Consider the following 108,809-nt stretch of genomic DNA (forward strand, 5'->3'; position numbering starts at 1 on the left):
GAGCCTCGTGTTCGATGGATATGCTCCTGTCGAACCGGCGAGGCCGGTCACCCGTTCCGGCAGTTCATCCGATCAGATGCCCGCCATCTCGAGAATGACGGACCATTCGTCGGGCTTGATTTCCGCGACTGACAGCCGCGACAGTTTCACCAGTTCGCATTCCGCCAGTTGCGGTTCCGCCTTGATCTGCTTCAGTGTGACCGGGTGCGGCAGCTTGGTCTTCGGAATCACCTTCACTGCGGCCCACTTGCCCTCGGGGTCTGTCGGGTCGGTGATCCCGGCTTCGCTGACCTCGCAAATCCCGACGATCTCCAGCCCTTCGCGCGAATGATAGAAGAACGCCTGATCGCCAACCTCCATCGCAGCAAGATTGTTTTTCGCACGGTGATTGCGGACGCCGTCCCACGTGCCCTCTTTCTCGGCGACGAGATCGTCCCAGCTGTACTTGAAGGGTTCCGATTTCATCAGCCAGTAACGCATGGATATTCTGTCCTTTCAAAAGGGGCCGCAGCGCGCTCCGCCCCTAACGACCCGGCTATGGCCTGACCAGACCCGCTTGCGTAAAGGAATGGATTAACCGCTTCTTAGGTCCCCACCCGTAAAGCCGACCCACTGGATTTTGGGGGTTGGATTGTCCGACTTTTCGACAGCGTCAGAGCGACTGCAGGCAAAGGCCCGCGCGCGACAGAGTGCACGGCGCGAACGCGACATCGTTACGCTAGGCATAGCTCTGGCTGCCATCATCCTGTTCATCAGCACTGCGGGCGTGGCGCTGCCGATGATGGTTCGCGCGCTACAGGGCACCTCCGCCGCACCCGATCTGGTTCTGACCAATGCGCTGCTGCTGAACATCGCTCTGATCCTGCTCGGGTGGAACCGCTACAAGGCCCTCACCGCAGAGCTCAAGCGCCGGTGCGCGTCGGAAGAGGAAGCGCGGCGCCTGGCCGACAGCGATCATCTGACCGGTTGCCTCAACCGGCGCAGCCTGACGATCGCCCTGGCCGACTTGCTCGCCGAACGCATGGAGCGCGAACGCGCGCTTGCGGTCATCGCGCTGGACCTCGACAACTTCAAGCAGATCAACGACCTCAACGGCCACATGGCGGGTGACGAAGTGCTGCAGTGCACCGCCCGCCGCATCGCTGCGCTATTGCCCGAAGACGGCCTGCTTGCGCGGCTAGGTGGCGACGAATTCCTGTGCGTGGTGCCGTATCATCCGCAGATGCAGGACCGGATCGACCAGCTGGCTTCGCGCGTGATCGAAAACGTCGCATCTCCGGTCAAGCACGAGGGCATGTCGCTCGATGTGACGATCTCCGTGGGCATAGCCTCCAGCAAGCACCTCACCCAGCCGACCGAGGGCACGGCCTCCGCGCAAAAGCTGATGCACAAGGCGGATATCGCCATGTATCACGCGAAAAAGCACGGCAAGAACCGCTATTACTGGTTCGAAGTCTCGATGGAAAACGAGCTGCGGTTCCGCAACGAGCTGGAAACCGGCATTCGCAAGGGCATCGCGAACGGCGAGTTCAAGCCCTATTACGAACAGCAGGTCGATCTCGAGACCGGCAAGCTGTCCGGCTTCGAAATGCTGGCGCGCTGGGAATCGCCAGAGCTCGGCGTGGTCGGCCCTGACATCTTCATCCCCATCGCCGAGGAAATCGGCGTCATCGGGGAATTGAGCGAACGGCTGATTGCGCAAGCCTTCGAGGATGCAAAGCTCTGGGCGCACGAGATCAGCCTTTCGGTCAACATTTCCCCGGTCCAGATGCGCGATCCGTGGTTTGCGCAAAAACTGCTCAAGCTCCTCGTGAAGCACAATTTCCCCGCCAGCCGGCTCGACGTCGAGATTACCGAAAGCTGCCTGCATGAAAACGTCGGCATGGTTCGCTCGATGATCACGTCGCTGCGCAATCAGGGCGTGCACATCAGCCTCGACGACTTCGGCACCGGCTATTCCAGCCTGTCGCAGCTTAGAACCCTGCCGTTCGATCGCCTGAAAATCGACCGGACCTTCATATCCGAACTGGGTTCGGAAGCGGATACTGGCAAGCTGGTGGACGCGATCGTTTCCATGGGTGACGGGCTCAATCTCCCGATCACGGCCGAGGGCGTGGAAAACGAACAGGTGCTCGAAGCGCTCAAATCAATGGGCAAGCTGAAGGGTCAGGGCTATCATTACGGCAAGCCCGAGCCAGCCGAAAAAGTGCTCGAACGGCTCGCTGCCCTCGACCTGCTGGCCGATGCCGCGGCCGATAATGTCACCGAAATCGAATTCGGCGCGCGCCCGACCCCGCGGCCCGGGGGCGACGCGCGGGTCGGCTGAACCGACCTTCTCCACTGGACGCTGTGCCCCGCACTGCATAGATGCGCCTCGTGATGCGTGTCGCCTTTTCCAAAATGCATGGCCTCGGCAATGATTTCGTCGTGCTCGACGCGCGCGAGGAAGCCCTGCCCGCGATGACCAGCGCCGTCGCCCGCGCCCTCGCTGACCGGCGCGAAGGCATCGGTTGCGATCAGCTCATTGTGCTCGAACCGAGCGTCAGTGCCGATTTCAGGATGCGCATCTTCAATCACGATGGCGGCGAGGTCGAGGCCTGCGGAAACGCCAGTCGCGCGGTTGCGTTACTGCATGGCTCGCCCGCGCGGGTGGAAACCTCGGGCGGGACGATCGGCGTCGAACCCAGTGAGGACGGTGCAAGCGTGGACATGGGCACGCCGCGTTTCGACTGGGACGCGATTCCCCTAGCCTATCCGCTGGACACCGCGAGCATGCCGGTCGGCTGGGATGGGCTCGAGACGCCAGGAGCCGTCAACGTCGGCAATCCCCATGTGATCTTCTTCGTTGAGGACGCCGATGCCGTAGCGCTGGAGGAAATCGGCCCGACCATCGAACACGATCCGCTGTTTCCGCAGCGGGTGAACGTCAATGTCGCGACAATCGTCGACCGGACGCACATTCGCCTGCGTGTATGGGAACGAGGCGTCGGCCTGACCCGGGCCTGCGGAACGGGTGCCTGCGCCACGGCAGTGCATGCCATGCGTCGCGGGCTGGTCGAACGCGAAGCAAGGGTAACGCTGCCGGGCGGGGACCTGAGGATCGAATGGAATGAAGATAACCGCATTCGCATGACCGGCCCCGCCACCGAAAGCTATCGCGGCACCTTCGAATGGGACCATTTTGCGTGAGCGAGGCGCAGGTCATCTCGCTCGGCTGTCGGCTCAATATCTCCGAAAGCGAACAGATCCGCGCAATGCTCGCGCAGGAACAGGACCTGGTCGTTGTGAACAGCTGCGCCGTGACGCGAGAGGCGGTTCGCCAGACCCGCCAGGCAATCCGGCGTGCGCGCCGCGCCAATCCCGGCGCCCGCCTGCTGGTGACCGGTTGCGCCGCCGACATCGAGCGGGACCAGCTGGCCGCCATGCCCGAAGTCGACGGACTTGTCGCAAACACTGCCAAGCTCGACGCGCGCGCCTGGAATGTCCCCGGCCATGTTCCGCCCGCGCCACAGGAAAGGACGCGCGCATTTGTTGCGGTCCAGAACGGCTGCGATCACGCCTGTACCTTTTGTGTGATCCCTCAGGGACGCGGCCCGAGCCGATCGCTCGATATTCGCGAGGTTCTGAAAGAGGTTGAACGCCACTTGGCCCACGGCGCACCCGAAGTGGTGCTCACCGGTGTGGACGTCACCTCCTGGGGACACGATCTGCCTGCAAGGCCCGCGCTTGGCGAGCTTGTGCGCGCAGTGCTCGACTCGTTTCCGGAGCTCGGCCGTCTGCGCATGTCGTCGCTCGACGGGATCGAGATCGACCCGCTGCTGCTGGATCTGTTCGCCAGCGAGACGCGTCTGATGCCGCACCTCCACCTGTCGTTGCAGCACGGGCACGATCTCATCCTGAAGCGGATGCGCCGCCGCCACCTGCGGGGCGATGCAATCGCGCTCGTCCAGCGCCTCAAGGAAGCGCGCCCAGACATAGCCATCGGTGCCGATCTGATCGCCGGTTTCCCGACTGAGGAGGAAGAGCACCATGCAGCGAACCTCGCCATCATTCGCGAGCTCGAGATCGTTCATGCGCATATCTTCCCCTATTCGCCCCGCCCCGGCACGCCCGCCGCGCGGATGCCCCAGGTCGATCGTGCACGGGTGAAATCACGCGCCGCCGACTTGCGCGCGGCAGCGGGAGCGACGCGCGACGAATGGCTGGCGTCACTGGTCGATAAGCCGCAGTCCGTCCTCGCGGAACGCGACGGCACCGGCTACACTCCGCACTTCGCGCGCGTTTCGGTGCCACCCGGCACACGACCCGGGCAAATCCTCACCGTAACGCCGCAAGGATGCGAGAACGGCCTGCTGACATGAGCGACAAACCCAGCTGGACAGAGCGCCTCTTCGGGGGGTTCAAGAAGACCTCCGAACGTCTGACGGAAAACCTGACCGAAGTCGTCGGCACGGCCAGGCTCGACGATGCGACTCTCGACGATGTCGAAGACGCGCTCATCCTGTCGGACCTCGGCCCGACCGCCGCGGCCCGCATTCGCGAGGCGTTGCGCGAAAAGCGGTTCGGCCTGCAGATAACCGAGCGCGAACTGAAGGAAGCTGTGGCAGAGGAGATCGCCGCGATCCTTCGGCCCGTGGCCAAACCGCTCGAGATCACGGCCTTTCCGCGTCCGCAGGTCGTGCTGGTCATCGGCGTCAACGGTAGCGGGAAAACCACGACCATCGCCAAGCTGGCGCACCTGTTTCAGGAAGACGACTATGCCGTGATGCTGGCCGCGGGCGACACGTTCCGCGCCGCGGCGATCGGACAGCTGGCCACATGGGCGGAGCGGATCGACGTTCCGATCGTGCGCGGTCCCGAAGGGGGCGACCCGGCCAGCATCGTGTTCGACGCGGTGAAGAAGGCGACCGACATCGGCACCGATGTGCTGATCGTCGACACCGCCGGGCGCCTGCAGAATAAGCGCGAGCTGATGGACGAGCTGGCCAAGATCCGAAAAGTCCTCGGTCGGCTCAATCCGGAAGCGCCGCATGATGTGGTGTTGGTGCTCGACGCGACGAACGGCCAGAATGCATTGTCGCAGATCGACGTCTTCAAGGAGGTGGCGGGCGTGACCGGGCTGGTCATGACGAAGCTCGACGGAACGGCTCGCGGCGGTGTGCTGGTGCAGGCAGCGCAGCTATACGGCCTGCCCATCCATGCCATCGGCGTGGGCGAGAAGATCGACGATTTGCGCCCGTTCGACCCCGACCTGGTCGCGCGCGTGATCGCAGGAGTGGCAGAGTGACCGAGAAGACGACCGAAAAGCCCAAGTCGGGCTGGCTGAACATCCTCGTCGACTATGGGCCGCTGCTGGTCTTCCTGGGCGTCTACAAGTTCTACCAGCCGCCCGCCGATTCCACTTTCGGCGAGATCGCTGCGGTCATTTACGGGACCATTGCCTTCATGGTCGCAGCCGTCTTCGCGCTGGCATTCAGCAAGTTCAAGTTTGGCCATGTCAGCCCCATGCTGATCCTGTCGACCGCCTTGATCGTGGGGTTCGGTGGGCTGACCATCTGGTTGCAGGACGAACGCTTCATCCAGTTCAAGCCGACTGCGATCTATGTTCTGTTCGGCCTGCTGCTTGTCGGTGGCTGGCTGCGCGGCAAGGCGTTGCTGCAGATCCTGCTCGAAGCCGCCTTCGAGGGCGTGGACCGCGAGGGCTGGCTCAAGCTCTCGCGCAACTGGGGCTTCTTCTTCTTCGCCCTCGCCGTGCTGAACGAGGTGCTGGTGCGGGTGATGGGCTTCGAAGGCTGGCTCTGGGCCAAGCTGTGGGTGTTCATGCCGCTGAGCTTCCTGTTCACCTTCACCCAGATCCCCATGCTGCTGCGGCACGGACTTGCCCTGGACGATGCGGACGAGGTCGCCAAGGACGAGCCGCCGACGGCTTAGGGATTCCCGATCCTGACGAGGGTAAGAGATTTATCTGTTCGACAAGCCGTCTCACGAACCCGCGATGAACATATTGATGGTCAGCCGCCCCTTCGCCGGGTCGCTGGATAATTCTCGCGGATCGGAAATGACCCCCGAATGCAGCGTCCATCCGCGATAAAGTATGAGCCGGTCGGGCCGCGCTGCGATTTCTTCGATCATTTCGTAGCGGTTTGAAGTTCCGTGATGATATTTGGCGGGAGGCTCTCCGTAATCCACATCATCGGCAATCAGCGCGGAATCATATTGCGGACGTCGGGCGGTGGTGATTTTCTCGAACCCCGTCCGTCGGTGACGATAGAAAGCCGTGCCTCCGGTGTTTGCATCGGCAAGGTAATGCATGATCGCGATCACCTGACCGCTGGTATCGTCGTAGTGCGGGATACGCTGCTTCTCGACGAGTCTCTCTTCGGGTTCTGTCACCAGCGAAAAATGCGCAGATACGAGACGAACGTGCTGCTGCAAGCCGAAGGTCCGCTGAAGGATCGCCAATAGCAATTCACGGCGCAGATCGAGATAGCCGGGGTCCATTTTGGCCCGTATGCCCGGATAGTATGCGTCGGCGCGTGCGAAATTCGCTGCGGTGGCCTGCTGCCGGAGAACGTCTAGCATGCCGCTAAAGCCATCGATTATGACGACAGGCTCCCGCTCGCGGCCAAGCAAGCGAATATCGATTTCGGGTTCTGGCAAGTGCCTCAAAGCCGGCTCTCCCAATGGGAAACCTAGAGACACCAACTCTCGATTGCAAAGCTGCTAGTGCTAAGAAGCTAAATTTCCACCTGGCTCCCCAGTTCGACCACGCGATTGGTCGGCAGGCGGAAGAAATCCATCGCCGTCGCCGCATTGCGCAGCATCCATGCGAAGATCTTCTCGCGCCAGATCGGCATGCCGGGATCGTCGCTGGCGAGCAGGGTCTGACGGCTCAGAAAGAAGCTGGTGTGCATCATGTCGAACTTGCCGCCGCAGCGTTCCATTTCCTTCAGCCCTTCGGGCACGTTCGTTTCCTGCATGAAGCCATAGTGCAGGATCGCCCTGTAGAACCCGTCCCCAAGGTCATGGATTTCACAGCGCCGGTCGCTGTCGACATAGGGGCTGTCGTCGATCAGCACGGTCAGGATCACCACGCGTTCGTGCAGCACCTTGTTGTGCTTGATATTGTGCAGCAACGCGCTGGGAACGCCGGCTGTCTGGCTGGCCATGAAGATGGCGGTACCCGGCACGCGAGTGGCGGAATTTTTCGCGCTCTTGGCAAAGATTTCTATCGGCAGGGCCGTCTCGCTCATGCGGTCGCGCATCAGCTTGCGCCCGCGCGCCCAGGTGGTCAGCAGGGTGAAGGCGACGAGGCCGACGACCAGCGGGAACCAGCCGCCATCGGGCACCTTGACGAGGTTCGCAGCGAAATAGGCCCCGTCGACGATCAGGAAGAACACCACGATCGGCAGGGCGACCCACCACTTCCACTTCCAGACGCCGACAAAGAGCACGCCCATCAGGATCGTATCGATCGTCACCGCGCCGGTCACCGCGATGCCATAGGCCGCGGCGAGGTTGGAGGAGGTCTGGAAGGTCAGCACCAGCACGATCACTGCCACCATCAACGCCCAGTTGATGACCGGGATGTAGATCTGACCCGCCTCGGTCTCGCTGGTGTGGCGAATCGAAAGGCGCGGCATGAAACCGAGCTGCATCGCCTGGTGGGTGATGCTGAAAGCGCCGGAGATCACCGCCTGGCTGGCAATGAAGGTGGCCATGGTGGCGAGGATCACCAGCGGCAGCCGGTATTCCTCGCTCGCCAGCAGGAAGAATGGGTTGCGCACGACTTCGGCGGCCTGCTCCGGTGGCAGGCCAGCGATCATCGCGCCTTGCCCGAAGTAATTGAGCAGCAGACACGGCATGACGAAGCCGAACCAGCTCAACCGCATCGGTCCGCGCCCGAAATGGCCCATGTCCGAATAGAGCGCTTCCGATCCCGTGACGGCCAGCACCACCGCGCCCAGCGCGAGGAAGGCGACCACACCGTCGGTGACGAAAAACATCACCGCGTAGTACGGGTTGAGCGCCCAGAGAATGTCAGGGTTCTGCACGATCTGGTTCAGCCCCAGCCCGGCGATGACGGTGAAATAGACGATCATCACCGGCGCGAACAGCGCGCCAACCTTGGCCGTTCCGCGCGCTTGCAACAGAAATAGGCCAACCAACAGCACCAGCGCGATGGGTATGACCAAGGGATCGAGCCGACTGTCGACCACCGTCAGGCCCTCGACGGCCGACAGGACCGAGATTGCCGGCGTGATCATGCTGTCGCCGTAAAACAGCGAAGTCGCGAATACGCCCAGCAGGACGACGAGCCAGGCATATTTGGTCTGGCCGATATGGCGGCTGATCAGCGCGATCAGCGCCAGGCTGCCGCCCTGTCCCTTGTTGTCGGCGCGCATGAGGATGGTCACGTACTGGATCGCCACGACGATCAGCATCGACCAGAAGATCAGGCTGACGACGCCCAGCACGTGCATCCGGTCGATCGCGATATTGGCCGCGCCGGAAAACGTCTCGCGGAAGGCGTAGAGCGGACTCGTGCCGATGTCGCCGAAGACGACGCCGATCGCGCCAACTGCCAGTGCAGTGCGCGACGCTCCGCCATGGCCATGGCCGCGACCATCGGTCGACGGTATCCCTTCGGGCACCGGGTCCCGCACGGCAGTGCTATCGCTCATGAGTTAAAAGGTCCGACCGCATCGCGTCATTTGCCCGAGAAACGGGGATCGACCCCGTGCAAGGCCGCGGCGATTAGCAGCACCAACGCCCGTCCGCAACATCATGCGGGAACCGACCGTCACTCGGCGCGATCGACAGGCGGTGAGGCAGGAGCCGCGCTCAGCAGCATGTCGAGGCGGGCCAGTCGCTCCGCCAGAAGGGGGCGCCAGTCCGCATCCGCAGGCGCGTCGTCAAGCAGTTCGGCCCAAAGCTGCCGCGTCCGCTGCGGTTCCTCTGCACGCAGCCAGGCGAGCCCAAGGAAATAGGTCGGCGCCGGATTGCCGCCACCGGTCTCCTCACCGCGCGAGTAAGCATAGAGCGCCGCGGGGGTCAGCCGCCCCTCGGCATGCTCGACCAGCGAATTGCCCAGCGCCACCCAAGCCTCGGAGTCGTTCGGATTCTCGGTCAACGCATTCGAGAGGAAGCGCGCCGACTGATCGAACTGGCCACGCCGGGCGAAGGCATCGGCAGTTACGACGAAGCGCGACGGCAATGCACCGGCCGGGTAGAATTCGCGACGCGCCCTGACCATGGCCTCGCCCGAACCCGAAGTCTGTGCATCCACGGCCGCTCTAGGCGCGCCGGACTGGTCAGGCGATCCCTGCAATGCGTACCCTGCCAGTCCCAGCAGCATGGCCGTGCCGAACAGGGCCCAGACGCTGCGTGGCAGGCCAAGCAACGCCGCTGCCGCGACAAAGGTCAGTGCCGCCAGCAACAGGATGACGACCCAGCTCACGCGCTGCGCTTCCGCAGCCGACCGAACAATACTGCGCCGGCAAGGATTATCAGAAGCCCGGGGATGGCGAACAGCGGCCATGTGACCGCACTCACCTCGGGTTTGTAGCTGACATAATCGCCATAGCGGCTGGTCAGCCAGGCGCGCACATCTTCGGGCGCTTCGCCCGCGGCGATGCGGATACGAACCTGATGGCGCATGTCGCCCGCCATGGGCGCATCGCTATCAGCGATGGATTGCGACTGGCACTTGAGGCAGCGCAGCGTTTCCATGAGCTCCTGCGCTGCGGCTTCCTGCGCCGGATCGTCCAGCTGTCGATAGGCGAAGGGCGCAGGCGGCATGGTATCCTGCGCCGCGAGAGGGGGCGCAAACAATAGCGCGAGAGCAACGAAAATGAACCGCATCATCGCGCCGCCTCGAGTTCGCCAAGCAAGGTGGCGACATCATCCTCGCGAATATCGCCAATGTGCTGGTAGCGGATGTAGCCTCGCCCATCGATCACGAATGTCTCGGGCACGCCGGAAGAACCGATCGCCAGTTGCACCTCGGACAAATCGTCACGGGCGATCCGGCTGTAGGGGTTGCCGTGCCGGGCCAGGAATTGCGCGACGTCTTCCGGCCGGTCGCGGATGGCGATGCCGACGATCGGGACGCCGGCCTCTTTCAACCGTTCGAGCTGCGGTGCCTCGGCGATACAGGGCAGGCACCAGCTGGCCCAGATGTTGAGGAGCTTGGGCGTGCCATCCTGGAAATCGGTCGTCGCGGCGCCTTCCACGCCTCCGGTCGCGGGCGGAAGGTCGAAATAGGGCAAGGCCTCCCCGACCATGCGACTTTCGACGAAATCATCCTTCGGCTGCGTCAGCTGATAGGCGGCAAGGCCAAGGAAGCCCGCGAACAGGAACAGCGGCAGCCAGACCTTCCAGCTCATGCCAGCGCCTCCCGATCAGAGCGCCGTTCGACGATGCGCGCGGCGATACGACGGCGGCGCACATCCGTGATTACCCGCCCGACGAGCGCCAGCGCCCCGCCCAGGGCGACCAGCAGGCCGCCATACCAGATCAGCGTCACGAAGGGTTTCCACCACAGGCGCAATTGCCAGCGGCCATCGGGCGAGCGATCGCCGATCACGGCATAAAGCTGGCCGTTCCAGCGGGTCGACAGGGCGCTTTCGGTCGTCTGCTGAGGAGGTGCCCAGAAGCGACGCGACTGTGGTGTAAGGGCGACGGGCTCGCTGCCGTCATAGCTTGCACTCAGCCGTCCCTCGAGCGCGGTCCAGTTCGGACCGGCCACCGGGACGACATCGGAAAGTGTGACGCTCCACGGCCCGACCTGTGTCGTCTGGCCCGGCTCGATGGCGGCCAGCTTCTCGCGCGAAAAGGCGCTTTCGCTGGCCATCCCAAGCAGCGCCACTGCGATTCCGAAATGCGCGACGACCATGCCCCACGTAGCCAGTGGTACGCGCTTCAGGCTGCGACCGCGAAGGGGCAGAAAGCTGGCCACTGCGAGGCCGATGCCCAGGGCGAGGCCAAGCAAGGGCAGGATCGCCACATTGGCGACAATGCCGAAACCGATCAGCGCGACCAGAACCAGCGCCGCAAAAAGGGACAATTCGGGGCGGATGCGCTCAACCCGGTCCTGTCGCCAGCGCAGCAGGGGACCGATTGCCATGATGGCGAACATCGGCACCGCGAAAATCGCGCCGACCGGATTGAAATAGGGTGGACCGACCGAAACCCTCACGTCGAATGCCTCGGTCAGCAAGGGATACAGGGTCCCGAGAAGGACGATTGCCAAGATCGCGCTCAGCATGACGTTATTGAAAACGAGTGCGCCTTCGCGGCTGGTCGCGTTGAACCGCTGGCCCTCGCTGATCGTGTTGGCCCGCAAGGCAAACAGGAGCAGCGCCCCTCCGATAAACAGCCCGAGCAGGATGAGGATGAATGTGCCCCGCTCCGGGTCGACCGCGAAGGCATGGACGCTGGTCAGGATGCCCGACCGCACGAGGAACGTGCCGACCATGCTCATCGAGAAGGCGACCACGCCCAGCATGATCGTCCAGACACGCAGCGCATCGCGGCTGGCGAGCACGCTGGTGGAATGCAGCAGTGCGGTGGCAGCAAGCCAGGGCATGAGCGATGCGTTTTCGACCGGGTCCCAGAACCACCAGCCGCCCCAGCCGAGCTCGTAATAGGCCCAATAGGATCCCGCGACGATACCGAGGGTCAGGAACACCCACGCCCCGAGCACCCATGGCCGCATCGCACTGGCAAAGTCGGGGGTCACCTGCCGCGTGAGCAACGCACCGACCGCGAAGCTGAAAGCGACCGAAAGGCCGACATAACCCATGTAAAGCGTGGGCGGATGGAAGGCGAGGCCGATGTCCTGCAACAGCGGATTGAGGCCCAGCCCCTCGGGTGCGGGCACGGGCAGGCGCTCGAACGGGTTCGAGCTGAGGATCAGGAAGGCATAGAAACCGAGTGCCACGAGACCCTGTGCGCCGAGCGTGGCGTTCATGGTGCGATCCGGCAGCCGACGCTCGATCAGGGCGATAAGAGCCCCCGCAAGCGACATGACTGTCACCCACAGGAGCATCGACCCTTCATGGTTGCCCCAGGTGCCGGACAGCTTGAATACCAGTGGCTTGAGCGAATGCGAGTTGGCGGCGACCAGCTTCACCGAAAGGTCGGTAACCGCAAACAGCCAGAGCAGCATGGCGAAAGAAAAGCTCGCGAGCGCGCCCTGCACTATTGCGCTGGGCCGGACCAGCGCGGCGATCTCGCTCCCCTCTGCTGCGCGCAAGGCAAGAAAGCCGGACGCCATTTGCAGCGCGGCGAGCGCGGCGGCGAGCCACAGCGCGGCATGGCCGAGTTCCGCGATCATTCGATGCCGACCGTCGTCTCTTCGGTCACTTCGGCGACCTGACGCTGGCTCATACCCTCAAGCTCGCGCGGGACATAATTCTCGTCGTGCTTGGCGAGGAGATTGTCGGCGACGAATGTCCCGTCGGCGGCGAGGCGGCCCTCGGCGACGACGCCCGAACCTTCGACGAAAAGGTCGGGCGCGATCCCGCTGAACTGCACGGGAATGCGAGACCCGTCATTGCCGGTAACCGCGAAACGCAAGGTCACGCCATCCGGATCGGTAGCCAGCGAGCCCTGCTCGACCATCCCGCCGAGGCGGACAGCCTGGCCCACCTCCGGCGGGTCGGCTTGCATCTGCTCGGGCAGGTAGAAATAGTTCGCCTGATTGCGCAGCGCATAGGCGGCCAGCAAGCCCGCCCCGATCAGTGCGATCAGGGCGATCACGATCAGCACGAGTCGCTGATGCTTGGGCTTCAACCGGGAGCCGTTGTGAGCAGGATGGTTCATTTTCGTCGCGAGCGTTCGCGCCGCATCTCGGCGCGCTTCATATCGATCCACGCCCACATAATCATCGCAAGCGTAGCTACAATACCGATGGCATAGGCCGCCACGACGAAATCCCACTGGTCGAGCATCTCGCGCATCACGCCGCCTCGCTCGCCTTGCGACGCAAGCGCGCTTCGGCCTGGATATCGGCGAGCAAAGCGCGCATCCGTGCCAGGATCACGCCGCCGAAGATCAGCGAGAAGCCGACGACCGCGACGAGCAGCGGGACGAGATAGACCCCGTCGATCGCGCTCTTGCCCAGCGTGATGCTGGGTGGCTGGTGGAGCGAGTTCCACCACACGACGCTGCGGTTGATGATCGGAATGTTGACCGCCCCGACCAGGCCGAAGATCGCCGGGATGCGCGCGCTCACGCCCTCGCGCTCTGCTGCCTGCGCCAGCGCGATATAGGCAAGGTAGAGAAACGCCAGCACCAGCATGCTGGTCAATCGGCCGTCCCACACCCACCAGGTCCCCCAGGTCGGTCGGCCCCAGATCGATCCGGTGACGAGGCAGATGACGGTAAAGACGAGGCCCGGGACCGCAGCCGCCCGGGCCGCCAGCGCAGCCAGCGGATGCCGCCACACGAGAAAGACGAGGCTGGCGATGGCGATGGTGGTCCAGCCGCCCATGCCGAGCCAGGCGGCCGGTACGTGAAGGAAGATGATACGAACGGTTTCGCCCATGAGCCGGTCGGGCGGCACCTGCGTCAGGCCCCACCAGATCGCCGCCGCCGACACCACGAGGCCGCCAGCGAGCAAAGCCGGAGTCAGCCAGCTGGCGAGCGCGAGGAACCGTTTGGGATTGGCGAAGCCGTGCATGATGTAAGCCGTGCGCGCGCTTTTACAGCCGTGCGGCTGACCCGCAAGTGAAGATGAGCCTAGCCGCGACCGATCAGGCGTTGTGCCATGCGGTCGGCCACCTGATCGGGCGAGGCACCATTGGCCGCGCTCTCGTTCCAGATTTCCTCGAGTCTGCCCGGAATCAGGGCGATCCGCTTGCGCACTTCGTTGATATCGCAGGGCGCCTGGTCATTGCGACACAGATATTCGAGCGTGACCGAGATGATGCCGCCGGCGTTGATGACATAGTCGGGCGCATAGAGGATGCCGCGCTCGGCCAGCATCGGGCCGTGTTCGGGCCGGCGCAACTGGTTGTTCGCGCCGCCAGCGACGATCTGGCAATCGAGGCGCGCAATGCCCTCGTCATCGAGGATCGCGCCCAGCGCATTGGGGCTGAACACATCGCAGGCGACCGACATGATCGCTTCGGGAGCCGCGACCGAGGCGTCCAGTTCGCGTGCCAGAGCCTCAGCCCTGCCCTCCTGCATGTCGGACAGGGTGAGCTGCGCGCCTTCGCGCGCCAGCAGCCGGGCAACCCCGCCACCGACGCTTCCGGTTCCCTGGATCGCGACATGGACGCCCTCGACACTGTCCTTGCCGAGCTTGTAGGCGACCGCAGCCTTGATGCCGAGGAAGATGCCGAGCGCGGTAAACGGGCCCGGGTCACCGCCCGCCGCTTCGTCGCCTTCGACCGGCAGGCCCGACACATACTGCGTCCGCTGCGCCACGGCAGCCATGTCGGCTTCCGAAATGCCCACATCTTCCGCCGTCACATATCTTCCGCCCAGTCCTTCGACAGCGTCAGCAAAGGCGACAAGCATTTCGGGCGTCTTGTTCTTGTCGGCATCGGCTACGATGACCGCCTTGCCGCCGCCCATCGGGAGGCCGGCCATGGCATTCTTGTAGCTCATCCCGCGCGACAGGCGCAGCGCATCGCGCATCGCATCGCCCGGCTCGGCATAGTGCCAGAAGCGTGTGCCGCCCGCGCCGGGGCCGAGATGGGTGGAATGAAGCGCGATGATTGCGGTCAGCCCGCTCTTCGGGTCACGGACGAAATGCACGAGTTCGTGATCGTCGTAATCCGCTTCGGTCCAGAATGCCGTCATCGCGCAATTGCCCCTGCAAGCTGAGCTGGGCGGTTTCATCAGGGGGAAGATGGGGCGATCGAGGGGTCTCGAACCCCCGACCTCCGGTACCACAAACCGGCGCTCTAACCAACTGAGCTACGATCGCCATAACCCCCGGAACCGCCCGGGAAGGGGGCCTGATACGCCTGCGCTCCGGGCCGTCAACCCGTCTTGCGAGGCGGGGAGCGCCTGTTGCACAACAAGCCGCGATTGGGAAGTGAAAAAGCGCAAGGCTGGCCCATACGGCAACTTTATTACGCAGCTTGCGAAGCGTCTGCAGCGAGTCCATCTTTTGCGCATGACGGGAAGTGGCGAATCTTCGGCAGCAAGGCTCCTGGATCATCCTGGCCTCCAGCGGGTGCCGAACGACAAGGTCGAATTGTTCCAGCTGCGCGACTTCGTGAGCGCGGACCTGCGCGCCGAATTGATCCGGCTGATCGAACAGGATCGACGCCCCTCGACCCTGGCCGATGCGGGAGACGATCATTACTTCCGCACGAGCGAAACCTGCGATCTCGCCGCGGACGAGCCGGCGGTGCAGGAACTGGAAGCGAAACTCCACGCCCTCAACGGCATAGACCCGGCCCATGGCGAGCCGCTGCAGGGACAGCGCTATGACGTGGGCCAGGAGTTCAAGCCGCACTGCGACTATTTCAATCCCGGCGGGCAGGACTGGGAGCGATATTGCTCGGTCGCAGGCCAACGCACCTGGACGTTCATGATCTATCTCAACGACGTCGAGGCAGGAGGTGCTACCCGGTTCAAGGCGGTGAAGAAGACATTTCAGCCGGAAGCCGGCAAACTGCTTTGCTGGAACAACCGGCGCCCGGACGGTCGGGAGAACCCGAACACGATTCACCATGGGATGAAAGTGCGCAAGGGCGTCAAATATGTGATAACCAAATGGTATCGCGAGAAAGAATGGGGATGGTGATGGCCGACTACAGCGACCTTTCCGAACAGCTGCAGGCGCGGCTCGCGCGGTTGCTTGAACGTGCCGGGGTGATCGAGGATGACCTGCGCTACCCGCTCGATGCGGACTCGAGCGAACAGGCCGTCGACCTTGCGAATGACGAGGCCCTGGAAGGTGTCGACGAGATCTTGCGGCAGGAGATCGCGCAGGTCCGGATGGCGCTGCTGCGGATCGAGAACGGAACCTATGGCACGTGCAGTCAATGCGGCAAGGACATCTCCCGCGCGCGTCTGGAAGCCCGCCCTATCGCGACCCGGTGCATCGACTGCGCGGCATAGGATCGGAATGAACCGAGGGCACGTAGAGGCGGTACATCTGGCCGCCGAGCACGAGTTTTCCAAGGCCACCCGCGACTCGATCGAGATCGTAGCCGGGATTGGAGTCCGCGGAGATGCCCATGCCGGTGAGAAGGTGCAGCACCTTTCACGCGTCAGGGTCGATCCTTCGCAGCCCAACTTCCGCCAGGTTCACCTTATCCCTTGCGAGCTTTTCGATGAATTGCGCGAGCGTGGCTTTGCGCTGCTGCCCGGCCAGCTCGGCGAGAACATCTCTACGCGGGGCATCGATCTGCTGCGCCTCGGTCGCGATGACAAGCTGCGGATCGGCGATGTCGTCTTGCGCGTGACCGGATTGCGCAATCCTTGCGCACAAATCGAAGCATTCAAGCCGGGTTTGCTCAAACACCTTGTGTTCCAGGAAAAGGGACAGGTCGTGCGCAAGGCAGGCATCATGACGACGGCCGTAACGGGCGGCATCGTTCGCGCAGGCGATACCATTCTCCTCGAACGAGCGTCCGGCGAGCGGATTCCACTCGACAGGGTCTGACGAAAAAGGGCGGCCCCGCAAGACCGCCCCTTCGTGTTTTGTCGCGACTGGCGCGGATCGCTCAGTTCTTCTTGAGCGAAAGTCCGCCGAAGCGCTTGTTGAAGGCTGCCACGCGGCCGCCTTCCTGAAGCTGCTGCTTGCCGCCGGTCCATGCCGGGTGGCTGGTGGGGTCGATTTCAAGCGTCAGCGTATCGCCTTCGCTGCCCCAGGTCGAGCGCGTCTGGAATTCGGTGCCATCGGTCATCTTGACCGTGATCATGTGGTAGTCGGGGTGCCCTTCGGCCTTCATGATATTCGTCCTTTTAGCTTCGGAACGGTACCGACCGGTCCAGCTGTGATGGGAAAGGCGCGCGCATAGCGACGAGCGCCGATATTGGCAACCTTATTCGGGTGCGTCGGCGATCATCGCGGTGAAGTTGACCTCGCAGGTCACCTTGCCATCGACCGAGGCCTCGCCCGCAAACTTGCAGACCCGCGCGCGCTTCTGGACGAACTCCGCCTTGAGGTCGAGCAACACGCCCGGTGTCACGGGACTACGGAACTTGGCGTTCTCGATCGCCATGAAATAGACGAGCTTGCCGGAGCCTGCGAGGCCGAGGCTTTCCACTGCGAGCACGCCGGCGGCCTGCGCCAGCGCCTCGATCTGGAGGACGCCCGGCATGATCGGCGCGCCGGGAAAATGCCCCTGGAAGAAGTCCTCGTTGAAGCTGACCGCCTTGATCGCGTGGATGCGCTCGTCGACGACCAGCTCTTTCACGCGATCTACGAGGAGCAGGGGATAGCGATGCGGGAGGCGCTTTAGCACCTCGACGATATCGAAACCGGTGTCCGTCTCGCTCATGCCCTGTTTCCCCGTTGGCGGATCAACGACCGCTGGGCTGCGCCTGTTGTTGCTGCTGGGCAGCCTGCTGCGCGGCCTGCTGCTGCGCCACACCGAGCAGGATTTGCGAGACAGCCTGCTGCGTCTGCAGCGATTCCTGGCGCGGACGCCAGTTGGCGGGAGGCGTGATCTGCACCGAAGAGACACGCTGATTCATCACATTGACGAGATCGGCGGTTACATTCAGCGTATCCGGCGCCCACTGCACGGCTTCGGGCGTCAGGAGCAGCTGAATGTTCTTCTGCTGGACGACCTGCTGCTGGACATTGCTGTAGTCGTTGATCAGCTGCTCGATGGCATAGGTCTGCGCCAGCACGATGGGCTGCGAAGCCTGCTGGATCTGCTCTTCCTTCTGCTGGATCTGCTGCACGACCGACGGATTGGCCTGGGCTTCGGCCTGCGTCAGCTGGCCATCGCTATTGGTGTCGAGGCTTTGCTGCAGCGTGGCCGCTTCCTGGCGCAGCGTACGGATTTGCTGGATCTGCGAGGCGTATTGCTGCTCGATCTGCTGATAGGCGTTGATGCGCGCCTGCGAGCGGACGATGACCGCTTCCGGACTGCTGGTGGCAATCGCGCCGGTAACCTGCGCAGCGACCGGCGTGCCGGAAACGGCCGCGCCTGCGAGTGCCGCGGCAGCGAAGAGCTTGGTGGTAGTTTTCATCAGAATTGCGTTCCTACGTTGAATGAGAAGGTCTTGGTGTCGTCTCCGACTTCCTTCTTGATGATCTGGGCAATATCGATCCTGAATGGACCGAAGGGTGAATTCCAGTTCACCCCGATGCCCGCCGAAATGCGCGGCGCAGCCGTATTGCCGACGAAGACCTCGCGATAGAACGAGGTTTCCGGAATGAACGGCGGACGGGCCGTGCCATCGTCATTGGTGGGGTCGAGGGTGGGCAGGCCGTCAGGCCCGATGAACAGCGGTTCGCCCCCTTGGGTCGCTTGGCGACCATTGGGCTGGTTGACGAGCGTGGGCCGGGTGATTGCGAACAGCGAGCCGACATCGACCCACACCGACGGCCGGATGCCCAGTTCGCGAACGCCGCTGCCGAGGGGGATCTCCAGCTCCGCACGGCCCTGGTAGTAGGCCTTGCCCCCGATGGAGTCGTCGAACCGCTGATCGGCGTTCAGAGCGTCTTCGATCGGCGTGAGAATGCGCGGTCCGGCAGGGTTGTCCGGATCAATCGTGTAATTCAGGCGGACGATACGCGGGCCGATGCCGCGAATGTCGAAGCCACGCATCTGCGGCTCGCCGAGGAAGAAGCGGTCGGTCAGGCGGATGCTGTCGCGCCCCGGCTCATCGCTGTCTTCGAGACCGCGGATCCAGCCGCCCTCGCCCGCCAGCGAGAACACGAAGCCGCTGCCGAGCGGCCAGTATTTGGCCATCCGAGCGCGCGAACGGACATATTTTTCCGAGCCGCCCAGCCCTGCGAATTCATTCGTCCAGCTGATCGTCTCGCCACGTGTGGGCCGCAAGCGGCTGTCGAGCGTGTTGTAGTTGAGCGAGAGGCCGAGAATCGAGCTCGACCGCTCGCCGATCGCCTCGCACAGGAAGCGCGATGCGCGGCACTCGCCATTCTCGAAGAACTCGTCGCCGAGCGATACGTCGTCATAGTTGAACGTGTAGCTGCCGATGGCCGAGAGGTACTCGGTCAGCGGCACGCCCAGCCGTAGCGAGGCACCGGTGGTGGCCTGCTCGTAGGTCGTGTTGCGTTCGTTGTTGCGGAAGTTGAAGCTGTTGAAGTCGCGCCGGTAAATGTCGACGCCAGCCGAGATATTGCGATCGAACAGGTAGGGTTCGGTGAAACTCACCTGCGCCGACTTGGAATAGCGCGAGTAGTTGACGCTGAGCCCGACGGTCTGTCCGCGGCCGCGGAAATTGCGCTGGCGGATGGAGCCGGCAAGGATGAAGCTTTCGAGCGAGCTGAAGCCCGCCGAGAGCTGCAGTTCGCCGGTGGCCTGTTCTTCGACATTGGCTTCGAGGATGATCCGGTCGGGCGCGCTGCCTTCGACCTGGTTGATCTCGAAATTCTCTTGGAAGTAGCCCAGCGAATTGATGCGCGCGGTCGAGCGGGCGACGGCGAGCGAATTGAAGGCATCGCCTTCCGCGATACGGAACTCGCGGCGAACGACCTTGTCCTGCGTCAGCGTATTGCCGTTGACGTCGATCCGCTCGACATAGACGCGCGGCGCCTCGCGCAGGACGAATTCGACGTCCATCGTCAGGGTCTCGGGATTGCGGCGAAATTCCGGGCTGACCCCGGCAAAGGCATAGCCGAAGGTGCCGGCCAGCTCGGTCAGCTGTTCGACCGTGTCCTCGACCAGCTTGGCATCGTACCAGTCGCCCTGCTTCATCGGCAGGCGGGCGGCCATCGCGTCGCTGTCGAAGTCGCGAATCTGGCTGTCGACGCTGATGTCCCCGAACTTGTAGCGCTCGCCTTCCTCGACGACGTAGGTGATGATGAAATCTCGCTTGTCCGGCGTCAGCTCGGCGACCGCCGAAACGACGCGGAAGTCGGCATAGCCTTCGGTCAGGTAGAACTGGCGCAGCTTCTGCTGGTCGAAGGCGAGGCGGTCGGGGTCGTAACTGGTATTGGAGCTGAAGAAGCTGGTGAGGCGCGCCTGCTTGGTCAGCATCTCGCCGCGCAGCTCGCCATCCGAGAACTCTTCATTGCCGATGATGTTGATCTGGCGGACCTTGGATTTCGGCCCTTCGTTGATCTCGAACACCACGTCGACGCGGTTCTGGCTCAGCTGCACCATGTTCGGCTCGACGGTCGCGGCGAACCGGCCCTGGCGCTTGTAGAGCTCGATAATGCGCGCCACGTCGGCACGGACTTTCGAGCGCGTGAAGATCTGGCGCGGGGCCAGCTTGATTTCGGGCAGGATCTTGTCGTTCTTGATCCGCTTGTTGCCCTCGAGGATGATGCGGTTGATGACCGGGTTTTCGACCACGGTGATGACGACATTGCCGTCATTATTCACCACGCTGGCATTCGAGAACAGTTCGGTGGCGTAGAGGTCCTTGAGGACATCGTCGCCGCGCGCCTGGCTCCAGGCATCGCCGGGCCGCAGGCGGATGTAGGACAGGATGGTTTGCGGCTCGAGCCGCTGCGCCCCGCTGACGGCGATGGACTGCACGACCTCTTGCTGCGGAGCAGTCGCCTGCGGTGCGGGCTGGGCTTCCTCGCCCTCCTCCTGTGCAAGGGCCGTATACGGCACGCCTGCGAGCATTGTGCCTGCGAGCAGGCCCAGGGCCAGCCGTGCGGTCGAGCTCTTGCGGCATGCGGCTGCAGTTGCAAAATCAGTCATCGACAAGGGGAATCCCGTCCTCGTTACAATCCGTGGAGTGCGGCTCGCTTTGCGCTGGCCGGCACCGGTTTTCCGCCTGCGCAGCGGACCGCAGGTCCCCTGCCCTAAGCGCCGGTCCCAATCAAGCGTTGCGGCTGTGAAAAGCCTCCCTCCCGGACACCATTTCCCCGGCTAATTCCCGAAGAACGGGAGACCGGCCAGGTCGTTCACAGTGACGAATATCATCAGCATGAGCACGAGGGCCACGCCGGCGCGATACGCCACTTCGGTTCCACGGGGGCCGATGGGTTTCCGGCGGACCGCTTCGGCCGCGTAGAAAGCCAGGTGCCCACCGTCGAGCGCCGGGATTGGCAGGAGGTTGATGAATGCCAAGTTAAGCGAAATGAGCGCCACGAAATTGGTAAAGGCGAGCGCGCCCATGCTGAGTTGTTCGCCCGAGAATTTGGCGATCTTGACCGGTCCGCCAAGCTCCTGAACGGATCGCTCACCGGTAAATATCTGCGCGATCCCGGTCAGCATCATATCGACGATTCCGATCGAATGATCGACTGCGAGGCCGAGGCTGGCAAAAATCCCTTGCGGCTCGAATTCGTACTCCGCCCCGGCGGCCTCGATACCGACCAGGCCGATCTTCGACTTGTTGCCGAAACGGTCTTCGATCTCGTGGCTGCCCACGGGCACGGCAAAGGTTTCGCGGGCGCCGTCGCGCAGCACAGTGATGTCGAGCGTGCGGCCCGGATACATCATGATCGCATCCTGCACGTCGCGGAAACTTGCCATCGCTTCGCCTTCGACCGACACGATCCGGTCGCCCTGCAACAGGCCGGCCTCGCGCGCAGGAGAAGTCTCGGCGAATTGCGCGATAGTCAGCTGCTGGTCGGCATCCGCCGGTACCGGCTTGCCGTAGAAGGCGAAGAAACTGGCGAAGATGGCCAGCGTGACGAGGATGTTGGTGGCCGGCCCGGCAAAGACGATCAGCGCGCGCTTCCACAGTGCTGCATGGTGAAAGCTGCCGGCGCGTTCTTCCGCGCTCGCCTGATCGGTGGCGTTCCGGTCGGGAATGCTGGCAGGGTTCATGTCGCCCTTGAACTGGACATAGCCGCCCAGCGGCAGGACAGACAGTTTCCAGCGGGTGCCACGTTTGTCCGTGAAGCCCCAGATTTCCTTGCCGAATCCTACCGAGAACGCTTCTGCATGGACGCCGAACCAGCGACCCACCAGATAGTGCCCAAGCTCGTGCACCGTGACCAGCGGCCCCAGCAGCAGGGGGAAGCCGAGGACGTAATAGACCCAGAGGGGCAGCAGGTTTTCCAAAGTCAGGCGAGCTCCAGCAATTCGTTCGCACGATGTCGCGCAGTCTCGTCAACGCGCAGGACCTCGTCGAGGGTCTGCGGCGCATCCGGCAATTCGCCATCCGAGAGAACGCGGTCCACCAATACGGGAATACGGCTGAACGGTACCTTACGATCGAGGAAAGCGGCCACGGCGACCTCGTTCGCGGCATTGAGCACCGCCGGGGCCGCCCCGCCCTCGCTGATCGCCTCGCGACACAGGCGCGTCGCGGGGAAGACATCCTCGTTCGGAGCCTCGAAATCGAGCCGGCCGATCGCCGGCAGGTCGAGCGGCGCCATCGGCGTATCCATGCGCTGCGGCCAGGCCAGACAGCTGGCAATGGGCACGCGCATGTCCGAAGGCCCGAGTTGCGCGAGGATCGAGCCATCGCGATATTCGACCATCGAATGAATAATGCTCTGCGGATGGACCACGATCTCGATATTATCGAGCCCGACCGGGAACAGGTGATGGGCCTCGATCAGCTCCAGCCCCTTGTTGAACATGGTGGCGGAATCGATCGTGATCTTCGCGCCCATGTCCCAATTTGGGTGCTTGAGCGCCTGTTCGCGGGTTACATTCGCGAGTTGCTCGGCGCTGAAGGTGCGGAAAGGTCCGCCACTGGCGGTCAGGATTACGCGCCGCACGTCCTCGATCCGATTGCCCGCAAGGCACTGGAAGATCGCATTGTGCTCCGAATCCGTCGGCAGCAGGGTCGCGCCGTGGCGCTCGACCGCAGCCTTGAGAATTTCGCCCGCCGAAACCAGCGCTTCCTTGTTGGCGAGCGCGATGGTGCCGCCCTGCTCGATCGCCGCCATGACCGGCCCTAGGCCCGCACAGCCGACGATCGCGGCGACGGTAATGTCCACCGGGCGCGATGCCACTTCGCACAGGGCGCGCTTGCCGCCAGCCGCTTCGATACCCGATCCGTCGAGAGCGGCACGCAGATCGTCGAGGCAGCTTTCGTCCGCCACCACCGCAACTTCGGCGCGAAATTCCCTGGCCAGCGCCGCGAGCTCCGCGACGTTGCAATTTGCCGTCAGCGCAGTGACGCGCCAATCGTCGGGCGCGCGGCGAATGAGGTCGAGCGTCGATGTGCCGACCGAGCCGGTCGCGCCGAGGATGGACACCGTGCGCGTCACAGCGCTGCTCCAAACACGGCCGCTGCCAGCAAGGTCACCGGAATCATTCCGTCGGTACGGTCGAAGACCCCGCCATGCCCGGGAATGAGCTGAGAGCTGTCCTTCACTCCGGCCCTGCGCTTCAACCAGCTCTCGAAGAAATCGCCTGCCTGCGCAAAAACCGCGACGACCGCACCCATGCCGAGCAATTGCACCATGTCGTAGACATCCAGCCAATCTCCCACCGATCCGACCGCAGCGTGCGACACGACGTAGAGCCAGCCGGTCAGCCAGATTGCCGCCCCGACGGTCCCGCCAAGCAGGCCCGCCCAGGTCTTCGATGGGCTTATCGCGGGCGCAATCTTCGGGCCACCCAGGGTCCGGCCGAAGAAATAGGCGAAGGTATCGACGAACACGACCGCGCCGATGATGCCGATCACCATGGCCGAAGGAAAGCGGATCAGCGCAGAACCGGCGAGGCCGATATAGATTGCCCCCGCCGCAATGCCGATGAACCGGGCACCCTGTTGACGTGTCGCCTTGAGTACCAGCAACACGAATTCCGCAAGCGTCGCCACGACCACCGCACCGATGAACAGGTCGAGCCATATGCCGCCCAGCCACAGCGCGAGGCCGGCCACTGCGACCATGACCAGCGCCGATACGGCGCGAGCGGGCAGGTCTGCGTTCTTGCCCTTCGCGGGCATCGCTTCTGCTGCCTTACCGTCCACCAAAGCGCCTCTCCCGGTCGCCGAAATCCGCCAGTGCCTGCTTGAACAGCGCGGGCGTGAAATCGGGCCATAGCACGTCGGTGAAGATCATTTCGGCATAGGCCGCCTGCCACAAGAGGAAATTCGACAGGCGAACCTCGCCGCTGGTGCGGATCAGCAGGTCGAGCGGCGGGAGCGGCGCGGTATAGAGATGTGCCTCGAGGCTCTCCTCCGTGATCTCGCCATTTGCCGCCGCCTTGCGCGCCGCGGCCACGATCTCCGCCTGCGAACCGTAGTTCAGCGCTACCGCCAGCGTGCGCGAGCCGCCACTGGTCTGCTCCAGCGCATCCTCCAGCATGGCGACGATATCGGGCGCCAGCGCTTGCCAGTCGCCAAGGATGTGCAGCTTCACGTCATTGGCGATGAATTCGGGCAGGTCGGACTTGATGAATTTGCGCATCAGATCCATCAGGTCGTCGACCTCATCCTCGGGCCGTTTCCAGTTTTCGGAGCTGAAGGCATAGAGCGTCAGGCAGTCGACCTGCGTGTCTTTCAGGCTGCGCACCAGCTCGCGCACCGCCTCCACACCCTTGCGGTGGCCCATGACGCGCGGCAGATGCCGGCGCTTCGCCCAGCGGCCGTTGCCATCCATGATGATGGCGACATGGCGGGCCTGCTGGCCTTCCCCACTCATTCAGAAGCTCGGAATCCTGCCCTTACTGGGTCAGGATTTCCTGGACCTTCTTCTCGACCGCCTCGTCCGTTTCGGCGACGTATTTGTCGGTCAGCTTCTGGACCTCGTCCTCCGACCGCTTGCGCTCGTCTTCGGAAATTTCCTTTTTCTTCTCGTCTTCCTTCAGCGCTTCCATGCCGTCGCGGCGCACGTTGCGGATGGCGATCTTGCCCTTCTCGCCATATTCGCCCGCCAGCTTGGCGAGATCCTTGCGGCGTTCCTCGGTCAGATCGGGCATGGGCAGGCGGATGGTCTGGCCATCCTGCATCGGGTTGAGGCCGAGATTGGCCTTGGCGATGCCCTTTTCCACCGCGTTGACATTGGCCTTGTCCCACACCTGTACGCTCAGCATGCGCGGTTCCGGCGCGGATACGGTCGCAACCTGATTGAGCGGCATCATGGAACCGTAGACCTCGACCACGACCGGATCGAGCAGGCTGGTATTGGCGCGGCCAGTGCGCAGGCCCGAAAGATCGCCCTTCAGGCTTTCGACGGCGCCCTTCATGCGGCGCTCGATGTCTGCTTTGTCGTATTTGGCCATGCTGGCTCCCTCTTACCTCTTCTCGTTCGTGACGACCGTCTGAACACCCTCGCCCGCGATGACCCGGGCCAAATTGCCCTTCTCACGGATCGAGAACACGACGATCGGAATATTGTTGTCGCGGCACAGGGCCACAGCGCTGGCATCCATGACCTTCAGGTCATCTGCCAGAACCTTGCTGTAAGTCACGGTATCAAAACGCTTAGCATCGGCGTTCTTCTTGGGGTCGCTGTCATAGACGCCATCGACGCTGGTACCCTTGAGCAGCGCATCGCAGCGCATTTCGGCAGCGCGCAAAGCGGCGCCGCTGTCGGTGGTGAAATAGGGCGCGCCGACACCGGCAGCGAAGATCACCACGCGGCCTTTCTCGAGATGCCGTTCGGCTCGGCGGCGGATTACCGGTTCGCACACCTGATCCATCTGCACCGCGCTCTGCACGCGGGTTTGCACGCCGATCTGTTCGAGCGCGTTCTGCATTGCCAGCGCGTTCATCACCGTGGCCAGCATGCCCATGTAGTCGGCCTGCGCCCGGTCCATGCCCTGCGCCGCCCCGGCCATGCCGCGGAAGATATTGCCGCCACCGATCACGAGACAGATTTCGAGGCCGGTTTCCTTGGCCGCCTTCACCTCTTTCGCCAGTTCCATGACGAAGGCCGGATCGATGCCGAACTGCTGGTCTCCCATCAACACCTCGCCCGACAGTTTCAGGAGGACGCGTTTCATGGAGGACAAGGGCATGGGCGCAGGAGAATCCGTATTGCGGTGGAGCTTGCGGCTCCTTAGCGATGAACCGTGAGCCGCGCAAAGGGAAAGCCTTTCATCGCCTTGAGGTGGATCATCGCAGGCTGCCTCGCGGCCATTGCGGTGGTCGGTGCGAAAGCGTGGTCCGACACGCTGGGCGATCCGGTGGTCAAGCACACGCGCGTAGAGATCGTCTCGCTCCCCGATACTGCTGCGCCCCTGCGCATCGTGCTGGTCAGCGACATCCATGTGGCGGGGCCCGATATGCCGCCCGAACGGCTGCGCCGGATCGTCGCGCAGATCAATGCCCTCGAACCGGATATCGTAGCGATCGCGGGCGATCTCGTGAGCGAACGGCGCGGGGCGACGCATGTCTACGAGCCGGACGAGATCGTTGCGCCGCTCGGCGACCTTGCTCCGCGCCTTGGAACCGTGGTGGTCCCGGGAAATCACGATCACTGGTACAATTTGCCGGGCCTGGCTGCCGAACTCGAACAGCACGCCATCCCGCTGCTCGCGAACTCCGCGATCAGGCTCGGCCCGGTCGTTATCGGTGGGCTCGACGATGCCTATACCGGACGCGACGATCCTGCAGCGACGCTGGCCGCGATGGAACGGCTGGGCGGCGGGTCGATCATCCTGAGCCACAGTCCCGATCCTGCTGCGACCATGCCGGATACCATCACGCTGGTGCTGGCCGGCCATACGCACTGCGGCCAGATCGCATACCCCTGGGGCGGCGCGCCAGCGCACATGTCGGACTATGGCGAGCGCTACGGCTGCGGCCGTATCGACGAGGGGCGCCGCACGGTGGTGGTCGGCGCGGGCCTGGGCACGAGCCTGATCCCCCTACGCCTGTTCACCCAGCCGGAGATCTGGATGGTGGAGCTGGTCGGAGTGCGACCAGCATCCTAGGCAAGCACGTGCAACATCGCACCAGCCCTTAACGCTTCCTTACGGACCATAGTGCTACGCCCGAGTCAGACAGATCAAGAGACAAGTCGCAACAGAAACGGACCCATGACAATCGAAGAGGAAGCGCATCGCCGCACACGCGCGCGGCTGAATCTCGGTATCGAGGCGAAATTGATCGGGTTGGGATCGCCTGTGAGCGTACTGCTGCAGGACATCTCGGCAACGGGCGCCAAAATCGTCGTACCAACGCGCGACAAGCTCCGGCAGGGCGTGCTCTGCTGGAACGGGTTCGAGGCCTTCGGCGACATCGTTTGGCAGGACAAGGAATGGTGCGGAATGAAATTCGACCAGCCAATAAGCGAAAAGTGGCTGTTCGAAACGCGGCGATCCATCCCCGCACTGCTCGATGAAATGCGAAATGGCGCCCGCAAGGATGCAGCCGAATTCGTCGCGGGTCGGCGGGCTTGAATCAAAAAAGGCCGCCGGAGCGAACTCCGGCGGCCCGATGCTTTGGAAAGCGATTTTTCGCTCAGTTGCCGACGGCAGCTGCCACTTCGGCGGCGAAATCCGTTTCTTCTTTTTCGATGCCCTCGCCCAGCTGGAAGCGGACATAGTCCACCAGCTCGACCTTGGCGCCGACATCCTTGCCGGCCTGCTCGACGACCTGCGAAATCGGGGTCTTGTTGTCGATCACGTAGATCTGGCTGAGCAGCGCATTTTCCTTGGCGTATTTGGCGACTGCGCCTTCGACCATCTTTTCCTGGACGTTTTCCGGCTTGCCGCTTTCGGCTGCCTTTTCCTTGGCGATCGAGCGCTCACGCTCGATCACGTCGGCGTCGAGGCCTTCGGCGGTCAGCGCCTGCGGGAAGGCGGCAGCGATATGCATGCCGAGCTTCTTGCCCAGCTCTTCCAGCTTGGCCTTGTCGCCTTCGCTTTCGAGCGCGACGAGCACGCCGATCTTGCCGAGGTCGGGAGCGACGGCATTATGCATGTAAGGCACGATCACGCCATTGGTGACCGAGACGGTCTTGATCCGGCGGATCTGCTGGTTTTCGCCGATCGTGGCGACGTTGTCGGTCAGCTTTTCGGCAACCGAACCGCCATCCGGGTAGTCGGCGGCCTTGAGCGTGTCGACGTCGTCGCCATCGGTGGTGAGCGCGACCTGCGTGGTCTTGCGGACGAAATCCTGGAACTTGTCGTTCTTGGCGACGAAGTCGGTTTCCGAGTTCACTTCGACGGCGACGCCCTTGGTGCCTTCGACGGCGATGCCCACGAGGCCTTCGGCCGCGGTCCGGCTCGACTTCTTCTGGGCGGTGGCGAGGCCCTTTGCGCGCAGTGCGTCGACCGCGGCTTCGATATCGCCGTTGGCGGCTTCGAGCGCCTTCTTGGCGTCCATCATGCCCGCGCCGGTCTTCTCGCGCAGGGCCTTCACATCAGCGGCAGTGAATGCAGCCATGGTATGTTCCTTCTTGTAATGTGTGCGGGCACCGGGCCAGCCCATGAGCCATCAGACTCGAGCGACCCGGCGCGTAAGTTCGCTATGTGACAGGGGCGTGGCACCCCCGTCAGGATCGGGCCGGTCAGGCCGCGGCGGTTTCTTCCGGCGGATTTTCCATCGCACCGACATCGGCGCCGCTGTCCTGCACGCCTTCGCCCTTGCCGCTGCGCGCCGCTTCGGCAACCGCATCGCAATAAAGCTTGATCGCGCGGGCCGCATCGTCGTTGCCCGGGATCGGGAAAGCGATGCCTTCGGGATCGACATTGGTGTCAAGCACGGCGACGACCGGGATGCCGAGGACATTGGCTTCCTTGATGGCGAGATCTTCCATGTTCGCATCGATCACGAACATCACGTCGGGAATGCCGCCCATGTCGCGGATGCCGCCAAGGCTCATTTCGAGCTTGTCGCGCTTGCGCGTAAGGTCGAGCACTTCCTTCTTGGTCAGGCCCTGCGTGTCACCCGACAGGCGCTCGTCGAGCGTCTTGAGGTACTTGATCCGCTCGCTGATGGTCTTCCAGTTGGTGAGCATGCCGCCCAGCCAACGGTGGTTGACGTAATGCTGGCCCGAGGCGAGCGCGGCCTCGCGGATCGCATCCTGCGCCTGGCGCTTGGTGCCGACGAACAGCACCTTGCCGCCCGAACGCGCGGTCTGCTGCACGAAGTCGAGCGCGCGCGCGAACAGCGGCACGGTCTGCGACAGGTCGATGATGTGGATGCCGTTACGCGCGCCGAAGATATACGGCTTCATGCGCGGGTTCCAACGGTGGGTCTGGTGGCCGAAATGCGATCCGGCCTCGATCAATTGCTGCATCGTGACGGTAGGAGCCGCCATAGTGATATTCCTTTCCGGTTATGCCTCTGGAAAGCTGGAACCCGTGTGCGGTCATGTCCCGCGTCGGGCACCGGTATGTGCGCCTTCCATGTGGATTTGCCTGCCTGGGAAACTGCCGGAAACGGCCGAATCCGATGCGGACCGCGCGCCTTTAGCCGCTTGAGAGGGGGAAATCCACCCTCCATTCGCCGCAAAAATACGGACTCCGACCGCAGATAGCGCTTGACAGGCTAGAACAAAGAGAGAACATTGCCCTTATCGCCGGAACTCCAGGCGGCTGATGAAGGTTTTCCACTAGATTTCCCCAGACTGTCAACAGGCAAGTCGACAGCTGGGTGAGGAGGTTGTGAGATGTTCGCTCTGTTCCTGATTGCCTTGACTGTCGTTGCTGCGATCGCCGCGATGGGCGTGCTCGCCGATAGCGGACTGCGTTTGTGGTCCGCTTTCGGTCAGCTCCGTGGGGAACTGCGCAGGACGTCGATCGTGTCCGACCTGCCTGTCCTGCGACCCTCCGTCGCGAACGCCGGCTACAGCGCCTTTGGCCGGACCGGCCCCTCCCCTTCCCCAATCAAGCGGTTTTCGCGCGCCGCCTGACCCGCGCGTACTTGATCAACGTAAAGGGCAGCAGCGCCAGATACCCGATCCCAATTGCGCTCAGGGTCCACCACGGCTCGACCAGCAGGGCGGCGAACAGCAGCCCGACAAAGGCCAGCACCCACAAACGAATCCCGCGCCGCGGGCGCAACGATGTCCAGCTTGGCGTGGCCATGCTCGAAATCATCAACAGCGCAGTGGCGAGCAACCAGGGCGCCACGAATAGCGGTTCGCGGAAAACGTCGAGACCGGTCGCCGACCACGCGAAGAACGGCATGAAGGCGAGGCCCGCACCCATCGGCGCGGGAACGCCGGTCAGGAAGCCCAGGGACTTGTGCGGCTGATCCTCGGTATCGATCTGGGCGTTGAACCGGGCAAGGCGCAGTGCGCAGCAGATCGCAAGCGCCAACGCGGCGAACCAGCCCCAGCGCGGTTCGCTCTGCAGCGACCAGAGATACAGAATGATCGCCGGCGCCGTCCCGAAACTCAGCGAATCAGCCAGGCTGTCGAGCTCGGCTCCAAAGCGGGATTGGGCCTTCAGCAAGCGTGCAATGCGCCCGTCCATGCCGTCGAGGATCCCGGCGATGATGATTGCCACCGCGGCGGCGGCCCATTGCTCGGAAATCGCGAACCGAATACCCGTCAGGCCTGAGCAAAGGGCTGCCGCCGTAATCGCGTTTGGCGCCATCGTGCGCAAGGTGAGGCCGCGGGAGCGCCCCAGGACCGGGCGCTCGTCCTCGGCCGCCTTGGGGCCCAGCCGCGCCCGTTCTTCTTCTTCAGCGGCTTTCTCGTTGCGCGAAACCAGGCTCATTGCGATACGCCTTCCAATAGTCTTTGCGTCCCCAGCACCGCCAGCGATGTCTCGCCAGCGATGACACGCTGACCCAGAAGGACGGAGGATCCGGTGCCCGCGGGCAAATACACGTCTACTCTGCTACCGAAGCGGATCAGCCCGATCCGTTGACCGGCCCCGACCGTGTCGCCCGGTTTCACAAAGGGGACGATACGACGCGCGACCAGTCCGGCAATCTGCGTGAATCCGATCCTGATCCCGTCGGTCCGCTCGATCAGGATATGCTGGCGCTCGTTCTCTTCGCTCGCCTTGTCCAGACCGGCATCCACAAAGCTTCCCGGAATATAGACGACGCGGCGGACGATCCCGCCGATGGGCGCGCGATTAATATGTACATCGAAAACCGACATGAAGATCGAGATACGCGTGACAGGTCCGGCGTCGAGACCTCTGGCCTCGCTGCCGTCATCGACCACCAGTTCGCGCGGCGCATCAACCTCGGCGATCATGGTAACGAGGCCGTCCGCCGGCGAGAGTATCGCATTGTCGTTTTGCGGCACGACACGCTCGGGATCGCGAAAGAAGGCAAAGATACCGGCAGAGAGGATCAGCAATGGCCAGCCGACCAGTTCCCAGTCGAGCCCGAGTAGAAAGAACAGGCTCACCAGCGTCGCGATGACCCCGTATTTTCGCCCCTCTGGATGGACTTGCGGGAGCGACCAGCGAACATCGCCGCGTCCCTGATTGTCGAGGAGTTCACCTGCCATATTGCGGGACTACGCGCTGCGCCCTGCCGTCACAAGGCCTCAGCCGACCTTGCGCACGAACACCATACCCGCGGAATAACCCGCACCGAAACTGCAGATAAGGCCGGTATCGCCTTCCGCCAGGTCGTCGCTGTGCAAATGGAAGGCAATGATCGATCCGGCGCTCGAGGTGTTGCCATAGGTGTCGAGCACGGTCGGGCTCTCATCCGCATCGGCTTCATGCCCGAGCACCCGCTGCGCGATGAGCCGGTTCATTCCCGCATTGGCCTGATGGAGCCACAGCCGGCGCAGGGTCTGGGGATCGATGCCCAGACGATCCGCTTCCTCGATGATCATGTCCGCAACCATCGGAACGACTTCCTTGAAAACCTTGCGCCCTTCCTGGACGAACAGCTTGTCACTGCCTTCTTGCCCCTCCGGCGAAGCGCGATTCAGAAAGCCGAAATTGTTGCGAATATTGTTGGAGAAAACCGTCTTCAGCTTGGTCCCGAGAACTTCCCAGTGCGCGTCCGGCGCAATCGCCGCATCCTCGACCAGAACCGCGGTTGCGACATCGCCGAAGATGAAGTGGCTGTCACGATCGCGCCAATTGAGGTGACCGCTGGTGATTTCAGGGCTGACGACGAGCACGCTACACGCATTGCCGGCACGGATGTAATCCGCAGCCGTCTGAATTCCGAAGGTGGCAGAAGAGCATGCAACGTTCATGTCGAAACCGAAACCGTCGATCCCGAGCGCCTGCTGAATTTCGATCGCCATCGCCGGATAGGGCCGCTCCATATTGGAGGCCGCGCACAACACCGCATCCACATCCTTTGCATTGCGCCCGGCCCGCTCGAGTGCTTCCTCGGCCGCCGCCACGCCGATTTCCGCCATGTGCGAAAGCTCGTCATTCGTGCGTTCTTTCCAGCGTGGTTTCATCACCTCGGGGTCGAGGATCGGCTCCTTCGAAAGGACGTGCCGCGACTTGATCCCGCTGGCCTTCTCGATGAATTCGACCGAGCTCGGCTGCAAGGGCTCGACTTCACCGGCAGCGATGGCCTCTGCATGCTCGGAATTATGGCGTTCGACATAGGCGTTGAAGCTCGCAACCAGTTCTTCGTTGGAAATGCTCTGGTCGGGAGTGAACAGGCCGGTGGCAGATATGACTGGGCGTCCGGTCATCTTGATATCCTGGGTCATCGCCGAGGCGTTAGGCTTCCGATGCGCAGCCGGCAAGCCGCCGCCTGATGCTTGGCACCGGCCTCGACCTTCCGTATATCTCGCGAATGAGTTCGGCGCTGGACACGAGACCTGCCAATTTCTGCGAAACTTGCGCGGTCCGCAATCGTGCGATCTGTGCCGATCTCGACACGGCTGAGATTGCGGCCCTCAACAGCATCGGCCGCAGGCGCGCATTGAAGGCGGGCGAACAGCTCATGTGGGAAGGTGACGAGGCCATTCTCGTGGCGAATGTCATCGACGGCATGCTGAAGCTCGCAACGCACACATCCGATGGCAAAGAACAGATTCTCGGCCTCATATATCCGGCAGACTTTGTCGGGCGGCCCTTCGGCGAAACCAGTCCCTACGGTGTCGAGGCCCTCTCGGATTCCCTGGTGTGCGTGTTCGAGCGCAAGGATTTCGAGCGGTTTGCGCGCGAGCATCCGAGACTGGAACATAAGCTGTTGCAGCGCACGCTGGGCGAACTGGACCGCACCCGGCGCTGGATGCTCTTGCTCGGAAGGATGAGCGCAGAACAGAAGATCGCGACGTTCCTGCTGGAACTGGCCGATCGCCTGCCATCGCAGACGCAGAGCCACGGCGGAGAGGGCGAGACTTTGATCTACCTGTCGTTGTCGCGCCAGCAATTGGCGGATGTCCTTGGCCTGACAATCGAGACGGTCAGTCGGCAATTGAACGGGCTGCGCAAGTCAGGAATAATCGAAATACCGGGCCGCCGTGAACTACGCATTCTCGATCGCGATGCGCTCGAAGCACGGGCGGCTTGACGGGTTCGATTTGCGCAAGTTGCGCAGCAAATGTCGGCGGTGGTGGTGGACAGGGCTGGATTCGAACCAGCGTACGCTTGCGCGGGCAGATTTACAGTCTGCTGCCTTTAACCACTCGGCCACCTGTCCACACGGGTTTGCTACATCTCGCGATAGAGATTTGCCGGGGAACCGATGGGCTCCCCCGCCGAGAGGCGCCCCTTTGGCGAAGCGGCGCTTGCCTGTCAATGGCCTCACTGGCAGGAGCCGCCACGAAACAATAGTTGGGCACGGAATCGATGGCAAAAGGCGAACGGAAGAGAGCATTGCGCGGACGCGCGGGCCGGATGAAGGGCGGCCGGGGGAGTGGCCGGGCAAGTACCGGACAGGTTCGGCTATGGGGTCGCCATGCGGTCGAGGCCGCACTCAAGAATCCCGATCGGGTCCATCGCAAGCTGTGGGCGACGCGCGAGGGTATCGAATCGCTGGATGGCGATCTGCCGGCCGATTTTCCAGTCGAGTACGCCGATGTCGCCGATCTCGCGCGACTGGTGGCGAAGGACGCGCCGCATCAGGGTCTGGTACTCGAATGCGTTCCTTTGGAGGACATGCATCTCGATGAAGTTCTGGTCGCCAATACCGCCGGCCCCCTGGTCATACTCGACCAGGTGACCGATCCGCACAATGTCGGCGCGATCATCCGTTCGGCAGCGGCCTTCGGCGCCGCGGCGCTGGTCACCCAAGACCGCCATGCCCCACCCGAAAGCGGCGTGCTGGCCAAGTCCGCATCCGGCGCACTCGAGGCACTGCCGTGGGTCCGGGTCGTCAATCTCGCGCGGGCGCTCGAGCAGATTGCCGAGGCAGGCTTCTGGCGCATCGGCCTTACCGGCTCGGCAGATGCCACGCTCGCCGAGGCTTTGCCCGAAGGACCCGTTGCGCTGGTTCTCGGAGCCGAGGGCGCAGGCATGCGCCAGAACATCGAAAGCCATTGCGACGCGCTGGCACGGCTTCCCATCGGTGATCTGATCGAGAGCCTCAACGTATCGAACGCTGCGGCGATCGCTCTATACGCCACCGCAAGCCGATGACTGTCAATGCGAGCAAAAAAGCGCCGCATCGCTTTCGGCAATGCGGCGCTTTTAATGTAGGTTGATCCCGTAGCCTGTCTTTGGCGGCGGGCAGTTTAGTAAGGCTTAGTTGACCGCGTCCTTCAGGCCCTTGCCGGCCTTGAACTTGGGCTGGTTCGACGCCTTGATGGTCATCGGTTCGCCCGTACGCGGATTGCGGCCCGTCGACGCCTTGCGCTTGGCCACGGAGAAGGTGCCAAAGCCTACCAAGCGAACTTCATCGCCGCCCGAAAGAGCCTTGGTTATGGAATCGAAAACGCCCTCGACGGCGCTCGATGCGTCGCTCTTGGAAAGGCCGCTCGCATCGGCAACCGCACTGATCAGGTCGTTCTTGTTCATTCTCGGGAACCCCCTCGTTATTCTTAATGACTGTCGTCCGGTGACTCATGTCTCCGAAGGCCGACGAATTGAGAGAGTTTTCGTCGGCCTGTCAAAGGCAAAATCCCCGAATTCGGGCGAATTTCCAGCCGAAACTGGCCCCGAACGAGACAAACCGTGTCGATCCGGTCACGACGGCTCAAGCAGTCCCATATTGCAACCGGAATTGCCCGGACTTGGCGCCCGCGATTCGCTGCAATGCGTCATGTCAAATGTTAATGCGCGGTCGGCGACGACGGGATTGCCTGCGTATGATCGGGCTGGCTGGCCAGATCGTCAGCTTCGGACCACTCGATCGGTTCGGGAAGTGTGCAAAGCGCGTGTTCCAGCACCTCGTCGACGTGGCTGACCGGAACGATCTCCAGACCCTCCTTCACATTCGCCGGAATCTCGACAAGGTCCTTCACATTCTCTTCGGGGATCAGCACTTTCTTGATGCCGCCACGAAGGGCCGCGAGCAGCTTTTCTTTGAGACCACCGATAGCCAGCACCCTGCCGCGCAGGGTAACTTCCCCGGTCATCGCCACATCGCAGCGGACCGGAATACCCGACAGCGTCGAGACGATCGAGGTCACCATGCCGACGCCTGCGCTTGGCCCGTCCTTCGGCACCGCGCCTTCGGGCAGGTGGATGTGGATATTGCGGCGATGGAACAGGCTCGGGCGGATACCGTAATGCGGCGCGCGCGCCTTCACGAAGCTGAAGGCCGCCGCAACACTTTCGTTCATCACGTCGCCCAGCTTGCCGGTCGTCTTGATCTCACCCTTGCCCGGCGTCGTCACGCTTTCGATGGTGAGCAGTTCGCCGCCGACCTCGGTCCATGCAAGACCGGTAACGGCGCCAACTTGCGGCTCTTCCTCGCCCATGCCGTGCTTGAATTTGCGAACACCGGCGAAATCGCTGAGGTTGTCGGGCGTGATGGTCACGCTTTCGGCCTTGCCTTCAAGGATCTTGCGAAGGCTCTTGCGCGCCAGTCGCGCCAGTTCGCGTTCGAGAGTACGGACGCCGGCTTCGCGCGTATAATAGCGGATGAGGTCGCGCAGCCCATCTTCGGTCAGCGCGAACTCATCGTCCTTGAGACCATGTTCCTCGATCTGCTTGGGCAGCAGGTGCCGCTTGGCAATCTCGACCTTCTCGTCTTCCGTGTAGCCTTCAAGCCGGATGATCTCCATCCGGTCCAGCAGCGGCTGTGGCAGATTAAGACTGTTCGCGGTGGTCACGAACATGATGTCCGATAGGTCGAGGTCCAGCTCCAGATAGTGGTCCTGGAACTTGTTGTTCTGTTCGGGGTCCAGCACTTCGAGCAAGGCCGAGGCCGGGTCGCCGCGGAAATCCTGTCCGAGCTTGTCGATCTCGTCGAGCAGGAACAGCGGATTGATCTTGCCCGCCTTCTTGAGGTTGCTGACGATCTTGCCCGGGAGCGACCCGATGTAGGTGCGCCGGTGGCCACGAATTTCCGCCTCGTCACGAACGCCGCCGAGCGACTGGCGCACGAATTCGCGCCCCGTGGCCTTTGCGATCGACTTGCCGAGCGAGGTCTTGCCCACACCCGGAGGGCCGACGAGGCACAGGATCGGCCCCTTGAGCTTCTTCGTCCGGGCCTGCACGGCGAGATATTCGACGATCCGGTCCTTGACCTTCTCGAGCCCGTAATGGTCCGCATCGAGCACCTTCTGGGCTTCGCCGATATCCTTTTTGACCTTGCTTTTCTTGCCCCAGGGCAGGCCGAGCAGCACGTCGAGATAATTGCGGATGACGGTCGCCTCCGCGCTCATCGGCTGCATGCTCTTGAGCTTCTTGAGCTCGCTTTCGGCCTTTTCGCGCGCTTCCTTGCTGAGCTTGGTCTTGGCAATCTTCTCGGTAAGTTCGGCGATCTCGTTGCCGCCGTCCTCGTCATCGCCGCCCAGCTCGTTCTGGATCGCCTTAAGCTGTTCGTTGAGGTAATATTCGCGCTGGGTCTTTTCCATCTGCCGCTTCACACGGCCACGAATGCGACGCTCCACCTGAAGCACCGACAATTCGCCTTCCATGAAGGACATGACCATTTCGAGCCGCTTCAGCGGATCGTGCTCGACCAGCAAGGCCTGCTTGTCGGAAACCTTGGCATTTATGGCAGCGGCGAGCGTGTCAGCCAGCTCGCCCGCATCGTCGATGTCGGCAAGCTGTTCGGCCGCGTCTTCGCCGATCTTCTTGTTGAGCTTGGCATAATCGCCGAACTGTTCGACGACCTGCCGCATCATCGCCGTGACCTCGCTACCCGAGGCCGTCACCGGATCGCGCGAGCTGACTTCGGCCACGACATGGTCGTCACGCTCGATCAGCGAGTCCAGCTTTGCCCGACGTGTACCCTCGACCAGGACGCGCACCGTGCCATCGGGCAGTTTCAGGAGTTGGAGGACCTGCGCAACCACGCCGATCTCGTAGAGGTCGCCGCGTTCCGGATCGTCGCAGCCGGGATCCAGCTGGGCAAGGAGGAAGATGTCCTTTGACCCTTCCATCGCCACTTCCAGCGCCGCGACCGATTTATCGCGGCCCACGAACAATGGCACGACCATACCGGGAAAAACCACGATGTCGCGCAGGGGAAGGAGGGGAAATGCGTTGCTCATAAATGAATTCCGTCAGGGGGCTTTGCCGTATGAGCGGAATATGGTGACGCCCTTGGCACTTCGCAACGCAGCAACGCCATAAGGGTGTGGACGGGGGGAGCATGCTGCCCCCCGCCACCTGATTTGAAGGTCACATGCCCGGCAGTTTCATGCCCGGCGGAAGGCCCATCCCCTGCTGGATCTTGGCCATTTCCTCATTGGACACTCGATCCGCCTTGTCACGCGCGTCGTTGAAAGCCGCCGCGACAAGATCCTCCACCATCTGCTTTTCTTCGGGCTTCATCATGCTGTCGTCGATTGTCACCCCGAGAATGCGGCCGCGAGCGGTGGCGCGCACTTTCACCAGTCCGCCACCGGCTGTCCCCTCGACATGGATCTCGTCGAGCTTGGCCTGAGCCTCGTTCATCTGTTTCTGGATCTGTTCGGCGGCCTGCTGGGCCTGGGCGAGCATTTCTTCCATGTTCATGCGTTTCTACTCCACGGTACGGTGCGGCGCGATGGGGGGGATGCGCCGTCTTCAATCAATTCTGCGTCGGGAAAGGTGTCAAAGGCTGCCTTGACTAGCGGGTGCGCGCGCAGGGCAGCAGCGGCTTCCTGCTGCATGGCATGATCCTGTTCGACCAGCGAAGGAGACCCGTAGCTGCCGTCCACCTGCTCGACCACCCAGCGTTTGCCGGTGTGGCGATGAAGGGTATCCTTCAGGACCGGCACGATATCGTCCGAGAATTTGCCGTCACGCGTAAAGCGCAGGAGCCCGTCCGCCAGGTCGACTACACGGACCTGCAACCGCATGACGCTTGCCTCGGTCATCATTCCCGACGCATCGATCGCTTCGACCAGCACCTTCCAGTCCAGAGCCGATTGTGCAGCAGGAGCAGCATTGCCCTCTGCCGCGTGGGTCGGGGAGGATGAGGCGGGCCGCGCTGCCAGATCCTCGATCTGTTTGGCCAGCTTGCCCGGGTCGGGAAGCTGAGTGGCATGCAGGACGCGCAGCAATGCCATGCGCAAGGACACCAGTGGGTCGGGAGCCAACCGGACTTCCTCATGCCCCTTCAGCAGCAATTGCCACAGCCGGTGGACCTGCCCGACATCGAGCCGTTCCGCCCACTCACCAAGGACTTCGCGTTCCTCCTGCGTCGCGCCTTCGGCATCGCCACCCGAAACCTGCGCCAGGGCGATGCGATGCGCGAGGTCCATTTGCGCGCGCATCAGCGCGAGCGGCTCAACGCCGAGCGCGTATTGCTCGTCGATACTTTTCAGCAACTCCTGGGCCTCGCCAGCCAGGATTTGCGAAAGCAAGCGTCGCTGCGCCGACTTGTCGGCCAGGCCGAGCATGTCGCGGACGCGCTCGGCGGTCACCCTGCCCTCTGTGTCGAGGTCGGCATGCGCGATCGCCTGGTCGAGTATCGAGAGACCGTCGCGCACAGAGCCTTCCGCCGCACCGGCAATGATGTTCAGTGCCTCGGCATCGGCCTCGACGCCTTCCTTGCGGCAGATCTCGGCAAAATGCGCCTCCAGCAGTTCAAGCGGAATTCGCCGCAGGTCGAAGCGCTGGGTGCGGCTGAGAACAGTGACCGGTAGCTTTTCCACCTCGGTCGTCGCGAAGAGGAACTTCACATGCGCAGGCGGTTCCTCAAGTGTCTTAAGCAAGGCATTGAAAGCATTGCGCGACAGCATGTGGACTTCGTCGATTATGTAGATCTTGTAGCGCGCCGAAACCGCGGCGTAGCGAACGGCTTCGATGATTTCCCGCACATCGTCGACGCCGGTATGGCTGGCAGCGTCCATCTCGATCACATCGATGTGCCGCCCTTCGGCAATCGCGCGACAAGGTTCGCATTCGCCGCAGGGGCTGATCGTCGGCCCACCCTGCCCGTCAGGACCAATGCAATTAAGTGCCTTGGCGATCAGGCGCGCGGTCGAGGTCTTCCCCACCCCACGCACGCCAGTCATCAGGAAGGCATGTGCCAGCCGATCGCGCGCGATGGCATTGGCCAGCGTACGGACCATCGCGTCTTGCCCGATCAGCTCGGCGAAGGTCTGCGGCCGGTACTTGCGAGCAAGCACGCGATAGGGTTGCGCTGCGGTGGCGGGAGGCGGAGCGCGAGTTTCGGCGGGACCTGGTGCCGCGACCGGCGTGACTTCGGGCGTGACCTGCTCGGGAGCAGGCGATGGCTGCGGCGCGTCACCGAACATAGAGTTCTGCCCCGCAGCTTCGAGCTCGGCAGCGCTCGGCGCGGCCTCGTCTGCCTCGCTTTCCCATGGCAGCGCGTCGGGATTGTCCGGTGAATCACCCATGCGACATTAGGTAGGCACTGACGCGCCGAATGTCATGCGGACATCTTGTCCAATATGTGGGTGAAAGGGAGGCGATCTTGTCGGAGGCTCCCTGCAAGAAGGAGCCGGGCGACCCGCCGCAATTCACCTGGGCTGCTTCCTTCCGGACCTGACCCGGTGAGCGAACGCAAACGTCCACCCGACTCCCGGCGCGCCATATGGCGGCAAGCGGGCCCGACTTCAAGTGCCAGTTGCTGGGAGCGCTTTGGCAATCGTTGCAGCGACTTCGGCAAGTACCGCTTCCCCGTCGGCAATCGAACCGGATGACTGATTCAAATAGGCAGCAAGCACGTAGCGCTGCCCGTCCGGCGTGCTGAATACGGCGATGTCGTTGATGGCGCGGCGGTTTTCGGAACCGCACGTGCCGGTTTTGTCGCCGGCGTCCCATCGGGCCGGCAGACCGGCGCGCAACCTGCGGCTTCCAGTGGGCGTTTCGATCAGCCAATCCCTGAGAAGATTCCGGTCGTCCACCGGCATGGCATCGCCCCACACCAATTCGGACACGGTTCGCGCCATCGCCCGAGGGGTTGTCGTATCCCGCGGATCGCCCGCCGCATTCTCGTTCAGTGCAGGCTCGATCCGATCCAGCCGCGTCGCGTCGTCACCGATCTCGCGCAGCCAAGCGGTAAACCGAGCAGGCCCACCAATCTCCGCAAGCAACAGGTTTGCGGCCGTATTGTCACTTAAGGTCACGGCGTGATGCGCCGCTTCCAGTCCGCTCATCCATCCGATCGACGCTCTTTCTTTTGCGTAGGGAGCATAGCTCAGAATATCAGCTGGTTCGAAATGCAGTTGCGCATCGCGTAAACCGGGTTGTCGCAGGGCCATTGCGGCCAGAGCGAATTTGAACGTCGAGCACAATGCGAAACGCTCCGCCCCGCGATAGCTGGTTATGACACCGTGTTCTTGCGAATATAACGCAATTCCGATCCGCGCACCGGACCGGGCTTCGATCGCGCCGATACTATCGTACAGAACTCGATCCGGTTCGATGGCGTCGGCCACCGTTGGCGCTTCACTTGTGCACGCAACGCACAAGAGAGTGAGCGAAAGCAGCGCCGCTCGCGCTGTGGCGATCACCGAAAATTGTCGGCGTAAGCTTGCAGCTTGAGGCTCTTGGGCGGCGTCGCGTGGACGCGGGCGGTGATGCCGTATTTTTCGGCATAGGCCTTCGCCGCATCCTTGCTGGGAAAGGTCAGCGAGACCTGCGCCTGCGTATCGCCGCTGCCGGTCCAGCCCATCAGCGGATCAGGCCTGCGGGCTTCGGACTGTTCGAATTCGAGCACCCATTCGTCAACGCGGGCCTTGCCCGACTGCATTGCACTCTTGGGTCGCTGGTAGATTCGTGCCGCCATGCCGCGCCCCTTAATTCAACCGCCCGCCTTATGGAAGGCGTTCTTGGTCTTCAAACTCGGCTTTTCGGTCCAGGGTTCCTCGGGCCAGCGATGCTTGGGATAGCGCCCCTTCATGTCCTTGCGCACATCTGCCCAAGTGCCGCGCCAAAAGCCGGGCAGGTCGCGCGTCGCCTGGATCGGGCGACCCGCTGGGCTGGTGAATTTGAGGAGCAGCGGAGTGCGGCCGATCATCGGGTGACTATCGAGGCCGAACACTGCCTGCACTCGCACCTCGACGCTTGGCGCGTCGTCGCCAATGTAGTCGATAGCGTGCGTCGTGCCGGCAGGCGAGGTGAACGCGCGCGGCGCCTCGCTATCGAGCCGTTGCCGCTCGTTCCACTCGAGCAAGCCAAGAAGCGCATCGACCAAGCGCGCTTTCGGCAGGTCGAGATCGCGTCGGCCCTCGAGTAGCGGGACAAGCCAGAGATCGGCAGTTTCGCGCAGGCTATCCTCTGCAAAACTGCCGAAACCCAGATAGCTCGCGCGCGCCCCCAGATCGGTTGGAATCAGTTTTGCCGGGTTTTCCAGTGCTTTATCCACAAGCATGTCCACAATAGCCTGCGCGTCCGGTTCAGGGTCCGTGCCGCGAGCGAGCGTGATCGCACCCAGCCTCCGCTCGACCAGCGCCTCGACCCGCTCGCCCTTCCAGCGCAGTACCTTGCGTCGCTCGATCCGATGATCGAGCCAGCGCTCGAGATCGGCTTCCTCCAGCTTTAGTGCAGCGGTGATGCGCGCGCCCTTCGCCTGCCCCTGCGCGTCGCCGATGACGAGAAATTCCGCGCCCGCCAGCGAGGACGCGGGATCGAGCATGAACCCGCGCCCACCGGCGGCAATCCATTGCTCGCCCGACCCATCGCGTCTCCGGGCGATGAAGTCCGGGCGTCCGGCCGCGAGAAGGATAGCGAGCGGGACTTCGCGAGACCTCGTCTCACCGACCAGTTCGCTCGCGCGTTTCGCCCATCGGCCTGCGAGCTTGCGGCTCGCCTCCGCACGCACGCCGCGATCGCCATCCCACCGCGAGAGTCGCGCTTCAAGATCCTCGCCGCGACCGCCCAGCCCGCGTTCCTGCAACAGCAGGGCCAAGCGCGCCGCCGTTCGCGCGTCGCCCTGCTCCGCGCCGAACAAGACCATCGCTGCCGATGCCGGATCGAGCGGCAGCGCAGCGAGCTTGTCTCCGAAAGCCGTGACCCGCGTTTCCGCATCGAGCGCGCCGAGCGCTTGCAAGGTCGTTCGGGCGGCTGCCACGGAGGGCTCGGGCGGCGGGTCCAGCCATTGCAGGCTGGTCGGATCGCTCGTCCCCCATTTCGCAAGTCCGAGCACCAGTGGAGCAAGGTCGGACGTTGCCATTTCGGGCGGGTCGAACCGTGGCCTGCCGCCATGCCCGCCCTCTTCCCACAGGCGATAGGCGACGCCCGGACCCTGCCGCGCGGCACGCCCTGCCCGCTGCGCCGCGGCGGCCTGGCTGGCGCGGTGGGTGACGAGATGGGTCGTCCCGGCGGCTCTATCGAATTCCGCCCGGCGCGATAGTCCGGCGTCGACCACCACGGAGACCCCGTCCAGCGTGAGCGAGGTCTCGGCAATGGCAGTCGCGAGCACGATGCGGCGTCGGCCCTCGGGATCGCGGCGAATGGCGGCGCGTTGCTCGGCAGGCTGCACCTGCCCATGCAGCGGCAGCACGAGCGCTTCGGGAATCCGGGCGGCAAGACGTTCGCGAGTCCGCTCGATCTCGCCCACTCCCGGCAGGAAAGCGAGGATATCGCCGTCTTCCTCGCGCCAGGCGGTGGCTATCGCGGCCGTCATCGCATCCTCGATCCGGTCCTGCGGCGACGAACCGAGCCACCGAATATCGAGCGGGTAGGCGCGCCCTTCGCTCTCGATTACGGACGTTTCGGGGCCAAGCAACTGGGCGAACCGCGCACCATCGATTGTCGCCGACATGACCAGAATGCGCAGATCCTCGCGCAGTACCGAGCGGGTCTCCAGCGCCAGTGCGAGCCCGAGATCGCTGTCGAGATGCCGTTCGTGCGCCTCGTCGAACAGGATTGCGGAGACGCCACGAAGGTCGGCATCGTCGAGGATCATGTTGACGAAGATCGCTTCGGTAACGACCAGGACGCGCGTCCGCGCCGAGCGCTTGCTGTCGAGGCGGGTGAGATAGCCGATCGTCTCGCCTGGGCTCTCTCCCAGCATGCGAGCCATCTGCTCTGCAGCGGCGCGGGCTGCGACCCGGCGCGGTGAAGTGAGGATGACCGTGCCTGTGCACCAGGCCTCATGGATCAAGGCCGGGGCGACAGCCGTTGTCTTGCCCGCTCCCGGCGGCGCGACCAGCACTGCGCCCGTATCCGATCGCAAGGCTGCGACGAGATCGGGCAGAACAGACGTAATCGGCAGGTCGGGCACGCCGGCGCCCATGCGATTGCTCAATAACCCCGAGCCACTGCAAAAAGCGCCGCCTGCGTCATCGCGCGACGGGCCTGACCGTCGGGGAAGATGGACAGCGCGTCGATCGCCCGCTGCGCGAAATGGCGGGCGCGCAGCTTGGTGTCGGCAACCGCATCATGCCGGTCGATCAGCGCGATCGCGTGATCAAGATCGGCGTCGGAGGTCTTGAAACCGCCGATCGCCGCTTTCCAGAACGCCCGCTCCTCCTCGTTTCCGCGCGCGTAGGCGAGGATCACGGGCAGCGTCATCTTGCCCTCTCGGAAATCGTCGCCGCGGTCCTTGCCCATCGCCTCGGCGTTGGAATCATAGTCGAGCGCATCGTCGACAAGCTGGAAGGCGACGCCGAGGTTGCGACCGTACTCGTCGAGTGCCTGCTCCTGCTCCTCGCTGCACTCGGCCACGACCGCCGCGATCCGGCTGGCAGCGGCAAATAGCGCGGCCGTCTTGGCGCGAATGATGTGGAGATACCGCTCCTCGCTCGTGTCGATCTTGCGCTGGGCGGTCAGCTGGTCGACCTCGCCCTCGGCAATGATCGCGCTGGCGCCAGAGAGAATCTTGAGAACCTTGAGGCTCCCATCCTCGGTCATCAGCTCGAAGCTGCGGCTGAACAGGAAATCGCCGACCAGCACGGTCGCCGGATTGCCGAAGATGATATTGGCCGCTGCCTTGCCGCGCCTGAGGTCGCTGCCATCCACCACATCGTCATGCAGCAAGGTCGCTGTGTGGATGAACTCCACCGCCGCGGCCAGCTTGTGGTGGCGCGTGCCGCTGTAGCCCACCAGTTCCGCCCCGGCGAGCGTCAGCATCGGGCGCAAACGCTTCCCGCCACCCGAAATCAGGTGTCCGGCCAGTGCCGGGATCAGCGGCACCTCGCTCTGCATCCGGTCGAGGATGACCTGATTGACCTGATTCATTCCCGAAGCGGTCAGGGCGAGCATCGGCTCGATCGATCCTTCGGGTTGCTGGCGCGGCAGGGGAACAACGTCGGCTGTCATGTCAGCTTGGCCATGCTCTTGCTATGCTTGCTTGGCAAGGGAGCGATTGGCGTTAATCTGGCAAGCGATGACGCAAGACGTGCAACAGCCGACCGAGGACGCCACGCTGGCGACCTACCGCAGGAGCATCGACAATATCGATGCCGCCCTGGTTCACATCCTGGCCGAGCGATTTCGCATCACCCAGGCGGTAGGCGAGTACAAGGCCAGAACGGCGCTGCCCCCGGCCGATCCCAACCGCGAGAAGGAACAGATCGCGCGACTGCGCAGGCTGGCGGAGGAAAGCGAACTCGATCCGGAATTCAGCGAGAAGTTCCTGCGCTTCATCATCGACGAGGTCATCCGCCACCACGAACAGGCTAGGGAGACCTAGCTAGAACGCGGGTTCAATCCGCGCGCGGCAGGCGCAACCTCACGAGCAAGCCGCCAAGGTCCTCGCTTTCGTCGAGTTCGACCGAACCGCCGTAGATTTCCGCAACATCGCGCACGATGGCGAGCCCAAGGCCCGTGCCCGGCTTGCCGGTATCCAGCCGTGCGCCGCGATCGAAAATGCGCACCCGCTCGCTCTCGGGAATGCCCGCGCCATCGTCCTCCACCCAGATCGAGCATTCGTCGGGATCGTTGCGCTCCGCATCGACTGTCACGAAAACGCTGCCGCCGCCGTATTTGGCGGCATTCTCGATCAAATTGCCGAGGATTTCGTCGAGATCCTGCCGCTCGATCGTCACCTGCACCTCGCGGTTTCCATCGAGGTCGAAGCGGGTGTCGGGATAGATACGTGTAACGGCGCGCACCACGCTTTCCGCGCTGGGCCAGACATTGGCACGGCTGTGGCCAGTCGCCCTGCGACCAACGGCGCGCGCCCGGGCAAGGTGATGCTCGACATGGCGCTGCATGGTGCGGGTCTCGCGGCAGACCAGGTCCGAAAGCTGCGGGTCGTGCGCCGTTGCTGCGTTCGTGAGCACGGTGAGCGGCGTCTTCAGGGCATGAGCGAGGTTGCCGGCATGGGTGCGCGCTTCCTCCGCCTGTTTCTCGGTATGGGCGAGGAGCGCATTGATTTCCTCGACCAGCGGCTCGACCTCCAGCGGCAAGGGCTCGGTGATGCGATGGCTGCCCTGGCTGCGCATCGACTGGATCGCGGCCCGCACGCGGCGCAAGGGCGACAGGCCGTAATAGCTCTGCGCCAGGGCCATCGCCATCAGGCCAAGACCCAGCAAAGCGAAGCTCCACAGCAGGATCGAGCGGATCCGGCTGATCTGGAAATCCAGTTCCTCGCGCGCGGATGCGACGGCAAAGGTCCAGCGCGTATCGCTTTCGGGCAACATGACGCTGCGCTCGACGATGCGCAGGGGTTCGTTGTCGAACTGGCTGGAATCGTAGAAATGCGGGTCCATGTCGACATGGTCGGCCTGAAGCTGCAGCTCGGTATCCCAAAGCGAGCGCGACGGCGTATCGAGCTGGCCGGTACCGCTGATCTGCCAGTAAAGGCCGCTATTGGGTTCGAGGAAGCGCGGTTCGCCCAGCGGACGGTTGAAATAGACCTCGCCATCGGGGCCGATCTCGGCCGTGACGATCATGGCATTGAGCAGATATTCGAGCTGGTCGTCGAAATTGTTCTCGACCATCCGGGTCAACGTGCGATCGAGCGCGAAGCCGCCGCCGAGCAGGAGCACGCCGATCCACAGCGCGGCAATCGCCATCATGCGCGCCGCGAGGCTGCGGCGCGCCCCGGTGGATGATGCCGGGGTTACGGGCTCCGTTTCAGGCACCGCATTCGCAGCGCGCGCATCTTCGCCCTCAGCCTCGGTTTCGGCTTCGGCGTCAGGCGCGCGGCTGGTCGGCGGGATCGTCGAGGCTGTAACCGAGTCCACGGATCGTCGTGATTACCTCCGCCCCCAGCTTCTTGCGAATACGCGTGACGAACACTTCGATAGTGTTCGAATCGCGGTCGAAATCCTGATCGTAGATATGTTCGATCAGTTCGGTACGGCTGACCACCTTGCCCTTGTGGTGCATGAGGTAGCTCAGCAGCTTGTATTCCTGCGCGGTCAGCTTGACCGGCTCGCCAGCCAGCGTAACCCGGCCCGAGCGCGTGTCCAGCCGCACCTGTCCAGCCGTCAGCTCGCTCGACGTGTTGCCCGAGGCGCGACGGATAAGCGCACGTAGGCGGGCGATCAGCTCTTCGGTCTGGAACGGCTTTGCCAGATAGTCGTCGGCCCCGGCGTCGAGGCCCGCCACCTTGTCCGACCAGCTGTCGCGAGCGGTCAGGACGAGCACCGGGAAACTGCGCCCCTCCTTGCGCCACATGCCGAGAACGGTGAGGCCGTCGATTTCGGGTAGGCCGAGATCGAGGATAACCGCGTCATAATCCTCGGTGCTGCCGAGGAAGTGGCCATCCTCGCCATCGGTCGAGAGGTCCACGGCATAGCCGTTCTGTTCCAGCGTCGATTTCAACTGCTGGCCGAGCGTCGGCTCGTCTTCGACAATCAGGATTCTCATGCAATGTCCGTCCCGTGATAGGTATAGCGCGTTTCGTTCATGTAGATGAACGCGTCAACCTGAACACAGTTTCGCAAGCCGGTTTTTCAGCGACTGCGACGCAGGATGCGGCCCGTGCGCGCGTCGACATCGACGAACACCACCCGCCCATCGCGAATGAATTTCAGACGATAGGCCTTGGCGGTCGGATCATAGGCAGGGCCGAGATATTCCGCACCGCCCATGGTCGGCACCACGCGCCGCTCGATGTCGCGAAGCTTCATTGCATTACCCGCATTCATTTCGCGGCGCGCCTCGCCCTGCTCGCTGCGCTGTGCGAAAGCGGGGGTCGCGGCGATCGGACCGGCGACGAGGCTGGCTGCGAGGATCGAGGCGAGAATGCGTTTCATGGTGCCGTCCTGCCTAGGTGTAACGCATTGAACAAGGTGTGAATGTCGAACGACTGCCCAATCCAGCCTGGTCAGCGCGTCATTTCGTAGGTCAGGGCGATGCCCACTCCGGTGGCGACCACGCCCGGTGCGACCGGCGGCGGCGGTGCTGCATTCGCCATGCGCGATCCTGTCACGACGATCGCCTCGTCCTGCGCCATCGGACCGCTCGATCCGCGGATCGCTTCTGCGACCTGGAGAAGGCGGACGCCCGAATATCCGGCGAGCCTGGCATATTCCTCGGCCTGCGCGCGGCCCCGTTCGAGCGCGTTCGTGCGAGCCTGCGCCTTGGCGGCCTCATCGTCCTCGATCGAGAAATTGGGCCCATTGATATTTGTCGCGCCTGCCTCGACCATGGCGTCGAGCACTTCGCCGACCCGGTCGAGATCGCGCAGCTTTACGGTCACTTGGTTGCTGGCACGATAGCCAAGGAAGCGCGGCGGTTGGTCGCCGCGATTGTTGTAGTCGTAACGGGGATTGAGGCTGATGCGCGAGGTCTGGATATCGCGTGCCGGGATGTCCAGCGCGCGGATCAACGCGACCAGACGCTCCATCTCTGCGGAATTGCGGCGCAGCGCTTCGACCGCCGTGTCGGCATCGCTCTGCACACCGGTCCATACGGTCGCGGTATCGGGCTCTACCTCGATCTGCTCGAAGACCGACAATTCTATGACCGGATTTTGCGCGGCGATCTGCACCTCGGCAGCCTGCGCGGGTACGGCGAGCGCGGTGGATGCGATCAGGGCAATGGCGAGGCGTTTCATCGGCAATTCTCCTTTTCGGCCACACACTTGCGCAGCACTCGTTTCCCCCGGCTGAACGGAAGCGAACGATAATCGTGCCCGCATGCGCTTCACAGCCTCGCCTGCGTGATCTAGGCGATGCGAAGACAGGGAGAAACGGATGACGATACGCAGCCTGGCCATCGCAGTCATAATATCGCTGGCACCAGTCGCGCTGTCGGCACAGCAGATGGAGCCGGTCCCCGACCGCCCAGCTGGCGAAGGTGAAGGCCCGTATCCGCGCCTGCTGATAACCGGGGCGACCGTGATCGAGGGCAGCGGTGCACCGCCTGCCGGTCCGGTGGACGTGCTGGTCGAGAACAACCGCATTGCCGCACTTTATCCCGGCGGCGCGCCTGAAACCGTTCGCAATGCGGCGGTGCGGACGATCGATGCCGGCGGCATGTATGTCCTGCCCGGCTTCGTCGACACGCACGGCCATAACGGCGACCCTTCGAAGGCCAACCAGCCGTCCTACGGTTACAAGCTGTGGTTGGCCCATGGTGTGACGACGGTGCGCGGTGTGAGCTTCTATTTCGGCCCCGACCAGCCGGACCTGACCGATACCGCCCGCAGCGCCGCGAATACGATCACCGCGCCACGTCTCGTCCCCTATGCGGTGTTCGGCGACAAATGGTCGCGCGGCACGCCGGACACGCCGGCCAAGGCCCGCGAGTGGGTCCGCTGGGCCAAGGCGCAGGGGTATTGGGGCATCAAGTTCTTCAATTCCGCGACGCCCGAAGTGCTCGCAGCCGCTCTTGAAGAGGCGGAGACGCAGCAGCTGGGCACCGTGGCGCATCTTGCACAGACCGGTGTCGCTGAGGTCAATGCGGACACCGCCGTCGGCCTCGGCCTCGACGGCGTGACCCATTTTTACGGCCATTTCGAAAGCCTGTTGAAGGATGCCCTTCCCTATTACCCCGAAGACTATAATTATTTCGACGAGCAATCCCGCTTCGGCTGGGTCGCGCGGCTGGCCCCGCAGGCCGTCGAGCCGGGCAGCGAAAAATGGGATGCCTATGTCGATGCGCTGGTCGAAAGCGGCGTAACGCTCAGCCCTACCTTCAACATCTATTCCGCGAGCCGCGACGTCATGGCGGCGCGCACGCGCGATTGGCACGAGCGATACAGCCTGCCCAGCCTGCTCGATTTCTATGCGCCCAGCGCTGTCAACCACGGCAGCTATTACAAGGACTGGAGCACGGAAGACGAGGTCGCCTGGCGCAATTTCTACGGTAAGTGGTTCCAGCTGACGAAGGACTTCCACCGCAAGGGCGGGCGCGTCACCGCTGGCTCCGACCCCGGCTATATCTACCAGACCTGGGGCTTCGCTTATATCGGCGAGCTGGAAATGCTGCGCGAGGCAGGGCTCGCTCCGCTCGAAGTGATCCGCGCCGCAACGCTGGACGGCGCGCGAGAGATTTACGAGCCTCGCGGTGTCGAGCCGCCGATGGGCCGTGTGGCGGTCGGTCAGCTGGCCGATTTGGTGATCGTGCCGGAAAACCCGCTCGCGAATCTCAAGGTGCTCTACGGCACCGGCCATACGCGGCTGAATTACGAGACCGGCGCGATCGAGCAGGTCGGCGGGGTGCGCTGGACCGTCAAGGACGGCATCGTCTACGACGCGCCCAAGTTGCTAGAGAGCGTCGCCGCGATGGTCGAGGCGCAGAAGGCGGCGCGCTAACCGCTTGCAGCATCGGGGTCGCGCGCCTACCTCGCGCGGCCTATGGCACAGCCCCCGATCCTCAGCCTCGAAGGCATGGCACTGCAGCAGGGCGGCAAATGGCTGTTCGGCGGGCCGGACCACGACGCGCTCGACCTCCATATCGGCCCGCGCGACCGGCTCGCGCTGATAGGCCGCAACGGCGTCGGCAAGACGACGCTGTTCCGCATGATCGACGGCCAGATCGAGACCGATGCGGGGGAGCGCAAGATCAAGCCCGGCACGCGGATCGTGCTGCTGGAACAGGATCCGGACCTCGCCGGCCATGCGACGCTGATGGACTGGGCGCTCGACGGCACGCACGCGCCGCAGGAACACGAGGTGGAGGCCATCGCCGGCCAGCTCGGCATCGACATGAGCCGCGAGACCAAAGGTGCCAGCGGCGGCGAAAAGCGCCGCGCGGCCATTGCCCGCGCGCTGGCGCAGGATCCCGACCTGCTGCTGATGGACGAGCCGACGAACCATCTGGACCTCGGCGCGATCGACTGGCTCGAAGGCTGGCTCGACCGCTACAAGGGCGCCTTCGTCGTCATCAGCCACGACCGGACGTTTCTGAAGCGCCTCACCCGCGCGACCATCTGGCTCGACCGTGGCAGCCTGCGCCGCAAGGAAGTCGGCTTCGGCGGGTACGAGGCATGGGAAGAGCAGGTCTATGCCGAAGAAGCGCGCGCGGCGGAAAAGCTCGATGCCAAGCTGAAGCTGGAGGCGCACTGGCTCGAGCGCGGCGTGACCGCACGGCGCAAGCGCAACCAGGGGCGGCTCGAGAAACTGTGGCAGATGCGTGCCCAGCGCGCCTCGATGATTTCGGCTGGCGGGACGGCCAAGCTGAAACTCGCGACCGAGGAAGACTTCAAATCGAAGTCGGTCATCGTCGCGGAGAATATCACCAAGAGCTATGACGATCGCACGATCATCAAGCCCTTCAGCCTGCGCATCCAGCGCGGCGACCGGATCGGCATCGTCGGCGCAAACGGCGCAGGCAAGACGACGCTGCTCAAGATGCTCACCGGCGAGCTGGAGCCCGACAGCGGCACAGTGGAGATCGCCAAGACGCTGACCGGCGTGATGATCGACCAGCAGCGCCAGCTCCTCACTGCCGACAAGACCGTGCGGCAGGTGCTGGCCGAAGGCGGCGACTGGATCGACGTGCGCGGCAATCGCAAGCATGTGCAGGGCTATCTCAAGGAATTCCTGTTCGATCCCAAGATCGTCGACATGAAGGTGGCAGTATTGTCGGGCGGCGAACGCAGCCGCCTGTTGCTTGCGCGCGAATTCGCCAAGGCATCGAACCTGCTGGTGCTGGACGAGCCGACCAACGACCTCGACCTCGAAACGCTCGACCTGCTGCAGGAAGTGATCGCCGATTACGAGGGTACGGTGCTGATCGTCAGCCATGATCGCGACTTCCTCGACCGCACGGTCACGGTGACGCTGGGCCTCGACGGAACGGGCCGCGTCGATGTGGTCGCGGGCGGATATGAGGACTGGCAGGCGAAGCGGCAGAAGCCGGTCGAGGGCAAGGCGAAGACCGACAAGCCTGACACCGCGCCGCCCCCTCCTCCGCCGCCGCAGAAGCCGACCAAGCTGAGCTACAAGGACCAGCGCGATTTCGAGCAACTGCCCGCGCGGATCGAGGAGCTGGAGGCCGCTATCTCGAAAGGCGAGACGATCCTCTCCGACCCCAATCTCTACACCGCCGACCCGCAGCGTTTCGCGACCATCTCGCAAGGCATCGAGAATGCGCGGGCCGAGAAGGACGCGGCGGAAGAACGCTGGCTGACGCTGGCCGAGCAGGTCGAGTCGATGTGAGCGCAGAGGCGCTCAAACGCGAAATTCGCGGCTGCACGCTCTGCGCGGAGCATTTGCCGCTCGGCCCCAAGCCGATCGTCCAGTTCAGCGCGACCAGCCGTGTCGTCGTGATCGGGCAGGCACCGGGACGGATCACACACCAGACCGGCCTCGCTTTCGACGACAAGTCCGGGCACCGGCTGGCCGACTGGCTTGGCGTCGATTTCGACACGCTACACGATCCGGAGCTTTTCGCCATCGTCTCGATGGGCTTCTGCTACCCCGGCAAAGCGAGCGGAGGAGACAAGCCGCCCCGCCCCGAATGCGCGCCCACATGGCATGAGCGGGTGTGGGAGGAGCTGCCCACCGACCGCCTGACGCTGCTCGTCGGCACCTACGCCCAGCGCGCCTATCTGCCGGAGACGAAAAGCTGGACGATGGTCGAGCGCATCCGGCGCTGGCGTGATTTCCTCCCGCACTTCCTCCCCTTGCCCCATCCCGCCTGGCGCAGCACGCTGTTCATGCGTGACCACCCATGGTTCGAGGCAGAGGTGCTGCCCGCCCTTCGACAACAGCTTTGCGAACGCCTGCGATAGCGCTCCGCCCCGGCCTGCGTTGTGATATGCTCGCGCCGAACGGGGGGGTGAGTCGTAAGGAGAGCAGCATGTCGATCGAACAGATGGCGAAAGATTTCACGCAAGCCGTGGCCGAAGACCGTGCCGAGGATTATCAGGCCTATTGGGCCGACGACATCGTCAGCCTTGAGCCGAACGATGGCCCGATGTCGCGCTGCGAAGGACGTGAGGCCCTGCAAGAGAAACACGCCTGGTGGAACAACAATGCCGAGGTGCACTCCGCCTCTGCCGACGGACCCTATGTTTTCGGCGACCAGTTCGCAGTCAACTACGAAATGGACGTCACCATGGATGGCGAGCGAAACCAGATGAAGGAAATCGGCCTCTATACCGTTCGGGACGGCAAGATCGCCGAGGAGCGCTTCCTGTACGGCCAGCAGTGAGCGTACGGCCCATCACCTGACGCGGTAGAAATCTGCAACCCTGTCGAGTGCCAGCTTGAGCACCAGCTTGCCGCTGCGCGCGGGCCATTCGAGCGCCTTTTCGGCATCGGGCAACCCTTCGCATGCGCAGGCCACGCGCCAGAGGATATCCTTCAGTCCCGGCCCCGCTTCCGCCATCGCGCCGTCGAAGCGCGACTTGGCCGACAATTGCCGCTCAGTTGGCGTCAAGCCGTCGCCGCCGCCACCATCAACGCGCACCGGGTCCCACCGCATGGTGACGGAAGGGGACAGTTGGGCCCGCTCGTAGTCGGCGCGAAGCCTCTCGCCGGCATCGAACTGGCGATCGGACAGATGCCCGCGCGAATGCAGCCAGGTAAGCGGCGACTCTGCAAGATTGACGGTTACGCTTCGCCGCCTTGCGCGCGCGCTTCCGGACCGGCGCGGCCCTTCGGGGGTCAATTCGCGTTCAACGTATTTGCGGGTCATCGGCTTCTCCTTGCGTTGGAGAAATCGCTTGCGCATCTTCGGTTCATGTAGGAAAGTCGGAAAACCAAATCGGTTATTCAGGTCCACAAATGATCAACCGCATTCGCGACATCCGGAAGCAGAAGGGCATGACGCTCGCCGATCTCGCCGCCGCGTGCGACCCGCCCACCACGCCGCAGACCGTCGGGCGGCTGGAAACCGGCATGCGCAACCTCTCGCTCAAATGGATGGACCGCATAGCCGCGGCGCTCGATGTCGATCCGGAACTGCTGGTACGCTCCGAGAAAGCAGCGCAGCCGCAAATCGTCGCCACACTTGAAAAGGCTGGACCGGAAGCACTCTCGTCCCCGCGCGACGCGATCCTTGCCACGGACCTCGGCAGCGAAGGCGCGCTTATGGTGCTCGACATCGCCTATCCGCACGGCGAATATCGCCCGGGCGACCAGCTGTGGCTGCGACAGCTCGATCCTGCCGATTCCGCCCGCGCGATCAATCGTGACGTTCTGGTGCCGAAGAAGGGCGGCCGCTTCGCCTTCGGCAGGCTGATCGACCGGCAAGGCGATTTGCTCGGCGTGTTGCCGCCCGGACAGGGCCAGAAGCAGGACGTCATCAAGGATGCGGCCTGGATTGCCGTGGCCGAGATGCTGGTGCGCAGACTGTGACGCCCAACAAGACGCGGCGGGTACTCTCGCTGTCGACGCTGTTCCCGAACCAGGCACAGCCGCGCTTCGGCATATTCGTGGCCAAATCGCTTCAGGCATTGCAGCGCGACACCCATTGGGATGTGACCTGCATCAACCCGATAGGCGTCCCGCCGGTCGCCTTTGGTCGCTACAAGGCGCTTGCAGAGGCTGCGCGGGACACCAGCGATTTTGCCTTTCCGGTGCTGCGACCGACTTTCCGCCTGCTCCCAAAGGTGGGCGGACGACTAAACCCCCGCATGATCGTACGCGCCGTGCTGCCGCTTGCGCGCCAAATGCATGCGGAGCAGCCCTTCGATCTGCTCGACGCGCAATTCTTCTATCCCGATGGTCCGGCGGTAATGCAGCTTGCCGAGGCGCTCGGCCTGCCGTTTTCAGTAAAGGCGCGCGGTGCCGACATCCATTTATGGGGATCGCGCAGCTATGGCCGCGAGGCGCTGCTCGAGACCGCCAGCGCGGCATCGGGCGTCCTTGCTGTATGCGATGCGCTGGCCGACGACATGGCAGCACTGGGTATCGAGCGCGAGAAAATCGCCACGCATTACACCGGGCTGGATCGCGACCTCTTCCGGCCAATGAGCCACATGGGTCTGCGCAAGCGTCTGGCCGAGACCTTCGGCATACCGATGGCCCACGACGAGCGCGTGCTACTGACCGTGGGCGCACTGATCGAGCGCAAGGGGCAGAGCCTTGTCATCAAGGCCTTGGGAGACTTGCCGAACACGCGGCTTTTGCTGGTCGGTCAGGGAGAGGAGGAAGGCTGCCTGCGCAAGCTGGCGCGCGAAGTGGGAGTGGAGTCCCGCGTGCATTTCCTCGGCAGCCAGCCGCCCAGCAGCCTGCCGCCGCTCTATTCGGCAGCCGATGCGATGGTGCTGCCCTCGCGCAGCGAAGGTCTTGCCAATGTGTGGATCGAAGCGCTGGCCTGCGGCACGCCACTGGTCATCACCGATGCAGGCGGCGCGCGCGAGGTCGTCACGACGCCCGAGGCGGGCGTCATCGTCGCGCGAAATCCGCGCGCGGTGCGCGACGGTATCGAGCAGGTGCTGCGCCGCCCGAGGAACACGGAACGCGTCGTTGCGGCGGTCGAGAGGTTCAGCTGGGAGGCCAATGCAAGATCCCTCGCCTCCCATTATGACGCACTGGTCTAGACGACGCCGCGCGCCTTCTTCTCCTGCTCGTCGGCAGCCGTTTCGCGAGGAACGAAGCTGTCGCTGTCCACGCCCAGCCAGACGAGGATCGGCGCGGCCATATAGACCGAACTATAGGTACCCACGAACAGGCCTAGCGTGATTCCGGCGACCATGCCGAACAGGCTGGCCGGACCGAACATCAGCAGCGGCAGCAGCGCCACGAACAGCGTCAACGAGGTCATCACGGTGCGCGCCAGCGTTTCGTTGACCGACAGGTCGAGCAGTTCGGGCAGCGGCATCTTGCGATATTTTTTCAGATTTTCGCGGATGCGGTCGTAAACGACGATCGTATCGTTCAGCGAATAACCGATGATCGCGAGGATCGCAGCGATGATCTGCAGGCTGAATTCAAGCTGGAATAGCGCGAACATGCCCAAGGTCAGGCTGACGTCGTGGAACAGCGCGAACAGCGCGCCCACGCCGAATTGCCATTCGAAGCGGATCCAGATGTAAACCGCGATCGCGGCCATGGCGGCGAGCAAGGCATAGAGCGCCGTCTGACGGAACTCGCCCGATACCTTGCCGGAGACATTGTCGTTCCCATCGAGGCGGAAATCGTCGTAATCGGCCTGCAAGCTGCGCACGATGTCGTTCGCCGCATCCTGTGCGGCCTCCTTGTCCGCCGACACTTCATCGGGCAGGCGGACGCGGATCGAGACCTGGTTGTCCTCGCCGAACCGCTGGACGACGGGCGATCCGTAACCCAGGCTCTCGACCTTGTTGCGTAGTTCGGCAACGGGCGCTTCCGCGCTTTGCGTGAAGGTCGCGCGGACCTCGAGGCCGCCGGCAAAATCGACGCCGTAGTTCAGCCCCTTAGTAGCAACCAGTGCCCAGCTCGCCGCGATTAGCAAGATGCTGACCACGAAGAACGGGATGCGCCACTTGAGGAACTTGATGTTGGTGTTGTCGGGGACGAGTTTCAGAAGTCGCATGGTGCTCGCCTCCTCAAAGGTGCAGGTCGCTGGGCCGCGCCTTGCGCAGCCAGCCCGCGACCCACATGCGGGTTAGTGTCACGGCGGTGAAAACGCTGGTGAACAGGCCGATGATCAGCACGACCGCGAAGCCACGGATCGGTCCGGAGCCGAACAGAAACAATAGCACCCCGGCAATGAAATTCGTGACGTTGGCGTCGTAGATCGCGCGGCTTGCTTCCTTGTAGCCGGTTTCGACCGCAGCGACGACCCTGCGTCCTCGCGCGCGTTCTTCGCGAATACGCTCGTTGATGAGCACATTGGCGTCCACCGCCGCGCCGATGGTCAGCACGAAGCCTGCGATGCCCGGCAGGGTCAGCGTCGTGCCGAGACCAGCCATGATACCGAGGATCATGAGCACGTTTATGCCCAGCGCCACCGTCGCATAGATGCCGAAGCGGCCATAGCTCGCGATCATCAGTGCGATGACGAGCACAGAGCCGATCGCCATGGCGAGCATGCCGCTGCGGATCGAATCCGCGCCAAGGTCGGGCCCGACAGTGCGCTCCTCGATGACAGCCAAATCGACCGGCAGCGCGCCGGAGCGCAGCGAGATCGCCAGGCGGTTTGCCGTATCCACGCTGAACCCGCCCGAAATCTGGGCCGTGCCGCCGCGGATCGGCTCGTTGATGTTGGGCGCCGAAAGAACCTGCCCGTCGAGGATGATGGCAAAGGGCCGACCGACGTTTTCGGTCGTCAGCTTGGCGAAGCGGCGTCCGCCGTCGGTGTCGAACTGGATGTTGACCACCGGCTCGTTGGTCTGCGGATCGAAGCTCTGCTGCGCGCCGGTTAGGTTGTCGCCGCGAATCCCGCCAAGGCGACGCACCGCGATGGCGCTGCCGGCAAAGTCGGACGTCGCCGCATAGGGCACGACTTCGCTGCCCGGAGGAGCGCGCCCCTCGGCAACGTCGCTCGGCAGGGCGTTCTGATCGACCAGCTTGAATTCGAGCTGTGCGGTCTCGCCGAGCAGAGCCTTGAGCGCCTCGGGATCCTGCAGGCCGGGAACCTGAACCACGATGCGCGTGTCGCCCTGGCGGATGATCGTCGGCTCACGCGTGCCGAGCTCGTCGATGCGCTTGCGCACGACTTCGACCGCGCTTTCCATCGCGTCACCGACAGCCTGGTCAATGCCTTCCGCCGTCGGCGTCAGGATCACGCGGTTGCCGTCCTCGACGCTAAGATCCCATTCGCGCACGAGGCCGGTGCCGTTCATCGACGGGAGCATGATCTCGCGCGCCCGGTCGATCTGCGAGGGATCGTCGAGAATGAAGCTCAGCCTGCCATCCCGGGTGGACACGTCGCCGATCCGAATGCGCGGTTCGGCATTGCGCATCAGGCTGCGGACGTTTTCCTCCATGTTCTCCAGCCGTTGCACGCGAACTTCGCGCGGGTCGGCTTCGAGGAGGATGTGGCTGCCACCGGCAAGGTCGAGGCCGAGATTCACCATCGGATCGGGTAGTGCCTCGGGCCAGCGAATGCTGGTGGCGGACAGCAGCGAAGGAAGCGCTGCCAGCATGGCGATGATCGCGATCGACCAGAGCCAGGCCTTACGCCAGGTGGGAAATTCGAGCATCGGTGCTGTCGCCCTCGCCTCAGTCGTTTGCGGCAGGCTTGCCGCGCGAGGAAATGACCTCGCCGATGGTGTTCCGCACCGCCTTCACGGTCATGCCTTTGGCAAGCTCGACGTGGACGAAATGATCTTCCACCTTGGTGATCTTGCCGACAAGCCCGCCTTGCGTGACGACCTCGTCGCCCTTCTGCAGACCGGCTACCCGCTCCCGATGCTGCTTTTGCTGGCGCATCTGCGGCCGGATGATCAGGAACCAGAGGATGAGCAGCATGCCGAGCGGGAGAATCCAGCCCGTCCATGCGGGGGGCTGGCTCGCGGCGGAACCGGCGGCGGCGAGAAGATCGAGCATTGAGATTTACCTGTCGAATTGAACCTGCGGCGACACGCGAGCGAGCAGCGGACGCTGGTCTTTCGAGCCCGCGCCGCACCCCTCGTGTGCAGAGTGCGGGCGCGGTTAGCAGCAATGGGATTGTCCCGCAATGAATAGGACGCGGGATCGCCACAAGATGATGGAAGACACGCGCTTGCCTTGTCGCGCAGCCGCGCCTATAGGGCCGCCTCCACTGGTTTCGGGATGTAGCGCAGCCTGGTAGCGCACCATACTGGGGGTGTGGGGGTCGCTGGTTCGAATCCAGTCATCCCGACCAGTGGTTTCCCCTTCTCCACGCTGCGAAATGGTATTGGCCGGTGACGGCCGAGTGCTACGCACGCTATAGGCCCCTTTCCTACACGAACCGATATGGTTAGTTGTTTCCCCGTTCCTAACCGACGGAGTCCGCGCCATGCCCCTAATCGATTCGCTCATCGGCCCCATCGCTTCGATCATCGACAAGGTCATTCCCGACAAGGAAGCGCGCGCCAGGGCCAAGCTCGAGCTGATCGCGCTTGAGGGAACGCAGGAACTGAAGGCCATCGAAGCGCGCCTCTCCGCCATCGTCGCCGAGGCACAAAGCGCCGACCCCTGGACCAGCCGAGCACGCCCCAGCTTCCTTTACGTGATGTATGCGCTGATCCTGTTCAGCGTGCCGATGGGGGTGATCGCCGCCTTCGACGCGCAGACCGCGCTCGACATCGGCACCGGGATGACTCGCTACCTCGCCGCCCTGCCTGATGCGCTTTATGCGCTCTTCGGGACGGGCTACCTTGGATACACGGCGGCTCGCCAGTGGGGGAAGGTCAAGGGGACGGATCAGTAGTGCCGCGTCTCAAGGGCGACATTGGGGTGGGAAGCGGACGGTCTGCTTTTTGCAAACCAAAGGTTCAAGCAGACCATAAATCCCCGTCGTCTTGAATTGCTCTGCTAAAGCGGTGTTCAGCATTGCACCCAATTCAAATGGACGCCTAGGATACTCCCGACGCCAAGCCGGTTCCGTCTGCTCCAACATCTCTGCCTCTACAGCCCCAAGCACGTAAAAGGCACTGCGTGTCCACATGTGCAAACCATCACGATCGATAGCGCGCAGGCTCGTGGCGAGGCCAAGTCTTGTTTCTTCGGCCACGGCGGCCAAATCTGGATCGGCACTACCTGCAGCCGCAGCGAGCCTGATCTCCGACCAGCGAGCGACGCCTTCCTGACCAGCCTGGAACTCATAATAGGCCCAGTTCTTCTGTTCGACGATCTCCTCTGCTTTCTCCCGAGCGGTTAGGTAATCCTCAATCGCAGCCAGTTTCTGCTGTTCAGATGATGCGTCGAGAAATCGAAGGGCACTTCCGGTCATTTCCGCAAAAATTGCCCGTACCTGTGCATCGGCATAGGGGAAGGGATAATCGAGCATCCAGCGCACGTCTTGGTCGTTGCCGCCCTCGAACTCTAATCGGAGCCTGTCGGTTGCATCGCTATACGCCGGCGACATGGACTGATATTGATGAAAAGCTTCATGAAGTACGATTACTACCCATTCAGCCCGCGTCATTTCCAGAGTGGATGACGTCCCCATCATGATGACTTGATGCTCGCCAAGATCAGTTGCCGCTGACAGATCAGTCGGCAATTCGCGAGGCCGAAACTGCATACTGCACTTGGTAATTGTGTCAAATCCCGCAGAAACGAAGCCATCGATTGGCACACCGCAGAAGAGGGTTTCGTGATCCTCTTCGATTAGCAAGATTGGCAAGGGTGCTTGGGAAAATCCATCCCACACCTGGTCGCCATATTCTCGGATGATTGAATGCGCATCAGCGATCATTTCGCGGTCCGATTGCGTCGGAATGGTGAAAAGAGCCGCTGAAGAGGCGAGAGCGAAAAAGCTTATCATTCCTTCGTCCGTTCCGTGACAGCGCAGATTATCGGATTAGATTACCGATTGTGTCCCGACAATCGGGCCTGTCACCGCTTTCGGCACATCGATTGCAATTACGCAGGGTCCGCGATTAGGGTCGTTAACGGACAGCCCGCTTCCCACCCGCGCCAACCCCCGCTAATCCTCCCCTCATGCCCCCTACCGTCTTCGTCCTCAACGGTGCCAATCTTAACCTGCTCGGCACGCGCGAGCCGGAGATCTATGGCTCGGATACGCTCGACGATATCGGGCGAATGCTCGAGGCGAAGGCGAAGGAACTCGGCCTTGCCATCGACATGCGGCAGACCAATCACGAGGGCGTGCTGGTCGACTGGCTGCACGAGGCACGCGAGGTCGGGGCGAAGGCGGTGCTGCTCAACGCGGGCGCCTACACCCACACCTCCATCGCGCTGCTCGATGCGATCCGGGCGATCGGGGTGCCGGTGATCGAGGTGCACCTGTCCGACCCGGACAAACGCGAGGATTTCCGCCACATCTCCTATGTCGGCATGGCTGCGGTGGATGAGGTCAAGGGTCTTGGCCCGCGCGGCTATGCCGTAGCGTTGGAGAAGGCCGCGGCGCTGTAAAAACCCTCCTGTCCCCTTGCCCTATCCGACTGCGCGGCGCATAGGCGGGCCCAAGCAACAACAAGGGTTCTCATGGGCGACCACAAGGGAAGCGCCGGCAAGTCCGGCATGAACATCGACATCGCGATGGTCCGCGAACTGGCTGAAATGCTGGCCGATACCGGCCTCACCGAAATCGAGGTCGAAGATGGCGACCGCATGATCCGCGTGTCGCGCGGCGGCGGCGTGACCATGGCAGCAGCGCCGATGGCAGCGCCCGCACAAATGCCGCCTGCCGCGCCCGCCCCGACCGCCCAGGCGCCGACGCCCGATGCGGCGGCTCCGGTGGATACCGCAGGTGCGATCAAATCACCGATGGTAGGCACAGTCTATCTCGCGCCCGAGCCGGGAGCGTCCGATTTCGTGAAGGTTGGCGATACCGTGAAGGAAGGGCAGACCCTGCTCATTGTCGAGGCAATGAAGGTGATGAATCCGATTACCGCCGACAAGGCCGGCACGGTCAAGGCGATCCTGGTCGAGAACGCCCAGCCGGTCGAATTCGACCAGCCGCTCGTCACCATCGGCTGAGGGTCACGTGACTGATATCAAACGTATCCTGATCGCCAATCGCGGCGAGATCGCCCTGCGCATCCATCGTGCGGCGCACGAAATGGGCATCGAGACCGTCGCGGTGCATTCCACCGCCGATGCCGATGCCATGCACGTACGGCTGGCCGACCACGCCATCTGCATCGGCCCGCCGCCCGCTACCGACAGCTATCTCAACATGGCGAACATCATCTCGGCTGCGGAAATCGCCGAAGCGGATGCAATCCATCCGGGCTACGGCTTCCTGTCGGAAAACGCCAAGTTCGCCGAGATCGTCGAGGCGCACGACATCAAATGGATCGGCCCCAAGCCCCAACACATCCGCACGATGGGGGATAAGGTCCAGGCGAAGAAGACTGCCGGAGAGCTGGGTCTGCCCCTGGTGCCGGGGTCCGATGGCGCCGTGTCCGATATCGACGAGGCGCGCGAGATCGCGGCGGAGATCGGCTATCCCGTCATCATCAAGGCCGCCAGCGGCGGCGGTGGCCGGGGCATGAAAGTCTGCGAGAGCGAGGATCAGCTCGAAACGCTGATGCAGCAGGCCGGCAGCGAGGCGAAGGCCGCCTTCGGCGATGCGACCGTCTATATCGAAAAATACCTCGGCAATCCGCGCCACATCGAATTCCAGGTGTTCGGCGATGGCGAAGGCAATGCGATCCACCTGGGCGAGCGCGACTGCTCGCTCCAGCGCCGCCACCAGAAGGTGCTGGAGGAAGCTCCTTCCCCCGTGATCACGCACGAAGAGCGCATGCGCATGGGCGAGGTGTGTTCGAAGGCGATGCGCGACATGGGCTATCGCGGCGCGGGCACGATCGAGTTCCTATGGGAGAACGGCGAGTTCTACTTCATCGAGATGAACACCCGCCTGCAGGTCGAGCATCCCGTGACCGAGGCAATCACCGGCGTCGACCTGGTGCGCGAACAGATCCGTATCGCCGCAGGCAAGCCTCTGTCGGTCACGCAGGACGATATCGAGTTTAAGGGGCACGCGATCGAGTGCCGGATCAATGCCGAAGACCCCTTCACCTTCGCGCCCAGCCCGGGCGAGGTCACCTATTACCACGCCGCGGGCGGCATGCATGTGCGAGTCGATAGCGGGCTGTATGCCGGCTACCGCATCCCGCCCTATTACGACAGCATGATCGCCAAGCTGATCGTCTTTGGCCGCTCGCGCGACGGCTGCATGATGCGCCTGAAACGCGCGCTTGAAGAAATGGTGGTCGAGGGCGTGAAGACGAACATCCCGCTGCATCAGGAATTGCTGCTGCAGAACGATATCCAGAGCGGCGAATACACGATCAAGTGGCTCGAGGACTGGCTCAAGGAGCGCGAGGGCTGAGTAGCGAGGTCATCGAGGCCGTTTATCGCGCATTCGCAGACGAGACGCGTCCAAGCTATCTTAACCGATCCCCCTATCGTGACTCCGAAGAAGATCGCGTTCTCGGTCAATTGGTATCAATCGATCTTCGCGAGCTTCCGAATGGGGCAATCGGTCCATACGCAGGTTGGGCGATGACCACCGTCGGGGGGCCGAAAGATTATCGGTATTTTCTGCCGCGCGTCCTGCAACTAGCGATCGAAGAACCAACGTGGCTTGGCCTTGAGCCGCCACTGCTTACATGGCGCATCCAGAAAGGCGGCTGGTCCAATTTCAGCCAAGAAAAACGAGAGGCTGTTTTGGGGGTTTTTGCCCATGCTATGGCCAGAGGTCTCTCAGCGCATCCGTTCGACGATGTCAGTTATCTCTCATGGTGGAGCGGCGCAGCGGCCCTCGATTGGCCGGTGGAACGCGGATGCGAAATTATCCGAAGCCTGCACGGCCAGAACGTCGCTCTACAGCTCGCCACTTCCATCGTCGAGGAATACCCCAATCTCTTAAAGGAGGGCCGCCTCAAAGCGCAGTTTGCCGAGGAGTATGAGGACGAAGCCGCGTTGAGTGAGATGACCCGTTTCCTCCTGTCGGATGAGACCGAGGCTAGGATCATCGAAGCATCAAGCGGCGCGAGCGACGACGACGTCTCGATGATACTCGAGCCTGCCTTAGCCTATATCGAGCTGTTCCGGTCGACCTGACCGGACTTCACATCAATCCCTAAAACTCGGATCGATCCGGTCGAGCTTGCGCAGCAGCGCCGGCCATGCAAGCCCGTTGGCGACCATGCCGATACCCTCTGCGGGGGTCTGCGCTTGGACCTTTTCCGGCGTGCCCTGCGGCGGGTTGTTGAGGTTTTCGCGGCCGGCACTCAGCATGCGGACCTGCGCCGTGCAGGCGCGCTCGATGAAATAGAGCCGCAGGAAGCATTCGGCGACTGTCTTGCCGATTGCCAGCGTGCCGTGGTTGCGCAGTATCATCGCGTGCTTGTCGCCCATGTCCTCGACCAGCCGCTCGCGCTCTTCGAGGTCGGTCGCGATGCCTTCGTATTCGTGATAGGCGATGTCGTGCCGCGCGATCATGCCGGTCTGCGTGTGCTCCATCAGCCCCTCCGACATAGCGCTCACCGCCTGCCCGTCGGGCGTATGGAGGTGCATCACGGCATGCGCATCCTCACAATTCATGTGCAGCGCGGAATGGATCGTGAAGCCCGCCGGATTGACCGGATGCGCAGTCTCGATCACCGGCTGGCCCTCGGTGTCGATCTTGACGAGGCTCGATGCGGTGATTTCCTCGAACATCATGTCGTAGGGGTTAATCAGGAAATGGTGCTCCGGCCCCGGCACACGCGCGGACAGGTGCGTGAAGATGAGATCGTCCCAGCCATAATGCGCCACCAGCCGATAGGCCGCCGCGAGATCGACACGAACCGCCCATTCCTCGTCGCTGACCGAGCCGCGAATGTGGCTGTCGTCATTGGCGGATTTGGTTTCGAGTACGGTGGCCATGGCTGTCTCTCCGGGTTTCGCTTTGGCCACACCTTACACGCCAGCCCCGTCGGGCTCAAATCCAAAGCTGCGTGAACATTTCGGCAGTCGGCGGGTTCTGGTGTTATGACCTTGCAACCCCAAGCCTTCACCCGCACCGACGATCTGCCCACCCCGCGCGAGCCGGTCGGCCATGTCAAACTCCTGTTCGACGGCGACGCGACCGACGACGAGCATCCGATCCATGACATCTCCGCCTGCGCTTTTGGTGGGGAAACGCTGTTCGTGGCAGGCGACGAGGCCCATGGTGTCGAGCGCCTCACGCCGGGAAAATACGGCTGGTTCGAGAACCATGTCCGCTATCCGCTCAAGGAATTCATCGATCTCAAGGATCCCGAGGAAGAGATCGACATCGAAGGTCTTGCCATTCATGACGATTGGCTGTGGGTAACAGGGAGCCATTCGCGCACTCGCCACGACCCGCGCGACGATGGCGCGGAGCCGGATTGCATCGATCTGGCGAAGCTCGCCGACCTAAAGGACACCCGCCCGCGCTGCGTTCTGGCGCGCATTCCGCTGCTCTACGACGAGGACGGCTTTGCCGTGCCGATCGAGCAGCATGGCGATCGCAAGGCCGGTCTGGTAGCCCAGAAGAAGGATCACGGCAGCAAGCTCGGCCGCTATCTCGCGAAGGACCCGTTGATCGGCCCGTCGATGCGAATGGCGGCGAAGGAAGGCGGGCTGGATATCGAGGGCATCGCCGCTGCCGGGCCGACTCGCGTCGCCCTCGGCCTCCGCGGGCCCGTGATCCAGACCTTCGCCGTCCTGCTCGAACCGCGGATCGAACCGAAGGATTCCGGCAAGCTGCACCTTCCGGGCAAGCCGCACCAGCGGCTCGTCGATCTCGGGGGGCTCGGCATTCGCGATCTGCTGGCTGACGGCGCCAATCTCCTGATCCTCGCCGGGCCGACGCAGGACCTCGACGGGCGCTGCGCAATCTATCGCTGGACGAACTGGGCGAACGAGGAGCCGGAAAACGAGGAGACGGTACGTCTCCATCGGCCCGAACGGCTGTTTGATCTGCCCGTAAAGCTCGAAGCGGATCACCCCGAGGGAATCGAGTTCATGACCGACGACGATGGCAAGCGGCGGCTGCTGGTGTTTTACGACAGTCCCAATCCGGACCGGCTCGATACCGAGGATGGCACGATCCTCGCCGATCTATTCGCTATCGACGAGTAAGCACCGCCGGGAACGGCGTCAGAAGGTGAACCGCAGGCTGGCCGCCGCGGAAACGCCGATGCGTCCGCCGTATTGTTGCAGGGCAAGCCAGGACTTGATCGGCCCCTCGCGCGTTTCCTTCTCATAGAACGCGCTGATCGAGGACACGGCATCCCAGCTTGCGAAGGGGTATTGCGTGCGCGAGGCCATCATTCCGATGCGCGCATCCTTGTCCAGCTTGCGCGAAAAGCCGGCCTCCGAATGCCACGCATTGCGCACGTCGTAGCGCCCGCTGCTGTAAAGATCGCGCCGCTGCTCCACCCAGATGTCGGTTTTGTCGAGCGCCATGTAGAGGCCCGATCCGACCGAGGCGTCATGCGCATATACGTGCTCCAGCGAATTGTCGGAGACCATGTGGAGCTTGGCCGAGCCATAGACCCAGAGACGCGGCGCCACCCGCTCGAAGCGGGTCACCGACACATTGAAATTCGCGACCTGTGTCGGCCCTTCGCGGAAATTCCGCATGGCTGAACCGTCAAGCGGGCGAAGGTGTTCGAGTTCCGGGCGCAGTTCCGTCCGATGCCACTCGGTTTCCGAACGCAGTTGCCATTTCCCCAGGCTCGTCGAAACGGTCGCAGTCTGCACTTCGGCGACACTGGGGTCGAGTTCGGAGTAGGCGCCCGCATTCCAGGTGGTCGCAAGCTTGATCCGCGGCTCATCGGCCAGCGCGGGGGTTGCTACGGGAAGCGTCAGTGCGATCATTGCACCGCGCACGCAGAGGGTTCGGATGCTACAGCTCATGGGAGGTCGCCGGATAGGCAGGGGGTGCGCGACCACTTATGCACCCCGCTGACGAGACTTCGGGAAAGGCGCTCAGTCCGGCACGCGCGGCGTGTCGGGCACCCAGCCGTCGGGCTTGAAACCCGGGTCGCGATCCGGTCCTGGCGTATCGACGTTCGGCGAAGGATCGTCGGGCACGCGCGGTACGTCCGGAACCCAGCCATCCGGCTTCGGGCGAACGTCTTCGCCGACGGTTGGCGTGTAGGCCGGCTTGGGCCGATCGGCAGAGGCCGCAGTCGCAAGCGACGCAGCCACCGTCCCGGCTATCAGGGCGGTTAAAAATCGGGATCTCATCGCAGCTCTCCTGTTGAGGGTTGGGAGCAGGATGTTAACCTTTTGTTAACTATTTCTCGTCGGCGCAAACGTAGTAATGCCAATGAGTTACTGGTTTTTCTGTCAATTTCGGCTTTACGATGCCGGGTTGCGTCGTCGCGAACGATCGCGTTGCGGAGACGCTCCGAATATGTCGCAGGCGCGATACTTAATCGAAGGAAAATCCGGCAGCCTTGGCTTCTTCAATGACTTGCGCGCCCGTCCGCCGCGGATGGTCGCCGCTGATCCGGCACCAGTCGGCCGCTTCGTCGACGAATATCTCTTTCTCGATTCCATGCGAAGTTGCCGCATCGAACAGGCCAGCGGAAAAGCTGCGATTCCCCGTCGGCAGGAAGCGGAACCACAGATGGCTCCCGCAGGTGCCGCAAAAGGCGCGTTCGGCCCATTCGCTCGAACGATAGACAGTGGCGCGATCCTCGCCCTCGACCCTTGCCTCTTTGCCGGTCTGCGCAGTGTAGATCGCGCCCGACCAGCGGCGGCACATGCCACACTGGCAGATTTCGATCTCGTGCGCCGGTGCTGTGATCGCGATCTTTACTGCCTTGCAGAGGCAGTGTCCGTGGATGATCTCCTCGGCCATCACCCGCTAGCCCAGCGGAACGCCAGGCTCGCTCTTGCTCGTGCGGATGGTGAGCGATGTCTTGACGCTCGCCACGTTCGGCGCGGGCGTCAGCTTGCTGGTGAGAAATTCCTGGAAGCTCTGCAGGTCGCGGCTCACGATCTTGATGATGAAATCGATTTCGCCATTCAGCATGTGAACCTCGCGCACCTCGGGCAGGTCGCGCATCGCCTCCTCGAATTCGCGCAAGGCATCTTCGGCCTGGCTCTTCAGGCTGACCATGGCGAAGACGGTGATCGAGAAGCCGAGTTTTCCGGGGTCGAGATCGGCGTGATAGCCCTTGATGACGCCTTCTTCCTCCAGCGCGCGCACCCGGCGCAGGCAGGGCGGCGCGGTCAGCCCGACGCGATGGGCGAGCTCGACATTGGTGATGCGCCCCTCCGCCTGTAATTCGCCAAGCAGCTTGCGATCGATATCATCCAGATTGGCCATGACCCGTGTAGCCCCCAAATGCCTCTTGCAGTTCCCGATCCCACGCCCACCTTGCGAAACGATAACGACGCATGTGGAGCCTGTTCGATAACATTATTATCTTTGCCAGCAATTGTCCCGCTTTGCAACGCGGAGGCAACTTTCCGTTCAGCGTAAGTTTTGCACGGATAGAAAGTCTAAAGGTGCGATGGTTTACGCTTCGCCAACCTTAATCCCCCATTCGGAGTTTCGATGCATTTCGACGATCGCCTTGCCACTGTGCTGCGCAACCGCGCCACCGGCGAGCGCGCGTGCAAGACGCAGTTCCGGCAGCTGATCGATCTGCTGGGCGAACGGCCGCAGGCAGGCGACCCCGCGCTGAAGGCGGCCGCCTATCTCCGCCTGATCGCTCTTGCGGAGACGATCGGGGCGGATGAGCGTGCAAGGATCGTGGGCGAAACCGGCTGGCGGTTCCGCAATCCAGAATTGGTAAAATGGTTCGGCGAGGCACACCCCAAGGTGGCCGCCGCGGCGCTTTACCGCGCGAAACTGAGCGGGGAAGAATGGGAAGTTCTCATCCCGAAACTGCCGATCCGTGCGCGTGGCTTTCTGCGGCACCGGCGCGACCTTCCCGAAGAGGCGGTGCGCGTGCTCGACCGGCTCGGCGTGCAGGACCGCGCCCTGCCCCTGCCCGAACTAGCTGAAGCCACCGCCGTCGAGACACGAGACGATGCAGATGCCGGGGACCTGGCAAACGATCCCGCCCCCTTCGTTCTCGACACCGCGCTCGATGACGATTCACCGACGCAGGAGGCGCCTGCAAGCGAGGCTCCCGAAGCAGCACCGCAGATCGCCCCCCCGCCGCCGACGGAGCAACAGCACGCCCCCCGCACGTCCGGTCGCGAACCCGAACCGAACGGCATTCGCGCGCTCGTCGACCGAATCGAGGCATTCAAGCGCACGCGCGGCAGCAGCGCGGGGCAAGGTGCGCCATCGCTCCCGCTCGGCGAGCTCGATCCGCCTCAACCGCGCGAGGCAATCCAGAACTTCCTGTTCGGAACCGACACGCAGGGCAGGATCGACTGGGCCGACGAGACGGTCGCACCGATGATCATCGGCACGATGCTGGGCGAGCTAGAGTGCAGCGACGGCGCTGTCGCGGACCTGGGCGCTGCCATTCGCAACCGTCGCCCGATCGGCGACGGGCGGGTCGTGCTTCAGGGCGGCGAGGCGATTTCCGGGGACTGGATTGTCGATGCGACGCCCTGCTTCACGCGGGACGACGGCCGCTTCAAAGGGTATGTCGGTCGTTTTCGCCGGATCGCCCCGGCACAGGAAGGCCGGCGGCAGGAGGCCGCCGATCGGTTGCGGCAGCTGCTTCACGAATTGCGCACCCCGGTGAACGCGATGCAGGGGAACGCCGAGGTTATCCAGCAGCAGATCTTCGGCCCCACTCCACATGAATATCGCGCGCTCGCGGCCACGATCGCCGGGGACAGCGCCCGCATCCTGGCGGGCTTCGACGAGCTCGACCGGCTGGCCCGGCTCGAGACCGGCTCGCTCGACCTCGAGGAGGGCAGCGCCGATTTCGCGGCCATCGCGCGGGCGCAGGTTGCGCAGCTGCAGACGGTCCTCAAGCCGCGTGTCGCGCAGTTCGAAACCTCGCTTACCACCGATGCCGCGCTGCTTCCGCTGGCGCAGGGCGAAGCCGAGATGCTAGCCTGGCGCATCCTTGCAACCCTGGCCGGCGCTACGGGAGCAGGCGAGACGATCCATCTCGACCTCAGGACACAGGACGAACAGGCCACGTTGCGGGCGCGGTTGCCAGCATCGCTCGCGCGCGAGGCGGATGTCTTCTCGAACGAGGCGCGCGCCGCAAGTGGCGCAGTCAGCGCAGGCATCTTCGGACCCGGCTTCTCGCTGCGCCTTGCCCGCGCCGAAGCGCGGGCGGCCGGTGGAGAATTTTCCCGCGATGGCGAATGGTTGGTATTGTCGCTGCCGCTCTTGACCGGCGCGCAGCGCCTGCCTAGCCCGGCTGATGCGCCCGATCGCGCTGCCGGCTGATCCGGCAGACGGACGGGTCGCGCGGGGTCGCTAGTGGGGACCGATCCGATTCCGAAAGCCAATCTCCTAGAACCACCGTCACCGCGTCAGAAGGTGCAGTTCAAGGACGGGTTCGGCCAGCGTGCCGTACTCACCGTGGATACGGAGGAGGAATTCGACTGGCAGCGCGATTTCTCGCGCCAAGGCCATACACTCGAGCACCTGCCGCGGCTGGCGAAGTTCCAGCAGTTTTGCGGCACCATCGGGGTCAAGCCGATCTATTTGCTCGACTGGCCGGTCGCCCAATCGGATATCGCGCAGGACATCATCGGCAGCGCGGTCGCGGCGGGAGAGGCCGAGATCGGCGTGCAACTCCATCCCTGGGTGAACCCCCCGCATGATGAAGACGTCAACCGGCGCTCGAGCTTTCCGGGAAATTTGCCGCCCGCCCTTGAGCGCGACAAGTTCCGGCGGCTGCGCGATCTGCTGGAAGAGAAGTTCGGTGCCGTCCCGCGCATCTACCGCGCCGGGCGCTACGGGCTTGGCCCGGCAACCGCGACTATCCTGTCCGAAACCGGCATCGCAATCGACACCTCGGTCCGCGCGTGCTTCGACTACAGCGCGGAAGGCGGCCCCGATTATCGCCGGCACCCGACCTGGCCTTACTGGAGCGACGCGGGGCGCAGCCTCATCGAGCTGCCGCTGACAACCGTATATTGGGGGATGCTGCGGCGTCAGGGCGAAAGCCTGTTCCCGGCAATCCAGCGCGCGCCACGGCTGGCGGGCCTGTGTACGCGGCTCGGCCTGCTGGAACGGATTGCGCTCACCCCGGAAGGCGTCTCGCCCGAAGAGGCGCTGAAGGCCGTCGACATCGCGCTCGATGACGGGCTGCCGATCCTCAACATCAGCTTTCACAGCCCTTCGCTGTCGCCCGGCCACACACCCTATGTGCGGACCGAAGACGATCTCGACGATTTCTACGACTGGCTGCGCGCCGTGTTCGGTTATCTCGACCGACGGGGCGTCAGGCCGGCCACAGTCGCGCAAATCATCGACGCCGCCATCGTCTAGCATCTTGCCCTTGTCGCGGCACGCGGCTAGGCGCTTCCTTCCGCATGCGGTGCATGGGGGCCTGTAGCTCAGTTGGTTAGAGCTGGCCGCTCATAACGGCTAGGTCGCGGGTTCGAGTCCTGCCGGGCCCACCACCCCCACCGCCGGACGGCAGAAAAGCGTAGATTACTGTGTAGTCTACGCTTTTCTCGTCGAACTGTGACACATAACTGTGACACATGAGCGACGAAATGGCGAACTATCCGGGCCTCTACAAACCCGAGAACTCTGCGAACTGGCACGTGCGCAAGCGCACACCAAAAGACCTTCGTCATGTCGAAAAGAGAGAGTCGATCCGCAGCAGCCTTGGTACGAGCGACAAGCGCGAGGCCATTCGACGTTATCCGTTAAAGCTATGGTTGCCCGCCGAAGGGATACGGCGACCTCGCCTTCGTGCAGCACATGCTTGCGAGCTTGAAAGACGATGGTTTGCTCGCAGTCGTCGTTCCGCATGGTGTGCTCTTTCGTGGTGGGGCCGAAGGGCGCATCAGAAAGGCCATGCTGGACGAAGACGTGATCGAGGCGATTGTCGGCCTCGCACCCAATCTTTTTTACGGAGCAGGCATTCCTGCTGCTTTGATCGTATGCCGAAAGGGCAAACCCTCCGAGCGCAAAGGCAAAGTGTTGATCGTGAATGGCGATGCAACTTTCAAACCAGGCAAAGCGCAAAACTTTCTGACAGACGAAAACCGTCGGACGCTGGCCGATGCCGTCCACGGTTTTACAGATATTGAGAAATTAGCCCGTGTTGTCTCATTGGAAGAGATTGCGGACAATGAGCACAACCTCAATATCAGCCGTTACGTCCAGACTGCGGCGGATGCCGAGGATGTTGATGTCGCAACGGAAGTAGCCAAACTGCAGGAACTGATTTGCAATCGCGACGAAGCGGAAGCCGCGATGTTCGGTCATCTGAAGAGGCTCGGCTATGTCAGTTGAACTGCCAAATGGCTGGGCCGTGAAAACAATCGGAGAACTAGTTACGACTACGATGGGGCAATCCCCGCCGTCCGCAGCCGTCAATGAGGCAGGCGAGGGATTGCCATTTATACAAGGAAACGCGGAGTTCGGCGATCGCTTCCCAGAGCCTCGACTGTTTGCATCTAACTGTCCAAAGATCGTTGAAGCTGGCGATATCCTATTGAGCGTACGCGCACCTGTTGGAGAAGTGAATGTCGCGCCTCAACGCCTTTGCATAGGTCGAGGATTGGCGGGCTTGCGCCCTAAGAATGGTGACAACGACTATCTCTTCTTTGCGCTCGGCGGACTAGCATCTGAATTCGCTCGTCTATCGCAGGGCAGCACATTCGACGCGATAAACGGAAAAGACCTACGCTCGATTTGCTTACCGTTGCCACCCCTCGCAGAGCAGCGGCGGATCGCCGAAGTACTGCGGTCTGTTGATGGGTCCATAGCTGCCAATGAAGCAGTTTCAACCCAAGCTCGCACCGCCTTTCAGGCTGCTCTTAGAGATTTGCTCGGCAGACAGGCGAACAGTTGGAAGACGACTTGCTTGGGAGACTTAGCCGCATTCGTGAATGGACGAGGCTTCAAACCGCACGAATGGAGCAGCGAAGGGCTACCCATCATCCGCATTCAGAACCTCAATGGTGGTAAGGAGTTCAACTACTACAGCGGTGAGTTTAATCCGAAGATACTTGTCATGCCGGGAGACCTGTTATTCGCATGGTCAGGAAGTCGTGGCACATCTTTCGGCCCCCACATCTGGCAGGGGCCAAAAGGGGTACTGAACTATCACACTTGGAAGGTCGTACCAAAGGAGCCAAAGGATCGCGATTTCCTCTATTTTGCGCTCCAGCATCTAACGAAGAAAATCGAGAATGAAGCGCACGGTGCTTCGGCGCTAGTACATATGCAGAAAGCATATGTGGTCAATTATGAGGTTGATCTTCCTCCACCGGGGGAACGCGAAGCGATTGCAAATACCCTCAACGATTTGCTTAAAGCTGCCACTTTCGCAGATCGCGCGCTAAGCGATCTAAAAGAAATGAAACGCCACTTGCTTCTCGAGCTTCTCTCCGGTCGCGTAGACGCCCACGGCCAATCCCACTGTCTATAAGGTCCGAGTTGTAGCCTAAATGTGTAACGTTGAAGCGACGAGCAAACGTCGATGAGCGCGGAGAACGACCTCCCACCACCGCGAGAGAGAAACAGATACGGAATACGGTCCTATACCGAAAATCCACCGGTCGCCGCCGAAGCGTTGTTCGACAGGCTCGAACTGCGCGTCAAAGGCTCGATCGTCGCGCGCGACGCAGCCTCGATGGAAAATTATGTGGGGCAAATTGGCGCTAGCGCGGAGCAGCCTCGACTGCTCGGAATTGCGCATCGGCATGGCGGGGCGTGGAAAGCATCGGCAGTGAACGGCACGACAATTTCGCGCTGCGACCTGCGGATCGTGAGAACCTCGCCGAACGCCCACTTTGAAATGGTGATCTCCGCAAACCCGATGCGCACGCTCGGGCATTTGCTCGACCGTTACAACTTCGACGATCTCACCGCCATCGAGCCGTCGGACTTCTTCGCAGCGGTCCGAGAGCCAACGGCAGCGATCTGCTCGATGCCGTGGCTGATGTCACGAGCAAGGCAAGCGGCAAACGACGTCTGATATTCCTGGAGCTACTTCGCCATGGAAGCATTACGGCTACCAACCATCATGGGACCGCGCCGACACGAATACTGGAACGACTGGCCAGTCGGAACGTGCTCGAACATGTCCGGCTAATCAAGAAGGACGGCAAGGTTGGACGCCGCTACCGACTGACCGAGAAGTACCTGCCGCTCGTCCAGAAGGCGGACTAGGGCTCTCCAACCCAACGCAACCTACATATCTAGCTATTTCAATAGTTTAGATATTCCATTTCCAAGGCATTCGGGTACATTCCACCCATTCAGGAGGTAGGAATGAAAACCCAAGTAGGAGAACAGATGTGCTTTCAGGGCTATACGTCGGAGCCATCCGAATGGCAGCCAAACTTATCGCCCGGACGGATCGTCGTCATCTTCAAGGATAATGGTGACGGGGAGTATCTAGTCTTTCCGCTTTCGGATGAAGGGCAGTTTGACCCCCTTAACGGCGAGGTCGTTTTCCAAGAAGAGATGATCAAGTTACCTCTTCCAAGGCTTCCACGCGACGCGCTGGCTGCTCCATTCGGAACAGGATTAGTTGTTGAGCCGCGCCGAACATCAGCTTGACCAAAATGTTGGGCACCCGTAAGCGACCGCCGGTGTGACACATCGGTGTGACACAACGCATGTCGCAGTTTGGCCTAAATCGCTGATTTTATTAGCGAGGTGGTACTGTGGGTTTTGCTCCTGCCGGGCCCACCATCTACGGCACATTGCGGGACATCCGGTCGGGGAGTGGCGCAGCCTGGTAGCGCACTTGTTTTGGGTACAAGGGGTCGCTGGTTCGAATCCAGTCTCCCCGACCAACTAAACGCAGTGAAGGCGGGAGAGAGAGAGAGAGAGACTTGATTGGCGCAGCCAATCCAGTCTCCCCGACCAACTGTCTTGCCGCATGGCGTTCGATCAGTCGTCGGGCGCTCAGACCGGCTCCATGTCCTGCCGTGCAAGGGCCAGCCTTACGCCTTCGTCCTTCTGCATCCGGTCGCGAAATGCGCGCAGGGAGGGATAGTCGTCGATCGATAGCGGCGTCTGTTCGATCCACCGCGTGACGACATAGAGATAAGCGTCGGCGAAGCTGCGCTCCGACAGGTACCAGTCGCCGTCGCTCTCGTTGAAATTCGCTTCCAGCCGTTCGAAATGGCCGCGCAACCGGTCGTAGGCGGCAGCCTTGACCTCGTCCTGCGCCTCCTTGCTGCTGGCAAAATTGCGCGCTGCGAAATGCGGTCCGAAGGCGGCATGGACCTCGCTCGTGAGATATGACAGCGCTTCAGCCTCCTTGCGGCCCAGCGCCTTGTCCCGCGCATAGCCTTCGGTCCCGTATTCGGCCCCCAGCCATGCGAGTATCGCGGCAGCCTCGGTCAGCACGTCGCCGTCCTCGAAGGCGACGGCAGGCACCTGGCCCTTCGGATTGATGGCGAGATAGGCCTCCTTCTTGTGGTCGCCATAGGCCATGTTCTCGACATTCAGCGGGGCATCCAGCCAGGCGACCGCGATATTAGTCGAAAGCGCGCAGGTTCCGGGCATGGTGTAAAGCGTGGGCATATGGGATTCCTTCCGTGACGGGCCGTCTTGCAAATAAGCGCCCGCTCCTGTCTCAGGTTCCGATGACGGCGGCCCGGCACCCAGCAACGCTCGACAGGACGGCGGTCCTCGCAATCTGGGCTATCGCCCTGCCCGCAATGGCGACCAATGTCGCTACCGCGCTGATCGGGGTAGGCGACATGTGGATCGTCGGCCGGCTGGGCGATGCGCCGACCCAGGGCGCGGTCGATGTGGGCGCCAAGCTCTTCGCTGCACTCTTCACCGTGATGAATTTCCTCAAGACCGGCACCACAGGCTTGGTGGCGCAGGCAGGCACGCGGAGCGGCCCGGGCGAGCAGGCGGCGCTGTTGCTGCGCGGACTGGTGGTCGGGCTGGCCATCGCGGCGCTGCTCCTGCTCGCAAAACCCGTGTTGCTGCCCGCATTGCTCGATGCACTCGGTGCACAGGGCGAGGTCCGGCGCGCGGCGGTGATCTACGCCGATATCCGCTATTGGAGCGCGCCGGCCGTGCTCGCGAACTTCGCGCTGGTCGGCTATCTCGTCGGGCGTCGGCGGATGAAGACCGTGCTGGCCATCGAGGTCTGCTACAATCTGCTCAACGTCACGCTGGGGCTGTGGCTGGCGCTCGGCCTCGAGTGGGGCATCGCCGGGATCGGCTGGTCGAGCTTCATCGCCGAATGCGCGAAGCTGGTGGCTTGTGGCGCAATCGTTCTGGGGCTTGCCGGGACGGAGGTGCGCGCGTCGTTGAGCAGGCGGGCGACGCTTTCGATCGCCGCATTGCGCCCGTTTCTCTCGGTCAACCGCGATCTCTTTTTGCGCACGGTGATCCTGATGGTGGCCATTTCGGCGCTCACCCGGCTGGGCGCGGAACGCGGAGCGGTGACATTGGCCGCCAATGGCATACTGTACCAGATGTTCGTCCTGTCGGCCCTGCTGCTCGACGGCTTCGAAAATGCCGCGCAGGTCCTCAATGGCGAGCGCCATGGCGAAGGGGACCGAAACGGCTTTCTTGCTTATGTGCGCGCAATTCTGTGGCGCGGCTTTGCCGTAGCAGTCCTGCTGGCCGGCCTTTTCGCAGTCGGTGGCGGCTGGTTGATGAGCACCTTTGCAGCCACCCCCGACGTGGCGCAGGAAACGCGGTCGCTGGTGGGCTGGCTGGTTGTCATTCCCCTTGCTGGGATCGCGGGCTTCGTGCTCGATGGGGTCTTCGTCGGCGCAAGCTGGACCCGTGCACTGTTGCTGACGATGCTGGGGGCAGCGCTGAGCTATGCCGCGCTGTTGTGGCTGACGTGGCCGCTGGGGAACGACGGCCTGTGGCTGTCCTTCGCCGCTTTCTTGGTGCTGCGGGCGCTGTTCCAGCTGGCGCTGATACCGAACTTGCTGAAAGACTAGGCTGCGGCGCCCTTGCGCACGCCCTTCGGCTTGAATTCGGCCACCACTACGCCCGGCATTTCTTCGTGGCATACACGATTGCGGCCGCCGTGCTTTGCGCGGTAGAGCTCAGCATCGGCTCGCGCGAACAGCTTGCCATAGCCCTCGCCCGACCGGCGCCCGGCCACGCCGAAGCTGGCCGTCAACCGGTTGCCCGCCGGCATGCCCGGGATCGCGGTTTCCGCAAAGCGACGACGAATGCGCTCGGCCATGGCGTGCGCTTTTTCCTCATCGCAATTCCACGCCAGGATGCAGAATTCCTCGCCCCCGATGCGCCCTGCGACATCTGCGTGGCGGATCATGCCCGAGAGGACATTGCCGAATTCGGCGATGGCCCGGTCCCCGACCTGATGGCCGTAAACATCGTTCACGCCCTTGAAGTGATCGATATCGGCGACCACGAGCGAGAGCGGCACATGGTCGGCTTTCGCCTTTTCGAAGGCCTCCATCACATCCGATTCGAAAGCGCGGCGCGTTCGCAGGCGCGTGAGAGAGTCCAGTTTGGACGCCTCGCGAACCGAACGCATCTGGTCCGTCAGCGCGGCAATCATCAGACTAAGGGCAATCAGCAGCGAAGAAACCGCAAGCCAGACCACCATCACGGCATAGAACGGGGTCGCGCGATACTCCTCGGCAGTCATCGCGCCCTCGACCATGATCGCGGTGATGGGACGAACAAAGAACTGGAACGCCCCGATCGCGATCAGCCACAGGATGACCTTGTCCAGAAACTCTTTCTCGGTCTTGCTTGCGGCGACCTGGCAACCCAGGGCGAGGATGAGGCCGTATGCGGCATTGGCCGCGTAAAGCCGGGCGTTGTAATTCGCGCCGATGGTCGCGGCGACCATCAATGCGAGACTGATGACGGCAATTGTCGCGAACAGGGCCAAGGGCGCCCGCTGTCCGTTGCGCGCACAAATGCCCCACATCATCGCACTTGCCCCTGCCGAATAGAACAGGTGCATGGCGGTGATGGCGACCACGCCATTCGGATTGCCGGTGAAATGGAAGATGAAGAAACCGACTGCCTGTGCCGCATAAGCAAAGGCGATCATGACCGGCCACGAAGTCGACGTATCCCGGCGCCACAGGGCAATGAAGCTGAGCGCGAATACCGTGCATAGCAATGGGTTCGCCATGGCGAGGATTTTTTCGGTCACGACCCGATCCCTTGCCGGTTCGGCATCAAATGCTGATTTCTGCTTTGCCCGCGCATGATGCTGTTCGTAGGACCCCCTTGTGCAATTAAGCCCTAGAGAAGTTTGCTTAATAAGTCCTCACCAAATGCTGGAAACACGCGCACAAAGCCTCCGATCCGAACCAGTAAAGCAGCGGGACGACCGGTTTCGGCAGCGCGAGACCCCATCGCATGCGGTCGACCACGCCCGACACCGCCCCAACATGCTTGCCCCAGCGCGCCCTCGCCCCTATCTGGCGCACAGACCTGCCGGGCGCGCCGCAGCCCGCTTTTTCATCTCTTGCTTACGAAGGACCCGCCCGATGGCCGCGCAATACGCCTATGTCATGAAGAACATGACGAAGACCTTCCCCGGCGCGCAGAAGCCGGTGCTGAACAATATCAACCTGCAATTCTATCGCGGGGCGAAGATCGGCATCGTCGGGCCGAACGGCGCGGGCAAGTCGACCCTCATCAAGATCATGGCGGGGATCGACACCGACATCACCGGCGAAGCCTGGCCGGGCGAGAACATCACCGTTGGCTATCTCGAGCAGGAGCCGGAACTCGATGACAGCAAGACCGTGCTCGAAAACGTGCGCGAAGGGGCGAAGGACACCGCGCAGCTGGTCGAACGCTACAATGCGATCGCGGCCGAAATGGCCGAGCCCGATGCCGATTTCGAAGCGCTGGGCGAGGAAATGGCCGAGCTGCAGACCAAGATCGACGCCGTCGACGGCTGGACGCTCGACAACCAGCTCGAGATCGCGATGGAAGCCCTGCGCTGCCCCCCGGGCGACAGCCCCGTCACCGACCTTTCGGGTGGCGAGAAGCGCCGCGTCGCGCTCACCCGCCTGCTGATCCAGAAGCCCGACATCCTGCTGCTGGACGAGCCGACCAACCACCTCGATGCCGAAAGCGTCGAATGGCTGGAAAACCACCTCAAGGAATATGCCGGCGCGGTGCTGATGATCACCCACGACCGCTACTTCCTCGACAATGTGGTGGAATGGATTCTCGAACTCGACCGTGGCAGCTACTACCCGTACGAGGGCAATTACTCGACCTACCTGGAGAAGAAGGCCAAGCGCCTCGAGCAGGAAAGCCGCGAGGAATCGGGCCGCCAGAAGGCGCTATCGCGCGAGCTTGAATGGATCCGGCAGACGCCGTCCGCGCGCCAGACCAAGTCCAAGGCGCGTATCCGCAAGTTCGAGGAACTGCAGGAAAGCCAGAAGGACCGGAAGCCCGGCAAGGCGCAGATCGTCATCCAGGTGCCCGAGCGCCTGGGCGGCAAGGTGATCGAGGCCAAGGGCCTGACCAAGGCCTATGGCGACAAGCTGCTGTTCGAGAACCTCGACTTCATGCTGCCGCCGGGCGGCATCGTCGGCGTGATCGGGCCGAACGGCGCGGGCAAGTCCACGCTGTTCAAGATCATCACCGGCCAGGAACAGCCCGACAGCGGCAGCATCGAGATCGGCGACACCGTGCGCCTCGGCTATGTCGACCAGAGCCGCGACGACCTGAACCCGAAGAACAACGTCTGGGAGGAAATCTCCGACGGGCTCGATTACATGAAGGTCAACGGCCACGACATGAGCACGCGTGCCTATGTCGGCGCGTTCAACTTCAAGGGCGCGGACCAGCAGAAGAACGTCGGCAAGCTGTCGGGCGGCGAACGCAACCGCGTGCACATGGCCAAGATGCTGAAGCAGGGCGGCAACGTCCTGCTGCTGGACGAGCCGACCAACGACCTCGACGTCGAAACCCTCGCCGCGCTGGAAGACGCAATCGAGAACTTCGCCGGCTGCGCCGTGGTCATTTCGCACGATCGCTTCTTCCTCGACCGCCTCGCGACGCACATCCTCGCCTTCGAGGGCAACAGCCACGTCGAATGGTTCGAGGGCAACTTCGAGGCTTACGAAGAGGACAAGCGTCGCCGTCTGGGTGATGCGGCGGATCGACCGACGCGATTGGCGTATAAGAAGCTGACTAGGTGATGGACAAGTTCGAACAGCAGGCCATCGATCGATTGGTTCACCAAACTTCACCTGAGGACATTCGGCGCGTGATGGAAAATGCGCGCGACAAATCACCCGCAGTACACAAGGCGGCATTCCGAAGGTTGGTCGAGGTCTCTGCTCAAGATGCCGACGATCCCATTTCCAAAGCCTGTTGGGAGATGGTCTACACAGTCGAGGGGATCAGAAAGCAATTGGGCCGACCTGTTTGGCGTATGAACAGGCTTCGGCCAAAGATCGAGAAGGACGGCGAGATTGCAGCGCTCGAATACTGTGCTCGCAACCGTACCGATGGATTCGACGAGGTTCTCGAATATGAGCTTGCTGAGTTCACAGCCGAAGCAATCATCCTTAGATTTCCCGACACCTTCACTGACGAAAATCTGCGCGGAATCGCTCGAACAAGGTTGGTGGATGCGGGCGTAGATGTCGACGCAGCAGTGAGAGGGTAATTTTTCCTGATACATATCGTCACCCCGAACTTGATCCGGAGTCCAGTTTTTTCAGACGCCGCTACAGAGTAAGCGGGATGCCGGATTAAGTCCGGGATGACTAGGGATGGAACGGCGCGGTCAGCCCGCCGCCACCAATCTCTTAACATCGGGCTCCTCGCCATTCAGCTTTAGCTGCGCCAAATCATACGCCACCTGCATCCGCAGTAGCGTGTCGGCCCTGATGCCGAAGGCCTTTTCGAAGCGCAGCGCCATCACCGGCGACAGGGCAGCACGGCCGTTCAGCAGCGCGCTCATGTTCTGGCGGCTCACGCCCAGATGCGCGGCGCATTCGGTAACGCTCAAATCGTACGGCTCGACGATCTCATGCAGCAACCAGGTCCCCACATGCGAATGAAGCGAGGGATGCAGTTCGATACCCATCAGTGATAGTCCTCGAGATCGAGGTCGGCGATCGTATTCTCGTCAACCTTGGTGAATGTCAGCCGCCAGTTGCGCGTGACGGTGACGGAAAACGTTCCGGCACGGTCCCCGGTCAGCGGATGGAAACCGAAATTCGGTGGTTCGTACAGTCGCTCGAAAGATCGGGCCGCGACAACGAATTCCAGAATGCGCGCCATCCGGACCGGCTCGATCACACCCTTGGCCTTGCCGGTCTCCACGAAACGCCGCAGAGCCTTGTGCCGTATGCTCTCGATTTCCATCGAGCGTCATGTATCGCTTGACACCACGCCTGTCAAGTGTCGCATGACGCTTCGCTGCGTTTGACTCCCCCCACCCCGGTTTGACACAATAGCGGGCAACGCGCTCGAAAAGCGGGCGCATTTCCCGACGGCGCATCCCTCGCGCCGCGAACACGAAATCCAAAGGAATACCATGACGACACCCAGCAACGGCGACACCGTGACCATCGACTACGTCCTCAAGCGCGGCGACGGGCAGGAAATCGGCAACACTTCGCAGGTCGGCCCGCAGACGGTCCAGCTTGGCGCAGGGCAGATCTTCCCGGCGATCGAGGAAGCGCTGACCGGGATGAAGGTCGGCGACAGCCAGACCGTCTCCATCGACAGCGACAATGCCTTCGGCCCGCGCCGCGAGGAGCTGGTGATCGACATCCCGCGCGCCAACCTTCCCGCAGACCCGGCTCCGCAGCCGGGCATGGCCATGCAGGCGCAAACGCCCGACGGCCAGCCGATGACGCTCTACATCCTCGAAGTGGGCGAAGAGCAGGTGAAGGCCGACGGCAATCACCCGCTCGCAGGCGAGGACGTGACCTTCGACCTTACCCTTCGCGACATCAAGCAGGCCGCCTGATCGGCGGTGCGACGGGGGTCGAGAACCGGCCCCTTTCGCTCACGATTGTGGAAAACCCAAAGATGCGCTAGACACGCAATAAGGCGCTCTTCCCGAAGGATGAGCGCCTTGCTCGTGGGGGAGTATCGATGGGATCGTGGCGCAAGCCGGGTTTGAGGGAATTCGTCGTGCCGGCGCTTTACAGCCTGGCATGGTTCGTCTGCGCCCAGATTGCTCTCGGGCTGACCCAGGGGGCCGACGGGATCGCCGCAGTCTGGCCCTCGAGCGGCATTTTCGTGGCCGCCCTGCTCCATCTCGCCCATCGCGGCCGCATTCTCGCCACCGTCGGGATCGGCATTGCCAGCTTCTTCGCGAATTTCGGTAGCGGCGTCGGCCTTTTTGCGAGCATCGGCTTCACTGCCGCCAATCTGATCGAAGGCTGGCTCGTGTTTTTCCTGATGGGCGGCGCGGGCTCGGCGGCGCGTGCGCTGCGCGATCCGGTAAATCTGCTGCGCTTTGCCGGCGCTGCCTTGCTTGCAGGGGCGATCAGCGCGGTGATGGCGGGGCTCCTGTCGCTCAACCCCGATCCTGTATTCCTGTGGTCCTGGGCAAGCACGGTCACGCTCGGCATGCTCATCGTGACGCCGGTCATTCTGTTCATAGCGCAGGACCAGCAGGCCATGCGGCATCTGCTGTCGCTACGCACGCTGTGGGTCTTGCTGATCGTCGGCCTGCTGACCGCCACCGCCTTTGCCCAGTCCGATTATCCGCTGCTGTTCCTGCCAATGGTCGCGATCTCCGTCGCGACCGCCGTCCTGGGACTGAGCGGCACTTCGCTTGCGATCCTTGTGGTGGTCGCGATCGGATCGATCCTCACCGTTTCGGATATCGGGCCAATCTCGGTTTTCGTTTCCGATGTCGAGGATCGGGTCGTTTTCTTCCAGCTATATGTGCTCAGCCTGCTGGTATCGGCCATGCCGGTGGCACTCGTGCTTGCCCTGCGCAAGCGGGACCTGCTGGTGTCCGAGACCAACAAGCGGTTGCTCGAGGCTGCGGAGCGGGCGGCGAAGATGGGCCACTGGCGCTATGACGTGCTGGCCGAGACATTTCACTGGTCGAAGGAAGCCCGCCGGATGATCGGCATGCGCGACCTGCCCGACAGCATCGATGCGACCGTCGCGCTCCTGCATGAGAAGGACCGCGTGCGCGTTCACGGCCTCATCGCGCAAGCCCAGCAGCACGGGATACCCTTTGTGTTCGAAGCGCAGGTTGCGGGCAATGATCCGGCACCGATGCATGTCGAATGTCGCGGCGAGGTAGAGATGGCCCCCGACGGCAGCGCGACCTCTCTTTTCGGCACCATCATGGACGTTAGCGAGCGTGCGGAAACCATGCGACAACTGCGCCTCGCCCAGCTGCGCGCGGAGAAGGAAGCCGCCGAGGTGCGCCATCTGGCAGAGACAGACTATCTGACCGGCATTGCCAATCGCCGCCGCATACTCGGCGATCTGGCGGACATGGTGTTTCACGCCGCCTCGCGTGAGGAGCTTCTCGCCGTCGCATTGTTCGACATCGATCATTTCAAGACGATCAACGACCGCTTCGGGCACGATGCCGGCGACAAGACGCTCAAGCTCTTCTGCCGCATGATCGGCGAGCGATTGGGGCCAGGCCGCAAACTGGGCCGGCTTGGCGGGGAGGAATTCCTTGCTCTCGCACCCGGAGCGACTGCACAGGAGCTGGCCGAAACCTGCGAAGACATCGGCCGCCACCTTGCCAATCTGCCCCTGCCTTTCGGACAGGGCGAGCGCGTGACAATGAGCGTGGGCGTTGCCGAATTGCGACCCGGACTGAACGATTCGAGCCTGCTGAAGGCCGCCGATATCGCGCTCTACCATGCGAAGGGCTCGGGCCGTGCGCAGACTGTCATCTACGGCGAAGACATCGACGAAAGCATCGACGCCTAGCCAGCCCGGTTAGATCTCCCGAGCGCAAAAAAGGGGCGAGCCGCAGCCCGCCCCTTTTCGTTTTTCATCGCAAGGACGATTAGCCTTCTTCGGCTGCCTTGCTGACCAGGATGTTGACCGATACGCGGCGATTCTGGCGACGGCCTTCGGCAGTCGAGTTGTCCGCTGCAGGGTCCGCTTCGGCAAAGCCGGTCGGGGTCAGCATGCGCCAGGGCTTCCAGCCGCATTCCTGCTGCAGGATATTCACGACGCGCGCCGCGCGCTTTTCGCTCAGTGTCTGGTTGTAGTCCTGATCGCCGACCGAATCGGTGTAGCCGACGACGAGAAGCAGGGCATTGTCCATCGTTTCGGCCTGGCTGGCGGCCTGACAAAGCTCGGCCCGGTCGCCAGCGTTCACAGCCCATTTGCCGGTGTCGAAATAGACGTTGGTGGTGCCCTTGATATTGTAATTGTCGATATTGCCCATCCGACCGCGGAGCGCTTCGGCAGCGGCGGTGTTGGCATCGATGTCGAAGCGCTGTTCGGCAAACTTCTGGGCGGTCCCGGCTTGGATCATCTGGGCGGTTTCGAGGTCGCCCTTCTTCAGCTTGATCTCGCTCGCGAGCAGGAGTTCTCCAGCCTGCATCGTCTCGACTTCCACCGGGATGCCATTCAGCAGGTCTTCCATGCCCAGCGTGGTCCGGCCGAGGCCGAGGAATCCGCCGGTGCCGCGGATTTCGGTATCTGGCTCAACCGTGATGACGGTGTTGGTGCCGTCTGCACTGGTGACCTGGATCTGGTCGCCGCGGCGCGCCGTAATTACGCCGTCAATGTCCGGGCCTTCGACCGGGGTCGCTCCATAGACAGTCGTCAGGACTTCGCCGTCCTGTGTAGGTTCGATTTCCTGGGCCGAGAGGGTGCCGGCGACGGGAAGCGTCAACAGGGCGATGGTCGCAAGGCGCGCGGCCTTTGCGGGTGCAATGTTCATAATTCAAACTCCTTAGCTTCGACATCCGGCCGTACGAATAGCAAAAGCCAGCGCCGCCCATGGTGACTGGGCCGGTTGCCGAGACCCCCGATTTCAGTTGCGATCCTGCGTGGTTTCTCCCCTGACGAAACCATCGCTCGACGCCGCAAGCACCCTGCCGCATTGCTGACACATTAATGGCATGACAGATACTGTCCCATCGAGGGACGGCAAGAGGTCGGCTTGCGATGAGCCGTTTAGGTGGATGATGCCCGCTCACGTCTCAAGGCGAAATCCAGCGCCCCTTGTCACCAATGAAAAGAGCCCTGCGGTGCCCGGAATGGGCGAGGCTGAACCAATCGGCTTCCTCGATCTCGATCAGCAGAAGCGCGAAATTCTCTCGTGCCGGTACCAGCTCTTCTTCCGGCGGCTCGGTGCCCTCATAATCGCTCGGAAGCCCGCTGGTCGGACCCTGAGATATTTCGCCCGGCCCCGAACCGAGATAACAGCGCCGTGCGAAATTCGTGCTGTTTTCCCAGGCTGCATCGACGATGTCTCCCGAGCGCTCGATCCGGCCCCTGCCCCGCAAGCGAAGCTGCACCTTGGCTTCGCGATCGTAGGCAAGAACGCCAATGCGCGGATCGGCATCGACTACCGCGACCTTCGGCGACCGGGCATCGGTATGAAAGCGCAAGGTCCACATTGCAGGATCGAACGCTCGCAACACCATCACACGTGCATCGGCATCGGCAGTTGCGACTACCGGCGTGTGGACCGGCGACCGCCGGTCGGAAGCGCCCTGTATCAGCCGACGGGAAATATCGGCGCGAATGGCATTGAGGTCCTCGAGCATCGCAATGCATTGGCGGCCTGAGTCGTTCGTGCCAAGGCTTTATGCGTTAATCCGAGAGGCTGCAAAGATGAACGAATGCCGTAGTGTCCGGTTCAGATTGACGTCAGGCCGATGTGATAGAAAGTTCCTCAGCGACATATGGCCGCAGGTGGTGGAGCGGCTAGTCCAGGCAAAAGGATACGCTCCATGACTTTGACCAAACTGTTGAAAGGAAGCGCACTCGGCGCCCTGGCGGCGGCGATGACGGTGACCGCATTGCCGACCGATGTTCAGGCACAGGACCGCCGGGAACGCGCGGAACGTGGTGACCGAGGAGATCGGCAGGCGCGACAGGATCGAGGCGGAAATCGCGGCGAAGCTCGCCAGAACCGCCGTGAAGCGCGTCAGGACCGCGGCGCCAACCGACAGGATCGCCGCGAAGCGCGCCAGGAACGCCGCGAGGTTCGTCAGGACTTGCGCCGTCAGGGCAGCGGCTATGGCAATGAAGGTGGCCGTCTGAGCGGTGCACGCGAACGCAATGATTTTGGCGATCGCTTCGAGCGAAGGATCGAGCGTCGCGTGAACGAGGATCGGGCGGAACGCCGTGCGGAGCGGCGTCAGGATCGTCGTGTCGAACGCCGCGAGGATCGGCGCGTCGAACGGCGCGAGGACCGCCGCGGCCAGTGGCGTGAGCGCGAAAGCAACCGTACCTACCGCGCCGATCGCAATCGTACCTATCGTGATGGCTATCGCGACGGACGTCACACCGAACAGCGGCGTGATCGCTGGGAGGACCGCAGCATTCGCCGCGACGCCTATCGTGACGGATATCGCGATGCCAATCGCCGTGCGCGCTATTACGACGGACGTCGCTGGCACAATTACGACCGGTGGGACCACCGTCGCTGGCGCGACAATCGGCGCTACGATTGGTACGGCCACCGCTACAACAACCGCAGCCTCTATCGGCTGGGTCGGTACTACGCTCCCTATCGCGACTATCGCTATCGCCGCCTGAACATCGGGTTCCGCCTGGGCAGCCTGTTCTTCGGCAGTCGCTACTGGATCAACGATCCCTGGCGCTATCGCCTGCCCGAGGTGTACGGCCCCTATCGCTGGGTACGCTATTACGACGACGTGCTGCTGGTCGATATCTACAGCGGCGAAGTGGTCGACGTGATCCACGACTTCTTCTGGTAAATCGTCTTTGCCCACTGGCGTGAGAGTGGTCCGGAGGGCAACGCACCCCCGCCGAGCGATCGGCGGGGGTCTTTTTACGGCATCAGGTCAGCCCGGCACCTTGCCGAAAGGTAGCATGCGGAAGATTCCGCCGCTCTTGTCGAAGAAGGTGTGCTTGAGCGCTCCGAGAATATGCAGCGCGATCAGATAGATGAAGATCGATCCGCCGGTTGCATGCGCTTCGAAGATCGTTTCGCCCAGATCCTTGTCCTCGCCGACCGGGAGAGCGGGGATCGTAAACAGCCCGAAGAAATCGATCTCGCGGCCGTTCAGCGAATTCGCCAGCCAGCCGCCCAGCGGAAGTCCGATCAGCAGGATGTAGAAGATAACGTGGACGGTGCGCGCCAGCGTCTTCTCCCAGCTCTCCAGATCGGACGGAAGCGGCGGCACCGGATGCGTCCAGCGCCAGAGCAGGCGGCCGATAGTCAGGACGAGGATCGCGATACCTAGCGCCTTGTGGTCGGCGAAGATGGCCATGGCTTCCGCCCTGTCTGCATTTTCGGCATTTTCGGCAAGCCGCCAGTTCCAGATAACTGCCACGGCGATGGTCCAGTGAAAGATCATCGCCCCGATCGAATAGCGCTTCTGCTTCGCATCGGCCATTTCGCTCTCCCCGAGAAGTGTCGCGCGAATCTAGCGCGTCACGACATCGGAGCAAGCGCAATACTTGAAGCCTTGGCAGCGATTGCTAACACAGACTCATGACGAAGATGGCCACCATCCCAGATCAAGGCGCCCTCAAGCGCGTTGGGGCGCAGGTGCGCAAACGGCTCGAGGCCGACCCGCAAGCCTACAAGGTCCCGACCGACAAGGCCGAGATCTTCGCCATCGGCGACTTCCTCAGCGCGGACGAGTGCCAGCGCCTGATCGAAATGATCGATCGGGTCGCACAGCCCAGCGAGTTGCATGAAACCGCCTATGTCGCGAAGTTCCGGACATCCTACTCGGGCAATTTCGACCCGCACGATCCCTTCGTTAAGATGATCTCGCGCCGCATCGACGATCTGCTCGGGCTGAATGCCGCGACCGGTGAGCGCATTCAGGGCCAGCGCTACCTGCCGGGACAGGAATTCAAGCCCCACAACGACTGGTTCTATACCGACCAGGAGTATTGGAAACTGGAGCGCAAGCGCGGTGGGCAGCGCTGCTGGACGGCGATGGCGTTCCTGAACACCGTGGAAGAAGGTGGGCACACGCATTTCGTCGAAGTCGGCGCATCCATCGAACCCAAGCCGGGTGTCCTGCTGGTCTGGAACAATGCGACCCCCGATGGCGAGCCGAACGAGGATACACTGCACGCCGGCACACCCGTGGTCAGGGGTTCGAAATACGTGCTGACCAAGTGGTACCGCACGCGCAAGCACGACTGAGTCGATTCGTCTTCAGGCGACCACTGGGACCGGTTGCGGGACCAGAATCGTTGCCCGCAGTCCATCCGCCTCAAACCGTGTTTCGACCCGTCCGCCGATCCCCCGAATGACGCCTTCGATCAGGCGCTGGCCCGAGCCCTGCCGATCGTTGTCCGGTTCGATGGCCTTGCTTGCGCCGGCGATGCCGAGATGTTCGATCCAGTGGATTTCGAGGAAGCCGTTCGATCCCGGCACCCAGTCGATCTCTACCCGACCGTCATTCTGTGCCAGTGCGCCATATTTGAGCGCATTGGTGGCCAGTTCATGCAGGGTGAGCCCGATAGGCGTCACGAACTTGCGCGGCAGCTCCACCAGTTCGCCTGCGATCAGGATGCGCTCCGCATGCGAGTTTCTATAGGGCCGCATGACTGCTTCGGCGAGCGACGCCAGGTTCGTGCGTCCGTCGTCGAGACCTTCGCCGGACAGCGATACCTTATGCGCACTGGCCAGTGCCTCGATCCGTCGTTCGATCTTTTCCGACAGGGCGGCAGCATCCTGCGCCCCGCGCGACGATAGCCGGACGATCGCGCTGAGCACGCCGAACAGATTGTCTGTGCGATGGCGAAGCTCGGCAGCGATCCGTTCGTTCTCCACGATCGTCTCCCGAGCAGCGAGCAGCTCGGTGATGTCCCATTGAGAGCCGAAGTAGTAGGCGAGCTTGCCGTCCTCGTCGTAGATCGGCCCCACGTGGACTGCATTCCAGAATGCCGAACCGTCCTTGCGATAGTTGAGTATGTCGACGACCGCATACTCTTCTTTCTCGAGTGCTGTCCGAAGTCGGGAGATTGCAGAGGGCTTCGTTCCGCGCCCTTGCAAGAACCGGCAGTTGCGGCCGATCAGGTCTTCGCGCGCGTATCCGGTCAGATTCAGGAAAGCCTGGTTGACATAGACCAGCGGACAATCTTCCTGATGGGGATCGGCCAGGCTCACCGCCATGCGCGTCTGTTCGGTGGTTTGCAGGAACAGCTGGCGCGCCCCGATCCGCAAATCCGAAAGATTGCTGACAGCCAGCGCGTCCTGGACCGCGGCGCGCGCTGCTTCGTCGAGATTTTCGGACGGAGCGATCGGCTCCCCATCCTCGCCCACGGTGCGACCCATGGCGGTTTCCCTTCCCTTCGATGTGACACGATTCCACCGAAAATCTGACGCGCAGGCGCGCGCATTTCAAGCAAAAATTGGCAGCTATTCGGCCCGTTTCAGGCCGAAAATTACCAAGTCCTTGAATGAAACGCGTATTTAAATCACCGCGCCAGTGCCTCGGCGATCAGCTTGCGGCTGTTCTCGACGCCGTAGAGCGCGATGAAGCTGCCCATGCGCGGCCCCTGATCGCTGCCAAGCAGCGTCTGGTAGAGCGCCTTGAACCAGTCGCGCAGGTTCTCGAAGCCGTACTCTTCGCGTTTGCCGATCTCGTAGACCTCGGTCTGCAGGTCCTCAGCGCTCGCATCGGCGGGTGCCTCGGCGAGATAGGCGTCGAGCGCCTTCAGCGCTTCGGCCTCGTTCGGCGTCGGGGCGCGCTTGACCAGCGTCGGCGCGATGTAGTCGCGGGTGTAGTTGACCGCCGTCTCGATCAGCACTTCCAGCTCGGGCGTCACCTTGCCCTCCCCGATGTAGCTTTCGAGATAGTCGCGCAGGTTCGGCACGGTCGCTTCGGCCCCCAGCACGCTGGCAAGATTCAGCAACAGGCCATAGGTCACCGGCAGGCTGTCGCCCGCGCCCGGCGCTTCCTCGGCCGTGTAGCCGCCATTGGCGCGCAGGAGGTGCCAGGCAGGATTGCCGAGCTGCTTGTCGAGCTCCTGTTCGGCCAGCCGCTCGCGGAAGCTCCAGTAATCGTCCACCGCGCGCGGGATCACACCGACATGCAGCTGCTTGGCGCTCTTCGGGTTCGGGAAGATGTAGAAGCCCAGGCTCTCCTCGCTGCCATATTGCAGCCATTCCTCGATCGAGAGGCCGTTGCCCTTGGACTTCGAGATCTTCTCGCCGTTCTGGTCGAGGAACATCTCGTAGATCAGCCCCTCCGGCTTGCGCCCACCCAGCACCTTGACGATCTTGCCCGACTGCACGCCGCTGTCGGTCAGGTCCTTGCCGTACATCTCGTAATCGACGCCGAGCGCGTACCACCGCATCGCCCAGTCGACCTTCCACTGCAGCTTGGACATGCCGCCGAGCGCGGACTGCTCCACCACGGTGCCGTCCTCTTCGGTGAAGCGGATCATGCCGGCCTCGGCATCGACGACCTCCACCGGCACCTGCAGCACGCGGCCGGTCGACGGACTGATCGGCAGCACTGGCGAATAGGTCTGCCGCCGCTCCTCGCGCAGCGTGGGCAGCATGATGTCGAGGATGTCCTGGTTCTTGCGCAGCACCTGCCGCAGCGCATCGTCGAAGCGGCCGGAATTGTACATGTCGTTCGACGCGATGAACTCGTAGTCGAAGTCGAAGCGGTCGAGGAACTCGCGCAGCTTCGCATTGTTGTGCGCCGCGAAGCTTTCGTGCCCCTTTTCGAACGGATCGGGCACGCGGCTGAGCGGCAAGTGCAAATTCGCCTCGAGCAGCGCCTTGTTCGGCACGTTATCGGGCACCTTGCGCAGGCCGTCCATGTCATCACTGAAGGCGACGAGGCGGGTCCTGCCGTCCTCGGGCTTCGCGCCGATCATCGCCTCGAACGCGCGGCGGACCAGCGTGGTGCGCAGCACTTCCTGGAAGGTGCCGATATGCGGCAGGCCGCTGGGGCCATAGCCGGTTTCGAACAGCACCGGGCTGCCATCGGGTTTCGCGCCATCGGGATAGCGCTTGAGCAGCCGCTGCGCCTCCTGGAACGGCCAGGCCTTGGACACGCGGGCGGCTTCGATCAGATCGGTCATGCTCATGCTCGAACCCTTCGCCGCTGCGTGCCCCTTTCGCAAGTGCGAAGTGTTGGACGCCTGTTGGAGCGGCACCGGGTTACTCCAGTCACATGGACCGCATGGACCACAGTCCTGGGCGGAAAAAGCTGCGGCGTGGTTTGGGGAGTGGGATTTGGGTGGAGAGCGAGGGAGTGGTGGGGCGGCATTTGACGGGAGTTATCGCGAAAGAGTTTTGTAGGACAGAACTCTCATTTTCCCGCTAAAAGCAGCCTTTCCGCTAACGACCCGATTGCGGACACTTCCGTCGCGCTCACAAATCAGACGACAAAGCCTCTGAGATTTTCTTGTAAGGTATCCGGACCGTCTCAGATCTTGATTTTATAATATCGTAGCCCGGTGCATCGAATCTGAGACAAATGTCACGGCTGCCAGATCGAAGGTCGTAGTTCTCTCGAGCGCTCGCAGCTCGGCTATATTCGATATCCGGCATTGGATGGTTCGGGACAATATAGACATTGTAGTGAAACTTGCCGTCCGATCCACGCACCAGAGGTTCAGCGAAACTTGGCACACCTAGATCAGCGTCGTGACTGCTAAATGGCCCAAATGTCGTTATAAAATAAGGGTCCGAGAATGGGCAAAAGTCGGCATGTGCATAAACGCCATCGATTTGATCTGAGATCGCGGTAAGGCTTGTCTCCGACGAAAGCTCAATCTTGAGATAGCGTCCATAACTTGGCGCGCGACCACCTTCCGGCATCGGTGCTTCGCCAGTTAGCGTCACAGCTTCAACTTCATAATTGCCTAAGGACTGGCCACAAGACGAGATGGTAAATGAAGCGCCCATGATAACGAGCAATTTCGCTAACTGCATGAGTGAAGCATATTATCTCGAATGACTGCTTTCCACCCATAATCGGACATTATTCGTTCTTCGCGCAGCGCCCGAAAGCGGACGGTAGGAGCCATCAGCGGCAACCTTCACCCCCGAGAAAATCCCTCCAACCCCGCTTGCCCCGCGTTCCGTTTGTGTTCTAACGCGCCTGCGTGAGCCAGCCCCTCCCCCTCCCTGCCCTGCACGCCAGCCATGCCGGAACTTGGCTGCGCGATGCGAACGGGGCGACGCGGGGGTGTTCCAAGGGTGAGGCGGTGATGGCGGCGGCGGATACGCCGCTGTTGATGATGAACGCGCCGCTGGTGGCGAACCGGCTGGGCTATCCGGACTTGAACGGGCTCGACCTGCTGGAGTTGTTTGCGTTCGTCCATCCGGCCCAGTTCTGCGTGCCGACGCCCAAGGGCCTCGCCCATGCGCTGGGGCTGGAGGAGCCGGGCGACGATGCCGAGGTGCCGCTGCTGCTGCAAACAGCCGCGGGCGCGCTGGTGGCGACATGCGAGAGCGCGGAATGGGCGCAGCGCGAGGGCGCGTGGTCGACGCTGCAATCGCTCGCGCGGCTGCGCTGGCCGTGGGCGGGTGTGCTCGCCCCGCATGTGAAGAAGCCCGAGCGGGCCGAGAAATGGCTCTTCAGCCGCCTTCCCGAATGGGAGGAGACGCCCGAGCGCCCGCAGCCCGCGCAGGTGCTGATCGAGGAGCCGGAAATCGAGGCGCATCTCGAGCGGCTGACCGGCGAAGGTGCCGAGCGGCGCGAGGGGCAGCGCCTGTTCTCGCGCGATGCGGGCAGCGTCTTCGCCCCGCGCGACCGGGAGAAGCGTCCGCATGTGCTGCTGGCGCAGGCGGGCACGGGGATCGGCAAGACCTTGGGCTATCTCGCTCCCGCCTCGCTCTGGGCCAAGCTGTCGGGCGGCACGGTGTGGGTGAGCACCTATACCAAGAACCTCCAGCGCCAGCTGCGCCGCGAGAGCGCGCGCGCCTGGCCCGCGACCCGCGAGGACGGATCGCCGCCGGTGGTGGTGCGCAAGGGGCGCGAGAATTACCTCTGCCTGCTGAACCTGGAGGATGCGCTGCAGGGCGGTTTTGCGGGACGGCCCGCAATCCTTGCGCATCTGGTCGCGCGCTGGGCCGCCTACACGCAGGATGGCGATATGATCGGCGGGGATTTGCCCGGCTGGCTCGGCACGCTGTTCCGCAAGCGCGGCATCGCAGCGCTGACCGATCAGCGTGGCGAATGCGTCTATGCCGGGTGCCCGCATTACCGGAAATGCTTCATCGAACGCAGCGCGAGGAATGCCGCGCAGGCCGATCTGGTGATCGCCAACCATGCGCTGGTGATGGTCAATGCGGCGCGCGGGCGCGACCAGGGCGGGCGGCCGACGCGGATCGTGTTCGACGAGGGGCATCACGTGTTCGATGCAGCGGATTCGACCTTCTCCGCTGCGCTGACCGGGCAGGAAGCGATCGAGCTCCGCCGCTGGATCGTCGGGCCGGAGAAGAATTCGCGCGGGCGGCGGCGCGGGCTGGCGGCACGGCTGGCCGATGTCGCGAGCTATGACGATGCCGGCGGCGAGGCAGTGGAAGCGGCAGTCGAGGCGGCGCATGCCCTCCCCTCCGAAGGCTGGCTGGGGCGGCTGGCGGAAGGCGCGCCGATCGGCCCGGTCGAGGAATTGCTGGCGCAGGTCCGCGCGACCACCTTCGCGCGCGACGAAAGCGGGCTGGAGGCAGGCTACGGTATCGAAACCGAGACTGCGCAGATGCCCGGCGAGCTGGTCGAGGCGGCGGGCACGGCGGCGCAGGCGCTGGCTGCCATCCGTGTGCCTTTGCTCAAACTTGCCGGGCGACTGGAGGCAGTGCTGGAAGACGCGCCCGATTGGCTCGACGGGCAGGGCCGCGCGCGCATTGAGGGCGCACGGCATTCGCTTGCCTGGCGGATCGACCTGATCGCGGCTTGGGAAGCGCTGCTCGGGCGGTTAGGCGGCCCGGCGGACCCGGAGTTCGTCGACTGGCTGCAAGTCGACCGCAACGATGCGCGCGAATTCGACGTGGGTCTCTACCGCCACTGGCTCGACCCGATGAAGCCCTTCGCCCGTGTGGTCATGGAACCGGCGCACGGCCTCATGATGACCAGCGCCACGCTGACCGATCGCGACGAGAGCGGGCCGGACTGGCCGCATGCCATCGCCGCCAGTGGCGCACCGCATCTGGAACTTAATCCGCGCACCGCGCAGGCCGACAGCCCGTTCGACTATGCCAACCGCGCCGAGGTGCTGATCGTCACCGATATCCGCAAGGGCGACATTCCCGCGATGGCGGGCGCCTATGCGCGGCTCATCGAGGCGAGCGGCGGCGGGGTCCTCGGCCTGTTCACCGCGATCCGCCGGATGCGCGCGGTCTATGGCCGCATCGCCGACCGGCTCGCGCGGGCGGGCCTGCCGCTCTATGCACAACACGTCGACCCGATCGACACCGGCACGTTGACCGACATCTTCCGTGACGATCCGCGCGCCAGCCTGCTCGGCACCGATGCCCTGCGCGACGGGGTCGACGTGCCTGGCGAGAGCCTGCGCTGCGTCGTCCTCGAAAGCGTGCCCTGGCCGCGCCCGACCATCCTCCACCGTGCCCGCCGCGCCGCCGCTGCCGAGCAGGAAGGTGGCGCCAAGCGCTACGACGACCGCATCATACGCGCGCGGCTGGCGCAGGCCTTCGGCCGCCTGATCCGCAGCCGCGACGATTCGGGCCATTTCATCGTCCTCTCCAGCGCTTTCCCCAGTCGCCTTCTCTCCGCCTTCCCCGAAGGCACACCCGTCATCCGCCTGACCCTCGAAGAGGCTTTACAGCGCGTCGCGAAGGGTGTTGGAACGGATGTGCCCCAAGTCGCAGCGGAGAACGACGCCTCGTGAAAATCCTCGGCCTGCTCCGCCATGCGAAATCCGACTGGGGGGACAATGACAAGCGCGATTTCGACCGAGGCCTCAACGATCGCGGCCATCGCGGCGCCAAGGTGATCGGCGAACATATCCGCCAGCATGGCGTGAAATGGGACAAGCTGATCGCCAGCCCCGCCGAGCGAGTGAAGCTGACGCTGGCCGACGCTCTGCCAGGTCTCGAGGCGAAATGGGACGAACGCCTGTATCTCGCCGGGACCGACACGATCATGGACGTCCTGCGCGACTGCGGCGGCGATGCCGATATGGTGCTGCTTTCGGGCCACAATCCCGGCCTCGGCGATATGCTGTTCGAACTCGTACCGCCCAAGAACGAGAACGCGCAGTATGACGAGGCGAAGGTGAAATTCCCCACCGCGGCCTATGCGGTCTACGAGCTCGATATCGACAGCTGGTCGGACCTGCGCGACGGCTGCGGGACGCTGGTCCATTTCGCCCGGCCGCGGGATCTCGACGAGGATCTGGGGCCGGAATACTGACCGTCAGCTTGCAGCAAGGATAGCACGGCTAGATCGCGGTTTCTCTCCAGCGAAAGCCTTCGAATGAAACGCCTTTCACCCATTCTGGGCGCATGCCTCGCCTCAGCTGCTGCGACCTCTGCCCATGCGGGTGAAGTGTATGGCGGCATTATGGCGCATGGGGTCGATACGCCCTTCACCTTCGAAACCAATGAAGAGGGCTTCGACCTCCAGGCGGGCGTTCGCAGCGAGCCGATCGAGGCGCTGTCCTTCGTCGGCAAGCCTTCGCTCTACGCTTTCGGGTCGGTCAACACGGCGGGGGACACCAACTTCGTGGCGGCCGGGGTCAGCTGGAAAGTCGATTTTGGCCCCGTCTATTTACGCCCCGGCATCGGGCTCGCCCTGCACGATGCCCCAGCGTTCAGAGTCGATCCCGCAACCCGCATCCGCACCGACCTAGGCAGCCGCGTGCTGTTCGAACCGGAAATTGCCCTCGGAGTGCCGATTTCTGATCGGGTTTCGCTTGAGGCCAATTGGGTGCATATCAGCAATGCCCGTCTGTTCAATTCCGAGCAAAACCCCGGCATCGATATGATCGGTGTGCGCGCTAATCTGGCGTTCTAGCGGAGAACCCGCGGCCCCTTCCCGCTTTCGCCCCATTTATCCTGCGCATTATAGAGCGCGCACTTCTTCAGGCTCAAACATCCACAGCCGATACAACCGTCGAGGTCTTCGCGTACCTTGTCCAGCTGCGCGATCTGCGTATCGATGCGCTGGCGGATGGTGACGCTGATGCGCTTCCAATCCGCGGCGGTCGGCGTGCGGCCATGGGGGAGGCCCTTCATGGCCTCCTCGATCTCTGCCAGCGACAGGCCGAGGTTCTGCGCGATCAGGATGAAGCTCAACCGCCGGATGTCGCTGCGCAGGAAGCGGCGCTGGTTGCCGCCAGTGCGCATCGGCTCGACCAATCCCTTGTCTTCGTAGAATCGGATGGCCGACACGCTGAGGCCGGTGCGGCGGGCAAGATCGCCGATGGTGAGCAGGTCGTTCGCTTTCATCGATCAGACTGATAGCGCATTTGGACCTTGACCTCAACTTAGCTTGAGGTTGCATGAGTATGTGCATCGCCATTTGAACAGGAGAACATCCATGGCCAATGCACGATTAGAACACGTTAATTTCTCAGTCACTGACGGGGAGCGCAGTGCGAAGCTGCTGGAACAGCTGACCGGCTGGCACCGCCGTTGGGAAGGGCCGTCGCTCGACAACGGACGCTCGATCCACCTCGGCGACGACCATGCCTATGTCGCCATCCACACCAGCCCGCGGATCGTTGGCGTTTTCGCCAAGAGCGTGCCGATGAATCACATCGGCATCGCCGTCGACGATCTCGACGCTGCCGAAGCCGTCGTGATCGAACACGGCCTCGAGACTTTCAATCACGGCAGATACGAGCCCGGCCCGCGCAGCTTCTATTTCTTCGACTGGGACGGGATCGAATTCGAGGTGGTCAGCTATGAATGAGATCATCCTGCGCGAAGGAATCTTCGCACGTCGCCCTGCCTCAAAGCAACCACCGCGCGGAAAGGCGCAGGCACCGACGCAGGCGCAATCTTCGCATTCCCAAACGCCGCGCGTGGTGTATCGTCCCGCCTGACCATCAGGGGACGACCATGCACCGACTGCTTCTTGCCGCCGCCACCCTTTCTCTCGCCGCCCCGCTTGCCGCGCAGACCGTGGCGGTGACCGCCGATCGCTTGCTCGATGTCGAGAGCGGCCGCTATGTCGAGCAACCCGTGGTGGTGGTGGTCGACGGCAAGATTACGCAGGTCGATCCCGGCGGCACCGTGCCGGAAGGTGCGCGTCACATCGATCTGGCGGGGCACACACTGCTCCCGGGCCTCATCGACATGCATGTGCACCTCGACGGGCGACCCGAGTATGGCGGCTATTCCGGCCTGCAATTCACCGACCGGTTCTGGACCGTGATCGGTGTCGCCAATGCGGAGCGCATGCTGAAAGCCGGCTTCACGACCGTCCGCAATGTCGGCGACGACGACTACAATGTCGCCGGGATCGATCAGGCGATCGAAGCAGGCTGGATCACCGGCCCCCGCATCGTCAATGCCAATCACTCGCTCGGCGCGACAGGCGGGCATTGCGACAGCACCTTCCTGCCGCCGAGTTTCGAGGCGAAGAGCCCTGCGGTTGGTGACAGCCCGCAGGAATTGCGCAAGCGCGTGCGCGAACAGCGGAAATACGGGGCGGAGGTCATCAAGGCTTGCGCAACCGGCGGCGTCTTCAGCCGCAATACCGCGCCGGGCATCCAGCAACTCACGCTGGAGGAATTGACCGCCATTGCCGACGAGGCGCATTTCTGGGGGCTCAAGGCCGCTGCCCATGCGCACGGCGCGGCAGGCATCAAGGCGGCGATCCGCGCCGGCTTCGACACGATCGAACATGCCAGCTTTGCCGATGACGAGGCGATCCGCCTTGCCAAGGAGCGCGGGACTTTCTTCTCGATGGATATCTTCAACACCGAATACACGCTGAGCCAGGGCGCGGCGAATGGTGTGCTGGAGGAGAACCTCGAGAAGGAGCGGCAGGTTAGCCAGGCCCAGCGCGATGCCTTCCGCCGCGCGCATCGGGCCGGCGTGAAGATGGTCTTCGGCAGCGATGCGGGCGTGATGCCGCACGAGGACGTCGGCGGGCAGTTCCGCGTGATGGTCGAGTACGGGATGAGCCCGATCGAGGCAATCCGCGCGGCGACACTCAATGCCTCGCGCGCGCTCGGTCAGGAAGGCGAGGTCGGAGTCGTGAAGCCCGGTGCCTGGGCCGACATGGTCGCAGTGTCGGGCGATCCGTTGGCCGATGTCGGCGAGCTGGCCGACGTCGATGCCGTCATCAAGGGCGGTGCGCTGGTCGACTAGCTGCCGCACTGCCGTGATATCCGGCGAGCGCGGTCATCGGCACGTCTTCGAACCGCCCAAGCCAGCGGCGGGCCATTTTCGCCAGCGGCATGGGGTTGAGATAATGCCGCTTGCACCGGCCGTCCCGCTCGCTCGCGACGAGTTCGGCGGCTTCCAGCACGGCGAGGTGCTTGGCCACCGCCTGCCGCGTCATCGGAAGTTCCGCGCTGAGATCGGAAAGCGTAAGCCCGCCCTCCTCGCTCAGCCGGTCCAGCAGGAGCCGGCGGGTCGGGTCGGAAAGGGCGACGAAGGTGTCCGTCATGCCGCGAAGGCTAATCCGCCTGCGCCGAGTCGCTCAAGTTTTCGCGCCTAGAGCAGCGAGACTTGTCCACGGCGAGACGACTTCACTTAAGGAAAATTGTACTGGTATTTGTACAATTTTCTTGCTAGGACCGTGCCCATGGAAGTGTTGACCTATTCGGATGCCCGCGCCGGCCTCAAGGCGTTGATGGATCGCATCGTGCGCGACAAGAAGCATGTCGTCGTGACCCGGCAGAAAGCCGAATCCGTCGTCATGCTATCGCTGGAAGACTGGAACGCGATCGAAGAGACGATGCATCTGCTTTCCAATTCCCGCAACGCATCCCGACTTTCAGAGTCGATTGCCGAGCTCGAAGCCGGAAAAGGCACCGAACAGGATCTTTCAGCTGGATGAAGCTCGTTTGGTCGACGCACGCCTGGGACGACTACCTCTACTGGCAGGTCCATGACCGGAAAACACTGAAGCGCCTGAATAAGCTCATCAAAGAGTGCACGAGGACGCCATTCGAGGGCACGGGAAAGCCGGAACCACTCAAAGGCTCGCTGCAGGGATGGTGGTCCCGCCGCATCACGCTTGAAGACAGGCTTGTCTATCGCGTCGTCGGCGAGGGCAAAGGGCAAGCGCTCGAGATAGCCCAATGCCGCCTGCATTACTGAAATCGCCCTAAGCATTCCCAACGACGAAACATGCGGCGGCCACCAGCGCGCCGGCCCAGCGATTGGAGCGGAAGCGTTCGAGCGGATTGGCCGGATCGTCGGCATCGAGAGTCGCGACCTGCCATGCGAGATGGCCCGCCGCCGGGATCAGGCCAAGCAAGGCGACCCAGTCTGCGCGATAGAGCCAGAAGGCGAGCGCCCACAGCGCCACCGCGCCAGTGTAGAACAGTGCGACACCACCCTTCACATGGCCGCCCAGTCGCAGTGCGGACGAGCGGATGCCGACCAGCGCGTCGTCTTCGCGATCCTGCAGGGCGTAGATCGTGTCGTATCCGATCACCCACAGTGCAGCGCCCGCATACATCGCCGCCAGCATGTCCCAATTGTCGGCGCGCAGTTGCGTCCAGCCGACCAGCAATCCCCAGGTAAACACCATGCCGAGCCATGCCTGCGGCCACCAGGTGATGCGCTTCATGAAAGGATAGGCCGCAACGAGCGCGAGGCTTGACAACGCGACGCCTTGCGCGAGGGGCCGCAGCTGCAGGAGGACGAGCAACCCGATCAGGCACAATACGAGCAGCCACCCCCAGGCGAGCTTTTTCGGGATACGGCCACTCGCGACGGGACGGCTGGCAGTGCGCGCCACCTTCCGGTCGAGTTCCGCGTCGACGATGTCGTTATAGACACAGCCAGCACCGCGCATTGCGATGCTGCCGAGCAGCAGCCAAGCGAGCAGCGCGAGCTGCCAGCCCGCCCCCGTCAGCCAGACACCCCACACACAAGGCCAGAACAGCAGCCACCAGCCGATCGGCCGGTCAAAGCGCGCCAATTGCGCGAGGTCGCGCGGCACCTGCGGCAAGCGCGCGACGAGGCCGTGATGCTCGCTGTCCGGGACGACATCGGGTGAGACTGTCTCGCTCATCGCTTGCTCCCTACCCTCCGACGTGCCACCTGCAAAGCCATGCCCGCTACCCCAACATGGCCGCCCAAGAGCGCGCCGCGCCTGTTCGTGGAAGACGAACTCGGCACCGGTCGCACAATCGCCGTCGAAGGCAATCAGGCGAATTATCTCGCCCGTGTCATGCGGGTGAGCGAAGGCGATACGGTGATCCTGTGCGACGACATCACCGGCGAGTGGGCCGCAACGGTCGCTCAATCCGACAAACGGCGTGTGGACCTCACCGTCGAGCGACATCTGCGCCCACGCGAGCCAGTGCCCGATTTCTGGCTATGCCCTGCCCTGCTGAAGAAGGACCGCTTCGATCTCGTGCTCGAAAAGGCGACCGAGCTCGGCGTTGCGCGGATCGCCCCGATCCTGACGCGGCGCTGCGTTGCCGACAAGCTCAATCCCGAGCGTGCCGACACGATCGTGACCGAAGCCGCCGAACAATGCGCGCGTACGGCACTTCCCGAAATTGCGCCGGTCGCGAAGCTGGATGCGTTCCTGCGCGACTGGCCGCAGGACCGGCACCTGTTCTTCGCCGATGAAGAGGGCGGCGAACCGGCCGCCGATGCCTTTTGCTATGCCGAGGGTGGTGCAGGCCTGCTGATCGGGCCGGAAGGCGGCTTCGACGATGCCGAGCGCGCCGCAATTCGCGCGCATCCCGCCTCTGTCGCGATCAGCCTGGGTCCACGGATCTTGCGCGGCGAGACCGCCGCTATCGCGGGAACCGCCGTCTGGATGGCCGAAGCGGGCGACTGGCTGGGCGACGAATAAAACGCTTTCCTCGGAAGGATCGCTTGCCTAACGCGACCGATCATGAGCACGCGCGAGACCTCCGGCGAAGCCGATCCCGTGATCGAATCCCGCGACCAGCTGGTCGCCCCGATGCAGCGCGGCGAAAAACCCAAGGATCGCTGGCGGATCGGAACCGAGCACGAAAAGCTCGTCTTCCGGCGCGAGGATCACCGCGCCCCGTCCTATGACGAACCCGGCGGCATCCGCGACATTCTGATGAGCCTGCGGCAGTTCGGCTGGGAACCGGTCGAAGAAGGCGGCAAGGTCATCGCGATGCGCGGAGAGGACGGTACGGTCAGCCTCGAGCCCGCCGGTCAGCTGGAACTGTCGGGCGCGCCGCTCGAAAACCTGCACCAGACCTGCGCGGAAACCGGTCGCCATCTCGATCAGGTCAAGCGCGTTGGCGAGGATTGCGGTGTCGGCTTTCTCGGCCTCGGCATGTGGCCCGACAAGACCCGTGACGAGTTGCCGATCATGCCCAAGGGTCGCTACGAGATCATGATGCGGCACATGCCGCGCGTTGGCAGTCTCGGCCTCGACATGATGCTGCGCACCTGCACGATCCAGGTGAATCTCGACTATTCCAGCGAGGCGGACATGGTGCAGAAGTTCCGCACCGGCCTCGCGCTTCAGCCGCTCGCCACCGCGCTGTTTGCCAATTCGCCTTTCACCGAAGGGCAACCCAACGGTTACCTGTCTTACCGCTCCCACATCTGGAGCGATACCGACCCGCACCGCACCGGCATGCTGCCCTTCGTCTTCGAGGACGGCTTCGGATACGAACGCTGGGTCGACTACATGCTCGACGTGCCGATGTATTTCGTCTTCCGCGAGGGCAAATACCTCGACGCGGCAGGTTTGAGTTTCCGCGATTTCCTCGAAGGCAAGCTGTCGATCCTGCCCGGCGAAAAGCCCACCGAAAGCGATTGGTGGGACCACCTTTCCACCGCCTTCCCCGAAGTGCGCCTCAAGAGCTTCCTCGAGATGCGCGGTGCCGATGGCGGGCCGTGGAGCCGGATTTGTGCGCTCCCGGCATTCTGGGTCGGCCTGCTGTACGACCAGAACGCGCTCGATGCGGCGTGGGACCTGGTTAAGCACTGGACGATGGACGAGCGCGAGGCGCTGCGCAATGCGGTGCCGAAACAGGCGTTCGGCGCGCCGATCCCGGGCGGCGGTACGCTGCGCGATCTGGCGAAGGAGGTACTGGCGGTTGCCAGATCGGGGCTCGCCGCACGCGGTCGCCTCAATTCCTCGGGCGATAATGAAACCGGGTTTCTCGAGACGCTCGACGAGATCGTGGCGAGCGGCAAGGTCCCGGCGCAGGTCCTCCTCGACCGTTATCATGGCGAATGGGGCGGCGATATCGCGCGCGTCTACAAATACAGTTTCTGACAGGGGGTAAGAGAGCGATGATCCAGATCAATGGCACCATCAAGCTGGGCCGAACGATCGACGCTGCGACGCGCAAGGCGATCGTCGAAATGGTCCGTGCGAGCCGCGCCGAAGACGGCTGCCTCGACTATGCCTTTGCCACCGACCTTGCCGATCCGGACACGCTCGTGCTGTTCGAACGCTGGCGCGACCGGGAAGCGCTGGAGGCGCACGGCAAATCGGCGCATATGGCTGAATTCCAGCAGATCATGGCTGCCAATCCGCCCGCATCGCGCGACTTGCGCATGTACGAGACCGACGAGGGCCAGCCGCTCGGTTGATTACTCAGCCGGCTGCGGCGCTTTCGCCTCACCCGATCGCCAGAAGAACTTGCCAAGGCGAGTCAAGGGCGCGGTCAGCAGCCCGTGCTGCGCCATCCAAGCATGATATTCGCGATATTTCGCGTCCTCGCGCAGCAGATGCGCTTCCTCGGTCTTGGCGCGCCAATAATAGATCGCGTTGACCACCAGCAGGAAGAAGCAGTTGCGGATCGTCTCGACCAGCGAACCGTCGGTGACGAGGAATGGCATGACCGCACACCACCAGAACAGGTTCTTCGCGACATAGGCCGGATGGCGGGTGAAGCGGTAGGGACCGTTGGTCAGCACGCCCCGATAGGTCAGGTTCGAAAAGCGCAGACCAAAGGCAAAGGTTGCCCAGGCATAGAAACCGGTCAGCAGGACCAGCACGGCGCCCCAGGCTGCCAGGGCCAGGTCGTTGCCCTCCAGCCAGTAGATCCAGCCGGGGGTTCCCAGTTCGTAATTGATCGCCTTGCCGTCACCCAGAATTCCCCAGACGATCGGCGGATAGCAGATGAGCGCCGCCACCCAGCCGCCGAGGAAGGGATTGCCGCTGCGTATATGCGCGTCGAGCGGCCGCATCGTGACGATGTAGCCGACGGTTCCGATCATCACATCGACCATGAACATCGCCTCGATCACGATCAGCGCCAGTTGCTCAGGCCGGCGGGCCAGCAGCCCGAAGTCCGCTTCCACCACATTGCGGAATGCGAACGGGATGATCGAGATCATGAAGGCGGTAAAAAACGCTTTGATGATCCAGCTGCGCCAATGCGCCTTGACCTCAGCCGCATCCCAGCCTTCCCGGCCAAGCAGCATCGCGCCGAAATGCCACGCATGGTCGCGCGGGTTCACCATGTAGCGGTCGATCCAGAAGACGTAAGGCAGCGACAGGAGGACCAGCGGTATCGCCGCATAGCCGAGCACCCGCATCGAGAAGAGGTAATTGCCGTCCCAGTACCAGCGGCACATGGCATAGAGCCCCGCGATGATGAGCCAGGTGGCCCACAGGCCAGCCAGCTTGACCAGCGTATCGCCGCGATCGGGATCGCGCGTGCGGCCAAGCGTCCAGTCCAACCCGGTAGAAGCACGCCGGTGGACCTTTTCCACGACCAGCGAATAGAGCGCCATCGGCAGGGCAGCGGCCAGCAGGCCGACCAGCGCTGCGTGCGGCCCGGACATCACCTCGCGCGGGCCAGGCAGGTCGAGGCTCGTCGCTATCGCAGGATATGCGCGCGCAAACAGCACCCAGGCCAACAGCCCACCCAGACCGACCAGGCCCACGATGGCCGAGACATCGCTGCGCGGCGGGTATCGAGAAGTCGTGCCTTGCGTCACCATGTCCCGGCCCGTCCTAGGGAAGAAGGGTTAACAGGCTGGCGACCATAGCGCAAAATCAGCGGAAGGCGGTGATCGTCCCGCTATCGTCGAGAATATAGAGCGTGTTGTTCGCAACGACCGGCGCCTGGCTGACCGGCTCGTCCAGATCGTAGAACAGGCTGGCCGCCCCTTCGCCCGTGCTCACACGATAGACCTCGCCCTCGCTGCTGGCGACCCACAGGCTGTTGCCGGCCAGCACGGGACCGGTCCAGAAAATCGGGCCCTTCCTGTCCTTGGGATCGCGATAGCGGGCTAGCTGGGTGATCCAGCGAACCTTGCCGCTGCTGCGCGCGATAGCCAGCAGGCGGGCATCGTCGGTCAGGGCGAAAATCCATTCGCCCGCCACCGCCGGGGTCGAAATGCCCGCAACGCTGAGTTCCCAGATACGCTGACCGGTAACGAGTTCGTAGGCCGCCATCCGGCCACCCTGCCCCAGCGCGTAAACGCGGCCGTTGTCGATGATCGGATCGGCATCGATGTCGGTCAGGGACCCGACCGAGGTCGAGATCGACGTGCGCGCGAGCGCATCGGCCCACAGCGTGCGCCCGTTCTCGTAGCGGTGCGCAATCAGCTCGCCCGAACTGTAGCCGGCGATGACGGTGCCCTGCGCTGCTGCAGGTGCAGCGACGCCGAAAACGCCAGCCTGTGTCGCCGAGGCGGCCTGTTGCCATTGCACTGCGCCATCGGACAGGTTGAGCGCGTAGATCTGGTTGTCCTGCGTCATCACGAACAGCAGGCCGAATGCGATGGTGGGCGAACCGCGCAGCGGGCCGGCCGGCTTCACCTGCCAGTCGAGCACGCCGGTCTGCGCGTCGAGCTTGATCACGTCCCCGGCGCCGTCGGTGAAATAGACCTTGCCGTCGGCATAGCTCGCCCCGCCCCCGAAGGCCGAAGCGCGCGTATCGCCGGTAAGATTGGGTGAGTAGGCCCAGCGCCGCGCACCGGTCTGTGCGTCGAAGGCGTTGAGCTCGCCGTCGGCACCCACGGCGAAGAGCAGCCCGCCGCCGATCACCGGTGCCGCGCCGAGACGCTCGCGATTGGAGCCGCCCTGCACTTGTGCGGTGAAGGCTCGCGTCGGCGCATTGGCGAGGGCGAGATGGCCGTAGGACTTGCTGGCCGTGCCGCCCGCCTGCGCCCAGCTGTCGTTGACCTCGGCCGGGGGCAGCACCACGGCCACGCCCGCCAGCGCCGGATCGACCTGCGTATTGTCTTCGATCTGGGAGAGGATCGGCGTGCGGTTGCCGAGGGTCGGCGTTTCCTTCTTGTCGCCTCCGCCGAAAAGGCCGCCGTTGCATGCGGCAAGGCTGGCGGTCAGCATGGCGGCGAGAACACCGCGGGTTATCCGGGTTGAAGGCAATGCGGCCTTACGATCCATAGTCAGCTCTTCCGTTCCGGCCGTTGCGGCCAAATCTATTGTGCGGCGCCGGCGGCGTCACCTTCGCCGACCTGCCGGGTTACGCCCTGCTCTTGCAGCAGGGCATCGACGTCCACGATGGCATCCACGCCCAGCACGCCGGCCATCTGGCGGGCGCGCGAGCGAAGGCCCTCGGGCGCGCTTTCATCCTTGGCGATCTGCGCGAATAGCGCACCTGCCTCGGCCCGATTGTCCTGGTCGAGATAGGCATGGGCAACGAGTTCGCCCGCGCTGGCGAAATAGGCGCTTCCGGGCACGGCCAGTGGCTTCAGCGCCGCGATGATCTCGTCGCTCGCCATGCTGTCGTACCGGATCGCGACTTCGCGCACCTTCGCCAGGTCGCGCAGCGCCGCTGGCGCATCGCCATTGGCAGCGACCGTCGCGAAAAGGCTTGCCGCCTCCTCGTCGCGGCCCTGCTCTGCGGCAATCCCTGCGCGCATCATCGCTGCGGCCGCAGGAGCGGCCGCGCCGTCTGCGGCGGCGAGAGCCTCCAGCTGGTCATAGCCGGATTGCAGATTGCCCGCCTCGACCTGGTCGAGCGCGCCGACCAGCGCTTCTCCGTCGCGTTCCATGGCGGCTTCCTGCCGGCTGTCCCAGAACAGGTATCCGCCGAAAGCCACGAGACCGAGGACCAGTACGGCGAGCAAGGGCTTGCCGTATTTCGACATAAATTCCTCGGTATCGCCCTGGCGTACCGCATCGTCGACTTCGCGCAACAGCGCGTCCTGTTCGGCGGCATCTCGCTTTGCCAGTTTTTCTTCGCGACTAAGGTCGTTCTTGGGTTTGAGGGCCACGTGTGGCGGGCTCCGCTATGATGGGTCGAAAATTGTCTGGCGGGTCTTTAGGCAGTGCGTCGGGCGAGGGCAATGGTCCGCAAAGCCTGTCCCCGCCCGCGTGAACCGGTGATTAAACGGCGCGCATCTGTCGTCACAGCTCGCGACCCATCGCGCTCGAATAGAGTCGGCGATAGGTCGCAATCATCTTGGCCTCGTCGAATTCGGCGACCGCCTTTGCGCGATTGGCCTCGCCCACCGCGCGGCGCACCTCTTTCGATCCCGCCAGTTCCGCCAAAGCATCGCGCAAGCCGCCCTCGCTGCCAGCCGAGGTGATGTAGGGCTCGTTCTCTTCCGCCACCATCGTTCGGATGTCGCCGACGCCGGGTGCAGCGACCGGCAGGCCGGCGGCCATCGCTTCCACCACCGAGAGCGGGAATTGCTCGGAATCGCTGGAAAGCGCGAAGATGTCGAACAGGCCGATTGCCCGCGCGGGATCGGCAACCGCGCCAGGTAGGTGCACGCGATCGTACAGCCCCAGCCGCTCGACCTCGGCCAGGATCTCGCCGCGCGCCTCCCCCTCGCCGAGGATCACGAGCTGCCATTCTTCGGGCAGCGGCGCAAAGGCGCGCACGAGCCGTGGCAGGTTCTTGATCGTGCGCAGTCCGGCCAGCGTACCGACCCACAATTCGCCGGGACGCTTGATAATGCGCAGGGCATCGGGCTTGGGCCGCATTGCGAAAGCCTTGGTGGCGATGCCGTTGGGAATGCGTTTCACCCGGCCAAGCGGCTGCTGCCAATCGACCAGCGCGATCTCCTCCAGCCGCTCGGACGGGACAACCAGCCCCGCGCTTCTCCCGAGAGCTACGCGCCGATACCACGTGCGCCGTTTCTTCAGCCGGTTAAGCTCGCTCTCGTCGAAACCGTCTTCATGATGGACCAGCGGCGGCAGATTGTGCACGTCCTTGAACAGCGTGTGGGCCATCACGGCGTCCATCGCACCCCAATTGTAGGTCAACACGAGGTCGTAGGGCCTCATCGCCTTGGCGATGCGCTGCAGACGTCCGGGCAGGGGCGCGCCCTTGAGACTGGGAAAATCGGGCTGCAGCGTCACGCGTATGCCTTTCGCGATCCCCTCGGCCGCATCCAGCCGCTCCGGTTCTGCGGAAACGATTGTATGTTCCGCTTTCGAGCCAAAGGCATTGATCAGCTGAACGCTGCGCCGTTCCTTGCCACCGGCGGCGAAGGTCGAATGCAGGTGGAGGATATGCGGGCGCCCCCCCTTGGCAGCGCTCAACGCACTTGCTCCAGCAATTCATCGATCGCAGCCCGCGCCTGGGGCTCGTCGAGTGTCGGCGCATGGCCGATCCGGGGAACGGTCACCGCACGCGCCTCGGGCATGCGCTGCTGCATCTGCGCAAAGCTTGCCTCCGATAGCAGGGGCGATACTTCCCCGCGCAAGAGCAATACCGGCCGACCGCCAAGCGCTTCGAACGCGGGCCACAGATCGGGCGGCACGGCCGCTTCATCCGCCGCGAGGATGGGGTCGGCGATCTTCATGTCGTAATCGAAAACAATGCGCCCGCTGCTCGCCAGGGTCATTCCGCGTTTCGCCATGCGCAACCAGTCGTGGACGTCGAAGCCGGGAAAGTTCTCGGCGTGTACTTCTTCCAGCGCCCGTGCGGCGTGCATCCAGGTAGCAAAGCTTCGCCCTTGCCCGACATAGCCCTTGATCGCCTCCAGCCCGGCCATTTCAAGCGCCGGTCCGATATCATTTAGTACTACGCCTGCCAGCCGCTCGGGCTGCATCGTGGCAAGGATCATGGTCATCAGCCCGCCCATCGACGTACCGATGGACACAAAGCGCTCGATCGCTTCCTGCTGGAGGAGCGCCAACACATCACCGACATACACCGGCAGCGCATAAGTTGCGCTATCGCTGGCATATTCGCTGTCGCCCCGCCCGCGCATGTCGGGCACGATGACTCGCCAGCCTTGCGCCACGAGGTGCGTGGCGAGATTTTCGAAATCGCGAGCATTGCGCGTCAGGCCATGCAGGCAGATAATCGGGGGCCGGGCGCTCGCCTTGCCGTAGTCGCGAAAATGAAGGGTGAGGCCGTCAGCGCTTTGCCAGCTGCGGTCCGAAAAGGAAGTGTCCATGATTGGCGGCGTCTGTCCCGTCGCAAGAAAAATGTGCCGCCCTTGTGCCGGGCAGCTTCGCGCTCCACTATCGCGACATGCGCGATGAACCGCAAGCCGCGAGCTACTCTCCCGATATGCCGATCATGCAGCTGGCCGAGTGGCTGGGAGATCCGGTCGTGGCGGCCGATTTTCCGCAGGTCCGGCTACGCTTCCGCAACGACCGCCATGCGGCGCCCATCGGACTGGACAACCTTCCGGACGAGGAATGGATAAAGCACTTCGGACGGTTCGCCCCGTTGCCCGACAATCTCCGGCAGCCGCTCGCACTTCGGTATCACGGGCACCAGTTCCGCGTTTACAATCCTGAGATCGGTGACGGTCGCGGCTTCCTGTTTGCCCAGATGCGCGATGCCGAGGGACGCCTCCTCGATCTCGGAACCAAGGGTTCTGGCCCGACGCCGTGGAGCAGGTTCGGCGACGGCCGGTTGACCTTGAAGGGAGCGGTGCGCGAAATCCTCGCCACCGAAATGCTCGAAGCGCTTGGCGTCTATACGTCGAAAACCTTCAGCGTCATCGAGACGGGCGAGGAATTGCAGCGCAATGACGAACCCTCGCCGACGCGCTCGGCCGTGCTGACGCGGTTGAGCCACGGGCATATTCGCATCGGCACTTTCCAGCGTCTGCTCGCCCTCGAACAACGTGACCACATGGAAGAGTTGGTCGATTATTGCCTGACGCAGTTCCCAGGTCCCCTGCCGCCGGGAGACGCGCCTGGCAGGGAGGAGCCCGCCGTGCGGCTCATGCATCTCGTGGTCGAGCGGCTGGCCGATCTTGCCGCGAGCTGGATGGTGGCGGGTTTTGTCCATGGTGTGCTCAATACCGACAACATGAACATCACCGGCGAAAGCTTCGATTATGGGCCATGGCGATTCCTGCCGCGCTGGGACCCG

General features: G+C 63.1%; 115 protein-coding genes, 5 tRNA genes, 1 other RNA gene and 2 pseudogenes (1 of these 123 running past the window's edge). 54 read left to right on the forward strand and 69 right to left on the reverse strand.

The features are described from left to right. Positions 1-72: 72 nt before the first annotated feature. Positions 73-480: an EVE domain-containing protein gene (locus tag P8Q88_RS10635; protein WP_278323811.1), complete on the reverse strand. Its 408-nt coding sequence runs from the start codon at positions 478-480 to the stop codon at positions 73-75. 151 nt (positions 481-631) lie between these two features. Here P8Q88_RS10635 and P8Q88_RS10640 point away from each other — a divergent pair, with 151 nt between their 5' ends. From P8Q88_RS10640 to P8Q88_RS10660, 5 genes are read left to right on the forward strand one after another with little or no spacing between them, the layout of a single operon-like run. Next, on the forward strand, positions 632-2,326 hold the full coding sequence (locus tag P8Q88_RS10640; protein WP_278323812.1) for a putative bifunctional diguanylate cyclase/phosphodiesterase: 1,695 nt from the start codon (positions 632-634) through the stop codon (positions 2,324-2,326). 53 nt (positions 2,327-2,379) lie between these two features. Then, positions 2,380-3,189, forward strand: coding sequence for a diaminopimelate epimerase (gene dapF, locus P8Q88_RS10645; protein WP_278323813.1), 810 nt, complete (start codon positions 2,380-2,382; stop codon positions 3,187-3,189). After that, positions 3,186-4,361, forward strand: coding sequence for a MiaB/RimO family radical SAM methylthiotransferase (locus tag P8Q88_RS10650; RefSeq protein ID WP_278323814.1), 1,176 nt, complete (start codon positions 3,186-3,188; stop codon positions 4,359-4,361). The genes dapF and P8Q88_RS10650 overlap by 4 nt, the downstream gene beginning before the upstream one ends. Next, positions 4,358-5,287, forward strand: a complete 930-nt coding sequence (gene ftsY, locus P8Q88_RS10655; protein WP_278323815.1) for a signal recognition particle-docking protein FtsY — start codon at positions 4,358-4,360, stop codon at positions 5,285-5,287. The genes P8Q88_RS10650 and ftsY overlap by 4 nt, the downstream gene beginning before the upstream one ends. Further along, entirely contained in the window at positions 5,284-5,931 is a 648-nt protein-coding gene (locus P8Q88_RS10660) for an inner membrane-spanning protein YciB (RefSeq protein ID WP_278323816.1), read from the forward strand. Before ftsY ends, P8Q88_RS10660 begins: the two co-directional genes overlap by 4 nt. Before the next feature lie 51 nt (positions 5,932-5,982). Here the strand turns inward: P8Q88_RS10660 and P8Q88_RS10665 are convergent, their stop codons facing one another. The 11 genes from P8Q88_RS10665 to P8Q88_RS10715 form a co-directional block, all read right to left on the reverse strand. Beyond that, on the reverse strand, positions 5,983-6,669 hold the full coding sequence (locus P8Q88_RS10665; protein ID WP_278323817.1) for a DUF6445 family protein: 687 nt from the start codon (positions 6,667-6,669) through the stop codon (positions 5,983-5,985). A 68-nt stretch (positions 6,670-6,737) separates the two neighbouring features. Continuing rightward, positions 6,738-8,684, reverse strand: coding sequence for a potassium transporter Kup (locus P8Q88_RS10670; protein WP_278323818.1), 1,947 nt, complete (start codon positions 8,682-8,684; stop codon positions 6,738-6,740). 119 nt (positions 8,685-8,803) lie between these two features. Next, positions 8,804-9,460, reverse strand: a complete 657-nt coding sequence (locus tag P8Q88_RS10675) for a tetratricopeptide repeat protein (RefSeq protein WP_278323819.1) — start codon at positions 9,458-9,460, stop codon at positions 8,804-8,806. Further along, positions 9,457-9,867: a cytochrome c-type biogenesis protein gene (locus P8Q88_RS10680; RefSeq protein ID WP_278323820.1), complete on the reverse strand. Its 411-nt coding sequence runs from the start codon at positions 9,865-9,867 to the stop codon at positions 9,457-9,459. The genes P8Q88_RS10675 and P8Q88_RS10680 overlap by 4 nt, the downstream gene beginning before the upstream one ends. Continuing rightward, entirely contained in the window at positions 9,864-10,388 is a 525-nt protein-coding gene (locus tag P8Q88_RS10685) for a DsbE family thiol:disulfide interchange protein (RefSeq protein WP_278323821.1), read from the reverse strand. The genes P8Q88_RS10680 and P8Q88_RS10685 overlap by 4 nt, the downstream gene beginning before the upstream one ends. Further along, the gene (locus P8Q88_RS10690) at positions 10,385-12,340 is read right to left on the reverse strand and encodes a heme lyase CcmF/NrfE family subunit (protein WP_278323822.1); all 1,956 of its coding nucleotides are present in this window, start codon (positions 12,338-12,340) and stop codon (positions 10,385-10,387) included. Before P8Q88_RS10690 ends, P8Q88_RS10685 begins: the two co-directional genes overlap by 4 nt. Further along, positions 12,337-12,828, reverse strand: a complete 492-nt coding sequence (gene ccmE, locus P8Q88_RS10695; RefSeq protein ID WP_278323823.1) for a cytochrome c maturation protein CcmE — start codon at positions 12,826-12,828, stop codon at positions 12,337-12,339. The genes P8Q88_RS10690 and ccmE overlap by 4 nt, the downstream gene beginning before the upstream one ends. After that, positions 12,825-12,965 (reverse strand): hypothetical protein, encoded by a 141-nt coding sequence (locus P8Q88_RS10700; RefSeq protein ID WP_278323825.1) that lies wholly within the window; start codon positions 12,963-12,965, stop codon positions 12,825-12,827. The genes ccmE and P8Q88_RS10700 overlap by 4 nt, the downstream gene beginning before the upstream one ends. Next, positions 12,965-13,687 carry a heme ABC transporter permease CcmC gene (gene ccmC, locus P8Q88_RS10705; RefSeq protein WP_278323826.1) on the reverse strand — a complete coding sequence of 241 codons (723 nt, stop codon included), beginning with the start codon at positions 13,685-13,687 and terminating at the stop codon, positions 12,965-12,967. Before ccmC ends, P8Q88_RS10700 begins: the two co-directional genes overlap by 1 nt. A 59-nt stretch (positions 13,688-13,746) precedes the next feature. Continuing rightward, positions 13,747-14,814, reverse strand: coding sequence for a Leu/Phe/Val dehydrogenase (locus tag P8Q88_RS10710; protein WP_278323827.1), 1,068 nt, complete (start codon positions 14,812-14,814; stop codon positions 13,747-13,749). Between the two features lie 50 nt (positions 14,815-14,864). Further along, positions 14,865-14,941 (reverse strand) — tRNA-His (locus tag P8Q88_RS10715). A 192-nt stretch (positions 14,942-15,133) separates the two neighbouring features. On the opposite strand from P8Q88_RS10715, the gene P8Q88_RS10720 reads away from it, so the two are divergent. The 3 genes from P8Q88_RS10720 to P8Q88_RS10730 are packed head-to-tail and all read left to right on the forward strand — an operon-like array spanning position 15,134 to position 16,633. Then, complete coding sequence (locus tag P8Q88_RS10720; protein WP_278323828.1) at positions 15,134-15,769, forward strand: prolyl hydroxylase family protein; 636 nt, start codon at positions 15,134-15,136, stop codon at positions 15,767-15,769. Next, entirely contained in the window at positions 15,769-16,086 is a 318-nt protein-coding gene (locus P8Q88_RS10725; RefSeq protein WP_278323829.1) for a TraR/DksA family transcriptional regulator, read from the forward strand. Before P8Q88_RS10720 ends, P8Q88_RS10725 begins: the two co-directional genes overlap by 1 nt. 7 nt (positions 16,087-16,093) lie before the next feature. Then, on the forward strand, positions 16,094-16,633 hold the full coding sequence (locus tag P8Q88_RS10730) for an MOSC domain-containing protein (RefSeq protein WP_278323830.1): 540 nt from the start codon (positions 16,094-16,096) through the stop codon (positions 16,631-16,633). A 61-nt stretch (positions 16,634-16,694) separates the two neighbouring features. Here P8Q88_RS10730 and rpmE read toward each other — a convergent pair whose 3' ends face one another. The 10 genes from rpmE to pyrH form a co-directional block, all read right to left on the reverse strand. Beyond that, the gene (rpmE, locus tag P8Q88_RS10735; protein ID WP_278323831.1) at positions 16,695-16,922 is read right to left on the reverse strand and encodes a 50S ribosomal protein L31; all 228 of its coding nucleotides are present in this window, start codon (positions 16,920-16,922) and stop codon (positions 16,695-16,697) included. 93 nt (positions 16,923-17,015) lie between these two features. Next, positions 17,016-17,474, reverse strand: a complete 459-nt coding sequence (gene fabZ / locus P8Q88_RS10740) for a 3-hydroxyacyl-ACP dehydratase FabZ (protein WP_278323832.1) — start codon at positions 17,472-17,474, stop codon at positions 17,016-17,018. Positions 17,475-17,496: 22 nt separating this feature from the next. Beyond that, positions 17,497-18,174 carry an OmpH family outer membrane protein gene (locus tag P8Q88_RS10745; protein ID WP_278323833.1) on the reverse strand — a complete coding sequence of 226 codons (678 nt, stop codon included), beginning with the start codon at positions 18,172-18,174 and terminating at the stop codon, positions 17,497-17,499. Continuing rightward, positions 18,174-20,825: an outer membrane protein assembly factor BamA gene (bamA, locus tag P8Q88_RS10750; RefSeq protein ID WP_278323834.1), complete on the reverse strand. Its 2,652-nt coding sequence runs from the start codon at positions 20,823-20,825 to the stop codon at positions 18,174-18,176. Before bamA ends, P8Q88_RS10745 begins: the two co-directional genes overlap by 1 nt. 171 nt (positions 20,826-20,996) lie before the next feature. After that, positions 20,997-22,139, reverse strand: coding sequence for an RIP metalloprotease RseP (gene rseP / locus P8Q88_RS10755; protein WP_278323835.1), 1,143 nt, complete (start codon positions 22,137-22,139; stop codon positions 20,997-20,999). Between the two features lie 2 nt (positions 22,140-22,141). Further along, positions 22,142-23,299, reverse strand: a complete 1,158-nt coding sequence (locus P8Q88_RS10760) for a 1-deoxy-D-xylulose-5-phosphate reductoisomerase (protein ID WP_278323836.1) — start codon at positions 23,297-23,299, stop codon at positions 22,142-22,144. Continuing rightward, positions 23,296-24,012, reverse strand: coding sequence for a phosphatidate cytidylyltransferase (locus P8Q88_RS10765; RefSeq protein ID WP_446532557.1), 717 nt, complete (start codon positions 24,010-24,012; stop codon positions 23,296-23,298). Before P8Q88_RS10765 ends, P8Q88_RS10760 begins: the two co-directional genes overlap by 4 nt. Then, positions 23,999-24,682, reverse strand: coding sequence for a polyprenyl diphosphate synthase (uppS, locus tag P8Q88_RS10770; RefSeq protein ID WP_278323838.1), 684 nt, complete (start codon positions 24,680-24,682; stop codon positions 23,999-24,001). Before uppS ends, P8Q88_RS10765 begins: the two co-directional genes overlap by 14 nt. Before the next feature lie 22 nt (positions 24,683-24,704). Next, positions 24,705-25,262, reverse strand: a complete 558-nt coding sequence (frr, locus tag P8Q88_RS10775) for a ribosome recycling factor (RefSeq protein ID WP_278323839.1) — start codon at positions 25,260-25,262, stop codon at positions 24,705-24,707. 12 nt (positions 25,263-25,274) lie between these two features. After that, positions 25,275-26,000, reverse strand: coding sequence for a UMP kinase (gene pyrH / locus P8Q88_RS10780; RefSeq protein WP_278323840.1), 726 nt, complete (start codon positions 25,998-26,000; stop codon positions 25,275-25,277). 54 nt (positions 26,001-26,054) lie between these two features. On the opposite strand from pyrH, the gene P8Q88_RS10785 reads away from it, so the two are divergent. Both P8Q88_RS10785 and P8Q88_RS10790 read left to right on the forward strand, forming a co-directional pair. Then, positions 26,055-26,918: a metallophosphoesterase gene (locus P8Q88_RS10785; RefSeq protein WP_278323841.1), complete on the forward strand. Its 864-nt coding sequence runs from the start codon at positions 26,055-26,057 to the stop codon at positions 26,916-26,918. Between the two features lie 105 nt (positions 26,919-27,023). Beyond that, positions 27,024-27,386, forward strand: coding sequence for a hypothetical protein (locus tag P8Q88_RS10790; protein ID WP_278323842.1), 363 nt, complete (start codon positions 27,024-27,026; stop codon positions 27,384-27,386). Between the two features lie 61 nt (positions 27,387-27,447). On the opposite strand, the gene tsf is transcribed toward P8Q88_RS10790, so the two are convergent. Together tsf and rpsB are read right to left on the reverse strand one after the other, a co-directional pair. Continuing rightward, entirely contained in the window at positions 27,448-28,374 is a 927-nt protein-coding gene (gene tsf, locus P8Q88_RS10795; RefSeq protein WP_278323843.1) for a translation elongation factor Ts, read from the reverse strand. A gap of 124 nt (positions 28,375-28,498) precedes the next feature. Continuing rightward, the gene (gene rpsB, locus P8Q88_RS10800; RefSeq protein ID WP_278323844.1) at positions 28,499-29,251 is read right to left on the reverse strand and encodes a 30S ribosomal protein S2; all 753 of its coding nucleotides are present in this window, start codon (positions 29,249-29,251) and stop codon (positions 28,499-28,501) included. 351 nt (positions 29,252-29,602) lie between these two features. On the opposite strand from rpsB, the gene P8Q88_RS10805 reads away from it, so the two are divergent. Then, positions 29,603-29,845 carry a hypothetical protein gene (locus tag P8Q88_RS10805; protein WP_278323845.1) on the forward strand — a complete coding sequence of 81 codons (243 nt, stop codon included), beginning with the start codon at positions 29,603-29,605 and terminating at the stop codon, positions 29,843-29,845. Here P8Q88_RS10805 and P8Q88_RS10810 read toward each other — a convergent pair. The 3 genes from P8Q88_RS10810 to P8Q88_RS10820 are packed head-to-tail and all read right to left on the reverse strand — an operon-like array spanning position 29,820 to position 32,569. After that, on the reverse strand, positions 29,820-30,656 hold the full coding sequence (locus P8Q88_RS10810; protein WP_278323846.1) for a CDP-alcohol phosphatidyltransferase family protein: 837 nt from the start codon (positions 30,654-30,656) through the stop codon (positions 29,820-29,822). The two genes, P8Q88_RS10805 and P8Q88_RS10810, sit on opposite strands and share 26 nt — an antisense overlap. Further along, complete coding sequence (locus tag P8Q88_RS10815) at positions 30,653-31,405, reverse strand: phosphatidylserine decarboxylase (protein ID WP_278323847.1); 753 nt, start codon at positions 31,403-31,405, stop codon at positions 30,653-30,655. The genes P8Q88_RS10810 and P8Q88_RS10815 overlap by 4 nt, the downstream gene beginning before the upstream one ends. A 39-nt stretch (positions 31,406-31,444) precedes the next feature. After that, positions 31,445-32,569 carry a beta-ketoacyl-ACP synthase III gene (locus tag P8Q88_RS10820; protein WP_278323848.1) on the reverse strand — a complete coding sequence of 375 codons (1,125 nt, stop codon included), beginning with the start codon at positions 32,567-32,569 and terminating at the stop codon, positions 31,445-31,447. Between the two features lie 65 nt (positions 32,570-32,634). Between P8Q88_RS10820 and P8Q88_RS10825 the strand changes: the two genes are divergently transcribed. Next, positions 32,635-33,396, forward strand: coding sequence for a Crp/Fnr family transcriptional regulator (locus tag P8Q88_RS10825; protein ID WP_347569012.1), 762 nt, complete (start codon positions 32,635-32,637; stop codon positions 33,394-33,396). A 43-nt stretch (positions 33,397-33,439) separates the two neighbouring features. Here P8Q88_RS10825 and P8Q88_RS10830 read toward each other — a convergent pair. Continuing rightward, positions 33,440-33,525 (reverse strand) — tRNA-Tyr (locus P8Q88_RS10830). A 149-nt stretch (positions 33,526-33,674) separates the two neighbouring features. On the opposite strand from P8Q88_RS10830, the gene rlmB reads away from it, so the two are divergent. After that, a complete protein-coding gene (rlmB, locus tag P8Q88_RS10835) occupies positions 33,675-34,463 on the forward strand; it encodes a 23S rRNA (guanosine(2251)-2'-O)-methyltransferase RlmB (protein ID WP_278323849.1) in 789 nt (262 codons plus the stop codon). Positions 34,464-34,568: 105 nt separating this feature from the next. On the opposite strand, the gene P8Q88_RS10840 is transcribed toward rlmB, so the two are convergent. The 9 genes from P8Q88_RS10840 to P8Q88_RS10880 all read right to left on the reverse strand — a co-directional run bounded on the left by P8Q88_RS10840 (position 34,569) and on the right by P8Q88_RS10880 (position 44,657). Continuing rightward, complete coding sequence (locus P8Q88_RS10840) at positions 34,569-34,841, reverse strand: HU family DNA-binding protein (protein WP_221588391.1); 273 nt, start codon at positions 34,839-34,841, stop codon at positions 34,569-34,571. A 254-nt stretch (positions 34,842-35,095) separates the two neighbouring features. Beyond that, the gene (lon, locus tag P8Q88_RS10845) at positions 35,096-37,489 is read right to left on the reverse strand and encodes an endopeptidase La (protein ID WP_278323850.1); all 2,394 of its coding nucleotides are present in this window, start codon (positions 37,487-37,489) and stop codon (positions 35,096-35,098) included. A 130-nt stretch (positions 37,490-37,619) separates the two neighbouring features. Beyond that, entirely contained in the window at positions 37,620-37,955 is a 336-nt protein-coding gene (locus tag P8Q88_RS10850) for a YbaB/EbfC family nucleoid-associated protein (protein WP_278323851.1), read from the reverse strand. Beyond that, on the reverse strand, positions 37,952-39,787 hold the full coding sequence (locus tag P8Q88_RS10855) for a DNA polymerase III subunit gamma/tau (protein WP_278323852.1): 1,836 nt from the start codon (positions 39,785-39,787) through the stop codon (positions 37,952-37,954). The genes P8Q88_RS10850 and P8Q88_RS10855 overlap by 4 nt, the downstream gene beginning before the upstream one ends. 94 nt (positions 39,788-39,881) lie before the next feature. Next, positions 39,882-39,976: signal recognition particle sRNA small type (gene ffs / locus P8Q88_RS10860), an RNA gene on the reverse strand. Positions 39,977-40,006: 30 nt separating this feature from the next. Then, entirely contained in the window at positions 40,007-40,906 is a 900-nt protein-coding gene (bla, locus tag P8Q88_RS10865) for a class A beta-lactamase (RefSeq protein ID WP_446532558.1), read from the reverse strand. Beyond that, entirely contained in the window at positions 40,903-41,181 is a 279-nt protein-coding gene (locus tag P8Q88_RS10870) for an ETC complex I subunit (protein ID WP_278323854.1), read from the reverse strand. Before P8Q88_RS10870 ends, bla begins: the two co-directional genes overlap by 4 nt. A 15-nt stretch (positions 41,182-41,196) precedes the next feature. Continuing rightward, a complete protein-coding gene (gene hrpB, locus P8Q88_RS10875; RefSeq protein ID WP_278323855.1) occupies positions 41,197-43,632 on the reverse strand; it encodes an ATP-dependent helicase HrpB in 2,436 nt (811 codons plus the stop codon). Between the two features lie 8 nt (positions 43,633-43,640). After that, complete coding sequence (locus tag P8Q88_RS10880; protein WP_278323857.1) at positions 43,641-44,657, reverse strand: polyprenyl synthetase family protein; 1,017 nt, start codon at positions 44,655-44,657, stop codon at positions 43,641-43,643. Between the two features lie 67 nt (positions 44,658-44,724). Between P8Q88_RS10880 and P8Q88_RS10885 the strand changes: the two genes are divergently transcribed. After that, entirely contained in the window at positions 44,725-45,030 is a 306-nt protein-coding gene (locus tag P8Q88_RS10885; protein ID WP_278324481.1) for a chorismate mutase, read from the forward strand. 13 nt (positions 45,031-45,043) lie between these two features. Here the strand turns inward: P8Q88_RS10885 and P8Q88_RS10890 are convergent, their stop codons facing one another. The 4 genes from P8Q88_RS10890 to P8Q88_RS10905 all read right to left on the reverse strand — a co-directional run bounded on the left by P8Q88_RS10890 (position 45,044) and on the right by P8Q88_RS10905 (position 48,348). Beyond that, a complete protein-coding gene (locus P8Q88_RS10890) occupies positions 45,044-46,360 on the reverse strand; it encodes a sensor histidine kinase (protein ID WP_278324482.1) in 1,317 nt (438 codons plus the stop codon). A 118-nt stretch (positions 46,361-46,478) separates the two neighbouring features. Beyond that, on the reverse strand, positions 46,479-47,156 hold the full coding sequence (locus P8Q88_RS10895) for a response regulator transcription factor (RefSeq protein ID WP_278323858.1): 678 nt from the start codon (positions 47,154-47,156) through the stop codon (positions 46,479-46,481). An 86-nt stretch (positions 47,157-47,242) separates the two neighbouring features. Next, positions 47,243-47,545 carry a PepSY domain-containing protein gene (locus P8Q88_RS10900; RefSeq protein ID WP_278323859.1) on the reverse strand — a complete coding sequence of 101 codons (303 nt, stop codon included), beginning with the start codon at positions 47,543-47,545 and terminating at the stop codon, positions 47,243-47,245. Positions 47,546-47,616: 71 nt separating this feature from the next. Continuing rightward, positions 47,617-48,348 (reverse strand): SIMPL domain-containing protein, encoded by a 732-nt coding sequence (locus tag P8Q88_RS10905; protein WP_278323860.1) that lies wholly within the window; start codon positions 48,346-48,348, stop codon positions 47,617-47,619. Positions 48,349-48,487: 139 nt separating this feature from the next. Between P8Q88_RS10905 and P8Q88_RS10910 the strand changes: the two genes are divergently transcribed. From P8Q88_RS10910 to P8Q88_RS10925, 4 genes are all read left to right on the forward strand, one after another. Next, the gene (locus P8Q88_RS10910) at positions 48,488-50,050 is read left to right on the forward strand and encodes an amidohydrolase family protein (protein ID WP_278323861.1); all 1,563 of its coding nucleotides are present in this window, start codon (positions 48,488-48,490) and stop codon (positions 50,048-50,050) included. Positions 50,051-50,092: 42 nt separating this feature from the next. Continuing rightward, positions 50,093-51,898: an ABC-F family ATP-binding cassette domain-containing protein gene (locus P8Q88_RS10915; RefSeq protein ID WP_278323862.1), complete on the forward strand. Its 1,806-nt coding sequence runs from the start codon at positions 50,093-50,095 to the stop codon at positions 51,896-51,898. Continuing rightward, positions 51,895-52,473 carry a uracil-DNA glycosylase family protein gene (locus P8Q88_RS10920; RefSeq protein ID WP_278323863.1) on the forward strand — a complete coding sequence of 193 codons (579 nt, stop codon included), beginning with the start codon at positions 51,895-51,897 and terminating at the stop codon, positions 52,471-52,473. Before P8Q88_RS10915 ends, P8Q88_RS10920 begins: the two co-directional genes overlap by 4 nt. Positions 52,474-52,541: 68 nt before the next feature. Beyond that, on the forward strand, positions 52,542-52,895 hold the full coding sequence (locus P8Q88_RS10925) for a nuclear transport factor 2 family protein (protein WP_278323864.1): 354 nt from the start codon (positions 52,542-52,544) through the stop codon (positions 52,893-52,895). 12 nt (positions 52,896-52,907) lie between these two features. Here the strand turns inward: P8Q88_RS10925 and P8Q88_RS10930 are convergent, their stop codons facing one another. Further along, positions 52,908-53,381: a DUF6456 domain-containing protein gene (locus P8Q88_RS10930; protein WP_278323865.1), complete on the reverse strand. Its 474-nt coding sequence runs from the start codon at positions 53,379-53,381 to the stop codon at positions 52,908-52,910. Positions 53,382-53,470: 89 nt separating this feature from the next. On the opposite strand from P8Q88_RS10930, the gene P8Q88_RS10935 reads away from it, so the two are divergent. Both P8Q88_RS10935 and P8Q88_RS10940 read left to right on the forward strand, forming a co-directional pair. Beyond that, the gene (locus P8Q88_RS10935) at positions 53,471-54,043 is read left to right on the forward strand and encodes a helix-turn-helix domain-containing protein (RefSeq protein ID WP_278323866.1); all 573 of its coding nucleotides are present in this window, start codon (positions 53,471-53,473) and stop codon (positions 54,041-54,043) included. Beyond that, complete coding sequence (locus P8Q88_RS10940) at positions 54,040-55,230, forward strand: glycosyltransferase (protein ID WP_278323867.1); 1,191 nt, start codon at positions 54,040-54,042, stop codon at positions 55,228-55,230. The genes P8Q88_RS10935 and P8Q88_RS10940 overlap by 4 nt, the downstream gene beginning before the upstream one ends. Here the strand turns inward: P8Q88_RS10940 and secF are convergent. From secF to yajC, 3 genes are read right to left on the reverse strand one after another with little or no spacing between them, the layout of a single operon-like run. After that, positions 55,227-56,204 carry a protein translocase subunit SecF gene (secF, locus tag P8Q88_RS10945; protein ID WP_278323868.1) on the reverse strand — a complete coding sequence of 326 codons (978 nt, stop codon included), beginning with the start codon at positions 56,202-56,204 and terminating at the stop codon, positions 55,227-55,229. The genes P8Q88_RS10940 and secF overlap by 4 nt on opposite strands. A 13-nt stretch (positions 56,205-56,217) precedes the next feature. Then, positions 56,218-57,816 carry a protein translocase subunit SecD gene (secD, locus tag P8Q88_RS10950; RefSeq protein ID WP_278323869.1) on the reverse strand — a complete coding sequence of 533 codons (1,599 nt, stop codon included), beginning with the start codon at positions 57,814-57,816 and terminating at the stop codon, positions 56,218-56,220. 19 nt (positions 57,817-57,835) lie between these two features. After that, a complete protein-coding gene (gene yajC, locus P8Q88_RS10955) occupies positions 57,836-58,162 on the reverse strand; it encodes a preprotein translocase subunit YajC (RefSeq protein ID WP_278323870.1) in 327 nt (108 codons plus the stop codon). Positions 58,163-58,383: 221 nt separating this feature from the next. On the opposite strand from yajC, the gene P8Q88_RS10960 reads away from it, so the two are divergent. After that, positions 58,384-58,460: transfer RNA gene (locus tag P8Q88_RS10960), tRNA-Pro, on the forward strand. Between the two features lie 135 nt (positions 58,461-58,595). Further along, entirely contained in the window at positions 58,596-59,009 is a 414-nt protein-coding gene (locus tag P8Q88_RS10965; protein WP_278323871.1) for a holin family protein, read from the forward strand. Positions 59,010-59,018: 9 nt separating this feature from the next. Here P8Q88_RS10965 and P8Q88_RS10970 read toward each other — a convergent pair whose 3' ends face one another. Beyond that, complete coding sequence (locus P8Q88_RS10970) at positions 59,019-60,068, reverse strand: hypothetical protein (RefSeq protein ID WP_278323872.1); 1,050 nt, start codon at positions 60,066-60,068, stop codon at positions 59,019-59,021. 176 nt (positions 60,069-60,244) lie between these two features. Between P8Q88_RS10970 and P8Q88_RS10975 the strand changes: the two genes are divergently transcribed. The 4 genes from P8Q88_RS10975 to P8Q88_RS10990 all read left to right on the forward strand — a co-directional run bounded on the left by P8Q88_RS10975 (position 60,245) and on the right by P8Q88_RS10990 (position 63,340). Further along, entirely contained in the window at positions 60,245-60,679 is a 435-nt protein-coding gene (locus tag P8Q88_RS10975; protein ID WP_278323873.1) for a type II 3-dehydroquinate dehydratase, read from the forward strand. A gap of 72 nt (positions 60,680-60,751) precedes the next feature. After that, positions 60,752-61,246 (forward strand): acetyl-CoA carboxylase biotin carboxyl carrier protein, encoded by a 495-nt coding sequence (gene accB / locus P8Q88_RS10980; protein ID WP_278323874.1) that lies wholly within the window; start codon positions 60,752-60,754, stop codon positions 61,244-61,246. A 7-nt stretch (positions 61,247-61,253) separates the two neighbouring features. Further along, positions 61,254-62,606: an acetyl-CoA carboxylase biotin carboxylase subunit gene (gene accC / locus P8Q88_RS10985; RefSeq protein WP_278323875.1), complete on the forward strand. Its 1,353-nt coding sequence runs from the start codon at positions 61,254-61,256 to the stop codon at positions 62,604-62,606. Positions 62,607-62,779: 173 nt separating this feature from the next. Next, positions 62,780-63,340, forward strand: a complete 561-nt coding sequence (locus P8Q88_RS10990) for a hypothetical protein (protein WP_278323876.1) — start codon at positions 62,780-62,782, stop codon at positions 63,338-63,340. Positions 63,341-63,352: 12 nt separating this feature from the next. Here P8Q88_RS10990 and P8Q88_RS10995 read toward each other — a convergent pair whose 3' ends face one another. Beyond that, complete coding sequence (locus tag P8Q88_RS10995) at positions 63,353-64,147, reverse strand: class II aldolase/adducin family protein (protein ID WP_278323877.1); 795 nt, start codon at positions 64,145-64,147, stop codon at positions 63,353-63,355. Positions 64,148-64,252: 105 nt separating this feature from the next. On the opposite strand from P8Q88_RS10995, the gene P8Q88_RS11000 reads away from it, so the two are divergent. Then, positions 64,253-65,368 (forward strand): DUF3616 domain-containing protein, encoded by a 1,116-nt coding sequence (locus P8Q88_RS11000; protein WP_278323878.1) that lies wholly within the window; start codon positions 64,253-64,255, stop codon positions 65,366-65,368. A gap of 18 nt (positions 65,369-65,386) precedes the next feature. Here the strand turns inward: P8Q88_RS11000 and P8Q88_RS11005 are convergent, their stop codons facing one another. The 4 genes from P8Q88_RS11005 to P8Q88_RS11020 all read right to left on the reverse strand — a co-directional run bounded on the left by P8Q88_RS11005 (position 65,387) and on the right by P8Q88_RS11020 (position 67,571). Further along, positions 65,387-66,148 carry a hypothetical protein gene (locus P8Q88_RS11005; protein ID WP_278323879.1) on the reverse strand — a complete coding sequence of 254 codons (762 nt, stop codon included), beginning with the start codon at positions 66,146-66,148 and terminating at the stop codon, positions 65,387-65,389. A gap of 72 nt (positions 66,149-66,220) precedes the next feature. Beyond that, positions 66,221-66,481 carry a hypothetical protein gene (locus P8Q88_RS11010; protein ID WP_278323880.1) on the reverse strand — a complete coding sequence of 87 codons (261 nt, stop codon included), beginning with the start codon at positions 66,479-66,481 and terminating at the stop codon, positions 66,221-66,223. 187 nt (positions 66,482-66,668) lie between these two features. Beyond that, on the reverse strand, positions 66,669-67,100 hold the full coding sequence (locus P8Q88_RS11015; RefSeq protein WP_278323881.1) for a GFA family protein: 432 nt from the start codon (positions 67,098-67,100) through the stop codon (positions 66,669-66,671). Between the two features lie 6 nt (positions 67,101-67,106). Continuing rightward, complete coding sequence (locus tag P8Q88_RS11020) at positions 67,107-67,571, reverse strand: Lrp/AsnC family transcriptional regulator (RefSeq protein ID WP_278323882.1); 465 nt, start codon at positions 67,569-67,571, stop codon at positions 67,107-67,109. Positions 67,572-67,802: 231 nt separating this feature from the next. Between P8Q88_RS11020 and P8Q88_RS11025 the strand changes: the two genes are divergently transcribed. The 9 genes and pseudogenes from P8Q88_RS11025 (at position 67,803) to P8Q88_RS11060 (ending at position 74,158) form a co-directional block, all read left to right on the forward strand. Continuing rightward, the gene (locus P8Q88_RS11025) at positions 67,803-69,614 is read left to right on the forward strand and encodes a sensor histidine kinase (RefSeq protein WP_278323883.1); all 1,812 of its coding nucleotides are present in this window, start codon (positions 67,803-67,805) and stop codon (positions 69,612-69,614) included. A gap of 48 nt (positions 69,615-69,662) precedes the next feature. Continuing rightward, positions 69,663-70,664, forward strand: a complete 1,002-nt coding sequence (locus tag P8Q88_RS11030) for a polysaccharide deacetylase family protein (protein WP_446532568.1) — start codon at positions 69,663-69,665, stop codon at positions 70,662-70,664. Positions 70,665-70,721: 57 nt separating this feature from the next. Beyond that, a tRNA-Ile gene (locus P8Q88_RS11035) sits at positions 70,722-70,798 on the forward strand. Between the two features lie 96 nt (positions 70,799-70,894). Next, positions 70,895-71,035: pseudogene (locus P8Q88_RS15080) on the forward strand (DUF6538 domain-containing protein); the annotation flags it as partial. A gap of 37 nt (positions 71,036-71,072) precedes the next feature. Then, positions 71,073-71,642, forward strand: a pseudogene (locus P8Q88_RS11040) (N-6 DNA methylase); the annotation flags it as partial. Then, positions 71,632-72,783, forward strand: a complete 1,152-nt coding sequence (locus P8Q88_RS11045; protein WP_278323885.1) for a restriction endonuclease subunit S — start codon at positions 71,632-71,634, stop codon at positions 72,781-72,783. The pseudogene P8Q88_RS11040 and the gene P8Q88_RS11045, both read left to right, overlap by 11 nt. 144 nt (positions 72,784-72,927) lie before the next feature. Next, positions 72,928-73,332 carry a hypothetical protein gene (locus P8Q88_RS11050; RefSeq protein ID WP_278323886.1) on the forward strand — a complete coding sequence of 135 codons (405 nt, stop codon included), beginning with the start codon at positions 72,928-72,930 and terminating at the stop codon, positions 73,330-73,332. A 296-nt stretch (positions 73,333-73,628) separates the two neighbouring features. After that, a complete protein-coding gene (locus P8Q88_RS11055) occupies positions 73,629-73,919 on the forward strand; it encodes a hypothetical protein (RefSeq protein ID WP_278323887.1) in 291 nt (96 codons plus the stop codon). A 162-nt stretch (positions 73,920-74,081) separates the two neighbouring features. Then, a tRNA-Pro gene (locus P8Q88_RS11060) sits at positions 74,082-74,158 on the forward strand. A gap of 112 nt (positions 74,159-74,270) precedes the next feature. On the opposite strand, the gene P8Q88_RS11065 is transcribed toward P8Q88_RS11060, so the two are convergent. Next, positions 74,271-74,894: a glutathione S-transferase family protein gene (locus tag P8Q88_RS11065; RefSeq protein WP_278323888.1), complete on the reverse strand. Its 624-nt coding sequence runs from the start codon at positions 74,892-74,894 to the stop codon at positions 74,271-74,273. A gap of 14 nt (positions 74,895-74,908) precedes the next feature. On the opposite strand from P8Q88_RS11065, the gene P8Q88_RS11070 reads away from it, so the two are divergent. After that, positions 74,909-76,285 (forward strand): MATE family efflux transporter, encoded by a 1,377-nt coding sequence (locus P8Q88_RS11070; protein WP_278323889.1) that lies wholly within the window; start codon positions 74,909-74,911, stop codon positions 76,283-76,285. On the opposite strand, the gene P8Q88_RS11075 is transcribed toward P8Q88_RS11070, so the two are convergent. Further along, positions 76,282-77,484 (reverse strand): GGDEF domain-containing protein, encoded by a 1,203-nt coding sequence (locus P8Q88_RS11075; protein ID WP_278323890.1) that lies wholly within the window; start codon positions 77,482-77,484, stop codon positions 76,282-76,284. The genes P8Q88_RS11070 and P8Q88_RS11075 overlap by 4 nt on opposite strands. Positions 77,485-77,824: 340 nt before the next feature. Between P8Q88_RS11075 and ettA the strand changes: the two genes are divergently transcribed. Continuing rightward, on the forward strand, positions 77,825-79,498 hold the full coding sequence (gene ettA, locus P8Q88_RS11080; RefSeq protein WP_278323891.1) for an energy-dependent translational throttle protein EttA: 1,674 nt from the start codon (positions 77,825-77,827) through the stop codon (positions 79,496-79,498). Next, positions 79,498-79,971 carry a hypothetical protein gene (locus tag P8Q88_RS11085; protein ID WP_278323892.1) on the forward strand — a complete coding sequence of 158 codons (474 nt, stop codon included), beginning with the start codon at positions 79,498-79,500 and terminating at the stop codon, positions 79,969-79,971. Before ettA ends, P8Q88_RS11085 begins: the two co-directional genes overlap by 1 nt. A 120-nt stretch (positions 79,972-80,091) precedes the next feature. On the opposite strand, the gene P8Q88_RS11090 is transcribed toward P8Q88_RS11085, so the two are convergent. Both P8Q88_RS11090 and P8Q88_RS11095 read right to left on the reverse strand, forming a co-directional pair. Then, complete coding sequence (locus P8Q88_RS11090) at positions 80,092-80,394, reverse strand: HigA family addiction module antitoxin (protein WP_278323893.1); 303 nt, start codon at positions 80,392-80,394, stop codon at positions 80,092-80,094. Then, positions 80,394-80,675, reverse strand: a complete 282-nt coding sequence (locus tag P8Q88_RS11095; protein WP_278323894.1) for a type II toxin-antitoxin system RelE/ParE family toxin — start codon at positions 80,673-80,675, stop codon at positions 80,394-80,396. The genes P8Q88_RS11090 and P8Q88_RS11095 overlap by 1 nt, the downstream gene beginning before the upstream one ends. 172 nt (positions 80,676-80,847) lie before the next feature. On the opposite strand from P8Q88_RS11095, the gene P8Q88_RS11100 reads away from it, so the two are divergent. Beyond that, positions 80,848-81,285: an FKBP-type peptidyl-prolyl cis-trans isomerase gene (locus P8Q88_RS11100; RefSeq protein ID WP_278323895.1), complete on the forward strand. Its 438-nt coding sequence runs from the start codon at positions 80,848-80,850 to the stop codon at positions 81,283-81,285. Positions 81,286-81,413: 128 nt separating this feature from the next. Next, a complete protein-coding gene (locus P8Q88_RS11105; protein ID WP_278323896.1) occupies positions 81,414-83,231 on the forward strand; it encodes a sensor domain-containing diguanylate cyclase in 1,818 nt (605 codons plus the stop codon). Positions 83,232-83,310: 79 nt separating this feature from the next. On the opposite strand, the gene P8Q88_RS11110 is transcribed toward P8Q88_RS11105, so the two are convergent. Together P8Q88_RS11110 and P8Q88_RS11115 are read right to left on the reverse strand one after the other, a co-directional pair. After that, positions 83,311-84,198, reverse strand: coding sequence for an OmpA family protein (locus P8Q88_RS11110; RefSeq protein ID WP_278323897.1), 888 nt, complete (start codon positions 84,196-84,198; stop codon positions 83,311-83,313). Between the two features lie 262 nt (positions 84,199-84,460). Further along, on the reverse strand, positions 84,461-85,030 hold the full coding sequence (locus tag P8Q88_RS11115; protein WP_278323898.1) for a PNPOx family protein: 570 nt from the start codon (positions 85,028-85,030) through the stop codon (positions 84,461-84,463). Between the two features lie 186 nt (positions 85,031-85,216). Here P8Q88_RS11115 and P8Q88_RS11120 point away from each other — a divergent pair, with 186 nt between their 5' ends. Then, positions 85,217-86,209 carry an RcnB family protein gene (locus P8Q88_RS11120; RefSeq protein ID WP_278323899.1) on the forward strand — a complete coding sequence of 331 codons (993 nt, stop codon included), beginning with the start codon at positions 85,217-85,219 and terminating at the stop codon, positions 86,207-86,209. A gap of 87 nt (positions 86,210-86,296) precedes the next feature. Here the strand turns inward: P8Q88_RS11120 and P8Q88_RS11125 are convergent, their stop codons facing one another. Next, positions 86,297-86,851, reverse strand: a complete 555-nt coding sequence (locus tag P8Q88_RS11125; protein ID WP_278323900.1) for a cytochrome b — start codon at positions 86,849-86,851, stop codon at positions 86,297-86,299. Between the two features lie 98 nt (positions 86,852-86,949). On the opposite strand from P8Q88_RS11125, the gene P8Q88_RS11130 reads away from it, so the two are divergent. Next, positions 86,950-87,618, forward strand: a complete 669-nt coding sequence (locus P8Q88_RS11130) for a prolyl hydroxylase family protein (RefSeq protein WP_278323901.1) — start codon at positions 86,950-86,952, stop codon at positions 87,616-87,618. A gap of 12 nt (positions 87,619-87,630) precedes the next feature. Here the strand turns inward: P8Q88_RS11130 and P8Q88_RS11135 are convergent, their stop codons facing one another. The 3 genes from P8Q88_RS11135 to P8Q88_RS11145 all read right to left on the reverse strand — a co-directional run bounded on the left by P8Q88_RS11135 (position 87,631) and on the right by P8Q88_RS11145 (position 91,374). Then, positions 87,631-88,755, reverse strand: coding sequence for a PAS domain-containing protein (locus P8Q88_RS11135; protein WP_278323902.1), 1,125 nt, complete (start codon positions 88,753-88,755; stop codon positions 87,631-87,633). Positions 88,756-88,898: 143 nt separating this feature from the next. Then, on the reverse strand, positions 88,899-90,524 hold the full coding sequence (locus P8Q88_RS11140; RefSeq protein WP_278323903.1) for a lysine--tRNA ligase: 1,626 nt from the start codon (positions 90,522-90,524) through the stop codon (positions 88,899-88,901). Positions 90,525-90,810: 286 nt separating this feature from the next. Further along, positions 90,811-91,374: a hypothetical protein gene (locus P8Q88_RS11145; RefSeq protein ID WP_278323904.1), complete on the reverse strand. Its 564-nt coding sequence runs from the start codon at positions 91,372-91,374 to the stop codon at positions 90,811-90,813. 173 nt (positions 91,375-91,547) lie between these two features. Here P8Q88_RS11145 and P8Q88_RS11150 point away from each other — a divergent pair, with 173 nt between their 5' ends. The 3 genes from P8Q88_RS11150 to P8Q88_RS11160 all read left to right on the forward strand — a co-directional run bounded on the left by P8Q88_RS11150 (position 91,548) and on the right by P8Q88_RS11160 (position 95,419). Next, positions 91,548-94,292 (forward strand): ATP-dependent DNA helicase, encoded by a 2,745-nt coding sequence (locus P8Q88_RS11150; RefSeq protein ID WP_278323905.1) that lies wholly within the window; start codon positions 91,548-91,550, stop codon positions 94,290-94,292. Further along, positions 94,289-94,816, forward strand: a complete 528-nt coding sequence (locus tag P8Q88_RS11155) for a SixA phosphatase family protein (RefSeq protein WP_278323906.1) — start codon at positions 94,289-94,291, stop codon at positions 94,814-94,816. Before P8Q88_RS11150 ends, P8Q88_RS11155 begins: the two co-directional genes overlap by 4 nt. Positions 94,817-94,879: 63 nt before the next feature. After that, positions 94,880-95,419: an acyloxyacyl hydrolase gene (locus P8Q88_RS11160; RefSeq protein ID WP_278323907.1), complete on the forward strand. Its 540-nt coding sequence runs from the start codon at positions 94,880-94,882 to the stop codon at positions 95,417-95,419. Here the strand turns inward: P8Q88_RS11160 and soxR are convergent. Continuing rightward, entirely contained in the window at positions 95,416-95,853 is a 438-nt protein-coding gene (soxR, locus tag P8Q88_RS11165; protein WP_278323908.1) for a redox-sensitive transcriptional activator SoxR, read from the reverse strand. The genes P8Q88_RS11160 and soxR overlap by 4 nt on opposite strands. 91 nt (positions 95,854-95,944) lie before the next feature. Here soxR and P8Q88_RS11170 point away from each other — a divergent pair, with 91 nt between their 5' ends. After that, entirely contained in the window at positions 95,945-96,319 is a 375-nt protein-coding gene (locus tag P8Q88_RS11170; protein WP_278323909.1) for a VOC family protein, read from the forward strand. 149 nt (positions 96,320-96,468) lie between these two features. After that, a complete protein-coding gene (locus P8Q88_RS11175; protein WP_278323910.1) occupies positions 96,469-97,725 on the forward strand; it encodes a Xaa-Pro dipeptidase in 1,257 nt (418 codons plus the stop codon). Here P8Q88_RS11175 and P8Q88_RS11180 read toward each other — a convergent pair. Then, positions 97,700-98,026: an ArsR/SmtB family transcription factor gene (locus P8Q88_RS11180; protein ID WP_278323911.1), complete on the reverse strand. Its 327-nt coding sequence runs from the start codon at positions 98,024-98,026 to the stop codon at positions 97,700-97,702. The two genes, P8Q88_RS11175 and P8Q88_RS11180, sit on opposite strands and share 26 nt — an antisense overlap. 138 nt (positions 98,027-98,164) lie before the next feature. Between P8Q88_RS11180 and P8Q88_RS11185 the strand changes: the two genes are divergently transcribed. Further along, on the forward strand, positions 98,165-98,419 hold the full coding sequence (locus P8Q88_RS11185) for a type II toxin-antitoxin system Phd/YefM family antitoxin (RefSeq protein WP_278323912.1): 255 nt from the start codon (positions 98,165-98,167) through the stop codon (positions 98,417-98,419). Then, the gene (locus tag P8Q88_RS11190; RefSeq protein ID WP_278323913.1) at positions 98,416-98,682 is read left to right on the forward strand and encodes a Txe/YoeB family addiction module toxin; all 267 of its coding nucleotides are present in this window, start codon (positions 98,416-98,418) and stop codon (positions 98,680-98,682) included. The genes P8Q88_RS11185 and P8Q88_RS11190 overlap by 4 nt, the downstream gene beginning before the upstream one ends. A gap of 7 nt (positions 98,683-98,689) precedes the next feature. Here P8Q88_RS11190 and ubiA read toward each other — a convergent pair whose 3' ends face one another. After that, positions 98,690-99,604 carry a 4-hydroxybenzoate octaprenyltransferase gene (ubiA, locus tag P8Q88_RS11195; protein ID WP_278323915.1) on the reverse strand — a complete coding sequence of 305 codons (915 nt, stop codon included), beginning with the start codon at positions 99,602-99,604 and terminating at the stop codon, positions 98,690-98,692. A gap of 39 nt (positions 99,605-99,643) precedes the next feature. Here ubiA and P8Q88_RS11200 point away from each other — a divergent pair, with 39 nt between their 5' ends. Genes P8Q88_RS11200 through P8Q88_RS11210 form a run of 3 tightly spaced genes read left to right on the forward strand, consistent with a single transcriptional unit; the run spans position 99,644 to position 102,132 of the window. After that, positions 99,644-100,399, forward strand: coding sequence for a 16S rRNA (uracil(1498)-N(3))-methyltransferase (locus tag P8Q88_RS11200; protein ID WP_278323916.1), 756 nt, complete (start codon positions 99,644-99,646; stop codon positions 100,397-100,399). Positions 100,400-100,441: 42 nt separating this feature from the next. Next, entirely contained in the window at positions 100,442-101,812 is a 1,371-nt protein-coding gene (locus P8Q88_RS11205) for a glutamate--cysteine ligase (RefSeq protein ID WP_278323917.1), read from the forward strand. A 17-nt stretch (positions 101,813-101,829) separates the two neighbouring features. Further along, positions 101,830-102,132 carry a putative quinol monooxygenase gene (locus P8Q88_RS11210; protein WP_278323918.1) on the forward strand — a complete coding sequence of 101 codons (303 nt, stop codon included), beginning with the start codon at positions 101,830-101,832 and terminating at the stop codon, positions 102,130-102,132. Here the strand turns inward: P8Q88_RS11210 and P8Q88_RS11215 are convergent, their stop codons facing one another. From P8Q88_RS11215 to P8Q88_RS11235, 5 genes are all read right to left on the reverse strand, one after another. After that, positions 102,133-103,491 carry a methyltransferase family protein gene (locus P8Q88_RS11215; RefSeq protein WP_278323919.1) on the reverse strand — a complete coding sequence of 453 codons (1,359 nt, stop codon included), beginning with the start codon at positions 103,489-103,491 and terminating at the stop codon, positions 102,133-102,135. A 55-nt stretch (positions 103,492-103,546) separates the two neighbouring features. Then, entirely contained in the window at positions 103,547-104,905 is a 1,359-nt protein-coding gene (locus P8Q88_RS11220) for an outer membrane protein assembly factor BamB family protein (protein ID WP_278323920.1), read from the reverse strand. Positions 104,906-104,940: 35 nt separating this feature from the next. Then, on the reverse strand, positions 104,941-105,738 hold the full coding sequence (locus P8Q88_RS11225; RefSeq protein ID WP_278323921.1) for a tetratricopeptide repeat protein: 798 nt from the start codon (positions 105,736-105,738) through the stop codon (positions 104,941-104,943). 133 nt (positions 105,739-105,871) lie between these two features. Beyond that, a complete protein-coding gene (locus P8Q88_RS11230) occupies positions 105,872-107,014 on the reverse strand; it encodes a glycosyltransferase family 4 protein (RefSeq protein ID WP_278323922.1) in 1,143 nt (380 codons plus the stop codon). Then, complete coding sequence (locus P8Q88_RS11235; RefSeq protein WP_278323923.1) at positions 107,011-107,877, reverse strand: alpha/beta fold hydrolase; 867 nt, start codon at positions 107,875-107,877, stop codon at positions 107,011-107,013. The genes P8Q88_RS11230 and P8Q88_RS11235 overlap by 4 nt, the downstream gene beginning before the upstream one ends. Positions 107,878-107,954: 77 nt before the next feature. Here P8Q88_RS11235 and P8Q88_RS11240 point away from each other — a divergent pair, with 77 nt between their 5' ends. Next, positions 107,955-108,809, forward strand: partial view of a protein adenylyltransferase SelO family protein gene (locus tag P8Q88_RS11240; RefSeq protein ID WP_278324483.1) — the 5' portion only. Its footprint extends 558 nt past the window's final position; the window shows 855 of its 1,413 coding nt (coding positions 1-855); it begins with the start codon at positions 107,955-107,957; its stop codon lies off the right edge, out of view.

This window comes from Qipengyuania marincola (assembly GCF_029688625.1).
In the GTDB taxonomy this organism is placed as follows: Bacteria; Pseudomonadota; Alphaproteobacteria; order Sphingomonadales; family Sphingomonadaceae; genus Qipengyuania.

What these genes read in the sequence shown, in the direction of transcription:
- P8Q88_RS11115 (WP_278323898.1), bottom strand. Translation starts at nt 85,030, where the DNA reads ATGCTCGAGGACCTCAATGCCATTCGCGCCGATATTTCCCGTCGGCTG.
- P8Q88_RS11005 (WP_278323879.1), bottom strand. Translation starts at nt 66,148, where the DNA reads ATGAGCTGTAGCATCCGAACCCTCTGCGTGCGCGGTGCAATGATCGCA.
- P8Q88_RS10870 (WP_278323854.1), bottom strand. Translation starts at nt 41,181, where the DNA reads ATGGCGGCACGAATCTACCAGCGACCCAAGAGTGCAATGCAGTCGGGC.
- P8Q88_RS11185 (WP_278323912.1), top strand. Translation starts at nt 98,165, where the DNA reads ATGGAAGTGTTGACCTATTCGGATGCCCGCGCCGGCCTCAAGGCGTTG.
- P8Q88_RS11100 (WP_278323895.1), top strand. Translation starts at nt 80,848, where the DNA reads ATGACGACACCCAGCAACGGCGACACCGTGACCATCGACTACGTCCTC.
- P8Q88_RS10900 (WP_278323859.1), bottom strand. Translation starts at nt 47,545, where the DNA reads ATGAAACGCATTCTCGCCTCGATCCTCGCAGCCAGCCTCGTCGCCGGT.
- P8Q88_RS10880 (WP_278323857.1), bottom strand. Translation starts at nt 44,657, where the DNA reads ATGACAGCCGACGTTGTTCCCCTGCCGCGCCAGCAACCCGAAGGATCG.
- P8Q88_RS11020 (WP_278323882.1), bottom strand. Translation starts at nt 67,571, where the DNA reads ATGGCCAATCTGGATGATATCGATCGCAAGCTGCTTGGCGAATTACAG.
- P8Q88_RS11200 (WP_278323916.1), top strand. Translation starts at nt 99,644, where the DNA reads ATGCCCGCTACCCCAACATGGCCGCCCAAGAGCGCGCCGCGCCTGTTC.
- P8Q88_RS10850 (WP_278323851.1), bottom strand. Translation starts at nt 37,955, where the DNA reads ATGAACATGGAAGAAATGCTCGCCCAGGCCCAGCAGGCCGCCGAACAG.
- P8Q88_RS10815 (WP_278323847.1), bottom strand. Translation starts at nt 31,405, where the DNA reads ATGGCAGGTGAACTCCTCGACAATCAGGGACGCGGCGATGTTCGCTGG.
- P8Q88_RS10915 (WP_278323862.1), top strand. Translation starts at nt 50,093, where the DNA reads ATGGCACAGCCCCCGATCCTCAGCCTCGAAGGCATGGCACTGCAGCAG.
- frr (WP_278323839.1), bottom strand. Translation starts at nt 25,262, where the DNA reads ATGGCCAAATACGACAAAGCAGACATCGAGCGCCGCATGAAGGGCGCC.
- P8Q88_RS10635 (WP_278323811.1), bottom strand. Translation starts at nt 480, where the DNA reads ATGCGTTACTGGCTGATGAAATCGGAACCCTTCAAGTACAGCTGGGAC.
- P8Q88_RS11160 (WP_278323907.1), top strand. Translation starts at nt 94,880, where the DNA reads ATGAAACGCCTTTCACCCATTCTGGGCGCATGCCTCGCCTCAGCTGCT.
- pyrH (WP_278323840.1), bottom strand. Translation starts at nt 26,000, where the DNA reads ATGCCCTTGTCCTCCATGAAACGCGTCCTCCTGAAACTGTCGGGCGAG.
- P8Q88_RS10995 (WP_278323877.1), bottom strand. Translation starts at nt 64,147, where the DNA reads ATGGCCACCGTACTCGAAACCAAATCCGCCAATGACGACAGCCACATT.
- P8Q88_RS10910 (WP_278323861.1), top strand. Translation starts at nt 48,488, where the DNA reads ATGACGATACGCAGCCTGGCCATCGCAGTCATAATATCGCTGGCACCA.
- P8Q88_RS11130 (WP_278323901.1), top strand. Translation starts at nt 86,950, where the DNA reads ATGACGAAGATGGCCACCATCCCAGATCAAGGCGCCCTCAAGCGCGTT.
- P8Q88_RS10825 (WP_347569012.1), top strand. Translation starts at nt 32,635, where the DNA reads ATGCTTGGCACCGGCCTCGACCTTCCGTATATCTCGCGAATGAGTTCG.
- P8Q88_RS10965 (WP_278323871.1), top strand. Translation starts at nt 58,596, where the DNA reads ATGCCCCTAATCGATTCGCTCATCGGCCCCATCGCTTCGATCATCGAC.
- P8Q88_RS10925 (WP_278323864.1), top strand. Translation starts at nt 52,542, where the DNA reads ATGTCGATCGAACAGATGGCGAAAGATTTCACGCAAGCCGTGGCCGAA.
- fabZ (WP_278323832.1), bottom strand. Translation starts at nt 17,474, where the DNA reads ATGAGCGAGACGGACACCGGTTTCGATATCGTCGAGGTGCTAAAGCGC.
- P8Q88_RS10685 (WP_278323821.1), bottom strand. Translation starts at nt 10,388, where the DNA reads ATGAGCTGGAAGGTCTGGCTGCCGCTGTTCCTGTTCGCGGGCTTCCTT.
- ccmE (WP_278323823.1), bottom strand. Translation starts at nt 12,828, where the DNA reads ATGAACCATCCTGCTCACAACGGCTCCCGGTTGAAGCCCAAGCATCAG.
- P8Q88_RS10975 (WP_278323873.1), top strand. Translation starts at nt 60,245, where the DNA reads ATGCCCCCTACCGTCTTCGTCCTCAACGGTGCCAATCTTAACCTGCTC.
- P8Q88_RS11045 (WP_278323885.1), top strand. Translation starts at nt 71,632, where the DNA reads ATGTCAGTTGAACTGCCAAATGGCTGGGCCGTGAAAACAATCGGAGAA.
- yajC (WP_278323870.1), bottom strand. Translation starts at nt 58,162, where the DNA reads ATGCTCGATCTTCTCGCCGCCGCCGGTTCCGCCGCGAGCCAGCCCCCC.
- P8Q88_RS10820 (WP_278323848.1), bottom strand. Translation starts at nt 32,569, where the DNA reads ATGACCGGACGCCCAGTCATATCTGCCACCGGCCTGTTCACTCCCGAC.
- P8Q88_RS11180 (WP_278323911.1), bottom strand. Translation starts at nt 98,026, where the DNA reads ATGACGGACACCTTCGTCGCCCTTTCCGACCCGACCCGCCGGCTCCTG.
- P8Q88_RS11175 (WP_278323910.1), top strand. Translation starts at nt 96,469, where the DNA reads ATGCACCGACTGCTTCTTGCCGCCGCCACCCTTTCTCTCGCCGCCCCG.
- P8Q88_RS11215 (WP_278323919.1), bottom strand. Translation starts at nt 103,491, where the DNA reads ATGGTGACGCAAGGCACGACTTCTCGATACCCGCCGCGCAGCGATGTC.
- P8Q88_RS11120 (WP_278323899.1), top strand. Translation starts at nt 85,217, where the DNA reads ATGACTTTGACCAAACTGTTGAAAGGAAGCGCACTCGGCGCCCTGGCG.
- P8Q88_RS10895 (WP_278323858.1), bottom strand. Translation starts at nt 47,156, where the DNA reads ATGAGAATCCTGATTGTCGAAGACGAGCCGACGCTCGGCCAGCAGTTG.
- P8Q88_RS10840 (WP_221588391.1), bottom strand. Translation starts at nt 34,841, where the DNA reads ATGAACAAGAACGACCTGATCAGTGCGGTTGCCGATGCGAGCGGCCTT.
- P8Q88_RS11135 (WP_278323902.1), bottom strand. Translation starts at nt 88,755, where the DNA reads ATGGGTCGCACCGTGGGCGAGGATGGGGAGCCGATCGCTCCGTCCGAA.
- P8Q88_RS10700 (WP_278323825.1), bottom strand. Translation starts at nt 12,965, where the DNA reads ATGCGCGAGATGCTCGACCAGTGGGATTTCGTCGTGGCGGCCTATGCC.
- P8Q88_RS11095 (WP_278323894.1), bottom strand. Translation starts at nt 80,675, where the DNA reads ATGGAAATCGAGAGCATACGGCACAAGGCTCTGCGGCGTTTCGTGGAG.
- ubiA (WP_278323915.1), bottom strand. Translation starts at nt 99,604, where the DNA reads ATGAGCGAGACAGTCTCACCCGATGTCGTCCCGGACAGCGAGCATCAC.
- rpmE (WP_278323831.1), bottom strand. Translation starts at nt 16,922, where the DNA reads ATGAAGGCCGAAGGGCACCCCGACTACCACATGATCACGGTCAAGATG.
- P8Q88_RS11055 (WP_278323887.1), top strand. Translation starts at nt 73,629, where the DNA reads ATGAAAACCCAAGTAGGAGAACAGATGTGCTTTCAGGGCTATACGTCG.
- ccmC (WP_278323826.1), bottom strand. Translation starts at nt 13,687, where the DNA reads ATGCACGGCTTCGCCAATCCCAAACGGTTCCTCGCGCTCGCCAGCTGG.
- P8Q88_RS11010 (WP_278323880.1), bottom strand. Translation starts at nt 66,481, where the DNA reads ATGAGATCCCGATTTTTAACCGCCCTGATAGCCGGGACGGTGGCTGCG.
- P8Q88_RS11220 (WP_278323920.1), bottom strand. Translation starts at nt 104,905, where the DNA reads ATGGATCGTAAGGCCGCATTGCCTTCAACCCGGATAACCCGCGGTGTT.
- ettA (WP_278323891.1), top strand. Translation starts at nt 77,825, where the DNA reads ATGGCCGCGCAATACGCCTATGTCATGAAGAACATGACGAAGACCTTC.
- hrpB (WP_278323855.1), bottom strand. Translation starts at nt 43,632, where the DNA reads ATGGGCGCCGGCGTGCCCGACCTGCCGATTACGTCTGTTCTGCCCGAT.
- rlmB (WP_278323849.1), top strand. Translation starts at nt 33,675, where the DNA reads ATGGCAAAAGGCGAACGGAAGAGAGCATTGCGCGGACGCGCGGGCCGG.
- P8Q88_RS10680 (WP_278323820.1), bottom strand. Translation starts at nt 9,867, where the DNA reads ATGATGCGGTTCATTTTCGTTGCTCTCGCGCTATTGTTTGCGCCCCCT.
- P8Q88_RS10905 (WP_278323860.1), bottom strand. Translation starts at nt 48,348, where the DNA reads ATGAAACGCCTCGCCATTGCCCTGATCGCATCCACCGCGCTCGCCGTA.
- P8Q88_RS11090 (WP_278323893.1), bottom strand. Translation starts at nt 80,394, where the DNA reads ATGGGTATCGAACTGCATCCCTCGCTTCATTCGCATGTGGGGACCTGG.
- P8Q88_RS11015 (WP_278323881.1), bottom strand. Translation starts at nt 67,100, where the DNA reads ATGGCCGAGGAGATCATCCACGGACACTGCCTCTGCAAGGCAGTAAAG.
- P8Q88_RS10805 (WP_278323845.1), top strand. Translation starts at nt 29,603, where the DNA reads ATGTTCGCTCTGTTCCTGATTGCCTTGACTGTCGTTGCTGCGATCGCC.
- lon (WP_278323850.1), bottom strand. Translation starts at nt 37,489, where the DNA reads ATGAGCAACGCATTTCCCCTCCTTCCCCTGCGCGACATCGTGGTTTTT.
- bamA (WP_278323834.1), bottom strand. Translation starts at nt 20,825, where the DNA reads ATGACTGATTTTGCAACTGCAGCCGCATGCCGCAAGAGCTCGACCGCA.
- P8Q88_RS11105 (WP_278323896.1), top strand. Translation starts at nt 81,414, where the DNA reads ATGGGATCGTGGCGCAAGCCGGGTTTGAGGGAATTCGTCGTGCCGGCG.
- P8Q88_RS10930 (WP_278323865.1), bottom strand. Translation starts at nt 53,381, where the DNA reads ATGACCCGCAAATACGTTGAACGCGAATTGACCCCCGAAGGGCCGCGC.
- P8Q88_RS10990 (WP_278323876.1), top strand. Translation starts at nt 62,780, where the DNA reads ATGACCACCGTCGGGGGGCCGAAAGATTATCGGTATTTTCTGCCGCGC.
- P8Q88_RS11190 (WP_278323913.1), top strand. Translation starts at nt 98,416, where the DNA reads ATGAAGCTCGTTTGGTCGACGCACGCCTGGGACGACTACCTCTACTGG.
- P8Q88_RS10720 (WP_278323828.1), top strand. Translation starts at nt 15,134, where the DNA reads ATGACGGGAAGTGGCGAATCTTCGGCAGCAAGGCTCCTGGATCATCCT.
- P8Q88_RS10970 (WP_278323872.1), bottom strand. Translation starts at nt 60,068, where the DNA reads ATGATAAGCTTTTTCGCTCTCGCCTCTTCAGCGGCTCTTTTCACCATT.
- P8Q88_RS11210 (WP_278323918.1), top strand. Translation starts at nt 101,830, where the DNA reads ATGATCCAGATCAATGGCACCATCAAGCTGGGCCGAACGATCGACGCT.
- P8Q88_RS11025 (WP_278323883.1), top strand. Translation starts at nt 67,803, where the DNA reads ATGCATTTCGACGATCGCCTTGCCACTGTGCTGCGCAACCGCGCCACC.
- uppS (WP_278323838.1), bottom strand. Translation starts at nt 24,682, where the DNA reads ATGAGTGGGGAAGGCCAGCAGGCCCGCCATGTCGCCATCATCATGGAT.
- P8Q88_RS11000 (WP_278323878.1), top strand. Translation starts at nt 64,253, where the DNA reads ATGACCTTGCAACCCCAAGCCTTCACCCGCACCGACGATCTGCCCACC.
- P8Q88_RS11110 (WP_278323897.1), bottom strand. Translation starts at nt 84,198, where the DNA reads ATGAACATTGCACCCGCAAAGGCCGCGCGCCTTGCGACCATCGCCCTG.
- P8Q88_RS10745 (WP_278323833.1), bottom strand. Translation starts at nt 18,174, where the DNA reads ATGAAAACTACCACCAAGCTCTTCGCTGCCGCGGCACTCGCAGGCGCG.
- P8Q88_RS10670 (WP_278323818.1), bottom strand. Translation starts at nt 8,684, where the DNA reads ATGAGCGATAGCACTGCCGTGCGGGACCCGGTGCCCGAAGGGATACCG.
- P8Q88_RS10690 (WP_278323822.1), bottom strand. Translation starts at nt 12,340, where the DNA reads ATGATCGCGGAACTCGGCCATGCCGCGCTGTGGCTCGCCGCCGCGCTC.
- P8Q88_RS11125 (WP_278323900.1), bottom strand. Translation starts at nt 86,851, where the DNA reads ATGGCCGATGCGAAGCAGAAGCGCTATTCGATCGGGGCGATGATCTTT.
- P8Q88_RS10885 (WP_278324481.1), top strand. Translation starts at nt 44,725, where the DNA reads ATGACGCAAGACGTGCAACAGCCGACCGAGGACGCCACGCTGGCGACC.
- accB (WP_278323874.1), top strand. Translation starts at nt 60,752, where the DNA reads ATGGGCGACCACAAGGGAAGCGCCGGCAAGTCCGGCATGAACATCGAC.
- P8Q88_RS11065 (WP_278323888.1), bottom strand. Translation starts at nt 74,894, where the DNA reads ATGCCCACGCTTTACACCATGCCCGGAACCTGCGCGCTTTCGACTAAT.
- ftsY (WP_278323815.1), top strand. Translation starts at nt 4,358, where the DNA reads ATGAGCGACAAACCCAGCTGGACAGAGCGCCTCTTCGGGGGGTTCAAG.
- P8Q88_RS10890 (WP_278324482.1), bottom strand. Translation starts at nt 46,360, where the DNA reads ATGATGGCGATTGCCGCGCTGTGGATCGGCGTGCTCCTGCTCGGCGGC.
- tsf (WP_278323843.1), bottom strand. Translation starts at nt 28,374, where the DNA reads ATGGCTGCATTCACTGCCGCTGATGTGAAGGCCCTGCGCGAGAAGACC.
- dapF (WP_278323813.1), top strand. Translation starts at nt 2,380, where the DNA reads ATGCGTGTCGCCTTTTCCAAAATGCATGGCCTCGGCAATGATTTCGTC.
- secD (WP_278323869.1), bottom strand. Translation starts at nt 57,816, where the DNA reads ATGCTCGAATTTCCCACCTGGCGTAAGGCCTGGCTCTGGTCGATCGCG.
- rpsB (WP_278323844.1), bottom strand. Translation starts at nt 29,251, where the DNA reads ATGGCGGCTCCTACCGTCACGATGCAGCAATTGATCGAGGCCGGATCG.
- P8Q88_RS10935 (WP_278323866.1), top strand. Translation starts at nt 53,471, where the DNA reads ATGATCAACCGCATTCGCGACATCCGGAAGCAGAAGGGCATGACGCTC.
- soxR (WP_278323908.1), bottom strand. Translation starts at nt 95,853, where the DNA reads ATGAAAGCGAACGACCTGCTCACCATCGGCGATCTTGCCCGCCGCACC.
- P8Q88_RS11170 (WP_278323909.1), top strand. Translation starts at nt 95,945, where the DNA reads ATGGCCAATGCACGATTAGAACACGTTAATTTCTCAGTCACTGACGGG.
- P8Q88_RS11235 (WP_278323923.1), bottom strand. Translation starts at nt 107,877, where the DNA reads ATGGACACTTCCTTTTCGGACCGCAGCTGGCAAAGCGCTGACGGCCTC.
- P8Q88_RS10790 (WP_278323842.1), top strand. Translation starts at nt 27,024, where the DNA reads ATGACAATCGAAGAGGAAGCGCATCGCCGCACACGCGCGCGGCTGAAT.
- P8Q88_RS11205 (WP_278323917.1), top strand. Translation starts at nt 100,442, where the DNA reads ATGAGCACGCGCGAGACCTCCGGCGAAGCCGATCCCGTGATCGAATCC.
- secF (WP_278323868.1), bottom strand. Translation starts at nt 56,204, where the DNA reads ATGCGACTTCTGAAACTCGTCCCCGACAACACCAACATCAAGTTCCTC.
- P8Q88_RS11140 (WP_278323903.1), bottom strand. Translation starts at nt 90,524, where the DNA reads ATGAGCATGACCGATCTGATCGAAGCCGCCCGCGTGTCCAAGGCCTGG.
- P8Q88_RS10855 (WP_278323852.1), bottom strand. Translation starts at nt 39,787, where the DNA reads ATGGGTGATTCACCGGACAATCCCGACGCGCTGCCATGGGAAAGCGAG.
- P8Q88_RS10710 (WP_278323827.1), bottom strand. Translation starts at nt 14,814, where the DNA reads ATGACGGCATTCTGGACCGAAGCGGATTACGACGATCACGAACTCGTG.
- P8Q88_RS11085 (WP_278323892.1), top strand. Translation starts at nt 79,498, where the DNA reads ATGGACAAGTTCGAACAGCAGGCCATCGATCGATTGGTTCACCAAACT.
- P8Q88_RS10730 (WP_278323830.1), top strand. Translation starts at nt 16,094, where the DNA reads ATGAACCGAGGGCACGTAGAGGCGGTACATCTGGCCGCCGAGCACGAG.
- P8Q88_RS11145 (WP_278323904.1), bottom strand. Translation starts at nt 91,374, where the DNA reads ATGCAGTTAGCGAAATTGCTCGTTATCATGGGCGCTTCATTTACCATC.
- P8Q88_RS10810 (WP_278323846.1), bottom strand. Translation starts at nt 30,656, where the DNA reads ATGAGCCTGGTTTCGCGCAACGAGAAAGCCGCTGAAGAAGAAGAACGG.
- P8Q88_RS10725 (WP_278323829.1), top strand. Translation starts at nt 15,769, where the DNA reads ATGGCCGACTACAGCGACCTTTCCGAACAGCTGCAGGCGCGGCTCGCG.